This window comes from Novosphingobium sp. YAF33 (assembly GCF_052113265.1).
GTDB lineage: Bacteria > Pseudomonadota > Alphaproteobacteria > Sphingomonadales > Sphingomonadaceae > Novosphingobium.
The window spans coordinates 785,911-897,593 of record NZ_JBFRCW010000001.1 but is presented as its reverse complement, the minus strand read 5'-3'; the positions used below and the strand labels follow the sequence as shown (position 1 = coordinate 897,593).

Here is a 111,683-nt window from a genome sequence, read left to right as displayed (position 1 = left end):
GACTTTGTTGACGTTCTGCCCGCCCGGCCCGGTCGAAGCGATGAAACTCTCGCTCGCCAGGGCCTGGGCGCGGCCGATGGTCTCCTCAACCTCGCTCATTCATCGCTGAAGCCGAAAGCGGCGAAATCGGCCGGGAGCGGCGCGACGGCCACGATCGGCTCCTTGTCGCCGCGCGGCACGGTGAGGCCGGCCGCATGAAGCATGGTGCGCGGCGCGCCCTTGCTGCTGCCGTAGACCGGATCGCCGAGCAGCGGCAGGCCAAGGCCGGAAGCGGCGTGGACGCGGATCTGGTGGGTACGGCCGGTTTCGGGGCGGAATTCCACCAGGGTCAAGCCGTTCTTCTCGTCCAGCTTGCGCCAGTGGGTGACGGCGGGCTTGCCCTTCTTCGCCGGGATCATGCGCCAGCCGTCCTTGACCGTGCTGACCTTGGAGAGGTTGAGCGCGATCGTGCCTTCCTCTTCCGACAGGGTGCCGGCGACGATGCCGAGGTAGCGCTTCTTGACCAGCTTTTCCTCGAAAGCGGCGGAAAAGCGCTTCAGCGCCTTGGGATTGCGCGCCAGCAACAGGCATCCCGACGTGTCGCGGTCAAGCCGGTGCACTGGCATGGGCAGCCGCTGGAAGCCCAGCGTCAATTCCTCGAGCCGGTCTTCGAGGCTGCGACCGCCCGCGCGGGGCGTGTCGAGCGGAAGGCCGCCGGGCTTGTCGATGACCAGCGCTTCGCCGTCCTCGAAGAGGATTTCCAGTTCCATGTTACGTCAATGCTTTCTCTATGCGCCGAAGCGCTTCTTCGAGCCGCGCGTCGTCCGCGGCGAAACTGATGCGGAAGCCGTCACGCCCGCCGAAGGCGGAGGCGGGAACCAGCGCCACGCCGTGTTCCAGCAGGTGCAGCGTGAGCTTCACGTCGTCCCCGAAGCGGCCCATCAGCGGGGCGGCGTCGATCATGCAGTAGAACGCGCCGTCCGGGGTCGGGGTGGAGAGGCCGGGGATCGCGTTGATCGCAGCCACCACCTTGTCGCGCCGCTGGCGGAACCGTTCCCGCCATTCGGCCAGGAAGTCCTGCGGCCCCGCGAAAGCGGCGACGGCGGCGGCCTGGCTGATCGAACAGGGATTGCCCGAGGAATGCGACTGGAGCTTTTCCATCGCCTTGATAAGCCACTGCGGGCCGGCCGCCACGCCGATGCGGAAACCCGTCATCGCGTGGCTCTTGGACACGCCCGAGACCGTCAGGATGCGGTCGGCAAGATCGGGGCAGAGATTGGCCAGCGTGGCATGCGGGCGGCCGCCATCACTGTCGATGGCGTAGTTGATCGGCGCGTAAATATCGTCGGACAGCACCATCACGCGCGGATGACGGCGCAGCACTTCGCCGATGCCGCGCAGCATCTCCTCCGGGTAATAGGCGCCGGTCGGATTTCCGGGGCTGTTGAGCAGCACCCAGAGCGTGCGCGGCCCGATCTGCGCTTCGAGATCGGCGGCGGTGAAGCGGAAGTTGTCCTTGGCCGAAGTCAGCAGCGGAACGACCTTGCCGCCCGCGAAGCGCACGATCTCGGGATAGCTCACCCACCAGGGCGAGGGCACGATCACTTCGTCGCCTTCGCTCACCGTGGCCAGCATGGCATGGAAGATCGCCTGCTTGCCGCCTGCGCTGACCGTCACTTGCGAGGCGGGAACCTCGATCCCCAGGTCGCGCGCGAAGTGCAGGGCGGCGGCCTGCTTCAGCTGCGAGGTGCCACCGACCGCGGTATACTTCGTCTGGCCGGCATCGAGCGCGGCCTTGGCGGCCTCGATCACATGGGGCGGAGTGGGGAAGTCGGGCTCGCCCACCGAGAGCGAGATGATGTCGAGACCGGATTCGCGCAGTTCGATCGCGCGGTCGGTCATCGCGGTGGTGCCGGAAGGGGCGATGCGCGCAAGGGCGGCGGAACCGTGCATGGTGCCGCCCGTCACGCCAGCAGCCGCGCGGGAAGCAGCCCGCGCAGGGAATTGCCGATGAAGAAGCCTTCCGCCAGATCGTTCAAAGTCAGTTCGGCTTCCACCGCGCGGTCTTCCTCGATCAGCGAGCGGCGCAGCACGCCGGCGAGCAGGCCCAGAGCCAGCGGCGGCGTCAGCAGCCGGCCATCGCGTTCGACGAAGAGATTGGTGAAGGTGCCCTCGGTAACCAGCCCGTCATCCCGCAGGAACAGCGCTTCCTGTGCGCCGGCGGCCTTGGCGGCGGCCAGGCCCGCCTCATAGAAGCCGCGGTCGCTGGTCTTGTGGCGCAGGCGCCAGTCGCCGCTGTCCACCRGCAGGCGCAGCACACCCACGCTGACCGGCTCGCCCATCGGCTGCGGCAGTTCGGACAGCTCCAGCGCATAGGCGCCGCTGCGCGAGGCGACGAGGCGCAGCTTCGAGGGGCTTTCCGCATCGAAGCAGAGTGCCTGGATGGCATTGCGCACCGCATGGCGATCGAAGCTGAAGCCCAGCGTCTCGGCACTGCCGCGAATCCGCTCGAGATGATGTTCGAGCAGCGGGATGCCCTTTTCGGGCGTGAAGCACATCGTCTCGATCAGGTCGAAACTGGCGGGCGAGGATGCCCCTGCCGACTCTCTCACGAAACCCCCTTTGACCAGGCATTCCCGCCATTCGGGAAGCGCTTTTGAATCGGCGACCACGGCCGAGCCGACGCCGAGGACCGCACGGCCGGCCCCGTTCTCGCCCGGCGCCAGGCGCCCCGTTAGATGCAGAGTGCGAATTGCCACATTGAAGGCGGCATCGCCAGTAGGATCGATCCGGCCGATCGAGCCGCAATAGGGGCCGCGGGCATGGGATTCCCCTTCGGCGATCAGTTCCATGGCGCGGATCTTCGGTGCGCCGGTGATCGAGCCGCAGGGAAACAGCGCCCGCAGGATATCGACGGCGCCCTTGCCCTCCGCCAGATCGGCGCGGACGGTGGAGACCATCTGGTGGACGGTGGGATAGCTCTCGATCGCGAAGGCATCCTCCACGCGGACACTGCCGGCTTCGGCAACGCGCGAGAGGTCGTTGCGCATCAGATCCAGGATCATGAGGTTCTCTGCCCGGTCCTTTGCGGAGCCGGCGAGTTCCACGCGCAGGGCCTGGTCCTGCGCCGCATCCTGGCCGCGCGGGCGGGTGCCCTTCATCGGGCGCACCGTCACCCGGCCGTTTTCCAGCGCGAAGAACAGTTCGGGCGAGAAGCTCAGCAGGTACTGCGCACCGTCGCAGACCACGCCGCCATAGCCGGCCGCGGCGGAAGGCCGGATCGCGGCATAGAGCGCCAGCGGATCGCCATGCCAGGGACCGGCCAGCGGGAACGTGAGGTTCGCCTGATAGATGTCCCCCGCCTCGATGGCGCCGTGAATCCGGGAAAAGACCCGGTCATAGTCGCCGGTCGTGATCTGCGGTTCCAGCGGTCCGATGCCGACGCGGCCCGGCGGGGCATGGCGGGCGAGCCAGTCCGGCACGTCCAGCGCGGCGATCGTCTCGTATCCGGCAAAGGCGCCGAACCACACGAGCGGGCCGGTCACCCCGGTGCGTCCGGGCAGACGCCCCGCCAGCCGCGGTTCGAGGGCCAGTCCGGCCTCGTAGGCCAGGTAGCCCGCCAGGGGCAGCCCTTGCGCGGCGAGCTGCTCGATCCGCGCGAGCGCCGGCACCACCTCTTCGGCGCTGCGGGCGATCACGATCTCGCTCGGCGCGCGGTAGAGCCGGGCGTCGCCGGCGCCTTCGCGGCGGGCATCATCGAGGAGGACGAATATTTCGGACATGGTCTTGCCGCGCCTTTAGCGAGGGTTCGGGAACCGCACCAGCCCATGCGGCGCGGACGGCCGGGGCGATGAGCGCGGGCGTTCCCAGAATCCCTCTCGCGCTGGCGCCAAGGCCGCTCTATCACCATGGCGGGTGCAAGGAGCGGTGAATGGACGAGATTTTCCTGGGACTCGGGGCCAATGGTGAACGTCAGGTGTTGCGGCTGGACCGCGCCAACCGTCACGGGCTGATCGCGGGTGCCACCGGCACCGGCAAGACGGTGACCCTGCAGACCATTGCCGAGCAGTTTTCCGCAGCCGGGGTGCCGGTATTCCTCGCGGACGTGAAGGGCGATCTTTCGGGCATCTCGATGCCGGGGAGCCCGCAGTTCAAGAACGCCGCCGTGCTGGAAACCCGCGCGCGCGAAATCGGCATGGCGGACTATGCCTATTCGGACAATCCCGCGATCTTCTGGGACATCTACGGCGAGCAGGGCCATCCCGTCCGCACCACGATCTCGGAAATGGGGCCGCTGCTGCTGTCGCGGCTGATGGACCTCAACGACACGCAGGAAGGCGTGCTCAACGTCGTCTTCCGCTATGCCGACGAGCAGGGGCTGCTGCTGCTCGACTTGCCCGATCTCCAGGCGATGCTGGCCCATGTGGCGGAAAATGCCGCGGCGCTCTCGGCCAGGTACGGCAATGTCACCAAGGCGAGCGTCGGCACGATCCAGCGACAGGTCCTGGCGCTGGACAGCCAGGGCGCGGCGCAGTTCTTCGGCGAGCCGGCGCTGGAAATCGCCGACTTCATCCGCTGCGACGACAAGGGGCGCGGCTTCATCAACGTGCTCGCCGCCGACAAGCTGATGCGCAGCCCCAAGCTCTACGCCACCTTCCTGCTATGGCTGTTGTCCGAGCTGTTCGAAGTGCTGCCCGAAGTGGGCGATCCCGAAAAGCCCCGGCTGGTGTTCTTCTTCGACGAGGCCCACCTGCTGTTCGACGATGCGCCCAAGGCGCTTCAGGACAAAGTGGAGCAAGTGGTGCGCCTCGTCCGTTCGAAGGGCGTGGGCGTCTACTTCGTGACGCAGAATCCCATCGACATTCCCGAGGACATTGCCGGACAGCTCGGCAACCGCGTGCAGCATGCGCTGCGGGCCTTCACCCCGCGCGACAAGCGGGCGATCAAGGCGGCGGCCGATACGTTCCGCATCAATCCCGCGCTCGACGTGGAAACGGCGATCACCGAGCTGAAAGTGGGCGAGGCGCTGGTCTCCACGCTCGACGAGGAGGGCGCCCCCACCGTGGTCCAACGCACTCTGATCGCGCCGCCACGCTCGCGACTGGGGCCGATCGAGCCCAAGGAGCGGGCGATCATCCAGTCGATCAGTCCTTTCGAGGGCAAGTACGACAGCCCCGTAAACCGCGAAAGCGCCGAGGAAGTGCTTGCCGCCAAGGCCGCCGACGCTGCGGCGACGGCCCAGGAAGTGGCGGAAAAGGGCAAGGAGGAAGTCGGCCGGCAGGAGCGCAAGAACCCCAGCTTGTGGGACGGGCTGGGCGGCAAGGTCGCCAAGGCGGCGGCCGGCGCGGCGGCTGCCAGCGCGGGGTCGATCCTGGCGCAGTCGATGCAGGGCAAGAAGAGCCGCGCGGATCCCAAGGCCTCGGCCGCCAGCGCGGCCGCCGGCACCGTGGGCGACGCCTTCGGCAAGGCCATCGGCTTCCCGGGGCTGGGCCGCTTCGCCCGCAACCTTATCGGGGGCCTGATGCGCTGACCCGATGAGGGTCGGTCTCCGCCCGGTCGTGTTTGCCGCGCTGCTGGCAGCGCCCGGGGCGGCGCGCGCGCAGGATGCGGCATCGGGGCCGGTCGCGGAAGCGTCCGGCATCCTCGTCTCGGCGGAAAGACCGGACCTTCCCTTCGGCCGCCTCGACGATTCCGTCAGGCCCCTGGCCTATCGGCTGGACATGACGCTCGATCCCGCGAAGCCGCGGTTTTCCGGCCATGTCGAGATCGACCTGACATTGGCCGCCGGAACCTCGCGGATCTATCTTCATGGCCGCGATCTCGATGTCACGCGTGCGGAAGCGCGGATCGGCGCGCGCGGTGTCTCGGCGCACTGGCGCCAGCTCGATGCGAACGGGCTGGCCGAAGTGCGTTTCGACGAGCCGCTCCCCCCCGGCCGGCTCACGCTTTCCTTCGACTATTCGGCGGCGTTCGGTCAGGGCCCCGCCGGTCTGTTCCGGGTGGAAGTGGAAGGCGCGTGGTATGCCTGGAGCCAGTTCCAGTCGATCGACGCGCGCGCCGTATTTCCCGGTTTCGACCAACCGGGCTTCAAGACGCCTTTCGCCGTCACCTTGCGCACCCCGCCCGGCCTCATGGCGATCAGCAATGGCCCTGAAGTGGGTACCGCGGTGATCGAGAATGGCCTGGCCGTTCACCGCTTCGCCCCCGGCCCGCCGCTGCCGACCTATCTGGTGGCGATCATGGCCGGGCCGTTCGCCAGCGTGTCCGGCGAAGTGCCGCCTTCGCCCCAGCGGGCAGAACCCTTGCCGCTGCGGATCGTCTCCACCCGCCAGAACGCGGCAAACCTCGCCTTCGCGCTGGAGGGCAGCAAGCGCATCGTCACCCTGCTGGAGGACTATTTCGGAGAGCGCTTTCCCTTCCCGAAGCTCGACCAGGTGACCAGCCCGATCCTGCCCGGCGCCATGGAGAACCCCGGCGCCGACCTCTACCGCGACGACATCCTTGTCATGGACGAGAACGCGCCGGTGGAGCAGCAGCGGCAGTTCGGCATGATCGTGGCGCACGAACTCGGCCACCAGTGGTTCGGCGATCTCGTCACGCCGGACTGGTGGGACGATCTCTGGCTCAACGAGAGCTTCGCCAACTGGATCGGCTACCGCGTGGGCGAGCAGTGGCGGCCGGACCTTGGCATTGCGGGCGATGCACTGCGCACCGGGTATCAGGCGATGGACATCGACGGCCTGCTCGCCGGCAGGCCGATCCGCCAGCCCATCGAAACCAGCGAGCGGATCGATTCCGCTTTCGATTCGATCACTTACGGGAAAGGCGGTCATGTCGTGGGCATGATTGCGCAGTGGCTGGGAGAGGAGCGCTTCCGCCAGGGCGTGCGCCGCTACATCGACGCGCACCGGCAGGGTAGCGCCACCAGCGCCGATTTCTTTGCCGCCCTGGCCGACGTGGCCGGAGACCCTCGCCTGGTGCCGGCCATGCGCAGTTTCGTGGAGCAGCAGGGCGTGCCGCTGCTCGCCATGCGCCAGGCCGGTGACCGGGTCACGGTGACGCAGCTTCGTTATACCACGGCCGGTGTGGCGCCGCCCGAGGCGCGCTGGACGATCCCGCTCTGCTTTCACCGCGGGCCCCAGCGCCTGTGCACGATCATGGACCAGGGCACGCAGGCCTTCTCGGTGCCCGGAGAAGGGCCGGTGTTCCCCAATGCCGGAGGCAGCGGCTACTATCGCTTCGAACTCACCGCCAACCACTGGAAGGCGCTGATCGCCGAGGCCGACCGCCTGCCCGGCGGCGAGGCCCTGGCGCTTGTCGATTCGCTCGATGCCTCGATCCGGGCCGGGCGCGGCAACGTGGCGGAAATGGCGGGGCTGGCCCGCAAGCTGATCCGCCATCCGGACCCTCACGCCGCCGATGCGCCGGACAAGGCATTGGCCCGCTACATGATGGAAGGCTTCGTCGGCACTCCGGCGCGGCGCAGCTTCGGTCTCTTGCGCGAGCGGCTCTATGCGCCGCTGCTCAAGGAACTCGGCTTCGACCCTCGCCTCGGGGCCTATGCCCACGAGGCGCCGGCGCGGACCCAGCGCCGCGTGCAAGTGGTGGCCGCCCTGCTCAACACCGGGCGCGGCGCGCGCCTGCGCGACCAGCTCGCCGATGCCATGGCGGCCTATCTGGCCGGTGACCATGCCGTGCTCGACCCTGCCTGGCTGGACCATGCGCTCGATCTCTACCTCTATCGGCGGCCTGCCGAAGCGGCGCGGGATCTGGTGGACCGGGCGCTCGCCTCGGAAGACCCGGTGTTCCGGCCCGCGGCGCTGGCGGCCGCCTCCCGCACCGGAGATGCCAAGCTCGCGGCCTGGCTGCTCGCCATGGACGACCCGCGTCTGCGCGAAAGCGAAAGACGCGACCTTCTGGACGGCGTGATGGCGCGCAGCGCCACGCGCGAACTGGGTTACGATTGGGCGCTCGCGCATCTGGACGGGCTGCTGGACGGCAGCGATGGGCCGTTCCTGGTCCGGCGCCTGCCGCAGATGCTCGGGCGGTTCTGCTCGGTGGACCGGGCCACCCGGATCGCGCGCGACTTCAAGGCGCGGCTGGCGGGAACGCCCGGAGCCCTCGAACTCGACCGCGCGATCGAGCGCGTGCGCAATTGCGGTTTGCTCGACGACATGCTGGGCGCTCAGATCGACGCCGAGTTCGCCAAGCTGAAATGACGGCCCGAAGCGCCGTCCGCTGTCTGGAATTAACCGACTGCGCCGCGAACGTCAGCCCAGAGGCAGCTCCAGCCGAGCGGTCAGGCCTTCGACGGCGCCGCTTGCCGAGAGCCGGTTGGACAGAACCAAGGCGCCGCCGTGCTGGTCGGCAATCGCGCGGGCGAGCGCGAGGCCGAGCCCGGCGCCGCCCGTGGCGCTGTTGCGCGATGGGTCGCCGCGGGTGAAGGGGTTCATCATGTCCGCGATCGCATCGTCGGGAATGCCGGGGCCATCGTCCTCGATCAGGATGACGGCGCGGCCCTCCGCGCGGGAGAGCGAGACGCGGGCGCGTTCGCCGTAGCGCAGCGCATTGCCGATGAGGTTGCGCAAGGCGCGGCGGATCCAGGTGGGACGCAGTTCCAGCGCCATCCGCGCGGTGTCTCCCACTTCGACCGGCTCGCCCATGTCCTCGTATTCCTCGATCACCGAGAACATCAGCGCGGAGAGTTCGGTGCGTTCGAGCGGATCGCTGGGTCGGCCGACGCGGGCGAGGGACAGGATGTCGTCCAGGGTGTGGACGATGTCCTCGATGGTGGCTGCCATGCGGCCGCGCTCGACGTCGTCCGTCACCGATTCGATGCGGACGCGCAGTGCCGCCAGCGGGGTCTTGAGATCGTGGCCAATGGCGCCCAGCATGACGTTCTTCTCGTCCAGCAGGGCGGCGATGCGCGATTCCATCGCGTTGTGGGCGATGATGAGGCGCTGCATGTCCTCCGGCCCGGAAGGGGCCAACTGGCCCTCCACGTCCTGCGTGGCGGCGAAGCGTTCGAGGCGGCGCGTCAGGGCGGCGAGCGGCCGGGTGATGCGGCGCAGGATCAGCGCCACGGCGGCCATGACGACGATGTAGATGATGATCGTCTGGACCAGCACCGGCGTCAGCAGGACGTTTTCCGGCCTCGGCGCGCGCACCCGCGAGATGATCCAGCTGCCGTTTTCTTCCGTGCGCACGCCGACCACCAGCAGGTTGGCCCGCATGATGCGGTCGATTTCCTCACGCGCGAGGCCGTAATTGGCGGCGCGATCCAGCGCGTTGCGGCGGGCGACGCGGTCGCGGCCGACGTCGCGGTGGACCACGACGATGTCGCGCACCGGGAACTCCTGGTCTGCCAGGATCTTGGCCAAGCCCACTTCCGCTTCCCGGTCGCGGGTTTCTCCGGGACCGGCGGGGGAGCGCGTGCTGTATTCGAGATGGTAGCCCTTGGGCGGCGGGCCGGAGAGCGGCACGCGCGGCCCGTCATGCCGCCGCGACAGCGCGCGGGGGCCGCGCGTTTCCATGATGAGGCGGAACGCGGAGGCATTGAGCATGCTCGCCTCGTAGCCCTCGCGCTGGGCGCGATAGACCAGGAACGCGCCCAGGCCCTGCACGAGCATCAGCGCGACGGCCACTGCCAGCAGCATCTGGCCCATCAGGCTGTGGGGACGCGGCATCTTCAGGCTCGACATCTTGCGGGTTCCGCTCAGTCCACGTCCAGCGGCACGCGCCGGACGTCCGTGGCCAGCATGTAGCCGCCGCCCCACACGGTCTGGATCAGCTGCGGGTTGCGCGAATCGACCTCGATCTTGCGGCGCAGGCGGCTGACCTGGTTATCCACCGCGCGGTCGAACAGATGCGCTTCGCGGCCCTGCACCATGTCGAGCAGCCGGTCGCGGTTGAGCACCTGGCGCGGGTGTTCGAGGAAGGCCATGAGCAGGCGGAACTCGACCGAGGAAATTGGCACGGTCGCGCCTTCGGCATCGGAAAGGCGGCGCTTGAGCGGATCGAGCAGCCAGCCTTCGAAAGCGAAGGCCTCGTTCTCCGGCGCCTGCGCAGGCATGCGGGCGGCGCGGCGCAGGACGGAGCGGATGCGGGCGACCAGTTCGCGGGGCTCGAAAGGCTTCACGACGTAATCGTCGGCGCCGATCTCCAGCCCGACGATCCGGTCGGTCGCCTCGCCGCGCGCGGTGAGGAAGATCACCGGAATGTCCTGCGCTTCCACGAAGTGGCGGCAGAGCGAGAGGCCGTCCTCGCCCGGCATCATGATGTCGAGCAGGACGAGATCGGGCCTGTCGTCGCGCAGCTTGCTGCGGGCTTCGGCTGCACTCGTGGCCGGGGTGACGGCAAACCCCTGGCGCGACAGGTAGTCGGCCAGGGGCTCGCGGAGTGCAGCTTCGTCGTCGACCAGCAGGATGCGGGCGGGCGAGATGTCGTTCATTCCAATCCTTTTCCGTCCGGTCGCGCGGGCGGGGTCTCGGGTTACTTCGTCGCGGGTGCAGGGGCCGGGGGCGGCGGCGGGGTATCGCCCCGGCCGCGCCGGGCCTCCCCACGCTCGCCCTTGCGGGCCTGCCACTCGGCACGCATCTTGTCATGCGCGGCGCGGCGTTCCTCAGGGGTGACCTTGCCGTCCTTGTTGGTGTCCGCGGCATCGAAGCGCTGGAGGGCGGCCGCGACGAATTCGGCGCGGGTCACGGAGCGATCGCCATCGGCGTCCGCCTTGCCGAAGCCCATCATCGGACCCTTCATGCCGCCGCGCGGACCGTCGTGGCGGCCATGGCGATCCTTTCCGGGGCGCCCCGTGGGGCCGGCCATGTCGGGGCTACCGGGAGGCGGCGGCATTGCGCCTTCCGCGCCGGGGGGCGGTGGGGGCATGTCGGCCAGTCGGTCACCATTGGGTCGGTCACCATGGGGCCGGTCACCATCGGGCCGATTACCATCAGGTCGGTCGCCGTCACCGCGCGGTCCGCGATCGGCCATGAATTCGGCCTTGGAGATCGATCCGTCCTTGTTGGTGTCGAGACGGTCGAACGCGGCTTCGCGCATCTGCTGGCGGCGGGCCTCGCGGTCTGCGCGGTCGAGCTTGCCGTCCTTGTTCACGTCGAGACGCGCGAACATTTCCTCCGCCCGGCTCTGGGCTTCGGCGCGCGTTTCGGGATGGTCGCGCTGCGGGCCGGCAGGAGATTGGGCCGGAGATTGGGCACAGGCCACCCCGGCAACGGCCAGCGCAGCGGCGGAGATGCCTACGGCGATCTTGCTGAAGCGGTTCATCCTCTGGGCTCTCTTTCTTCGGGCGAATAGGGCGAAAGCCGGGGGACGGGGAAGGGAGGGGGAAGAACAGCCCCGCGGCTTTCTGAGATCCCGTCTAACGACCGCTTGTCGCGCAGTTGTGCCGCCTTGCGGCTTTATTGTCGCCAATTGTCACAGGCTTGGCACTCTATTCATGCGGAGGCAAGCCTTGCGCCGTCTCATCGCGGCCGGTGCTGCGTTCCCATCCCCGCCGTCACGAACAGCGCCGTCGCCCGGCCGTCGACATCGGCGGTATGCCAGGCGCCGGGCGGGTTGATGGCATATTCGCCGGGCTGGAGCGACACGGTGCGCGCCGTGCCGTCCGCCAGTTCCTGGTGCAGCGTGATCGCCCCGCCCAGGCAGACCACGAGTTCGTCGCCGGCGGGGTGCATTTCCCAGCTGTCCCAGCTTTCGTCGAAATCGTACATCGAGACGAGGCGGCCCTCGGCCCCGTCGGCGGCATTCCGCTCGATATAGCCGGCGTACCATTCCATGCCGGTGAAAGCGGGCTGCGCCCTGGCCACCGCGCCGAGGCCGAGATGGACCGGATGGGTCCTGAGATCGTGCACTGCGTCCGTCATCGGGCGACTCCTCCCGGCCAGCCTGTTTCCGGGAGGAGGTTACGCCTGAGCCCGCAGGCTCACAACATCGGAAGCCGCGCGCTCAGAACGGGCGGCACTGCGCGTCGAGCCAGTGCTTCACTTCGCCCTCGACTTGCGGGCCGATCACCTGGAGCACCTTGGCATGGTAGGCATTCCACCAGGCCACTTCCTCCGCGGTAAGCAGCGAAAGGTCGACGAGGCGGCGGTCGATCGGCACCAGGGTCAGCGTCTCGAAGCCAAAGTATTCGCCGTCCGCTCCGGCGAACTGGCGCGGTTCGACGAGGATCAGGTTCTCGATGCGAATGCCGTATTCGCCGGCCTTGTAGTAGCCCGGCTCGTCGCTGAGGATCATACCCGCGAGCAGTTCCTGGGATGTGCCGGCCTGGCCGCCCGCCGGCTTGCCGATGCGCTGCGGTCCTTCGTGAACCGAGAGGAAACTGCCCACGCCGTGGCCGGTGCCATGGGCGTAGTCGAGCCCGACGGCCCAGAGGAACTGACGTGCCAGCGCGTCGAGCTGGCCGCCGTTGGTGCCCTTGGGGAAGACCGCGCGGTCGATGGCGATATGGCCCTTGAGCACGCGGGTGAAGCGGTCCTTCACTTCGGCCGGCGGGGCGCCGCTCTCATTTTCCGGACTGCCGATCCACACGGTGCGGGTGATGTCGGTGGTGCCGCAAGGGTACTGCCCGCCCGAATCGACGAGGTAGACGCTTTCCGGCGCCAGGGTCAGGCTCGATTCGTCCGAGACGCGGTAGTGCGGGCTGGCCGCGTTGGGCCCGGCGCCGGAGATCGTGTCGAACGAGAGGTCGCGAAGATCGCCGCATTCCTGGCGGAAGGCGTGGAGACGGTCCGAAGCGCTCATCTCGGTCACTTCGCCCTTGGGGCCTTCGACCGAGAGCCAGTGCAGGAAGCGCGTGACGGCCACCCCGTCGATGGCCTGGGCCTTGCGGTGGCCCTGCTGCTCGACCGGGTTCTTCACAGCCTTGGGCAGGATCGTGGGATCGCGTTCCTCGACGATCGCGGCGCCGGCGGCGCGCAGTGTCTCGAACACGGCGGCCACGGCATTGTCGGGATCGACCGAGACGCGCTTGCCCGCCAGTTTGCCGAGGCCCGCGACGAAGGCATCGCGCGGCTGGATGCGAACCGCATTGCCAAGGTGCTGGCGCAGTTCGGCCGTCACCTTTTCCTCGGCGATGTAGAGATCGGCCGTGCCGTCGGCATGGGCGACGACGTAGGAGAGCGCCACGGGGGTCCGCTCCACGTCCGTGCCGCGCAAGTTGAGCAGCCAGGCAATGGAATCGAGCGCCGAGATCACGGTCGCATCGAGACCGCGCGCGGTCAGCCATTCGGAGACGGCGGCGCGCTTGGCCTTGCTCGATTCGCCGGCGAAGGCATCGTCATGGACGATCGCCGCAGCGGGCGAGGGGGCGGGCTGGTCCTGCCAGACGGCATCGATCGGGTTGCCGTCCACCGCCACGAGCGTGCCGCCCTTGTGCGAAAGCGCGGCCTGGGCGGCTTCCACCCATTTGGAGCCGTGAAGCCAGGCGTCGTAGCCGATCTTCGCACCCTTGGGCGCATTCTCGCCAAGCCAGCGGGCGGCGCTGGTCTGCGGCACGCTTTCATAGGCATAGGCCTTGCCGTCCACCTGCTCGCGCACCTGGAGGGTATAGCGCCCGTCCACGAACATGGCGGCGGCGGGAGAAAGCGTGGGATCGGTAAGCACCACGGCCGTTCCGGCCGAGCCGCCGAAGCCGGTGAGCCAGGCGAGGCGCTGCGCATAGGCGCCGACGTATTCGCTCATATGCTCGTCGGAAATGGGGATTACGAAGCCGTCGAGGCCGCGCGACTTGAGTTCCTGGCGCAAGGCATCGAGCCGCGCTTCGTGGGTATTCATCAACATGAGGTGGGTATCCGGCTTGCGGGGGTCATGTGTGCAACATAGATGGAGGCAATGGCAGATTCCACCCAGGCCCTTGCAGGTCCTCCACAGGCGGCGAAGAAGCCGCATTCCTTCACTCACCACGGCCTGAGCGTGGAAGACGACTACGCCTGGCTGCGTGACGCGGGTTATCCCGAGGTCACCGACAAGGCGGTGCTGGACCATCTCGAAGCGGAAAACCGCTGGTTCGAGTCGCGCATGGAAGGCCGCCAGGGGCAGATCGACGCGCTGTTCAAGGAAATGCGCGCGCRCATCAAGGAAGCCGACAAGTCGGTGCCGCAGAAGGACGGCGATTTCCTCTACTGGATCGAATTCGAGGAAGGCGCCGAATACAAGAAGTGGTGGCGCCGCCCCGTGGGCGCCAGCGAAGACGGCAGCGCCGACGAGCTGATCCTGGACGAAGTGGCCCTGGCCGAGGGCAAGGAATACTTCAACCTCGGCGCGATCTCCACCAGCGCCAACGGCAAGCTGCTGGCCTATGCCTATGACGACAACGGTTCGGAGCGCTTCACCGCGCGGATCAAGAACCTGGAGACCGGCGAACTCCTGCCTGACGAAATCCCCGGCACGCTCTCGGCGCTGGTCTGGGTGGCGCAGGACAAGGGCCTCGTCTACTCGCTGGCCAACGAGCAGTGGCGTACCGACAATGCCCGCCTGCACTGGCTGGGGCAGCCGCTGGAAAGCGATGTCGAACTCTATCACGAGGATGACGAGGGTTTCCGCGTCGGTTCCTCGCTCTCCTCCAACGAGAAGTGGCTGCTGATCGGCGCCAGCGATCACGAGACCAGCGAATGCCGCATGGTCCTTGCCGACGATCCGCTGGGCCCGCAGATCCTGGTCAAGCCGCGCGTCAAGGGCGTGGAATACGACGTGGATGAGCGCGAGGGCGTGCTCTACATCCATACCAACGACAGCCACGAGAACTTCCGCCTCGCCACCGCGCCGCTGGATAATCCCGGCGAGTGGAGGACGCTGATCGAGGGGGCCGATGCCTTCTACCTCACCGGCGTGGACCTGTTCCGCGACTTCTACGTGGTCGAAGGCCGGAAGACGGCCGGGCGCGGGGCCGGGCTCGACCAGATCGAGCTGCGCTACTACGACGATTCCTCCCGCGTCGAGCCGATCGTCTTCCCCGAGGCCAGCTACTCGGCCGGGCTTTCCAACAATCCCGAATGGCACATGGACGTGCTGCGGGTGACGTACGAATCGATGGTCAGCCCCTCGTCGGTCTACGACTACGACGTGAAGGACCGCACGCTGGAGCTGCTGAAGGTCCAGGAAATCCCTTCGGGCTACGACGCCTCGCTCTATGCCACCGAGCGGCTGGAAGTGACCGCGCGCGACGGCACGGCGATCCCGGTCTCGGTCGTCTATCGCCGCGACCGCACGAGTGCCGGGCCGCTGCATCTCTACGGCTACGGCGCCTACGGTATCTCCATCGATCCGGGATTCTCGACGGCGCGCCTCAGCCTCGTCGACCGTGGGTTCGCTTATGCCATTGCCCATATCCGCGGCGGCGACGATCTGGGCCGCGCCTGGTACAAGGCCGGCAAGCTGGAGAAACGGGCCAATACGTTCAACGACTTCGTCGATGTGGCCAAGGGCCTGATCGAGCGCGGCTTCACCGAGGCGGGCAAGATCTCGATCTCGGGCGGCTCGGCGGGCGGCGAACTGATGGGCGCGGTCATCAATTCCGATCCCGACCTGTTCGGCGCGGTGGTGGCGCATGTGCCTTTCGTGGACGTGCTGAGCACCATGCTCGACGATACATTGCCGCTGACCCCGGGCGAATGGCCGGAATGGGGCAATCCCATCGAGGACCGCGCGGCCTTCGAGCTTATCCGCAGCTACTCGCCCTACGATCAGGTCAAGGCCCAGGCCTATCCGCCGCTGATGGTGACGGCCGGGCTCAACGATCCCCGCGTGACGTATTGGGAGCCCGCCAAGTGGGTCGCCCGTCTGCGCGAATTGAAGACGGACGGCAACGAACTGATCCTCAAGACCAACATGGGTGCGGGCCACGGCGGCAAGTCCGGCCGGTTCGAGAGCCTGAAGGAAACCGCGGAGGAGTTCGCGTTCATCCTCTGGCAGCTCGGCGTTTCCGAGTGAAGCCGCCCTTCACCCGGACATTCACGGCGCAGGCCCATGACATCGACGTCATGGGCCACGTCAACAATGCGGTCTGGGTGCAATGGATGGAGGCCATGGCCACCGCGCACTGGGAAGCGGTGGCCCCGCCCGAGCACCAGGCGCTCTACGCCTGGGTCGTGACCCGGCACGAGATCGATTATCGCGGCAATATCCGCGAGGGCGAAAGCGTGACGGGAGAGACCTTCATTCCCGAAGGTCCGAGCGGCGCGCGCTTCGTGCGCCGCGTGGATTTCCGCAATGAAACGGGCAAAGTGCTCGTTTCCGCCCGGACGACCTGGGCCATGATCGACATCGCCTCCGAACGCCTCATGCGCGTGCCTCCCGAGGTCGCGGCGCCCTTCTGGGACGGGTCTGACTGACCCAGCGCAACTTTCCGCGCAACCCTTGGTATGTTCCCGGAAGCTCGGGCAGCCCTCGTCCCGGGACAAGGCCGGGACGAGAGCCGCCAGATCATCAGCCCAGAACGTCGCTCACCGGCACGTAGTCGTACCCCAGCTCGGTCGCCACGGCCTCGAAGGTCACTTTTCCGGCGTGGACGTTGAGGCCCTCGGCCAGGTAAGGATCGGCCTGTAGCGCGGCCTTCCAGCCGAGGTTGGCGATCGCCAAGGCGTGGGGCAGGGTGACGTTGTTCAGCGCGTAAGTGCTGGTGCGGGCCACGGCGCCCGGCATGTTGGCCACGCAGTAGTGGACGATGCCGTCGACCACGAAAGTCGGCTCGGCATGGGTGGTGGCATGGCTGGTTTCGAAGCAGCCGCCCTGGTCGATGGCGACGTCCACCAGCACGGCGCCCGGCTTCATCGTGCCGAGCATGTCGCGGGTCACCAGCTTGGGAGCGGCCGCGCCGGGGATCAGCACCGCGCCGATCACGAGGTCGGCATCGGCCACGCTTTCCGCCAGGTTGGCGGTGCTGGCGAAGCGGGTCTTGGCGCGGGCCTCGAAATAGATGCCCAGCCGCTCGAGTACGTCGGGGCTGCGGTCGAGGATGGTGACGTCGGCGCCGAGGCCCACGGCCATCTGCGCGGCGTTGAAGCCGACCACGCCGCCGCCGATCACTGCGACTTTGCCCGGCATCACGCCCGGTACGCCGCCCAGCAGCACGCCGCGCCCGCCATGGGCCTTCTCCAGCGCGGTGGCGCCGGCCTGGATCGACATCCGCCCGGCCACCTGGCTCATCGGCTTGAGCAGCGGAAGCTGCCCGCCGGGGCCGGTCACGGTTTCATAGGCGATGGCGGTGACGCCGGACTTCACCAGGTCGGCCGTCTGCTCGGGGTCGGGGGCGAGGTGCAGGTACGTGTAGAGGATCTGGCCTTCCCGCAACATGGCGCGTTCGCCCGCCTGCGGTTCCTTGACCTTCACGACCATCTCGCAGCCTTCGAAGATCTCCCGCGCGGTCGCCACGATCTTGGCGCCCTGGCGGGTATAGTCGGCGTCGCTGGCGCCGATGCCCTGGCCGGCACCGCTTTCCACCCAGACTTCGTGCCCGTGAGTCACGAGTTCGCGGGCACTCTCCGGCGTCAGGCCGACGCGATATTCGTGGTTCTTGATTTCCCTGACCGTACCGACACGCATATTATCGACTCCGCGAAAAACTCTCCTGCCGATGAGATACACCCGGGCCTCTGCAATGTTTCACCGAATTGGGGCTTGTCAGAAAGCGAGGCAGGAATATTTCCCAGTCCTGAAACAAACGACAAGAGAATTTTCCATGGACCGGGCAGACCGCGCACTCCTCGAAGCGTTGCAGGCGGATTCCTCGCGCTCGATCGCCGAACTGGCGGCTCTGGTGAACCTGTCGTCCTCCGCCTGCCACCGGCGCATCCGTGCCCTGGAGGAGCAGGGCCTGATCCTGGGCTATGCCGCGCGGGTGGATGCCCGGCGGCTGGGCCTGTCGATGGAAGTCTTCGTCGAGATCACGCTGACCAGCCAGAGCCGCGAGGCCATGGAGCGTTTCGAGCGGGCGGTGGGAGACTTCGACGATATCCTCGAATGCCACCTGATGTCGGGCGCGGCGGATTATCAGCTGCGCGTCGCGGCCTCGGACCTCGATCACTACGACCGCATCCACCGCGACTGCCTGGCGCGGCTGCCGGGGGTATCGTCGATGCGGACAAGCTTCGCCCTGCGCCGGATCAAGCGGTTCGAGGGCTATTCGGTGCCGTGAGCGCCCGCGGGCAAGGCGTCACCCGAAGGGGCGCTTCCCGGAGGGATGCCGCCCGCCAGCGTCAATGCGCGTCGCGCAGGTCCTGGGTCAGGATGCGGTCGCGCGCGGCGCGTAAGTCGCCGGTCTCGTGCTGGATCGACAAGCGCTCCCGGTCGCTGGCGCGATAGGTTTCCTCGGCATTGTCGATCTGCTCGATGGAGAGGCCAAGGTCGTCCAGCGCCTCGCGGGCCAGGGCGACAGCCGATTCCATCACTTCGCGGACCATGAAGGTGACGGGGGCATCCATCAGCCGGATCATCGCGCGGCGGTCATAGACACGGGCGAGGATGCGGGCATCGGGGAAAGCCTCGTGGACGTTCTGGAGGAAGCTGTCCGAGAGCTGGTCGCCGTCGATGCAGAACACGATCATCTGCGCGCCGCCGGCGCCGGCCTGCCGCAACAGGTCGATGCGGGTGCCGTCCCCGAACCAGACTTTCGCGCCGAAACCGCTGGCGACGTCGATCATCTCGATGTCGGTATCGATCAGCGTCACCTGGATTTCGGCGGCGATCAGCACTTGCGCCACGGTCTGGCCGAAGCGGCCGTAACCCACCAGTAGGGCCTTGGCGCCGTCCTTGCGGGGCCCTTCGCGGGTTTCCTTGCTGGTCGGCATTTCGCGGATGCGCGCGGTGGCCATCATCAGGAACGGGGTGGTGACCATCGACAGGGTGACGATGGCGCTGAACAGGCTGGCGGCGCGCGGCTCGATCAGCCAGGCGCTCTGCGCCTGCGCGAAAAGCACGAAGCCGAACTCGCCGCCCTGGCTCAGCAGCAGGCCGAGCGCCAGCGCACTGCGCCAGTTCATGCGGAACAGCAGGCCCAGCCCGAAGATCACCGAAGCCTTCACCGCGATCAGGGCCAGCGCCATGGTGGCGACGAACAGCGGGCGCTCGGCAATGGCGGAAAGGTCCAGCATCATGCCGACCGACATGAAGAACAGGCCGAGCAGGATCGAGCGGAACGGCTCGACGTCGGCCTCCAGCTCGTGGCGGTAAGGCGTATCGGCGAGCATGACGCCGGCGATGAAGGCACCCAGCGCGGTCGAAAGGCCGAGCGACTGCATCAGCGCGGCAGAGGCGATCACGGTGAACAGCGCGGCGAAGACGAACATCTCGCGCTCGCCGAGATTGCCGATCAGGCGGAACAGCGGGCGGATCACGAAGCGCCCGGCCAGGATCAGGCCGGCGATGGCGGCCAGGGTCTCCAGCACCAGGATCCAGCCCGGAGGGCCTTCAGGCAAATGCGGGTTGCGGTTCATCGCCGCGATGATCGTGATCAGCGGGATGATCGACAGGTCCTGGAACAGCAGGATTGCGAAGGAGCGTTCGCCGAAAGGCGTGTTCAGGCGCCCGGCGCTCTGAAGCATCGGCAGGACCTGCGCGGTCGAGGACAGCCCCAGCGGCAGCCCCAGCGCCAGCGAGGCGGCCAGGCTGAACCCGGCGGAATAATAGATCACCGCAGAGACCGCGAGGCCGCAGAGCGTCACTTGCAGGAAGCCGAGGCCGAAGATCTCGTTGCGCATCCGCCAGAGCCGCCGCGGCGCCAGTTCCAGGCCGACGATGAACAGCAGCAGGGTGATGCCCAGCTCGGCAATGCCCAGCTTGTTCTCCGGATCGCCGACCAGGCCCAGCGCGTAAGGCCCGAGGATGGCGCCTGCGAGCAGGTAGCCCAAGGTCGCACCCAGGCCGAGGCGGCGGAACAGCAGGACGAAGGCAAGCGCCGTGCCGAGCAGCAGGAAGCCGTCGCGCAGGAGGAATGCCTGGGTATGATCTTCCATCGGGGCCTTTCGGGCGGGAAGCGAAAATTGCGTGCGGACGGTCTTCTTAGGGCGTCACGCTGCGGTGCGGAACCCTAGACGAAGGGAGGGGCCAGAAAAGGCCAAACGATCCAAGTGGGGCTGAACCGGGCCGCGTCGGACCGGGCGCGCCGATCGGGGGGCGGGCCGATCGGGGGCCGGGCCTGCGATGGCTCAGCGCGGGAGCACGCCGGTGCAGACATATTTCAGCACCAGCCCGTCCTCGCCCGCCCATTGCACGCCGGAGATGCTTGGGCTGGCATCGCTCCAGTCCCGCAGGACCGTGCCGTTCGATCGGACGATGCGCCAGTGATAGGACAGGGCGCGGCTGCCGGTGCAGTCCACCGCGCGCTCGGTGTAGAGCACGGTGCCTTGCGGATAGCCGGCATTGGCGCGCAGCAGGACCTGCATCTGCCGGAACTGCCGCCCGATCATGCCGGCCTTCACGCTGGCCTTGTCGACATAGACGCTGCGGCCGAGCGTGTTCTCCACGCTGGGCACGAACAGACGCTGCCATTGCGCCGCCACGCCCGTCGCCGCCCCGCCCGTCGCGGCCCCGCCGGTCGTGGCCAGGGCGGGCGCGGCCAGCAGGCCGAGCAGGGTCAGGCCGCGCTTTCCGGCTGGCATCAGAGCGGGCTGCCGTTCTCGTCGCGGTAGATGTCGCGGCGGCCGACGTGGTTGGCGGGGCCGACGTAGCCGTCGTTCTCCATGCGCTCCACCCACTTGGCGGCGGTGTTGTAGCCGACGCCCATCTGCCGCTGGAGCCACGAGACCGAGACTTTCTGGTTCTCGAACACCAGCTGGCAGACCTGCCGGTACTTGCGCTCTTCCGGCTGGTCCGACGCGGTGGCGTCGAGGTCGTCGAAGCCGAAGGAGCCTTCCTCCGGCTCCTCGGTGACGGCATCGACGTAGTTCGGCTTGCCCTGGCCGCGCCAGTGATCGGCAACGTGCTCGACTTCCTCGTCCGAGACGAAGGGCGCGTGGACGCGTTTGATCGGGTCGGTGCTGGGCTTGTAGAGCATGTCGCCCTTGCCGAGCAGCTGCTCGGCGCCCTGTTCGCCCAGGATGGTGCGGCTGTCGATGCGGCTGGTTACGGCGAAGGAGATACGGGTCGGCAGGTTGGCCTTGATGACGCCGGTGATGACGTCGACCGAGGGGCGCTGCGTGGCCATGATGAGGTGAATGCCCGCCGCGCGGCTCTTTTGCGAGAGGCGCTGGATCAGCACTTCGATTTCCTTGCCCACCGTGACCATGAGGTCGGCCAGTTCGTCGACGATGAGGACGATCTGCGGCAGCGTCTCGTAATCGAGCTGGCGATCCTCGTAGAGTTCCTCGCCCGTCTCCGGGTCGAAACCGATCTGGATGCGGCGGCCGAGCGGCTTGCCCTTGGCGGCGGCGGCGCGGACCTTTTCGTTGAAGCTGGCAAGGTTGCGCACCGAAATCTCGCTCATCTGGCGATAGCGGCGCTCCATTTCCTCTACCGCCCACTTCAGCGCGCGCACGGCCTTCGGCGGTTCGGTCACCACCGGCGAGAGCAAGTGCGGAATATCGTCGTAGCTCTTGAGTTCAAGAACCTTGGGATCGACGAGGATCAGCCGGCACTGCGCGGGGGTGAGGCGGTAGAGCAGCGAAAGCAGGATGACGTTGAGGCCGACCGACTTGCCCGACCCGGTGGTACCCGCGACCAGCAGGTGCGGCATGGTTGCAAGGTCCGCCACCACGGGCTCGCCGGCGATGTCCTTGCCCAGGATGATCGGCAGCATGCCCTTGTGGTTGGCGAAAGCCTCCGAGGCGACCATTTCCTTGAACGAGACCATCTGGCGGTCGGCGTTCGGAAGCTCGATGCCCATGACCGTGCGGCCGGGGATCGAGGCGACGCGCGCGGAAATCGCGCTCATGTTGCGGGCGATGTCGTCGGCCAGGCCGATCACGCGGCTGGCCTTGATGCCGGGAGCAGGCTCCAGCTCGTACATGGTGACGACCGGGCCGGTGCGCACGGCTGTGATCTCGCCCTTGACGTTGAAGTCGTCAAGCACGGTTTCCAGCAGCCGCGCATTGCGCTCCAGGCTGAGCTTGTCGACCTTGGGCTGCGAATTGGGCGGCGGATCGGCCAGGATGTCGAGCCCGGGCAGTTCGTACTTGTCGAACATGTCCTTCTGGCGGTTGCCCAGGTTGAGCTGCGCAGGGGCGGCGCTGGCCTTGGGATCGCTGATTTCGGGCGCCTTGCGCGGCTTGTCGGCCGCAGCGTCGAAAGCGGCGGCGGGCGCATCGATGCGGGGCGCGGGCTTGGCCATTTCCTCGCCCACGTCGCGCGCGCTTGTATCGCGTGCCCCCTTGTCGCGTGATTTGGTCTTCTCGGACATGGCGGGCGCTGCCTCGCCTTCGCCGCGCAGGCGGCCGATCCGGCCCGGCAATGTCAGCAGGCGCACCCAGTCGACCGCGAAGACCTGTCCGGCCAGGGCCACGCCGGCGAGCGCGCAGAGCAGCGCCAGCACGAGCTTGATCCAGCCCTGGACGACTTCGGGCGCGAAGGCCGCGATGCCGGTGATGCCCTTGGCGCCCAGCAGGCCGGTGATGCCGCCCATCGAGGCGGGCAGCACGCCGCCCGGCGCCGTGAAGACCAGCGACATGACCGTGGCGATCAGCGTCATGGCGATCGCCAGCACCGCCACCGGGCGCCACCAGCGCTGGTTGGAATGCTCGATCTCGTTGTCGTCCTCTTCCACCAGCAGCCAGAGCTTGCGGGCGAAGACGTAGAGCAGCGGCACGAACAAGGCCGAAACCGGGCCGAACAGCACCAGCGCGCGCTCGGCCACCCAGGCGCCGACGGAGCCCATCCAGTTCTGCGCCGGACCCCCTGCGGCCGTGGAGGCGGAAGGGTCGGTCTGGTGATAGCTGACGAGTGCCAGGGCCAGGAATGCCATGGCCGCGAACAGCGTCAGCGCGCCGCTCAGTTCGGAGGCGCGGCGCAGGGAGCGCTTGAGAACGGCGCGCCAGTTCGGCTTGGCGATCCGCCGTCCTGGTGCGATGGGCCGGGTGGCCATTAAGAATTCCCCCTGGAAATCGGGCCTCTGATCAGGCCCGGATAATGCGCTCTGGCGGGACTCGCCGTCAAGAATGGATCGGGAACAGCCCTGTGGGCTAGCGGGCAAGGCCCTGAATCGCAGCCCATTTCCTCGACGGCAAAGTGCGCGCCCGATGCACTGTCATGCCGCCCAGCGCAATCACCGGAACGGCGGAACGGGCGGCGAGCAAGTGAAAATGCACGCGGCCGAGCGTCCCCCCGCCGGGATGAGAGCGGGTCGCGAAGACCGGCGAGAGCAGGATGGCGTCGGCGCGGGCGCGGTGAGCCCGGCCCAGTTCGCGCAGGGAATGGACGGTGACGAGGCGCAGGCAAGCGGGCCCCCGCGCCAGCCTTGCGGGCGCGCCATAAGCGCCGTCTGCACCCCAGCCCCGCGCCGCCCGCGCCGGGCCCGACAGGAACACGCTGTGCCCGAAGCGGCGGGCCGCGCGCGCAAGCGCTACAAACCGGGCGCGGCGCGCGGCAGGTGCCAGGTGATAGTGCCGATAGACCAGCCCCGATCCCCGCGGCAGGCGGGCGAGGGTGCGCTCCAGGGCTTCGTCGTTGCGGGCGTCGGAGATGAGCCAGATGTCGGGAAGAGGCGGGTGGCGGTTCGGCACGAAGCCGCTATAGCAGCGCGCCATGGATCAGCCAGTATCTCCTCTCGACGACATTCGTGCCCGCATCGCCCAGGCTGCCCGCATTGCCGGGCGCGAGGCCGAATCGGTGGAACTCGTCGCCATCTCCAAGACTCACCCCGCCGAGGCCCTTGCGCCCCTTATCGCCCAGGGCCAGCGCGTCTTCGGCGAAAACCGCGTCCAGGAAGCCGAGGCCAAGTGGCCGGCCCTGCGCGGCGAGCACGAGGGGATTTCGCTTCATCTCGTGGGGCAGCTCCAGTCCAACAAGGCCGAGGATGCCCTGAACCTGTTCGACTGCATCCATTCGGTCGACCGCCCCTCGCTGGTGTCCGCGCTCGGCAAGGCGATGGACAGGACCGGCCGCCGGGTGCCCTGCTTCGTGCAGGTCAATATCGGCGCCGAGGAGCAGAAGGGCGGCTGCGCCATTGCCGAAGTGCCCGCATTGCTGGCTGCCGCGCGCGAGGCCGCGCTTCCGGTCGCGGGCCTGATGTGCGTGCCGCCGCAGGGCATCGAGGCAGCGCCGTTCTTCGCGCTCCTGGCGAAGATTGCGGCGGACAACGGCCTGTCGCAGCTTTCGATGGGTATGAGCGAGGACTTCGAGACCGCCATCATGCTCGGCGCCACGCATGTCCGCGTCGGCAGCGCCCTGTTCGGCGCGCGGGGCTGATCTGAACTTTAAAGCGGGCGCATCCCGGACCTGATCCGGGACCGCTGGCCGAGCCACGCTATGCCTGATGGGCAGCGGCGGCTTCACCTGCATCAGGACGAACCGCGAATTCGGCGCGTTTTACGTTGGCGCTACAGCGGAAATCCACGGGCGGATCGCGCAGCACCGCGAAGGGCGAAGTTCCGAACTCTGCCGGAAGTATCGGGCCGACCGGCTCGTTCTGGTCGAGTGTCACGCCACCAATCAGGAAGCGATCGCGCGTGAGAAGCAACTCAGGCGCTGGCGGCGGGAATGGATGCCGGCATCGATAGAGAGCGCCAATCCGCCTTGGGAGGACTTGGCGCTCTACTTGTAGGCGGGTGAGGCGCAGCCGGTCGTCCCGAATCAAGTCCGGGACTGTTCTACCAGCCGCGCCTCAGCCTCAGTTCGGCGTTTCCAGCTCGTTGCCGGTCAGCGTCACCACATGGAGCAGGTTCGTCGAACCCGGCGTGCCGAAGGGGACGCCGGCCAGTGCCACCAGGCGCGTGCCGGCGGCGCCGAAGCCGTGGCGCAGGGCCATGCGCTTGCCCTTGGCGATCATCTCCTCGAAGCTGCCGATGTCTTTGGTAGTCACGGCATGCGCGCCCCAGAGCAGGGCAAGGCGGCGGGCGGTCTTCTGCGAGGGCGTGAGCACCAGCATCGGCGCGGCGGGACGCTCGCGGGCGACGCGGCGGGCCGAGCCGCCCGAACCGGTGAAGACGATGATGCCTTCGATCGGCAGGGTGTCGGCAATGGTGGCGCAGGAGGCGGAGAGCGCGTCGGCCGTGGTGGCGTCGGGCGGGGTCTGGGCAAGGTGGATGCGCTCGCGATAGGTGGAGTCGGTCTCCACCTTGATGGCGATGCGGTCCATGATCGTCACCGCTTCCACCGGCCACTGGCCCGCTGCCGTTTCGGCCGAGAGCATGACCGCGTCGGCGCCGTCATAGACGGCATTGGCCACGTCGGACACTTCGGCGCGGGTCGGCGAGGGGCTGGTGATCATCGATTCCAGCATCTGCGTGGCCACCACCACCGGCTTGCCGATGGCGCGGGTCTTGGCGATGATGTGCTTCTGGATCGGCGGCACTTCTTCAGGCAGCAGTTCCACGCCCAGATCGCCGCGGGCGACCATGATGCCGTCCGAAAGCTCGATGATCCCGTCGATGGAATCGACCGCCGCGGGCTTTTCGATCTTCGACATGAGCGCGCAGGCACCGCCGATCAAGCGGCGCGCTTCGGCCACGTCTTCGGGGCGCTGGACGAACGACAGGCCGATCCAGTCGGCGCCCTGCTCCACCGAGAAGGCGAGGTCGCGGCGATCCTTGTCGGTCAGCGCGGGCACCGGCACGATCGCGTCGGGCACGTTCACGCCCTTGCGGTCGGAAATGAACCCGCCGACTTCGGCGGTGCAGAGGATCGAATCGGCTTCCGGCTTGATAACCACCAGGCGCAGCTTGCCGTCGTCGATCAGCAGGCGCTGGCCCTTCTGGAGAATACCGAAGAGTTCGGGATGCGGCAGGCAGACGCGGTTCTCGTCACCCGGCGTGGGATCGCGATCGAGCGTGAAGTGGGCGCCGTGGCGCAGGAACACCTTGCCCTCGGCGAAAGTGCCGACGCGCAGCTTCGGGCCCTGGAGGTCGCAAAGGATCGCCACGGGGCGCATCAGGTCCTTTTCGACCGCGCGGATATTGGCGATGGTTTCGCGATGGGTCTCGTGATCGCCATGGCTCATGTTGACACGGAACGCATCGGCGCCGGCCTTGAGCAGCTTGGCGATGGTCTCCTTGTCGCGGCTGGCCGGCCCCAGGGTGGCAAGAATCTTCACCTTGCGCTGGCGCTTGATGCCGCGATGGTGCGGCGAACGACGAAACGGAGGGGTGGTGGCCAAAATCTGTCTGCCTCTCTTTCGATATTTCGGCGACATATGGCAAAGGCGGCATGACAAACCAAGGACGATTGCCAGAAATATGAACGGAAACGACCAGAACGACCAACTCGACGACGCTGTGGCGGCTGCGGCGTTCCGTCGCCTCGTGCGGCACCTCCAGACCCGCCACGATGCGCAGAACATCGATTTGATGGGGCTGGCCGGCTTCTGCCGCAACTGCCTGGCGGACTGGATCCGCGATGCGGGCTACGATGGCGACAAGGCCGCGGCGCGCGAAGTGATCCACGGCATGCCCTTTGGCGCCTGGAAGGATGCCTATCAGAGCGAGGCCACGCCCGAGCAGATCGCGCGGATGGAGGAAAGCCTGAAGAAAAACGGCGGATCGCACTGACGCCCCGGGGCGATGTCCCGGGGCCGGTTTCGGGGGTGTGCCAGCGCCCTCAGGAACTCGCGAGCTTCATCATGACCAGACCGGCCAGGATCAGCCCGGCCGCGGCGAGGCGCATGGCGCTGGCCGATTCCCCGAGCAGGACGATGCCGACGATGAAGGCGCCCAGCGCGCCGATGCCGGTCCAGACCATGTAGGCGGTGCCCAGCGGCAGCACGCGCATCGCCCAGGACAGCAGGCCGAAGCTCGCCAGCATGGCCGCGATCGTGACGATGCTGGGCCAGAGGCGGGTGAAGCCGTTGGACTGCTTCATCGCCGAGGCCCAGACCACTTCGAACAGGCCGGCAATGACGAGAACGATCCAGGGCATGGCAGTGGGCATTGGGGGGCAACCTCCTGAAATGGTTGCCGGGCCGTCCCGGTCTTGATGCTCCCGGGCGCGAGGTCGGTTCGGCCGGGGAGGCGGGAACGTGGTCGCCGCTCGCGGGGCGAATAACGCGGGCCCGTCGGGGATGCAACGGGGAAGGGCCGGGCGCCCTTGCTGCGGATTACACACAGGATTTCCACAGGTCGGCGCTTTGCCCGAATCCGGCGCAGTCGCTATCAGCCGCCGCCAAACCGATTCACGATTCCTATTGGAGCACTACACCGATGGCCGAAACCACCGACGATCGCCTGCGCCTGCTGATCGAGCGCGTCGAGCGCCTCGAAGAGGAAAAGAAGGGCATCTCGGACGATATCCGCGACGTCTACAACGAAGCCAAGGCAGTCGGCTACGACGTCAAGATCATGCGCCAGATCGTGCGCATCCGTAAGATGAAGCCGGATGACCGCCGCGAAATGGACATGCTGCTCGACACCTACAAGACGGCACTCGGCATCGACTGATGCCGCGCGCCTTCGACATCCGTCGAAGGCTCGCCAAACAAGGACTTGGGCCGGTGCAGCAAGCTCGTCACTTTCGTGGCGAGCGCACCCGGCGAAGCCTCCGGCGTCTCTCCCCGCCCTTGCGGCCGGGCAGAAACGCGCGTCACGTCCCGAAATGCACCAGCAGCATGGTCGCCGCATTGGCGCCGGCGTGCTGGAGCATGGCGGCGTGCAGGCCCACGCGCTGGCGGGTGAAGCCCAGCAGCAGCGCCGCCCACAATTGCGGCAGCACCAGCGGCAGCGTCAGCACCGAGACGGCAGGGTAGTTCGTCAGGTGCACGCCTGCGAAGACCAGCGCCACGATCCAGAACACCGCCGGATAAGCCGTTAGGAATCCGGCTATCGGCGCGCGCCGCTTGCGCAAGGCGATCCAGCCGCCCAGCGCCGCAAGGGCCAGTGCCGCCAGCGCGCCTGCCAGCACCATCGGCGCCATGCCTTTCGCGCAGACCACCAGGATCGCCAGCACCACGGTACAGGCCAATAGCCAGAGCGCGCGGGGCCGCCCCGTCTGCCAGCCGCGGAAAAGCGCCTCTTCGGCAATCGGGGCAATCAGGATCGTGAAGGGGAGCAGCCAGCCTCCCGGTAGCTTGTCGAAAGCATCGGGCGGGGAAAGGTGCATGGCCTGCTGCCAGATCCCGATGAGCGGCAGCACCACCAGGAAAAGTCCGGCGATGTGAACCGTTTCCAGCACGCCGAGCGCCGCCCAGCCTTCGCGCCTGCGCAGGCCGATCGGCGTCAGCACGGCGGGCCGCCGCAGGAAAGACGGCAGTTCGCGCAGGACGCCCAAGGGTGCGAAAGGCGGCGCGGAACGGGCGGGCGGGTGGGTTCGGGTAGCCATGTCCGTTCCTGATAGCCCCGTCATCCTTGCCAATTCGTTGTGCGATGCGGCGCATGATCGGCGTGCGGAGCGGGCGGTTGCCCTCGGGTGCCGGCCTGTTGTAAGGCGCGCCCTGCGTCAATTGGCACACAACATTCACCGGACCTCATTCTCCGGGCCTCGCGGATCAGTCCGCAGGCAGGCAGACGAGCGAAGCAAGAGCGGACCCATGGCAGGCCATTCCAAATTCAAGAACATCATGCACCGCAAGGGCGCGCAGGACAAAAAGCGCTCGGCGCAGTTCAGCAAGCTCTCCCGCGAAATCACCGTCGCGGCCAAGATGGGCATGCCTGATCCGGACATGAACCCGCGCCTGCGCGCCGCCGTCAATGCGGCCAAGGCGCAGTCGATGCCCAAGGACAACATCCAGCGCGCGATCGACAAGGCGAGCAAGGGCGATGCCGAGAACTACGAGGAAGTGCGCTACGAGGGCTACGGCCCCGGCGGCGTGGCCCTCATCGTCGAGGCGCTGACCGACAACCGCAACCGCACCGCCACCAACGTGCGCACCGCCTTCTCCAAGAACGGCGGCAACCTTGGTGCTTCGGGCGCGGTTTCGCACGGTTTCGAACGCCTCGGCCTGATCGAATACCCCGGCAGCGTGGGTGACGAGGACAAGGTCCTCGAAGCCGCCATCGAAGCCGGCGCCGACGATGTCGAGAGCGATATGGGCGATGGCGACGAGAATCCCGGCAGCCACCAGATCTGGGTTTCGGTCGATTCGCTTCACGAAGTCGCCCGCGAGCTGGAAAAGGTCCTGGGCGAAGCCGAGGGCGTGAAGCTGGCGTGGAAGCCCAACCTCACTGTCGACGTCGATGCCGACACTGCCGGCACGCTGATGAAGCTGGTCGACACCCTCGAAGAAGACGACGACGTCCAGACCGTCTGGGGCAATTACGACATCTCCGACGAAGTCATGGAAAAGCTGGGCTAAGCCCAGCCGTGATCATCATCGGCCTCGATCCGGGGCTCACCTGCACGGGCTGGGGCGTGGTCGCCAAGAGCGGCAGCCGCCTCAGCCACGTTGCCAACGGGCAGATCCGCACCGACGCGAAGGCCGGCATGGCCGAGCGGCTGGTCGAGCTCGATGCCGCGCTCACCGACGTGATTCTCCTCCACCGGCCCGATGCGGGCGCGGTGGAGGAGGTCTTCGTCAACGTGAACCCGCAGTCGACGCTGAAGCTGGGGCAGGCGCGCGGCGTTGCCATGCTGTCGATCGCGCGGGCCGGTTTGCCGGTGGCCGAATACTCCACCAAGGTCATCAAGAAGGCGCTCGTCGGCACCGGCGGCGCCGACAAGAAGCAGATCCAGCACATGCTGAAAGTGCTGCTGCCCGGCGTGAAGCTGGCGGGTGAGGACGCCTCCGACGCCCTGGCCGTGGCCATCACGCATGCCAACATGCTCGGGAGCCACCGTTAGGTCGGCGCGTTGTGCGCGTCATGGAACCGCACGGCGAAGAACGAGGCAGCGATGAAGACCGGGCCGATGCCAGCTGGATGGCCGAGGCGATCCGCATCGCCGTGGCCGAAAAGGGCACCGATCCCGCCGACACCCCGATTGCCGCGCTCGTCGTGCTCGATGGAAAGCTGATCGCGGCCGGGGTCAACCGCACGGCCGAGCGCTGCGACGCCACCGCCCATGCCGAGATCGAAGCCTTTCGCCTTGCCGGCCGGGCCGTGGGCGCGATGCGCGTGGAGGGGGCGACGCTCTATTCCACGCTGCAACCTTGCGGAATGTGCACGATGGCGGCGATCTGGGCGGGAGTCAGCCGGATCGTCTACGGTGCCGGCCGGGCGGACGTGCATGCCATGTATTTCGAGGATCGCCACCTTTCGACACTCGATTTCGTGACCGACGCCTGGAAGGACGACCTGTCGGTGACCGGCGGCGTGATGGCGCAGGCCTGCGCAACGCTCTATTACCGACCGTGGGACCAGGTTTCCGAAGATCAACAGGCAAACACCTGAAGGCGCCCGGCGGGGCTGGCGTCGCGCGATCGTTCCTGCCATAGGAACAAACCATGATCGCCAAGCTTACAGGTCTGCTAGACGACACCGGCCCCGACTGGGCGATCATCGACGTGAACGGCGTCGGTTATCTTGTCCATTGTTCGGCGCGTACGCTCGACCATCTCGGCATCCGGGGGGACAAGGTCGTCGTCCATACCGAGATGCAGGTTTCCGAGACCGACCAGCGCCTCATCGGCTTCACCAGCGGTGCGGAGCGCAACTGGTTCCGCCTGTTGACGGCCGTGCAGGGCGTCGGTTCGAAAGTGGCGCTGGCGATCCTCTCCGCCCTGACGACCGAGGAACTGCAGCGCGCCTGCGCCGGCGGCGATTCCGCCATGGTCGCGCGCGCCAACGGCGTCGGGCCGAAGCTGGCCAGCCGCATCGTCAACGAACTCAAGGACAAGGCCGGCGGCATGCCCACCGCACCGGGCACGCCCGGTCTGGCCTCGGCCGCCGCTCCTGCCGGTTTTTCCAGCGCGGATGCCGTTTCCGCGCTCCAGAACCTCGGCTTCAAGCCCGCGGTGGCCAGCATGGCGGTCGGCAAGGCCGTCGAGGAACTGGGCGAGGATGCGGGGCTCAATGACCTCGTTCGCGTGGCGCTGAAGAAGGCGGCGGGATGATGGCTGCAATCCGCCGGGCGCGGCTCCGTAGAGAACTTCGTCACCCTGCACCCGTTTCGGGTTCCTTTCCTCGTCAGATGCCCAACCCATGACCGATAACCCCATCCTTACCCCAACCCGCCAGCCCGAGGACGCCGATGCGGCCCTGCGGCCCAAGACTCTGGCGGAATTCGTCGGGCAGGCGGCGGCGAAGGACAACCTTCGCGTCTTCATCGAGAGCGCCAAGTCGCGGCGCGAGGCGATGGATCATACTTTGTTCTTCGGGCCTCCCGGCCTCGGCAAGACGACCCTGGCGCAGATTATCGCGCGGGAACTGGGCGTGGGGTTCCGCGCCACCAGCGGCCCGGTGATCGCCAAGGCGGGCGACCTGGCGGCGCTGCTGACCAATCTCGAGCATGGCGACGTGCTGTTCATCGACGAGATCCACCGCCTCAATCCCGTGGTCGAGGAAGTGCTCTACCCGGCGATGGAAGATCGCGCGCTGGACCTCATCATCGGCGAGGGGCCTTCGGCGCGTTCGGTGCGGATCGACTTGCCGCCCTTCACGCTGGTGGGCGCCACGACGCGGCAGGGCCTGCTCCAGACCCCGCTGCGCGATCGCTTCGGCATTCCGGTGCGCCTGCAGTTCTACTCCGTTGAGGAGCTGGAGAAAGTCGTCACGCGCGGCGCCAACCTGCTGGGCATCGGCATGGACAAGGGCGGGGCGACCGAGATCGCGCGCCGCTCGCGCGGCACGCCGCGTGTCGCCGGGCGCCTGATGCGCCGTGTGCGCGACTTTGCCCATGTCGCCGGCTCCGACGTCATCACGCACGAAATCGCCGACGATGCCCTGACCCGGCTGGAAGTGGATTTCATCGGTCTCGACGCGCAGGATCGCCGCTACCTGCAGATGATCGCCGGCATCTACAAGGGCGGCCCGGTGGGCGTCGAAACGCTGGCGGCGGGCCTGTCCGAACCGCGCGACACGATCGAGGAAGTGATCGAGCCCTACCTCATCCAGCTGGGCCTTATCGCCCGCACGGCCAGGGGCCGTTGCCTCAACGACCGGGGCTGGACGCACCTGGGCATGACGCCGCCGAATGGCGGCAGCGGACAGGGGCCGCAGGGGGCACTGTTCGATTCGGACGGGGACTGAACGCGCACGCGTTCCGCGCAACAAACTGTCGGGGGCGTTTACAGATGGGCCTTCGGATAGTCCCGGTTCGGTACAGCTTGCGCGTTACCTCCGAAAACTAACGCATTTTCTGCCTCGGCGCTGTCGAATCTCGGTAAATGCCATTGTTCCGTTAACCGCTCTCTGCGTTTGTTCAGGGCAAGTCGGCTCCCGTGTTCCCCTTTGGGCATATTCCCGAACGGACAGGGCCGAACAGAACGAAGAGAGAGACGATCATGTCGGTTCGTATGGCCCTCGCTAAACTGTCTGCCTGTGCGGCAGGCTGCGCTATCATCGGCGGTGGCGCGGTCCATGTGGCCGAGACGCAGCGCAAGTCGGTCGAGTACCGCAAGGTCAAGATGGCCAAGACGGCGAAGCCGCGCCATCCGGCCAAGCGGATCGTCCGCAAGGATCCGCCGCGCGAAGTGAAGCGCGCGCGCCGCATCATCCCGCGGCCCGACGTGCCGCAGATGGTCTCCGTCCCACTTCCTCCGCCCTATATCCCGCCCGCCCCGGCGCCGTCCTATGCGGGCGGCAGCGGCGGTGCCCCGGTGGTGGTCGGCGGCGGTGGCGGCGGCTTCGGCGGTTTCGGAGGCGGCTTCTTCGGTGGTTTCTTCGGCGGCGGCGGATCGGGCGGCGGCAACGTCATCATCTCGTCCACCTCCAGCGGCGGCTCCACTTCGGGCTCTTCGTCCACCGGCGGATTGACCACCACCACGACGGGCGGTTCCACCTCGTCCTCYAGCTCGACCGGCGGCCTGACGACGACGACCACCGGCGGACTGACCACGACGACCGGCGGCATCACCTCGACGACGTCGGGGGGAATCACCTCCACGACGACATCGTCCAGCTCGGGCGATGTCTCGACGAGCACCAGCTCTTCCAGCTCGGGCAATGTTTCTACCAGCACCAGCTCTTCCAGCTCGGGCAACGTCTCGACCAGCACAAGCTCGTCCAGCTCCACGTCCTCGTCGTCGAGCAGCTCCAGTTCGACGTCGTCCTCGACCTCCAGCTCGACCTCGACATCCTCGGGCGGCGACAATCCGCCGCCGACCACGCCGCCGACCGACGTTCCCGCCCCGCCCATGCTGATCCTGTTCGGCGCGGCTGCGGCAGCGGTAGTCGGCCGCCAGCGTCTGGTGCGCAAGAAGTCCGGCTGAGGGCAGCCAGCCAGCGCGCTGCGATACGCGGCCAGCTGGAGACGGGGGTGAGCGTCGGGGGGCGCTCACCCCTTTTTCGTGTGCGGGGCGGGCGTGTGGAAGCAAGCCGCTTCGCGCGCCGGAAATGCTCTCTGCGGCCTGGCGGAGAGGCCGGACATCTTCTCCCAAAAGAAAACCCCGCCCCGCGTGAGCGCGGGACGGGGTTTTTCTCAGCCTTGTGGCTGGCTGCTTTTTAGGCGGCCAGCTTGCGCAGCACGTACTGCAGGATGCCGCCGTTGTTGAAGTATTCCACTTCGTTGGCGGTATCGATGCGGCACAGCGCGGTGAAGGTGAAGGTCGAACCGTCCGGACGGGTCACTTCCACTTCCACGTCCTGGCGCGGCTTGAGGCTGGCGACGCCCTTGATCGTGAAGGCGTCGTCGCCGGTCAGGCCGAGCGACTGGCGGCTGTCGCCGTCCTTGAACTGAAGCGGAAGCACGCCCATGCCGACCAGGTTCGAGCGGTGGATACGCTCGAAGCTCTCGACGATCACGGCGCGGACGCCCAGCAGGTTGGTGCCCTTGGCCGCCCAGTCGCGCGACGAACCGGTGCCGTACTCCTTGCCGGCCACGACCACCATCGGCGTGCCCTGCTCCTTGTACTTCTGCGCGACGTCGTAGACCGGCAGAACCTCTTCACCGAAGCGGCTCATGCCGCCTTCGATGCCGGGGACCATTTCGTTGCGGATGCGGATGTTGGCGAACGTGCCGCGCATCATGACTTCGTGGTGGCCACGACGCGAACCGTAGGAGTTGAAGTCCGCCTTGGCGACCTGGTGCTCCATCAGCCACTGGCCCGCCGGGCTGTCGGCCTTGATCGACCCGGCCGGCGAGATGTGGTCGGTGGTGATCGAATCGCCGAGGATCAGCAGGGGCTTGGCCTCGATGATGTCGTTCACCGGCGCCGGGGTCATTTCCATGCCCTCGAAGTACGGCGGGTTGGCGACATAAGTCGAACCGGCGCGCCACGAGTAGGTGTCCGAACCGACGACGTTGATCGCCTGCCAGTGCTTGTCGCCCTTGTAGACGTCTGCATAGCGGGCCTGGAACATGCCGCGATCGACGCAGGCGTTCATCGTGGTGCTGACTTCGAGGTTGGTCGGCCAGATGTCCTTGAGGAACACGTCCGTGCCGTCCTTGCTGACGCCGATCGGGGTGGTGGTGAAGTCTTCCACCACGGTGCCCTTCAGAGCGTAAGCGACGACCAGCGGCGGCGAGGCCAGGAAGTTGGCGCGCACGTCGGGGCTGACGCGGCCTTCGAAGTTGCGGTTGCCCGAGATCACGGCGCTGGCGACCAGGCCGTTCTCGTTGATCGCCTTCGAGATCGGCTCCGCGAGCGGACCCGAGTTGCCGATGCAGGTGGTGCAGCCGTAACCGACGAGGTTGAAGCCGATGTTGTCGAGGTGCGACTGGAGACCGGCCTTCTCGAGGTAGTCGGTGACGACCTGCGAACCCGGCGCCAGCGAGGTCTTGACCCAGGGCTTCGGCTTCAGGCCCAGTTCGTCGGCCTTCTTGGCGACGAGACCGGCGGCAACCAGCACGCCCGGGTTCGAGGTGTTGGTGCAGCTGGTGATGGCGGCGATCATGACGTCGCCATCACCGATGTCGAAGTCCTTGCCTTCCACGGGAACGCGGGCAGCGGTCTTCTTGTAGGTCTCGGCCATGTCCTTGTTGAACACGTCGTCCACGTCGGGAAGCGCGACCCAGTCTTGCGGACGCTTCGGGCCGGCGAGCGAAGGCACGACGGTCGACATGTCGAGTTCGAGGGTCGAGGAGAAGATCGGGTCGGCAGCGGCCGGGTCGATCCAGAAGCCCTGCTCCTTGGCATAGGCTTCGACGAGGGCGATCTGCTCTTCCTCGCGGCCGGTGAGGCGCAGGTAGTCGATCGTCTTGTCGTCGATGCCGAAGAAGCCGCAGGTGGCGCCGTATTCCGGGGCCATGTTGGCGAGCGTCGCACGGTCGGCCAGCGACAGCGAGGCGAGGCCGGGGCCGAAGTATTCGACGAAGCGGCCGACCACGCCGTGCTTGCGCAGCATGGCGGTGCAGGTCAGCACGAGGTCGGTGGCGGTCACGCCTTCCTTCAGTTCGCCCGTCAGCTTGAAGCCGACGACTTCGGGGATGAGCATCGAGACCGGCTGGCCGAGCATCGCGGCTTCCGCCTCGATGCCGCCGACGCCCCAGCCCAGCACGCCCAGGCCGTTGACCATGGTGGTGTGGCTGTCGGTGCCGACGCAGGTGTCGGGATAGGCGACCAGTTCACCGTTCTGGTCTTCGCTGGACCACACGGTCTTGGCGATGTTCTCCAGGTTGACCTGGTGGCAGATGCCGGTGCCCGGGGGAACGGCATAGAAGTTGTCGAGCGACTTCGAGCCCCACTTGAGGAAGTCGTAGCGCTCCATGTTGCGCTGGTATTCGATTTCCACGTTCTCTTCGAACGCCTTGGGGTGGCCGAATTCGTCGACCATGACCGAGTGGTCGATCACCAGGTTCACGGGGACCAGCGGGTTGATCTTGCTGGTGTCGCCGCCGAGGGTGGCGATGGCGTCGCGCATGGCGGCAAGGTCGACCACGCAGGGCACGCCGGTGAAGTCCTGAAGCAGGACGCGGGCCGGGCGGTACTGGATTTCCTCGCCCGTGGCAGGGTTCTTCTGCCAGTCGGCAATCGCCTGGATGTCCTTGGTGGCGACGGTGAAGCCGCCGTCTTCGAAGCGCAGGAGGTTCTCGAGAAGGACCTTCATCGAGAAGGGAAGGCGCGAAACGTCGCCGATCTTTTCGGCGGCTTTCTTGAGGGAGTAGTAGGCGATCTGCTTGCCGCCGACTGTCATGGTGCTGCGGGTGCCGAGCGTGTCCTGTCCGACCTGGGTCATTTGGGTATTATCCCCTTCTGTATGGAGCGTGCCACGAGAAGAGCGGCTATTTCGCAACCCACTAGCCCAGGTTCCGAAAATGATCGCCGTGCTGCATCGCGACAAGCGGATTCTTCGGCCCCGCCGATGCGCGCTCGCGGCCCTCAGGTCAAGGGGGGCTTGCGTGGTACCTGGGACTCGACTCTTGCGTTGCGTGCACCTGTCCAGCAGCCGATAACGATCAGTATCGTGCCGGCAACAGTTGCGAGATCAAGGCGCTCTCCGAACATCAGCCAGCCAAGCAGGGCGGCCCAGAAAAAGCCGGTATACTCGATCGGCAGCAGCACTTGCGTCTCGGCGCGGGCATAGCCCCAGGACAGGAACAGCAGCGCGCATGTCGCCAGCACGGCGCCGGCCAGGATCAGCAGCAGGCTGCGGGGATCGGGCATGACTGCAAGCCAGGGGGAAAACACCAGGAAAATCAACGTTACCAGCAGGTTCTGGAATTGCGCGATCTCTACCGGCCTGGCCAGAAGCGCCTGTTTGCGCTGGAGCACCAGGTTCATGGCGTAGAACACGGCCGAGAGCAGGATCGCCGCCGTGCCCGCTATCGCTTCGTCAGAATAGGCGCCCGATCCGAGCCGGCCGGCAGTGATCACCAGCACGCCCAGAATGCCCAGCAGCGAAGCGACGACGGCGCGCGGCCGGATCGTCTCGCCCAGGAAAAGCGCTGCGAAATAGAGCGCAATGATCGGGGACACGAAGGAAATGGCGATTCCCTCGGCCATAGGAATTCGTACCAGGCCATAGAAAAAGAGTGCGGCCATGGCCGAAGTGATCGCCGCGCGCAGGGCATGGACCTTCAGCACTGCGCGGGAAGGCAGCGGTCGCCCGGCCGAGAGCCAGAGCGGGAACGTCAGGACCGTGCCGAAGAGATTGCGCAGCAGCAGCGCCGTATAGACGCCCACCGCGAGCCCGGCGCCCTTTATCATCGCGTCCATGGCGCTGAACGTGGCGATCCCGGCAATGACGGCCAGCACCGGCAGCGCCGAGGGGCGACCGGCGGGGTGCAGGCCGAGCGGCGAGCCCGGCGAAGACTCTATATCAGGGGCGGCAGGAGCGCTCATCAGGCCCCGGCTCTCGTCTCCCGCGCGGCCCCGCGCAAGCGCCAATGCAAGCAATTCATCGCAGGGACAGGCGAAATCCTTGAAGAAGGCACTATATGGGGGCAAAGCGGCAAGGTCTGCAGCCAGTTATCCTTGGCTGCGTTTCCCTCGATATCATTCCAGCATCACCAAGGGCAGGTTCAGATCACAATGGCGAGTTTCATGAGGTTCGGTTGCAGCGTGCTGGCGGTCATGGCGGCGACGGGTCTTGCAGCGCAGCCGGCTCTGGCCCAGAAGTCGGACGGAAAGACGGATACCAAGACCGCGTCCTCCAAGGCCGATGCGGCGAAGAAGAAGACCGTCTCGGCGCCCACCTCTATTCTGCCGACCACGCAGGCGACCCCCACGCCCACACCAACGCCCAAACCCACGGCGACTGCGAAGCCCGCCGCCAAGACGGCCACGCGCCCGGTAGCGGTGCAGCCGGTGGTCCCGCCTGCCGTGGTTCCCACCGCGATCCCCACGGTTTCGCAGCCGGTGGTGCAGGACGTTGTCGTGGCCGAGCCGGTCATGGCCTGGTCCATGGCGGACGCCAAGGCCCTGCTCGCCACGGTCGAATATATCGGCAAGGAAGGTCTCGTGCCGGCCGACTACCAGCCCTCGGCCTTGCGCGCCGCGATCGCCAAGGGCGAAGGCGACGAGCTTGACGCGCTGGCGAGCCGTGTCTTCGGCTGGCTGATCGAGGATCTGCGCGACGGCCGCACCCCGATGAAAGCCCGCGTGCAGTGGTTTGCGGTAGACCCCGACCAGGACGTGATGCCCACCGCGCAGATCATGGCGCAGTCGCTTTCCGAGCATGACGTGGCCGGCGTGGTGGACAAGCTCGCGCCGACCAACCCCGACTATGCGGCGCTCAAGGCCGATCTCAACGCCACGCCCATGGCCAACAAGGCGCGCCGCGCGCTGATCCAGGCCAACATGGACCGCTGGCGCTGGCTCGCCCGCGATCTCGGCGACGTCTACCTGATGACCAACATTCCGGAATTCCAGCTCCGCCTGGTGGTCAAGAACAAGATCATCCGCAGCTACAAGACCGTGGTTGGCAAGCCCGGCCGCACGGCCACGCCGCAGTTGGCCGAGACGGTGAGCGCAGTGGTCTTCAACCCCACCTGGACCGTGCCGCAGTCGATCGTGAAGGGCGAAGGCCTGGGCGCCAAAGTGCTGAACAACCCCGGCTGGGCGCGTTCGGCAGGCTACAAGGCCACCAAGAACGGCGACGGCACGATCACCGTGGTCCAGCAGCCGGGCGCCAACAACTCGCTCGGCCTGATGAAGATCGACATGCCCAACCCCCACGCGATCTACCTGCACGACACCCCGTCGAAGCAGTATTTCAACTCGGACGTTCGCGCCTTCAGCCACGGCTGCATCCGCACCGAGCGCGCCGTGGAACTGGGCATGACCATGGCGATCCTCGGCGCCAAGAAGACCGCCGCCGAAGCCGCCGAGATCTCCCGCTCGGGCGACTATACCAAGGTCGAGATGACGCGGACCTTCCCGGTCTACCTCACCTATTTCACGTATGCCCGCTCGATCGACGGCCAGCTCAAGCCGTTCGACGATCTCTATGCCCGCGACAAGCCGGTGCTCGACAGCTTTGCCGGTCCGCGCCAGCTCAAGACGACCCAGCGTGCCAGCGAGGAAGAGATCATCAAGCTCGACAATCCTCTCTGACCTGCGAAATCCGCGTCGACCGCGGAAAGACGTTCCAGGGCCCCGGTTACCGCGAGAGCGATTGCCGGGGCCTTGCCTCTCTTGGTCCCGGTGGCCACCTAGTCGTCAGGCAACAAGAACCATCCGGGCGCGGGAGACCAGAGCATGAGCGAACAGGCCAGCGAAGAAACCGGCGGCGGCGCCGGCATTTCCTTGGGCGGCAGCTCCTCGGGTGACGGCGCTCACGGCGATCGTATCGCGGAAGCCACCTCGCGCATTGCCGAGCTGGAAGCCGAACTCGAAGCATCCGGCACCACGACCCGCGAAGCCTCCGAACTCGCACGCGCCAAGGCGCTGCTGCACGCTTGGGTGGACAGTGTCGTCGCCGTTGTGGCGACGCCGGGCGTCGGACGGGCCGTCCTGATCCACGACAACGGCACGGAATCGCGCATCGCCTCCCCCGACCTGCCATTCCGCCTGGCCGTGCCGGTTTCCTTCGACGGCCGCGAGGATTAGGCCGTGACCGCATAAGCGGCGCAATCTTGGCGGGCCGTCCGGGTTTGCCCGAAAAGGTCTCTCGCCATGCCGGGAGCCTCTGAACCACCGGGATATTCCTGCGGCTTCCTGCCTGGCGCCGAACCATTTCACCTCAAACCTCGATGGCGCTATTCATGCGTTCACGACCTTGGACCCGTTCGCGGTTTCTTGGGGAGGCCGATCATGGTGTGGGATCTGCGGCGGGCGCTGCTGCGCAAGGAAGAGTTCGAATCCGGCCGCCTTACCGATTTCGAACTTCGCGAGACCGTCCGCAATCTCAAGTTGATGGCGCGGGCTTTCGAAACCGATGAAGCGGCGGTGCTGGATGCGCTCGTCGAACACGGATACGAGGCGGCGCTTCGCGGATTTCCCGAAAGGCTGGGCGACGAGGCCCGCGAAGAAGTCTGCCTGCGCCTGCGCAAGGATGCGCGGCAGATGCTGATCCGTGAACGCGGTGATCCCACGCCCTATCGGCTGGGCTAGGCGATCGTTTCCCAGCCCGCGTACCGGCCGCCGCGCAGCGCGGATCCTGGGCGGGCAGCCGTCTCCCGGTGGTCCGTCATGAGAACGCGCTGGGCTAGAACTGGCGGCGCTGCAATCGCACCAGCGTCTCATCCAGACTGGAGAGGAAGCGCGATCGGTCGGTCTTGCTGAAGGGCGGCGGGCCTCCCACCACATCGCCGCCTGCCCTGAGGTCGGCCATGATCGCCCGCGTGGCGATGGCGCTGCCGATCGAGGACGTGGTGAAAGGCTTGCCGTTGGGCGCGACCACTTCGGCGCCGAGCTTGAGGCAGCGGTCGGCCAGCAGGATGTCGGCGGTGATCACGACGGTGCCCGGGCCGGTGTTCTCGACGATCCAGTCGTCAGCGGCGTCGAACGCGTCGCTCACCAGCTTGCGCGAGACCAGCGGGCCTTGCGGAACGCGGATGGGGCTGTTGCTGACGACGACCACCGGCACCTTGTGGCGGGCTGCAACCTTGTAGGTCTCGTCCTTCACCGGGCAGGCGTCGGCATCGATCAATATGCGGATCATGTGGGCCCTTTAGCGCTTTGGGCGGCAAATGGCGACCGGAGGCGTGATCGACCCGGCTCGGCGCGAAACGGGAAGGTTCAGAACTGGCGCAGGACTTCGAGGAAGGCCTCGCCATAGGCTTCCAGCTTGCGGGCGCCGACGCCGCCGATCTCTCCGAGCTGTGCCAGCGACGATGGGCGCGCGGCGGCCATTTCGCGCAAAGTGGCGTCATGGAACACGACATAGGGCGGCACGCCCGCTTCCTGGGCGAGATCGCGGCGCAAGGCGCGCAGGGCATCGAACAGGGGATCGCCGACCGGGTTCGCGCCGCCGTCCGCCGCGCCGCGTCCACCGCGGCGCTTCTTCTCGCGCTTGGGCGGGACGACGATCTGCACCGAAGCCTCGCCCTTGAGGATTTCGCGCGCGTCTCCGCCCAGCGAAAGGCCGCCATGTTCGGTCGGCAAGAGGCTGCCGCGGGCCTGGAGTGCGCGGGCCAGCGGCTTGAGCAGTGGCTGCTCTTCCTCGGTGAGAATGCCGAAGACCGAAAGCTGGTCGTGCCCGCGCTGCAGCACGCGGTCGTCGCTCGCCCCGGTCAGGACCTTTTCGAGGTGGCCCAGCCCATAGCTCTGGCCGGTGCGATAGACGGCCGAAAGCAGCTTGCGCGCCACTTCCGTCACGTCGATCACACCTGCCGGCTCCAGGCAATTGTCGCAGTTTCCGCAGGAAGGCGCGGGCGTCTCGCCGAAGTGGCGGAGCAGGACCGCGCGGCGGCATTCGGCGGTTTCGACAAGACCCGCGAGGGCATCGAGGCGCTGGCGTTCGCTTTGCAGCCGGTGCGGTTCGATCTCGGAGAGGCGCTGGCGGGCGCGGGCGAAATCGTCGGCTCCCCAGAACATCATCGCCACCGAAGGATCGCCATCGCGCCCGGCGCGGCCGGTTTCCTGGTAATAGGCCTCGATCGACTTCGGAATGCCGGCATGGGCGACGAAGCGCACGTCCGGCTTGTCGATGCCCATGCCGAAGGCCACCGTGGCCACCATGACCATGTCTTCCGAGGCCACGAAGGCGGCCTGGTTGCGGGCGCGCACTTCGGGATCGAGCCCGGCGTGATAGGGCAGCACGCGCCGCCCGGTGGCGGAGGCCAGAGTCTCGGCCAGTTGCTCCACGCGGGCGCGGGTGGGAGCGTAGACGATGCCCGGGCCGGGGTTCTCCTCCATCACCGCTTTCAGCTGCCGCATCGCATTGTCGCGCGGGCGGATGGTGTAGCGGATGTTCGGACGGTCGAACCCGGCGACGATCAGCCCTTCTTCGGCAATGCCGAGCTGGGCGAGAATGTCGGTGCGGGTATGATGGTCTGCCGTGGCCGTCAGGGCGAGGCGCGGCACTTGCGGGAAAGCGTCCAGCAGCGGCCGCAGCAGGCGGTAGTCCGGCCGGAAATCGTGGCCCCATTCGGAAACGCAGTGCGCTTCGTCGATGGCGAAAAGGGCGACGCGCGACTGTTCGAGCAGCTCGCGGAAATGGGGCTGGCTCGCGCGTTCGGGGGCGATGTAGAGCAAGTCCAGCTCGCCCGCGCGGAAGCGGTCCATGGTGAGGCCGCGATCGGCATCGGCGCTGGTCAGCGTGGCGGCGCGGATGCCGTTGGCAGTGGCCGAGCGCAACTGGTCGTGCATCAGCGCGATCAGCGGCGAAACCACCACGCAAGTGCCGTCCAGCATGACCGCGGGCAGCTGATAGGTCAGCGATTTGCCCGCGCCGGTCGGCATGACCGCCAGGGTGGAGCGGCCCGAAAGCGCGCGCGTGACCACCTGTTCCTGCACGCCGCGAAAGGCGTTGAAGCCGAATGTGGCATGGAGCGCTTCGTGCGCGTCAGGCAGGAGATCGGCAAGAGGGTCAGCGTCTGGCACGGGGCGCTTATGGCAGAGCGATGGCAGGTCTGAAAACCGCCGAACCGATGATTTCCTCCGTTTCCGCCCCAATCGCTTGCGGTTTGGCCGCGCGAGTAGTCGAAATGGCGGCAACGAGAAGCGAGAGGAGCGTGAAGCATGGGTTCTGGAGCACAATCAGGGCGCGTGGCGGTGGTGACGGGCGCCAGTTCGGGCATCGGTCTGGAGACGGCAAAGGCGCTGGCACGGCAGGGTTTCCGGGTGATCGGCGTGGGCCGCGATGCCGGGCGCTGCGCCGAAGCCGCGGCGGCGCTTGCGGCCGAGATCGGCGCAGGCGGCGGCGAAGCGGAGATGCTCCGCGCCGATCTCTCGTTGCTGGCCGACGTGGACCGTCTGGCGGACGAGATCGCCGGAAAGGTCGACCGCGTGGACGTGCTGGTTAACAATGCGGGCGGCATGGCGCGCGAACAGGCCATCACGGCCGAGGGTTTCGAGGCGAACTACGCGGCGAATTTCCTGGGGCCTTTCGCCTTGACCGCAAGGCTGCTGCCGCTGCTGCGCCAGGCAGCGGTCAGGAGCGGCGGGGCAGGGGCCGGCAGCGTCCGGATCGTCAACACCGCCTCGGACGGCAGCGAGATGATTCCCGCGATCAACCTGGAAGACCTCCAGAACCTGGACAACTGGAGCCCCGGCGCGGCCTATTGCAGCGGCAAGCTTGCCAATGTGCTGCACGCGCGGGCTTTGGCGCCCCGGCTGGCGAAGGATGGGATCGTCGCGCACTCGGTCCACCCCGGCACGGTGGGCAGCAACTTCTTCTCCCACACGCCGGAGAGCGTCCAGGCCGCCTACGGTGACGCGCCCAAGCTGTCGCCGGCGCAGGGCGCCGATACGGTGATCTGGCTGGCGACGGCGGCAGAACCGGGCGAATCGAGCGGCGATTACTGGTTCGAACGGGCGCGCCGAAAGCCCAATCCCCTGGTCGAGGACGCGGCTTTCGTCGAGGCGTTCTGGCAGGCGGCGGAGAAACTGTCCGGCCGGGAAGGCGTGGGCCAGGTCGTCAACGGCCCGGGGTGAAATCGGCTTCCGGTCAAACGGCCCCGTCCTGCCCCATTCGGGCAAGGCGGGGCTTGACGATGGGCACGGTCAGCATGGTGCTCATGACCGCCATCAGCAGCAGGGCGGTGAACGTCTCGGGCGTGATGATCCGCTTGTCGAGCAGCACGTTGACGAAGATGATCATGATCAGGGCCTTGGTCTGGAGCATCCAGCCGATCACCGTGGCATCGCCCTTCTTCCAGCCCAGCAGGCGGCCGGCCAGGTGCACGCCGGCCAGCTTGCCTGCCACCGAGGCCAGCAGGAACAGCAGCGCCGCGCCCATGACCAGCAGGCCGCCCATGCCCCAGTCGGTGCGAAGCCCGGTGCTGAGGAAGAATACCGGCATGACCGTGAGCAGCAGGAATTCGCGGAACAGGTCCAGCTTCTCGCGGCTGAACCAGCGGGCGTCGAGCACGACACCGGCAAGGAAGGCGCCGACCATGAAATGCAGGCCGGACCAGTCTGCGGCGAAGCTGACCAGCGCCAGCCAGATCAGCGACACGAACCATCGGTCCTGTTCGCCCAGGCGCTTGAACAGGGCGCGGACCAGGAACGAGGCCGCCGCAAAAGCGAGAAGGAACAGGCCCTGCCGTCCCACGCGCTCCCAATCGACGAGGATCAGGGCGAGCACGCCCCAGATGGCGATATCGTCCAGGCTGGCATAGCGCAGCAGCCGCTGGCCGAGCGGTTCGCGGAACACGCCCAGCTTTTCCATCAGCAGCACCAGGATCGGCAGCGCCGTGACCGCACAGGCCATGCCCACGCCAAGCACGGCCTGCGGATAAGTGCCCTTCGGCCCGATCCATCCGGGCGTGCGCAGTAGCAGGGCCGCGGCGATCGATCCGAACAGCAGCGGCGTCAGCAAGGCGCAGGCGGCGGTGAGCGTGGTCTCGCCGCGGTGCTTCCAGGCGTCGGACAGATCGAGTTCCACCCCGGCGACGAAGACGAACATCATCACCGCCCACCATGCCACGCCGTTAAGCGCGGTCATGACTTGCGGATTGAAGACGAAGGCATGGAACGCGGGCGCGGCATGGCCGAGCACGCCGGGGCCGAGCAGGATGCCGCCGATGATCTGGACGACGACCAGCGGCGCCCAATGTTCGGTGCGAAGCAGCCGCCATACCAGGTACGGCGCGCCGAGGATGATCGTCAACGCGATCAGATAGATTTCGGTCGTCCCCATCGGGTCCCCATTCCCATGTTTCTTATCGGGGGGATGGATGCCTTGCCCGGTCGGAATGGACAATCGGGACCGCTGGGTTTTTCCGGGAGTTTTCCGGATTGCAATCGAATGAGTGTGTTGCCGGCCGCCCTCACGCCTCATTTCCTGGAGCGTGAGACCCCCATTTCGTCGGGCGACGAAAAGGAGGTCTCACGCTCATGTAATTCGGGCGATGCCCGTAATTCGGGCGATGCCCTACCTTGTTGTCAGTCGAGGTTGGGGCGCAGCCAGCGTTCGGCCACGGCAAGGTCCACGTCGCGGCGTTCGGCATAGTCTTCGAGCTGGTCGCGGCCGATGCGGGCCACGCCGAAATACTGGCTTTCCGGGTGGCCGAAGTAGAAGCCCGAGACGGCGGCGGTGGGCAGCATGGCCTGGCTTTCGGTCAGGGTGATGCCTGCATTGTCCTGCGCCTTCAGCAGATCGAACAGCATCGGCTTCAGCGAATGGTCCGGGCAGGCCGGATAGCCGGGCGCCGGGCGGATGCCGCGATATTCCTCGCGGATCAGGGCTTCGTTGGTGAACTGCTCGTCCGGCGCATAGCCCCAGAGCGTCGTGCGGACATGCTGGTGCAGGCGTTCGGCGAAGGCCTCGGCGAAGCGGTCGGCCAGCGCCTTCAGCAGGATGTCCGAATAGTCGTCATGCGCGGCCTGGAAGCGTTCGAGGTGCGGTTCGATGCCGTGGATGCCCACCGCGAAGCCGCCCAGCCAGTCGCCCGCCGGATCGACGAAGTCGGAAAGGCAGTAGTTGGCGCGGCCGCGGCTCTTCTTGAACTGCTGGCGCAGGAACGGCAGGCGGACGAAATCCGGGCCTTCATGGACGCCCTGCTGGATGGCGTCGTAGACGACCTCCGGGTCCATGCCGCCGGCGCCGACGATCACGTCGTCATCCTTGGTCGCGGCGGGCCAGAAGGCGCAGACGCCCTTGGCAGTGAGCCACTTTTCCTCGACGATCTGCGCGAGCATCGCCTTCGCGTCGGCAAACAGGCTGCGGGCGCTTTCGCCCACCACGTCGTCCTCGAGAATGGCAGGATACGTGCCTGCCAGTTCCCAGGCGCGGAAGAACGGCGTCCAGTCGAACACGTCGACCAGTTCGTTCAGGTTCCAGTCCTCGAAGACATGGAGGCCGGGCTTCACCGGTGCACCCGGCTTCTGCGCGAAGTCGGCGGAGAAGCCGTTGGCGCGGGCGTCGGCGATGGAGAGCAGTTCGCTTTGACCCTTGCCTTCGCGGGCCACGCGGACTTTCTCGTATTCGTCCGCCGTCGAGGCGATGAAGCCGGTGGCCTGGGTGTCGGACAGCAGCTGCGAGGCGACGCCGACCGCGCGGCTGGCGTCGAGCACATGGACGACGGGGCCTTCGTAGGCCGGGTCGATGCGCAGGGCGGTGTGGACCTTGGAGGTCGTGGCGCCGCCGATCAGCAGCGGGATGGTCATCCCGGCGCGCTGCATTTCCTCGGCCACGGTCACCATCTCGTCAAGCGAGGGGGTGATGAGGCCCGAGAGGCCGATGATGTCCGCCTCGTGCTCGTTGGCGGCCTCGAGGATTTTGCTCCAGGGCACCATGACGCCAAGGTCGATCACTTCGTAGCCGTTGCACTGAAGCACGACGCCGACGATGTTCTTGCCGATGTCATGGACGTCGCCCTTGACGGTGGCCATGATGATCCGGCCCTTCGCCTTGGTCTTGGCGTCCTTTTCCGCTTCGATGAACGGAATGAGGTGGGCCACGGCCTTCTTCATGACGCGGGCCGACTTTACGACTTGCGGCAGGAACATCTTGCCCGAGCCGAACAGGTCGCCGACCACGTTCATGCCGCCCATCAGCGGGCCTTCGATCACTTCGATCGGGCGGCCGCCGCGAGCCGCGATCGCGGCGCGGGCTTCCTCGGTATCCTCGACGACATGAGCGTCGATGCCGCGCACCAGCGCGTGTTCGATGCGCTTGACCACGTCCCAGCCGCGCCATTCCTCGGCGGCCTTTTCGGCCACGGCGTCCTTGCCCTTGAAGCTCTCGGCCAGTTCGATCAACCGTTCGGTGGAGGTCTTGCCATCCTCGCCCACGCCGGGGCGGCGCATCATGATGACGTCTTCGCAAGCCTCGCGCAGGGCGGGGTCGATCTGGTCGTAGACGTCGAGCTGGCCCGCGTTGACGATGGCCATGTCGAGCCCGGCGGGGATCGCGTGGTAGAGGAACACCGAGTGCATCGCCCGGCGCACCGTCTCGTTGCCGCGGAACGAGAACGAGAGGTTGGAAAGGCCGCCCGAGAAGTGGACGTGCGGGCAGGCCTTGCGGATTTCGACCACGGCCTCGATGAAGTCCAGCCCGTAGCGGTCATGCTCCTCGATGCCGGTGGCGACCGCGAAGACGTTGGGGTCGAAGATGATGTCCTCGGGCGGGAAGCCGATGCCGGTCAGCAGCTCGTAGGCGCGCGAGCAGATCTCGATCTTGCGTTCGCGGGTATCGGCCTGGCCGGTCTCGTCGAAGGCCATGACCACGACGGCGGCGCCATAATCCATGCACTTGCGGGCCTGGGCCAGGAACGGTTCGACGCCTTCCTTCATCGAGATCGAATTGACGATCGGCTTGCCCGACACGCACTTGAGCCCGGCCTCGATGACTTCCCACTTCGAACTGTCGATCATCACCGGCACGCGGGCGATATCCGGCTCGGCGGCGATCAGCTTGAGGTAGGTGGTCATGGCCTCAACCGCGTCGAGCAGGCCTTCGTCCATGTTGACATCGATCACCTGCGCGCCGTTGTCCACCTGCTGGCGGGCCACGTCGACGGCGGTGGGATAGTCGCCGGCCATGATGAGCTTCTTGAACTTCGCCGAGCCGGTGACGTTGGTGCGCTCGCCGATGTTGACGAAACGGGCGCCGGAATGAATCGAGGTCATGGTGTGTGGTTCTCGTTGAATCAGTTTGGCCAGCGAATCAGTTCGCTAAATTGAGCGCGAGCACGAAATCGTCGTAGGTCTTGCCGCCCACGTCGAAAGTCCGGGTGCCGATCGTTTCGAAGCCGTGCTTGGCGTAGAAGGCGAGGGCGCGGTGATTGTCGTTCTTCACGCCCAGCAGCAGCCGGGAGTGGCTGGTCGCGGCAGCCTCGCGCACGATCCGCATCATGGTGCCGGCCATCATCGAACCCTGGAAGCGCGAGAACAGATAGATGCGCTTGAGTTCGAGGTCGCCTTCACCCGCCAGTTCCAGTTCGGGCCGGCAGAGCAGGGCATAGCCGACCGGGGCATGGCCCGGTTCGACTTCGGCCAGCCAGGCCCGCGCGCCATTGGCCAGGTATTTGCGGTAGTTCTCGGCCGAATGCTGCTTGAGGCAATGCGCGACGATGCCCGCGCCGTCGACGAGGCCGGCGAAGCTCTCGAGGAACGTCGCGGCGGCCACGAGGGACAGCGCATCGGCATCGTCGGCGCCCGCCGGGCGAATGCGCCAGATCGGAAATTCGGTCATCCCGTCAGCCGACCATGGTGAAAGGTTCGAGGCCGGCAAGGCGCGTGACCGGGGCCAGGGCGGGCAGGTGGCGCGGGGGCAGGCCCGCCACTTTCCGCGCCATGGCGGCGATGTGGTCCGGCGTGGAGCCGCAGCAGCCGCCCAGCACGTTGACTTGTCCCGCCACGGCCCATTCGCCCACGAAGCCCGCGGTGGTCTCGGGCATTTCGTCGTAGGCGCCCAGTTCGTTGGGCAGGCCGGCGTTGGGATAGATCATGATCAGCGTGTCGGCGAGTTCGGACAGCGTCTTCACATGCGGGCGAAGCTGGGTGGCGCCGAAGGAGCAGTTGAGCCCGATCGTCACCGGACGGGCATGGCGCACCGCGTGCCAGAAGGCTTCCACCGTATGGCCGGAAAGGTTGCGGCCCGACAGGTCGGTCAGCGTCATGGACATCATGATCGGCACTTCGCGGCCCAGTTCGGCTTCGAGGTGGCGCACGGCCATGATCCCGGCCTTGGCGTTGAGCGTGTCGAACACGGTCTCGATCAGGATGAAGTCCGCGCCGCCTTCCACGAGGGCGGCGGCCTGTTCCTTGTAGACGTCGACCAGTTCGTCCCAGTCGATCTCGCGGTAGCCGGGATCGTTGACGTCGGGGCTGAGCGAGAGCGTCTTGTTCGTCGGCCCGATCGCGCCGGCCACGAAGCGCGGGCGGCCGTCCCTGGCCTGGTACTCGTCGGCCAGGCGGCGGGCGAGCTTGGCCGATTCGACGTTGATCTCGCGCACGAGGTGCTCGGCGCCGTAGTCGGCCTGGCTGATGCGGTTGGCCGAGAAGGTGTTGGTCTCGGCAATGTCGGCCCCGGCCTCGAAATAGGCGCGGTGGATCGATTCCGGCACCTCGGGCTTGGTCAGCGCGAGGATGTCGTTGTTGCCCTTCTGGTCATGGGTAAGGCCGAGGTTGCCGGCATAGTCCGCTTCGCTGAGCTTCCAGCGCTGGATTTCGGTGCCGAAGGCGCCGTCCGTGATGAGGATGCGCTTGGCGGCTTCGGCGAGAAACTGTTCTCTGGCACTCATGGTTTTCGTCCTTACTCACCCGCACTCGGGGCCGGTTGTTCCGGGTCCGCTTCGGGCCGATCGCGCCTTGCTGCACGAACGGCCCGGAGACAAGTCCGCATGCTCGTCCGCGTTTCAGGCGCCCGGTTTCGGACGCAGACCGAGGAGCTGGCAGATCGCATAGGCCTGCTCGGCGCGGTTGAGCGTGTAGAAGTGAAGATCGCGCACGCCGCCTTCATAGAGCCTGCGGCACAAGTCGGCAGCGGCGACCGCGGCGACCAGCGCGCGCGGGCCGGGGCGCTCGTCCAGGCCCTCGAACATGGTTTCGAGCCAGCCCGGGATCTCCGTATTGCCCGACATGCGGCGGATCGCGGCGAAGCTCGTCACCGGCATGATGCCGGGCAGGATCGGCGCGAAGATGCCTGCGGCCAGCACTTTGTCGAGGAACCGGAAATAGGCGTCGGTCGAGAAGAAGAACTGTGTGATCGCGCGATTCGCACCGGCATCCAGCTTGCGCTTCAGGTTGTCGAGGTCGGCATCGGCGCTTGCCGCTTCCGGATGGACTTCGGGGTAGGCCGCCACCGAAATGTCGAAATCGTGCCGTGCCTTCAGGCCCGCAACGAGGTCGGCGGCGCCGGCATAGCCTTGCGGGTGCGGGGTGAAGACACCGCCGCTGCTCGGCGGCGGATCGCCGCGCAGGGCGACGATGTGGCGTACGCCGGCCTCCCAGTACTGGTCGGCGATTTCGGCGATCTCGTCCTTGCTCGCGCCCACGCAGGTCAGGTGGGCGGCGGGGACCAGCTGCGTCTCGCGAACCAGCCGGGACACGGTGGAGTGCGTGCGCTCACGCGTGGAACCGCCGGCGCCATAAGTCACCGAGACGAAGCTGGGGTCGAGCGGGGCAAGCTGGGTGATCGCGTCCCAGAGCTGTTCCTCCATCTTCTCCGTCTTGGGGGGGAAGAACTCGAAGGAAACGGAAATGTCGCCCGGCAGGTCCTCGAAAAGCGGGGCTGAGACCGGTCGTTCGGCGAAAGTCATGGGAGTTCGGTCTTTCTGTCTTGAGTCTCGGGGTTCTCGGAGGGTTCGGCAGCGGGCAGGCGCCGCGCCGTCCAGATCTTTACGGTCAGCGCATCGCTGGGCAGCGCCACCGGCGGTTCCGGCGCGAAGCCCGCGTCGGCCAGCAGCGTCTCCATCTGCTCGTCGGCGAAACCGAGGCGGGCGTGGGCGTGGCGCTCGCGCAGATCTTCGCGTTCGTGCGCGGCGAAATCGACCACGGCGATGCGCCCGCCCTCGCGCGTGACGCGGGCGGCTTCGGTCAGGACGATGCCGGGGGCCTGTGCATAGTGGAGCACCTGGTGGAACAGCACGGTGTCGAAACTGGCGGGTACGAAGGGCAGGGCGGTGAAGTCGCCCTGCAGCAACGAAACCTTGTCCGCTGGCAAAGATTGCAACCGTGCACGAGCAATTCGCAACATGTCCGGGCTCTTGTCGAGTGCGGTGACGTGGCCGGCCTTGCCCGCGAGCAGCTCGGCCATGCGCCCGGTGCCGGTGCCGACATCGAGCAGCGCACCCAGCTTCTGGCGTCCGAAAGCGGCGAGCAGTGCCGATTCGACCGGGCCGTCCGCGCCATGAAGCTGGCGCAGCGAATCCCATTCCTTGGCATGGCTGGCGAAGTAGGCCTGGGCGCTGGCCTCGCGGGCCTCGCGAATCGCAGCAAGCTGGCGGCGATCCTCGTTGCAGCGCGCCGAAAAGGCCGGATCGTCACGTTCGGCAATGGCAAGGAGCTGTGCGGCGGCGGCGCCCATCGGCGGCTCGCTTTTTTCTTTCACGGCCGTGCGCAGGAAGACCCAGCTACCTTCCTTGTGGCGCTGGGCGAGGCCCGCGTCGCACAGGATCTTGACGTGGCGGGACACTCTAGGCTGGCTCTGTCCGAGCACTTGCGCCAGCTCTCCGACCGCCAGTTCCATGTGTGCGAGCAGACGCATGATGCGTAGCCGCGTCGGCTCGGAAAGAGCCCTCAGAAGGGGGTCGATTTGCATGGTCTGGCATATAAAGATATCTTTATATGTGTGCAAGCCCTAGGATTTCTGCGGATTTCCGGCCCCTTACTTCCCGTTTGCGTTGCACCATTGTCTCGTCTAAAGAATGGCACCGCAGGCTTGCCTGCAAGCGTTGGCCTGTGCGCCAAACAATGCAAGGGGATTCGCATGAAGAAGATTGCTTTTGCCGCGTTCGCGTCGGCTGCCGCTCTGTCGCTCGCTGCTTGCGGTGGCGAAAAGCCCACCGAAGCTGCTACCGAGTCGGTTGAGACCCTGCCCGAGGAAACTCTGGCTGCTACCACCGAAGCGGCTACCGAAGAAGCCACCGCGGCTGCCGAGTAATCGGTTCGGGGGCCGCGTACCGACCTTCTTGGTCTGCCGGCCCCCAGTTGCTTTCCGCCTCTCTTGGAAATCAAGAGGGATCACGGAAAGTCCGTCCGAGACGGAAAAAGCCCTCCCCTCCGGGAGGGTTTTTTATTTGCCCGCACCGCGAAGGTGCGTTTGCCCCGGACGACAGGCATTTTGCACAGCATTATTTGCATGGCTGCGCTGCCCGATACGTGCACGTCTCATTTCCTATCGCCCGATTTTCAGGCCGACACTCGGGAGCCCGCAGCGAAAAACCCGCCTTGGACTCCCTGCGACATTCAGGTCACGGGCACTTGGTGAACTGACCCTTCTTGGCGCCCGAACTGAAGCGGCACTTGCCGTCCGTGCCCTTGACCACGCCGGGCGTGACTTTGGCGGTAGTGACTTTGGTGGTGGTCTTCTTGGTCGTCACGGTCTTGCAGGGCACGAACTTGCCCTGCGCATCGCGGCAGGAATTGGCTGCCAGTGATGGGGTGGCTGCCAGAACGCCGATTGCCGCGGCGACGGTCATCAACTTGCGAATCATGATCGCTCTCCCTTTCGCACCTTCGCACAATGCCTCTGTACTTGCCTGCGCCGGGCGAGATGTCGCCCGTATGAACCTGGCCATCTGAAGCTTTACGTGCTGCCGGACGGCTGTGCCCGCCCCGCTGCCGGTCGGCGCTTCCGCGCTCTTCGTTTCATGACCATTCGAACAACTTTCGAAACCCGTGAATGTTTCTCTTGTCAGATCGAAAAAGCCGATCTAGAGGGCTGCCTCCCACGCCGCTGCGCGCGGGACCGGATCGCCCGCCCAGGTGCGATCCGCTGAAATGGACGGGGCCTTAGCTCAGCTGGGAGAGCGCCTGCATGGCATGCAGGAGGTCAGCGGTTCGATCCCGCTAGGCTCCACCATTTCCCCGCGACATTCGCGAACTTCCCGATTTATCAGAGAGATGCTGTCAGGCTCATCGCCTGTCCGATGCCTATTGCCTGCTGGCCTGGCGAGAAGCGCGGACGGGGTGCAGGCCATCCCGGGCCGGCAATGGCGCTGTACTGCAGGGCCGGGCCCAAGGTCTTCCCATCCCGGACAAACCTGCCCATAGCACCGCCATGCTTTCCCGTGTTTCTGCGTCATTGCCGCCGCTCGCTTCCTGGACTTCCGCGTTGATCGCCGCCCTGATCGGGTTCGGGGGCACCGTTGCCCTGGTGGTTCAGGCCATGCAGGCGCTGGGAGCCGAGGCCGGGCAGGTCGGTTCGGCAGTGACGGCGCTTTGCCTCGGCATAGCGGTGGCCGGGGCGATTCTCTCGCTGTGGACGCGCATGCCGGTGGTGCTGGCGTGGTCCACGCCGGGCGCGGCTCTGCTGGCCGCGAGCAACGGCGGCGCGGCCTGGCCGGTCGCGATCGGCGCCTTCATGGCGGCGGCGACGCTGATGTGCCTGCTGGGGCTGGTGCCCGCACTCGGGCGGCTGGCCGCGCGCATTCCCGCCTCGGTGGCTTCGGCCATGCTTGCAGGAGTGCTGCTGCCGTTCTGCCTCCAGCTGTTCCGCACCCTGGAAACCGACGCGCTGCTGGTCGTGGTCCTGCTGCTGGTCTTCGTCATCGCCCGACAGCGTTTTCCGCTCTATGCCTTGCTGCTGGTGCTCGTCTCGGGCGTGGCGGTCGTACTGACGCGCGGTGATGTTGCCGGATTCGCGCCTCGCTCGCTGATCGGCGGGCTGGAGCCGGTCATGCCCGCCTTCGACCTAAAGGCCGTGGCCAGCATCGGCGTTCCGCTGTTCCTCGTCACGCTGGTCTCGCAGAACCTGCCCGGCCTCGTCGTGCTGCGGACCGCCGGTTACGAGCCTCGGCCGCAGCCCCTGCTGCTGGGCACGGGGCTGGCGACGATGCTGCTTGCGCCGTTCGGCGCCCACGGCGTCAACCTGGCGGCCATCACCGCGGCGATCTGCACCAGCTCCGATGCTCACCCGGATCAGGCGCGCCGCTGGACGGTGGGGTTGATCTACGCCGGGTTCTACCTGGCCCTGGCGCTGTTCTCCGCGCCGCTCGTGCAGTTCTTCCTGACCATGCCCAAGGCCTCCATCGCCGCGTTCACCGGCATCGCCCTGATAGCGCCCCTGTCGGGTGCGATCGAGAACATGCTCATCGAGAAGACCGAGCGCGATGCCGCGATCCTGACTTTCGCGGCGACGGCGTCCGGCGTTTCGCTGCTCGGCATCGGCTCGGCGTTCTGGGGGCTGCTGGCCGGCTTTGCGGCCCTGGCGGCCAAGGCGGTTTTCGCGCGCCGAAATTGACCTCCCGGCCGGCCCGCCGTAACGCGCGGGACATGACCGTAACCCGCTTCGCTCCCTCGCCCACCGGGCACCTCCACGTCGGCAACATCCGCACGGCGCTGCACAACTGGCTGCTGGCACGAAAGGGTGCCGAGGGGCAGGCGGGCGCCCGGTTCCTGCTGCGCATCGACGACACCGACGCCGCGCGCTCGAAGGAGGAATATGTCGAGGGCATCCGCGCCGACTTGTCCTGGCTCGGCATCGCCTGGAGCGGCGAGGAGCGCCAGTCGGCCCGTTTCGCGCTTTACGAGCGGGAATTCGAAAAGCTGAAGGCCGCCGGGCGCGTCTATCCTTGCTGGGAAACGCCGCAGGAACTGGAGCTGAAGCGCAAGGTCCTTCTCGGCCGGGGCCTGCCGCCGATCTACGATCGCGGCGCCCTGGCCTTGTCCGAAGCGGAGAAGGCGGCGCGAATCGCCAGCGGCGACCTGCCGCACTGGCGCTTCCTGCTCGACCGGGACGAACCCATCGTCTGGGAAGATGGCATTCGCGGCCCCCAGAAGTTCGATGCCGCGCAGATGAGCGACCCGGTGATTCGCCGCGCTGACGGTTCATGGCTCTACATGCTGCCCTCGGCCATCGACGACGTGGACATGGGTGTCACCCAGATCCTGCGCGGCGAGGATCACGTCTCCAACACCGCGGCGCAGGTCCAGATGTTCACCGCGCTCGGCGCGCCGGTCCCCGCTTTTGCGCACGAGGCGCTGTTGGTGGGTACCGAAGGCAAGCTGTCCAAGCGCCTCGGCTCGCTGGGTGTCGCGCATTTCCGGGAAATCGGCATCGAGCCGCAGGCCGTCGTGGCGCTGCTCGGGCGCCTTGGCACCAGCGATCCGGTCGATCCCGCGCTGGATGCGGAAGCACTGGCGGCGGCCTTCGATCTTTCCCGCTTCGGACGCGCGCCCGCCCGTTTCGACGAGGTGGAACTGCAGCGGGTCAATGCCGCCGTGGTCCATGCGCTGCCTTTCGAGGCCGTCTCCGACCGGCTCCCGGATGAAATGGACGCCGGGGCGTGGGAAACGATTCGCCCCAACCTGTCATATGTCCACGAGGCCGCCGACTGGTGGACCGTGGTGATCGGTCCGATCGAGGTGCCCACGCTGGCCGAGGAAGACCGCGCCTATCTGGCCGAGGCCGTCGCCGTACTGTCGAAGCTCGAATGGAGCGACGGGGTGTGGAAGGCGCTGACCGGGGCGCTCAAGGATGCCACCGGGCGCAAGGGCAAGGGGCTGTTCCTGCCGCTGCGCCTGGCGCTGACGGGGATGGAGCATGGGCCGGACATGGGCGCGCTGCTGCCGCTGATCGGGCGCGAAGAGGCTCTGGCGCGGCTCAAGGTCGTGGCGGGCTAGAGAAATAAAGAAGGTCTGGGGGATGATCCCCCAGACCCTCGGAATGGGTTCGCCGCGCGCCGCCTGACGCGGTGCGATCCTGGCGTTACTCCATGAACCAACCGTGGCTCGCCACCAGCGACTGCCCGGTGAGCGCGTTGGTCTGGAACCCTGCGAAGAACAGCGCCACTTCGGCGATGTCGTCCACGGTGGTGAATTCGCCGTCGACGGTCTGGCCCAGCATCACCCGGCTGACGACTTCGTCCTCGGAAATGCCGAGTTCCTTGGCCTGCTCGGGGATCTGCTTGTCCACCAGGGGCGTGCGCACGAAGCCGGGGCAGATCACGTTCGAACGGACGCCTTTCTTGCCGCCTTCCTTGGCGATCACGCGCGCCAGGCCGAGCAAGCCGTGCTTGGCGGTGACATAGGCGGATTTCAGCGGGCTCGCTTCCTTCGAATGGACCGAACCCATGAAGATGATCGAGCCGGCATTCTGCGCATACATGTGCGGCAGCACGGCCTTGGAGGTGAGGAAGGCGCCGTCGAGATGGATGGCCAGCATCTTCTTCCAGTCGGAGAAGGCGAACTGGTCCACCGGATTGACGATCTGGATGCCGGCATTGGAAACCAGCACGTCCACGGTGCCCCAGGCCTCTACCACCTTGGCGACGCCGGCATTCACCTGATCCTCGCTGGTCACGTCCATGGCGACGGCGAGGGCGGCAGTGCCGTACTTGGCTTCGATCTCGTCGGCAGCCTTCTGCGCGGCGTCCATGTTGAGGTCGGCGATCGCCACTTTCCCGCCCTCGGCCGCGTACTTGTGGGCGATGGCATTGCCGATTCCGCTGGCGGCGCCAGTGACGATGCAGGCCTTGTCCTTCAGTTTCATCTACCTACTCCTCGTTGTTCGATCCCTGGGGGTGCCTGGGCCGGCGCTTGCCTGCGAGGTCGAACGTCATGATTTCGTCGGGCTTGAGGCGGCGTCCGGTCCAGCGGCCGTCACGCAGGGAAAAATGCGCGTCCGCCTTGCCGGCTTCCCAGTGCTCGGTCACCGTCATGCGCGAGAACTCGTAGTCCTTCGACATGGTTTCATAGCCGCGCGGGCGGTTGATGAGGTGGAGGACCGCCACCGCGCCGGCGGGGCGGCAGCCCAGCAACTGGCGCAAGTCCGGGTCGTCCTGCAGTTCGGGCGGCAGCTTGTGGCAAAGCCGCTGAGCGGCAGCGCGCATGTCCTGGAGGCGCTTGGACAAGTCGGTGTTCAGGCGCGTGCGGCTGGAGAAGCGGATGTCCTTCTCGCGCTGGGCGATGTCGGCCATGGTCTTGGGCACCGCCCCGCGCGAGGGGAAGAGGTCGACCTGGAACACCGTCATTTCGCAAGGGCTGCGATTGTCGAGCACGTATTGCAGCGGCGTGTTGGAGACGAGGCCGCCGTCCCAGTACCACTCGCCGTCGATTTCCACCGGGGGGAAGCCGGGGGGCAGGGCGCCGCTGGCCATGATATGCTCTGGGCCGATCTTGCGGTCGCTGGCGCCGGATCCCCTGGCATTGTCGAAATAGGCGAAGTTGCCCGTCATCATGTTCACCGCGCCGACCGAGAAGCGGGTCTCGCCGTGGTTGATGCGGTCGAAATCGACGAGGTCGAGCAGGGTCTGCCGCAAGGGGGTGGTGTCGTAGAAGCTGAGACGGCCGATTTCGTCAGGCCATTCCGGCAGAGGCGTGGGAATGCGCGGCGTGAAGAAGCCGGGGACGCCGAACGTCGCGGCCCAGGCGGCCGCAGTCTCGTTGAAGGCGCGGCGGGCGAAGCCGTTGCCCACGTCCAGCCGGTAGAGCAGCTCGTGGCTTACCCCGTCCCAGAAGCTGCGCAGTTTGCCGACCCGCTCTTCGGGCGCGTTGCCGGCGATGATCGCTGCGTTGATCGCGCCGATCGAGATGCCGGCCACCCAGTCCGGCGCGTGGCCCTCTGCGGCCAGCGCCTCGTAGACACCGGCCTGGTAGGCCCCGAGAGCGCCCCCGCCCTGCAGGACGAGCACCGACTGCGGGGCGTCGGAAGACGAAGACGAAACGGCAGCGCTTTCGGCATTCATGGGCAGGGTCCTGCGCATGGGGATGTTGCGATGCAACAAGTGGGACCGTTGGGCCGGGCTTTCAATAGTTTATTCGGGGGGGATCTGGTAAGTGCCGCAACCTCGTCACGCCGCCACTTCGCTCAGGCTCCCTTCGCTCGCCGCTTCGAGCAGGCGGCGCTCCAGGGCCTTGATCCGGCTGGATGACGTCAGTTTCTCGCCGAGCAGATCGGTGACGTAGAAGGTATCCGCCGCGCGCTCGCCATACGTGGCGATGTGTGCGGAGTGGACCATGAGCTTCGATTCGAACAGCGCATGGGCCAGCCGGTTGAGCAGCGCCGGACGGTCGCGGGCGTTCACTTCCACCACGGTGAGACGGTTGGAGGCCTTGTTGTCCACCAGCACGCGCGGGCGCACGTCGAAGGCATCGGCGCGGGGCCGCGCATCGGGACGGGCCACGAGTTGCGGCAGGATCTTGATGCGGTTGGCCAGCGCGTTCTCGATCGAGGAGCGCAGGCGGGCGAGCTGGGTCTCTTCCATGAAGGGCCGGCTGAGCGGGTCCTGCACCAGGAAGTTGTCCACCGCGCGGCCGGTGCGCGTCGTGTGGATGCGGGCATCGATGATGTTGCCGCCGGCCAGGTGGATGCCGCCGGCGATGCGGTAGAACAGGCCGGGATGGTCCGAGGCGATGACGGTGACGAGCGTCGCGCCGCGCGCCGGATAGTATTCGGTCGCGATCGAAAGCGGCTCTTCCTGCGAGGCGTGGAACTGCGCCAGGTTCTTGATGATGACGTCTTCGGGTTCGGCGATCCAGTAGGCGTCGGCGAACTGGGTGCCGAGTTCGTCGACCAGAGCGGCATTCTCGGCGGCGCTGTCGGCGACGATGGCCTTCTTGGCGGCCACGCGCTTTTCGCGGCCGAACTCGACGTGGCCAAGGCGCAGGCGTTCCTCGGTGGCACCGTAGAGTTCGCCGATGAGCTGGCGCTTCCACGAATTCCAGGTGCCGGGCCCCACCGCGCGAATGTCGACGATTGTGAGGAGCGTCAGCTGGCGCAGGCGGTCCACCGATTGCACGAGTTCGACGAAATCGGTGATCGTCTTGGCGTCGGACAAGTCGCGCTTGAAGGCGGTGGCGGACAGGATGAGGTGGTGCAGCACCAGCCAGGACACCAGCTCGGTCTCCTCCTCGTCCAGCCCGAAGCGCGGGCAGAGCTTCAGCGCGATCTCGGCGCCGATCTCGGAGTGGTCGCCGCCGCGGCCCTTGGCGATGTCATGCAGCAGCACCGAGGCATAGAGCGCGCGGCGCGAGCGGACCTTGTGGATGATCTCGTGGCTGAGCGGATGGTCCTGCTTCAGCTCGCCCTTCTCGATGCGGGCGAGCAGCCCGATGGCGCGGATGGTGTGTTCGTCCACAGTGTAGTGGTGGTACATGTCGAACTGCATCTGCGCGTTGACGCGGCCGAATTCGGTGACGAATCGGCCGAAGACGCCCGCCTCGTTGAACGAGCGCAGCGCCACTTCGGGATTGTTGCGGCTGGTGAGCAGTTCCATGAACAGCTCGTTGGCGCGCGGGTCGCGGCGCACGTCCTCGCGGATGAGGGCGGCATCGCGCGATACCAGGCGCATGGTCTCGGGATGGATTTCCAGGCCTTCGCGGTCGGCGATGACGAAGATCTCGATCAGGCGCACGGGATCGGCCTCGAACCAGGTCTCGCCCGGCGCCATGATGCGGCCGCCGAAGACCTTGTAGCCCTTCAGCGTGCGCGGACGGGCGCGGAAGCCCGCCAGCAGCCCGCGCGGCTGGCGCTTGGCGAACTGGTCGTCGAGCTGGGCCAGGAACACGCCGGTGAGGGTGCCGACCATCTTCGCCTGGAGGAAGAACATCTGCATGAACCGCTCTACCRCGCTCTTTCCGGGGCGGTCGGAATAGTTCATCCGCGCCGCGACCTCGCGCTGAAGGTCGAACGTCAGGCGGTCCTCGGCGCGGCGGGTGATCGTGTGGAGGTGGCAGCGCACCGCCCAGAAGAAGTTCTCGGCCCGGCGGAAGGCGCGGTATTCCTTGTGAGTGAGCAGGCCCACGTCCACCAGTTCGCTGGGGTCGCGCACCTTGTGGATATATTTGCCGATCCAGTAGAGCGTGTGCAGATCGCGCAGGCCCCCCTTGCCCTCCTTCACATTGGGCTCGACCACATAGCGGCTGTCGCCCATGCGCTTGTGGCGTTCCTCGCGCTCGGCCAGCTTCTCGACCACGAACTGGCGCTCCGTTCCGGCGACGACATCCTTCCAGAACCGCGCGCGGACTTCCTCGTAGAGGTCCTGGTCGCCCCAGACGTAGCGGCCTTCCAGCATGGCGGTGCGAATGGTGAGGTCCGAGCGGCTCATGCGGACCATGTCGTCCACCGAGCGGCTGGAATGGCCGATCTTGAGCCCCAGGTCCCAGAGGAAATAGAGCATCGCCTCGATCACCTGCTCGCACCAGGCGGTCTGCTTGATCGGGGTGAGGAAGGCGAGGTCGACGTCGGAATGGGGCGCCATCTCGCCGCGTCCATAGCCGCCCACGGCGATGATCGACAGGCGCTCGCCCTTGGAGCGGTTCATCGCCGGATAGACGTGCGTGGAGACGTGATCGTGGATCACCCGCAGCAGCTGGTCGACCAGATAGGCCTGCGCTTCGGCCACCTCGTGCCCGGCGGAGGGCTTTTCCACGAGGCGGCGGGCGATTTCGGCCCGGCCCTGCTCCAGCGCCTCGCGCAGGAGTTCGACCACTTGCTTGCGGCCCTTGGCAGCCCCCGGACCGGCAACGACGGCTTCGATGGCCTCGACCAGCGCGCGGCGGTCGATCACGGAACGGGGCGAGGGAATGCGAATTACGCTCATGTCGGGCGATATCTAGACATTCAAAGGCTTGGGGGGAACAGCGACGTGTCGCATCCAGCAGATTTTGCGGCGTCCTGGGGACTGCGACGCAAAATCCGGCCTACCATCGCCCCGCAGCCTATGCCAGAAGGCGCACAGCACGGGCGCCCAGCACCGCTGCACAAGCACGGGCGCCCAGCACCGCCGAGGCCGTCCGGCCCGGCGACCTTACGAGATTTACGAGGTCGAGCACTTGTCCCTGACAGCACTTGCCGCAGCCGCCGCCGCCGAAGTTCACCAGCCGATCTACTGGGTCAACCTGGGCCTCAAGAACTACCTGTTCCGGATCGGCAGCTTCGAGCTGCGCTGGTATTCGCTGGCCTATCTGGCGGGCATCATGCTCGGCTACTGGCACCTTTCGCGCATGATCAAGGCGCCCGGCGCGCCGCTGGCGCAGCGCCATGCCGACGACCTGTTCTTCTACTGCACGATCGGCATCATCCTCGGCGGCCGCCTGGGCTATGCGACGTTCTACACCGGCGGCGACACCGGCATTCCCAGCCTCTGGTCGGATCCGGGCGCGCTCCTGTCGCTGTGGCACGGCGGCATGAGCTTCCACGGCGGCCTGATCGGCGTGCTGCTGGCGATGGCCTGGGTATCCTGGCGCGGCAAGCTCGATTTCCTGCGAGTGGCGGACTATATCGCGGTCTGCGTGCCGTTCGGCATGATGTTCGGCCGCCTTGCCAACTTCGTGAACGGCGAACTCTGGGGCCGCGTGGTCACTAACCCGAACCTGCCCTGGGCCATGGTCTTCCCCGATGCCGGCCCGCTGCCGCGCCATCCCAGCCAGCTCTATGAAGCCGGCCTGGAAGGCCTGGCGATGATCGTCATCATGCTCACCCTGTTCTGGAAGACGCGGGCACGGTTCCGTCCGGGCCTGCTGGTCGGCGTGTTCACCACCGGCATCGCCTGCGCGCGCTTCACCGTGGAGTTCTTCCGCGAGCCCGACGCCCAGCTTCAGGACTTCGCCGCGCGCACCGGCCTGTCGATGGGCCAGTGGCTGACGATCCCGCTGATCCTGCTCGGCCTGCTGCTGGTCGCCCGCGCCCTGGCGAAGCCGGCGCTGGCCACCGTCCGTCCGGTCACCGCCTGATCCCGGCGCGATGACCGCAGACGATACCGGGGCGAGCGCCGAGCCGCTCACGGCCATTTTCCGGCGCCTGATCGGGACTTACGGGCCGCTCTCCCTGCTGCACTACATGGGCGAATCGAACGCCCGGTACTATGCCGACAAGGACCCGCTCGGCACGGCGGGGGACTTCATCACGGCCCCGGAAATCAGCCAGATGTTCGGCGAACTCGTCGGGCTCTGGCTGGCCGACGTCTGGATGCGCGCGGGCAGCCCCGTGCCGGTCCACTATGTCGAGCTGGGTCCGGGCCGCGGCACCCTGGCGCGCGACGCGCTGCGCACGATGAAACGCGTGGGTCTCGATCCGCAGGTGCATTTCGTCGAAAGCTCCCGCGCGCTCAAGGCGCTCCAGGCCCAGGCCGTGCCGCAGGCGCAATGGCACGACGACCTCGGCACCGTTCCCACCGACGTGCCGCTGCTGGTGGTCGGCAACGAATTCCTCGATGCCCTTCCGGTTCGCCAGCTGGTCAGGACGGCCAAGGGCTGGCGCGAACGCATGGTCGACTGGGCGGAGGACCGCTTCCGTCCGGTCGCGGGGGAAAAGCCGATGGACGCCGCGGTTCCGGGCGTGCTGGCCGATGCCGAAGAAGGCACGCTGCTGGAGACATGCCCCGGGGCCGCTGCGGTCATGCAGGAGCTTTCCGGGCGCCTTGCGGCCCAGGGCGGCGCAGCGCTGCTGATCGATTATGGCTATGCCGAGCCGCAGACCGGCTCGACGCTTCAGGCGCTGCGGGCCCATGCCAAGGTCGATCCCTTCACGGCCCCGGGCGAGGCTGACCTTACCTGTCTGGTGGACTTCGCCGTCCTGGCCGAGATCGCGGTGAAAGAGGGCGCGACATGGCAGGGCACCGTGACGCAGGGCGCCTTCCTGCGCGCCTTGGGGATCGATCTGCGCGCCGCCAAGCTGGCCGCCGCGGCGCCGCATCATGCCGATACTATTCAAAGGGCGAAGGATCGGCTTATCAGCGATGAGCAGATGGGAAGCCTGTTCAAGGTCATGGGCGTAAGCGGGCCGCAATGGCCGCAAGGCGCCGGATTCTAGAACGCGGCAGTGCTTCGCAGGTCTGGCGAAGGGGGATGCCGGGCCGGTGGCTGACGGGCCCGTCGCGGTGTGAGATCGGAACAGGGGTTCAACAGGGAAACGGTCATGGCAGTGCAGGGGGCAGACATGGGCGAGGCGGCGATTGCGGGGGCAGGGCTTAAACCTCCCAGAGGCCTGACGCCGCAGGACTTGCGCGGGCCGGACAGGCTGGAACGCGTGCTGGGCCTGCTGGCGCTGGTCATGCTGGGCTTCATCTTCGCTGCTCTGCTGCGCGGCCGGGACGAATGGGCGCGCGTGCCCTCGGTGGTCTGGGTCCATCTGGCCACCATCCTCGTCGCGCTGGTGCTGACGCCGGTGCTGCTGTGGCGCCGCCGGGGAGACGCACGGCACCGCGTCTACGGCTATGTCTGGAGCGGGGCGATGATGCTGACGGCGCTGGACAGCCTTTTCGTGCATTCGGGCGGGCCGGGGCGGTTCAGCCTGATCCACGTCCTTTCCGTGTTCGTGCTGGTCATGGTGCCGGTGCTCGTGCTGGCGGCAAGGCGGCACAACGGCGTCCGTCACCGCCGGACCGTTCGCGGCCTCATCATCGGCGCCCTGCTGATCGCGGGCTTCTTCACCTTCCCGTTCAACCGCCTGCTCGGCCACTGGCTGTTCGGCTGAGAAACGCGAAAGGGAGCAGGCATGGCCCGCTCCCTCTCGTTTTCCTGGACCCGGCCTCTGCCTCTCAGCGGGCTTCCGGCGTCCGGTCGTCCTCCGGCACCTTGCGCAGCGGCACGGCCGAGAGCCAGTCCTCCAGCGCTTCCAGGTCGATGGCCCCGCGCGTGCGCGCCGTGCCCTGGGCGAAGCCGCTGAAGCCGTCGCCGCCTTCGGCCAGGAAGTTCACCACGCTGACACGGTAGCTCTTGGCCGGGTCGAGCGGCTTGCCGTCCAGAGTGATGCCGGTGATCCGCGCACCGGAGGGGCGGCGCATGTCGAAGGCCACGCGCATGCCCTGGCTGGGTGCCAGGATCTGCTTGTCGCCGCTATCGTCCAGCCCCTGCTCCAGGGTCGCGCGGATCTGCGCGCCGGTCAGCGACATCGTGACGATCTCGTTGTTGAACGGCTCCACCGCGTAGATCTGGCCGAACGTCACGGTGCCGTCGGCAGCGGGGATCAGCGAGGTGCGGATGCCGAAGGGATTGAGGAAGGCGATCTGCGCGCCGGCCTTGCGGGTGGCGGCAAGCTGCGAATCCGCGATCAGGTTGCCCAGCGCGCCGCCCTTGCCGACGCCGTTTTCCTCTTCCTTGGCGAGCGGGCCGGAAAGACGGCCGACCGGACGTGCGACCAGATGCAGCGAAGCGTCCTTGTAGCGCTGGATATAAGCGGCCACGTCTTCCCGCGGCTGGAACCGGGGGAAGGCGTCGGAATTCGGGACTTCGCCCTTGGCCGACGTGTAGGCCGGCGACTGGACGATGAGATTGCTCGCCTGGCGGCCGAGCAGCTTGTGCGTCACCGGATCGAACCGCAGCGTGATGTCGGTCACCAGCTTGCCGTAGACGCCCGCGCTGGTCAGCAGGATCGGGCCGGTCCAGGCATTGGCGCCGTAGTCGCAGACATAGGCCCAATGCGTGTGGCCCGAGACGACCACGTCCACGCCGGGGTTCAGGCGATCGAGGATCGGCTGGATATCGCCGGTCATCTCGTTGCAGCCGTTGGGATCGGGCGTGCCCGCCGTGCGGCCGCCCTGGTGGATCAGCACGATCACGGCATCGGCGCCGGCAGCCTTGAGCTGGCCCGCCGCGCGGTTGATGGTATCCGCCTCGTCCGCGAACTTCAGCCCGGCCACCCGGTCGGGCGCGACGAGGGTGGGCACGGACTTGAGCGAGAGGCCGACGAAGCCGACGGTGATCCGGTCCTTGCCTTCTCCGAAAGTCTTCACGCCGGTGGCGGGGAACAGCGGAGACCCGTCGGCCAGGGTGGTGCTGGCGGCCAGGTACTTGTAATTGGCGCCTTTGAACGGCTCCAGCTGGCACGGCTGGAGGCGCGTGTTCTTCTCGCACCCGCCGTTCTGCAGGCGGCGCAGTTCCTGCCAGCCGCGGTCGAATTCGTGGTTGCCCACCGCGTTGAATTCCACGCCGACGCGGTTCATCACGCCGACGGCGGGCTCGTCGAGATAGAGCGAGGAGGCGAGCTGCGAGGCGCTGGTGAGGTCACCCGCGGCCACGACGACATTGTTGGCGTGACGGGCCTTGAGCGAATCCACGGCAGAGGCCAGCCAGGCGCCGCCGCCTGCGGGCACCGAGACTTCGTTGCCGTGGCCGTCGGGCGCGTCGACCGACTGGTTCGGCGGTTCGAGCGCGCCGTGGAAATCGTTGATCGCGATCACGCCGACTTCGATCGGCCCGGCCTGCCCGGACGAGGCTGCCGGAGAGGCGGGCTGGCGGGTTCCGGGCGTGGTGGCGCAGCCGGCGAGCAGGGCGGCCATCAGCGAGGTGGCCAGCAGCGGAAGGCTGCGGGTGAAGGGGAGAGTCATGGCAGCGTCCTATCGGATCGTTTCATGACGGGGCAATGGCTTTTCCTCTCCCGCAGAGCAGATTAGGCTTCATCCTCCAGCCCGTGCATGTCCTCGTCCGACAGGCCGAAATGATGGCCGACTTCATGCACCACCACATGAGTGACGAGGTCTTCCAACGTCACCCCCGTCTCGCACCATTCGGCCAGCAGCGGTTGCCGGTAGAGCGTGATGCGCGGGCGGAATTCTCCGGCGACCCAGACCGATTCCTCGTCGAGCGGGCGGCCGTGGTAAAGGCCGGTCAGTTCCCAGGCGTCCTCCAGCCCCACGGCATGGAGGGTTTCCTCGTCCGCGAATTCCTCGACGTGGACGGTGATGCCTTCGAGGTGCTGGGCGAAGGGCTCGGGAATGCGCGCGAAGGCGGCATGGGCGAGCGCCTCGAACACGGCGGGGCCGGGGGCATTGCCGAAACGGCCCGGGGTGGGAGAAGACATCGCGAGGCTACTCCTGTGCTGCCCCCGCCGCGACGATCCGCGCGATGCCTGCGGCGGTGGAGGGATGGTAGGTCGGCCGGGCTTCCTCGAAGAAGGCGCGCGCCTTCGGCTGGCCCCATTCGTCCTGCTTCATCAGGCCCTTGTAGAGCGGATAGACCAGCAACCCGCGCCCGATCTGCGAAAGGTAGCGGCGCAGGAAGGGGAGGGCAGGATCGTAGCGGTTGGCGATTGCCAGTTCGAACCAGGCCGACTGGATATAGGCATTTCCCGAAGCGGAAAGCCCCAGCGTCTTGTCCAGTTCGGCCAGGCGCGCAGGCGTCTGCCGGCGGTCGATGCCATTGAGGAAACGCAGCCATTCCTGCGTGGTCCAGCCCCTCGTCTCGACGGCGCTGGCCGGTCCGCCGCCATTGAAGGCCGCCAGCCGCGCGTCGACTTTCGCCAGCGTCTCGCTCCGCACATGGACCGCGTTGTCGGGAAGGCCCGCACCGTAGGACCAGCGGTCGAGCTGGAGCGAGAGTTCCAGCTCCGGCTGGCCCTTCAGCAGGCGTTCGCGCAAGTCGGCCAGGAAGCCCGCAGTGGTCTGGGGCTGGAAGGCGTGGCGGTCGAAATAGGAGGTGAGATAGGCGTCCCACTTCGCGCGGCCCACGGTATGCTCGATCATGCGCAGGAAGTTCGAGCCCTTGGTATAGTCCACCTCGCCCGCGCCGGGATCGCCGTGAAGACGAGTGACGGCGCCGGTCTGGCCGCCACCGGCCGCGATTTCGCGGCTCATCACGTCCCAGTCGAGGTCGGCATACGTGGCGGCCTGCTCCTTGCCATAGAGCGACTCCATGATCCGGTTCTCGAAGTAGGTGGTGAAGCCCTCGTTCAGCCAGGAGTCCGACCAGGTCGCATTGGTGACCAGGTTGCCCGACCAGGAATGCGCCAGTTCATGAGCGACGACGTCGGTGTTCGAACGGTCGCCCGTGACGATCGTGGGGGTCAGGAACGTGAGCATGGGATTTTCCATGCCGCCATAGGGGAAGGCCGGGGGCAGCAGCAGCATGTCGTAGCGGCCCCAGCGATACGGGCCGTAGAGCTTGCTGGCGGCGTCGATCATCTTCTCCACATCGACGAATTCCCTGGCCGCCTTGTCCAGCATCGGCGCCTCGGTCCAGACGCCGGAGCGGGGGCCGAGTGTCTTGAACTTCAGGTCGCCCACGGCGAAGGCGATGAGATAGGGCGGCACCGGCTTGTCCATGCGGAAGCGGAAGGCGCGCCGGCCGTCGGGGAGCAGTTCGCCCTTGTCGCCCGAGAGCTTTTCCGCGCTCATCACCGCCACGAGATCGCCGGGGACGCGCAAGGTGGCTTCCCAGGTCTGGCGGATGCCGGGGCTGTCCTGCGTCGGCACCCACGAGCGGTTGAGAATGGCCTGGCCCTGGCTGAACAGGAACGGTTTCTTCTTGCCGAAGGTCATTTCCGGCGGCAGCCATTGCAGCGCAGTCGCGCCCGGCATGGAGCGATAGGTTATACGGATCCGGCTGGCCCCGGCGAGTTCGACGGTCAGCGCCGAGCCGATGTCCGCATTGTCCGCGTCCTTGGGGCCGAGCGTCCACCGGAGCGGTTTGCCCGCCTCGTCGGTGATCGCGGAAATATCGAGATCCCGTGCATCGAGCACGATCCGGGTGGCGCCCGGCGCCGCCAGGATGTCCAGCACGGCGCTGCCGCCCAGCGTCTTCGTCGCGAAATCGACGTCCAGGTCCAGCGCCACATGGGTGACGCGGGCCACTTGCGGTTCGGCATGCGTCCACACGTCCTTCGCCTCGGGCGTGGTGAGGATCGGGGCGGGCGGCGTGCCGGCTCCCGTTACGGTCCCCGACGCCTTCATCGGTGCTCCGGCATCCGTGACGGTCTGGGCGAAAGCGGGGGCGGCGGTTCCGGCGAGCAGCGCGGCGACAAGAAGAATACGCATGGCCGCGACTTATGGTCACGCCCATGGCACTGTGCAAGCGAACCTGTCGTGCAAAGGCGCAAAGGCCGAACCTGCTAGAGTTTCTTGAGAACCCCGGTCACGGGAATGGCGATGCTCGATCCCCCGGTCACGGGATCGCCGTCGAAGCTGGCCTGGGTGCCGTCTTCGGCCGAGACGTTGACGATGCCGCCCGCCTGCGTGAAGGTCAGAGTGCCGCCGCCCAGAGTGGAGATCAGGACTTTGCCGTCCTTGCTGGACTTTATGGCGGCGGAGATGTCCTGCGGGGTCATGTAGCCGGTGAGCATGTGGTCCTTGAGCAGCGCCGCCAGTGCGGCGTGATCGTCGGCCTCGGTCAGTTGCTTGCCCGGATCGCCCAGCTTTGCGAAGGCGTCGTCCTCCGGGGCGATCAGGGTGTAGCTGGCCTTTTCCTGGAACACGCCCTCGATGCCGGTTTCCTTGAGCGCTTCGGCCACGGTCTGGAGGCCGGCGGCATTGTCGAGCGCCTGCGGCAGGGTCTCGGACACGGCGGCGGCCGCATCGGCGGTGGCGCTGGCCTGTCCCTCCGGGCTGTTCCTGTCGGAGCAGGCGGCCAGCGAGAGGCCGGCGGCGGCCAGCAGCGTGAGTGCGAGATCGGTCTTGCGCATGAATTCCCCTCCTGACGCCGTTCAGGCGATCAGTTCGATGGCGGCCCGCACCAGGCGTGTGGCGGGTTCGAGTTGGTAGATGTAGCCGTCGCTGTATCGGTAGAGTGCGTCAGGACCGTCGCGGTACTGGTCGCGGTAGCGGCCGGGGACATTGTAGACGTCGTAGCCGCCCGGCATGGGCTGGCCGATCCGGATCGTCTCGCCCAGCAGCAGGGCCGCTATGCCGGTGATGGTCGGGTCGGCAGCGGCCGCATCGCCCGCATTCACGCGGTAGATCGTGTTGTCGTAGTAGCGATAGGAGCCTTCGCCGCCGAGCCCGTAGTAGCGGGTGTAGTAGCCGGGCAGCGCGACAGGCCGGTAAGTGCCGGGCCATGCGCGGCCCACGGTCAGCGCGCCGCCGAGCAGCGGCGTGTAGCCGACCACGGCGCTGCTTCCGCCGGGGGCGCCGCCACTCGCTCCGCCCAGGCGCAGCAGGTAGCCTTCGCTGTAGCGATAGCGGGTGTCGTCATCGAAATCGCGGGAGAACCAGCGTGGGTCATGCCAGGCCTTTTCCGGCGGGTGTGTGCGGGGTGGCAGGTTGCAGCCCTGGTACTTGCCGGAGATGGCGGCCGGGCAACCCTCGATCGCCTGACCCCTGCCCGGGGCGGTCCAGCTCGCGTCCTGCCGGCCGGTGACCACTTTCACGCGGTCGTTGGTGGGGACGCGGAATTCGTGGCCGCGCCCGTCCCTGTAGCTAACCTGCCGGACATCGCCGCGCGGTGCGGGCGGGGTCAGGCCGGGATCGGCGCGGGTTTCATGCGGGCGACCCTCGGGCGAGTCGGCCGGCGGCGTGCTGCCGCGCTCCTTCGGCGGGACCTGAGGCCGATCGGCGCGCCGGGCTTCGGGATCCTGCTGGGCGGGACGGTTCCCCTCTGCGGGCCGATCACCTTGTGTGGGCGCACCGCGTTCCCGGTCGCCCCGGTCCTGCTCGCGGCGGGCCGCTTCCTGCTGGCGCTGCTCGCGCTGGGCGGTTTCGCGGTTCTGAGCCTCGGCATGCGGCGGGACGCGGTCGCCGCCCGTCTGACGCTCCGGCTGGGTGCGCCGTGCCTGTTCGGCATGCTGCTGCTCCGACCGCGGCTGGTCGCCCTGGGGACGGCTCTCGCCGGGCCGGTCCTGCGCCGCTTGCGCGCTTGCCGTGTGGCCGCCTGCGATGCCGATCGCCACGGAGGCGAGCAGGGCGGTTACCCCGGTGACTATCTTGCCGGTGCTTGGCTTGCGGGCACTGGGCCTGCGCGTACTGGGCCTGCGAGTCCTGGGCATCGCTGCTTCTCCTTTGCGGGGGCAACGCGGCGGGATGATAGCTGTTCCTGTCACGATTGTCGCCAAGCGTCGCGGCGGAACGTCGCGCGGCAGGAGCGGGCTGTCCGCCCCCGTTTCGCATTGAGTGCAAAGGTTCTTTTCGTGCGGGGCGAGGCGCGGTCGGTCGAGGGAGCCGGTCTCCGCCCGCGGCCGATTGGCTCGGACGGCCAACGAAAAGGGCGCCCGGATTGCTCCGGGCGCCCCACTCGGCGAACTGATGCTCCTTCCCCCCTTTCCGAAGAAACGGGAGGAAGGAAGCGCGATCAGGCGCTGTAGTACATGTCGAACTCGACGGCCGACGGCGTGGTTTCCCAACGCAGCACTTCCGGCCACTTCAGTTCGAGGTAGGATTCGATCTGGTCCACGGTGAACACGCCGCCTTCGAGAAGGAAGGCATGGTCGGCCTGGAGCGAGTCGAGCGCTTCACGCAGCGAACCGCAGACGGTCGGCACTTCGGCGAGTTCGGCCGGCGGCAGATCGTAGAGGTTCTTGTCCATGGCTTCGCCCGGGTGGATCTTGTTCTTGATCCCGTCGAGGCCGGCCATGAGCAGCGAGGCGTAGCAGAGGTAGGGGTTGGCCATCGCGTCGGGGAAGCGGAATTCCACGCGCTTTGCCTTGTCGCCCGCACCGTAGGGGATGCGGCACGAGGCCGAGCGGTTGCGGGCCGAGTAGGCCAGCAGAACCGGGGCTTCGTAGCCCGGCACCAGGCGCTTGTAGCTGTTGGTGGTCGGGTTGGTGAAGGCGTTCAGGGCCTTGGCGTGCTTGATGACGCCGCCGATGAAGTAGAGGCACATGTCGGAAAGACCGGCATAGCCGTTACCGGCGAACAGCGGGTTGCCCTTGTCCCAGATCGAGATGTGGGTGTGCATGCCCGAGCCGTTGTCCTTCATGATCGGCTTCGGCATGAACGTGGCGGTCTTGCCATAGGCCTGCGCGACCATGTGGACGACGTACTTGTAGATCTGCATGCGGTCGGCGGTGGTGACCAGCGTGCCGAAGGTCAGGCCGAGTTCGTGCTGGGCAGCCGCCACTTCGTGGTGGTGCTTGTCGCAGGGCAGGCCCATTTCGAGCATGGTGGTGACCATCTCGCCGCGGATGTCGACGGCCGAGTCGACCGGAGCGACCGGGAAATAGCCGCCCTTGGCGCGCGGACGGTGGGCCAGGTTGCCCGTGTCGTACGACTTGTCCGAGTTGCCCGGCAGTTCGATGTCGTCCAGCTTGAAGCCGTTGCCTTCGTAGCCGTCGTAGAACTTCACGTCGTCGAACATGAAGAATTCGGCTTCGGGGCCGACATAGACGGTGTCGCCGAAACCGGCCGACTTGACGAAGGCCTCGGCGCGCTTCGCGGTCGAGCGCGGATCGCGGGCGTAGAGGTCGCCGGTCGAGGGTTCCACGATGTCGCAGAACAGGATGAGCATCGGGGTGGCCGAGAACGGATCGACATAGACGGCGTCGAGGTCGGGCTTGAGGATCATGTCCGACTCGTTGATGGCCTTCCAGCCTTCGATCGACGAACCGTCGAACATCAGGCCGTCTTCCAGCTCGTCCTCGCCGAGGATCGAAGCGACCATGGTGAGGTGCTGCCACTTGCCCTTGGGGTCGGTGAAACGCAGGTCAACCCACTCGATCTCTTCGTCCTTGATCCTCTTGAGGACGTCCTTTGCACTAGCCATTAGAGTAGTCTCCAGTGATGCTCTTCCGATCCCGAAAGAGGCTTTGGTGTTGCATTGTCCACGGGAAGACCCGGCCCCCGCCGGTTCGTCCCGATCCGGCCCGGAGGATCATTTCGATCCTGCCGAAGCCGGGCAATCGAATTCCGGCACACGCCGGCTTGGATGCGACAGGCGGCGGGAAAGCCCGCCCTTCTGGTCCTGCGCTCTCGAAAATCCTTCGCGGGCGAAGCCTTTCTGCTTCCCGTGATTTACAGGGCGTCGTCGTCCCGCTCGCCGGTGCGGATGCGCACGGCGGTTTCGACCGGCACGACGAAGATCTTGCCGTCACCGATGCGTCCCGTTTGCGCGGCGTCGGCAATGGCTTCCACCACGCGTTCGGCCAGTGCGTCGGGAACAACCACTTCGAGCTTCACCTTGGGCAGGAAGTCGACGACGTATTCGGCGCCGCGATAGAGTTCGGTATGGCCCTTCTGGCGGCCGAAGCCCTTGGCTTCCGTGACGGTGATGCCCGAAACGCCAACTTCGTGCAGTGCTTCCTTCACTTCGTCCAGCTTGAACGGCTTGATGATAGCTTCGATCTTTTTCACGCCTGTGTTGACCCCTGCATGGTCCCGGATCTTTTTCCGAAGACAATTCCGGTCCGGGAACCAGATGCCTCGCGCGCGATTCCCATCAAGAATCGTGCCAATGCGGATGGCCCTCTCGTAGGCCAACTGTGCAGCCGCGAAAAGACCGTAATCTTGGCTTTCGACACCTCGAATGTGCAGAGTCATGCGGGTAACTACCCGGTTGGCGACATTATGTGTTCAAGATTCGGGCACACCCTGCCTCAAAATTGTGCACGCGTGCTGTGGGGGCGAGGGAAGGTTTGCTTCGAACCCGTCACCCCCTTGCTGGCCCCATGCGTACCTGCTCCGCGAGTGCAGCACCCACCTTCGTCATTGCGAGCGCAGCGAAGCAATCCAGGGCGGCGCGGCGCGACTCTGGATTGCTTCGCTGCGCTCGCAATGACGAAGAGGTGGGGAAAGCTGGAGGAACGCACGGGGGAAGGGGCACGGGAAGGGGCGGGTGAAAAGCGGGGCCTATAAGATAACGCAAGAAGGCGCCGGAAACCGCTGGGGCTTCCGGCGCCTTCTTTGCGCGGTCGACGTATTTGGGTTTAGAGTCTCAGCCCGGCGGTCTCGGGGAGGCCCGCCATGAGGTTGAGGTTCTGCACCGCAGCCCCGCTCGCGCCCTTGCCGAGATTGTCGAGCATGGCGACGAGGCGTGCCTGCGATCCGTCCTGCGCGCCGAGCACCCGCAGCGTCAGCGTGTCCACCGGCGCCATCGAGGCCCGCAGGAGCAGTTCGTCGGGCTGGTCGTCGATCACGGAGACGATCGTGCTGTCCGCATAGAAATCGGCCAGGGCGGCGCGAAGATCGGCCGGCGATCCCGCCTTGGGCATGGCGGACAAGTGCAGCGGCACTTCCACCAGCATGCCGCGGTGCGCGGGCACCACGGCCGGCGCGAAGATCGGTTCGATCGACAGGCCGACATGCGCCACCATCTCAGGCACATGCTTGTGGCCCAGCGCCAGGCCATAGGCGCGGAAGGCCACGTCGCGGTCTTCCTCGAAACGGGCGATCAGTGCCTTGCCGCCGCCGGAATAGCCCGAGACGGCGTGGCAGACGTAAGGCCAGTCGGCAGGCAGCAGCCCCGCCTTCACCAGCGGCGCGACCAGGCCGATGAAGCCCGTGGGATAGCAGCCGGGATTGCTGACGAAGCGGGCGGCTGCAACGGCGTCGCGGCCGATCACTTCGGGAAAGCCGTAAGTCCACTCGGGCGCGACGCGGTGCGCCGAGGACGCATCGATCACGCGGGTGGTCTCGTTGCGGATCATGCCCACGGCGGCCTTGGCGGCTTCGTCGGGCAGGCAGAGGATCACGAAGTCAGCCGCGTTCAGCGCTTCGGCGCGGGCCGTGTCGTCCTTGCGGCGCGCTTCATCGAGGACGATCAGTTCGAACTCGGCGCGGCCGGCAAGCCGTTCGGCGATCTCGAGGCCGGTGGTTCCGGCGGCGCCGTCGATGAAGACCGTCTTCGTCATCAGCTATGTGCCTTCAATGCGTCGAGCGCGACATAGCCGACCTGGCCGTCTTCGCCCAGCTGGCCCCAGGCCCAGTTGCCCGCCATGTCGAGCACGTTGAACGTGTCGCCAGAGGGCAGGTCGCGAATCGCTTCGGCATCGGCGCGGCTCATCACCCGCAGCACGGCGCCGTCCAGCACCACATGCGGCATCGGCACGGCATAGTGCGGCACGAAGTAGAGACCGGCCAGCTTGATGTGCGCCAGATCGCCGCGCACGGGAAGGCATCCGGGATCCGCGGTCACACTCGGTCCGGTCATGGCCAGCAGTCCATCGATCCGGGGAGGGCGGGTATAGGAATCCTCAGTGGCCAACGCGGGTGCTTCTCCAAATGCAAAGATGCGCGCGCTTAGCGGGGGCATGGCCAAGACGCAAGTTCAGCGGCCGTCGCCGGTGTAGCGCCGCTGCAACATCAGCCACGCCGCCCGCAGGCCGAGGGCGTCTCCACCCTTGGGACGGCCGGGCTTGGCGGCGGGACGCCAGGCGAACGTGTCGAAGTGGGCCCAGTCCATGCCCTTCGGCATGAAACGGTCCATGAACAACGCCGCCGTGCTGGCCCCGGCGAAGCCGCTGGAGCCGGCATTGTTGATGTCGGCAATGTCGGACTTCAGGTATTCGCGGTAGCCATCGTAGAGCGGCAGGCGCCAACAGGGATCGTCCACGGAAAGCCCGGCATCGAGAATGTCCTGCGCGGTCTTGTCATCGCGGGCGAACAGGGCGGGCAGGTCCGGGCCGACGGCGACGCGCGCGGCGCCGGTGAGCGTGGCGAAGTCGATCACCAGTTCAGGCTCCTTCTCGCCGGCGCGGGTCAGCGCGTCGCCCAGGATCAGGCGGCCTTCGGCATCGGTATTGCCGATTTCCACGGTGATGCCGGCGCGGCTGCGCAGCACGTCTCCCGGGCGGAAGGAATTGCCGGCGATGGCGTTCTCCACCGCCGGGATCACCAGATGCAGGCGTACCGGCAGGTTCGCGCCCATGATCAGGCGGGCGAGGGCAAGGGCGTGAGCGGCGCCGCCCATGTCCTTCTTCATCAGCAGCATTCCCGCGCCGGGCTTGATGTCGAGGCCCCCCGAATCGAAACAGACGCCCTTGCCGACGACGGCGATCCTGGGATGCTTGGGATCGCCCCATTCCAGCTCGATCAGGCGCGGTGCATGGGCACGGCCAGCCGCACGGCCTACGGCATGGACCATCGGGTATTCGCGCTCCAGCATCTCTCCGCGGGTGATCTTCACCTCCGCACGGAACGCCTTGGCGAGCGATTCCGCCTCGGTTTCGAGCTGGCCCGGGCCCATGTCCTCGGCCGGGGTATTGACGAGATCGCGGACCAGCTCGATCGCCTCGCCCTCGGCGATCATCGCGTCGATCGCCTTGACCTCGGTGGTCAGGAGAATGCGCGGACCTTCCTCGGACGGCTCGGAGCGGTAGCGGTCGAAACGGTATTGCCCGGCGATCCAGCCCAGCGCGGCTTTGCCGATCTCGGCCTTGGCGCCCTCGGCGCCGGCGCGGCGATAAGTGCCGGCAGGCAGGACATCGGCCAGCTTCGCCAGGCACCAGGTGGTGAGCCTGGCCGGATCGGATACGCCTGCGGCCACAAGCCAGCCGTCGCCATCGGGAAGGATCGCATGGCTTCCCGCATCGCCCACGAATTTCTGCGCTTCGAGCGCGGCGCGCTGCGAAACCGACAGGCCCTTGATGAATTGTTCCAGTCCATCCTTCTCCCCGTCCTTGGAAACGAGGTGGATGGCGACGGCCTTCTGGCCGCGATCGGGCTGAATCAATGCGTTCTTGTCGGTCATGGTCCCATTCTCTAGCCTTGCTGCGAGCATGAGCCGAGAGGAAAAATGATGCGATCTGGTGCCTGGTGTCTTGTCTCCGCTGCAACTGCGGCCCTGCTACTGAGCGGCTGCAAGGGCAAAAAGTCCGCTCCTGCCCCGTCGGAAACCGCATCGGCCGGGATTTCGGCCCAGGCCGAGAGCGCTACCGAAACGACGACGGAGACCAGCACCGAGGCCGGTGACGTCGTCGTGGGCGGCGGCCGCGCGGAGAAGACCGAGAACGATCTTTACGAATTCTCCTATTCCTATCCCGATGCCGCAGGCGCGATTCCAGGGCTCAAGGCCAATCTCGACCAGCAGCTCGACACGTCCCGCGCGGATCTGGTGAGCAGCGCCAGAGAAGGGCAGGCCGAAGCGAAGAAGAACGACTTCCCCTACCACACCTACAGCTACGGCGAGGACTGGAAGGTCGTGACCAGCCTGCCGGGGTGGCTCTCGCTGTCCTCGGAATCCTACGTCTATTCGGGCGGTGCTCACGGCATGACCGCTTTCGACGGGCTTCTCTGGGATCGCCATGCCGAAACCGCGCGCAAGCCGATCGACCTCTTCACCAGCAAGGAAGCCCTGTCCAAGGCGCTGCGCACCGCGTTCTGCGCGGCGCTCGACAAGGAGCGCGTCAAGCGCCGCGGCGGCCCGATCGACAAGAGCGACGAGATGTTCTCAGAATGCATCGATCCGGTGGAACAGGTGGTGATCCTGGGCTCGACCAACCGGCAGACGTTCGACCGCATCGGCCTGCTCGTGCCGCCCTACAACGCCGGTCCTTATGCCGAGGGCAGCTATGAAGTGACGGTGCCGGTGACGGGCGCGGTCATGGCCGCTCTCAAGCCGCAGTACCGATCCAGCTTCTCGGTGGCGAAATAGCAAGGCACGAAAGGCAATAGCGCGCGCTCACGCGTGATCTCGCATTTTGCGCGCGCAATTGTTATGTAGCCCTCATGACCGAATACCAGACCGTCGAACCCGGAAGCGAAACCGTCCTGCGCGACGGCACCATCAAGCTGCACGGCCCCGAGGGCTTCGAGGGCATGCGCAAGGCCGGCCGCCTTGCCGCCATGATCCTCGACGAGATCGCACCGATGGTGCAGCCGGGCGTGACCACGGCCGCCATCGACGACAAAGTGCGCGAACTTACGCTGGACGGCGGCGCCGTGCCCGCCACTCTGGGCTACCGCGGCTATGCCCATTCGTGCTGCATCTCGATCAACCATGTGGTCTGCCACGGAATTCCATCCGACAAGGCGATCAAGGACGGCGATATCGTCAATATCGACGTTACGCCGCTGCTGGACGGCTGGCACGGCGACACCAGCCGCATGTACCTGGCGGGCGATGTCTCGCTGAAGGCGCGTCGCCTGGTCGAGGTGACATACGAATGTCTGATGATCGGCATCGAGCAGGCCCGGCCCGGCAACCGCGTGGGTGACATCGGCGCGGCGATCCAGGCCTATGCCGAATCGTTCCGTTACGGCGTCGTCCGTGAATTCTGCGGCCACGGCCTCGGCCGCCTGTTCCACGACGCACCCGAAGTCGTGCATGCCGGCCGCCCCGGCACCGGGCCGCTGCTGAAGCCCGGCATGTTCATGACCATCGAACCGATGATCAACCTGGGCAAGCCGCCGGTAAAGCTGCTGTCCGACGGCTGGACGGCGGTGACGCGCGACAAGTCGCTGTCGGCGCAGTTCGAGCATTCGATCGGCATCACCGAAACCGGCTGCGAGATCTTCACCACCAGCCCCCAGGGTCTCCACAAGCCGCCCTACGCCTGACGAGTCATCGCCCCGGCGTACGCGCCCGGGCGTGACCTGACGTCTTCGCCATGACAGCCTCCTTTCCCGACACAGGGAAGGGAGAGCCATGGCCACCGCAGCATTCGATCTTACCGGCGGCGTCCCGGAAGAACGCGAGTTCGTCGTCGCGGAAAAGCCCGATGACGGGCTGCGCGATGCCGTGAACGTGTGGATCGAGGAGGAGAACGGCCTCTTCGCCATGCGGATCGGCGTCGAGGCGGTCGGCAATGCCTGGGACAGGCACGAATTCTGGCTCGACGTTGCCTTTGCCGATGGCCGCCTGCTCTCGAAACGCGGGGACGGAGCGGTTCATGCACCTTACGGTGCCGATGGCCGCCCGACCGTGCGCGGCACCGGCCCCGTCCGCTTCGAATGCGAGGACCCCTTTCGCCGCTGGACCGTCTCCTACCGGGGGCAGGCGGCGGAGACTTCGGCACAGGCCATAATCGACGATCCCGATTTCAAGGAAACCCGCTGGAGCGACCTGGAGATCGCGGCCGAAATGGACATGGCCGCGCCGCCCTGGGTGCCGGGATCGCTCCTGCCCGAAGCGGCCGCAGCGCTTGGCGGCGAGCAGGGCAGCTTCATGAGCCCGCGCTACGAGCAGCTCTTTCGCTGCAGCGGCACGCTCACCGTCGACGGCGTGGCCCGCCCGTTCAAGGGCAACGGGCTGCGCATTCGGCGCACCGGCTTTCGCGCTTTCGCCGGTTTCTGGGGCCATTGCTGGCAATCGGCGGTCTTTCCCGATGGCCGCGCCTTCGGCTTCAATATCTATCCCCCGCGCGAGGACGGCGAGCCGAACTATGCCGAGGGCTGGATCATCGATGCCGACGGTGTCCGCACCCCGGCGCGCCCGGTGGAAGTGCCGTGGCTGCGCCGCTTCGTCACCGGCGGCGAGGATGTGTCCTGCGTGCTCGAAACCGTCGACGGCCGCCGCGTGGCGATCGCGGGCACGACATTCGTCAATGTCCGTTCGCGCGGCGGGTTCGCCAAGCCGATGGATTGGCCCGCGGACTTCCCGCTCGTCCAGCAGAGCCACGCCTTCTATACGTGGGACGGGCAGAGCACGACCGGCATGATCGAGCGCTCCAGCAAGCCGAGTGTGATGGAGTCGTAGAGACGCATCAAGGCGGCGCGTTGCCGTCCTCGGCCGAGGGTTGCTGCCCCCGCGCTTCGCTCACGGCGGCGCGGCCTGCACCGGCTTGCTCAGAAGCGCGAGAAGCGAGATGCGGTTGAAGAACCACATCCGCTGCAATTCGAGGCCGCTGTATTTCCGCAAGGTATTGGCGAAAGTATAAGGCGTATACCAGACGTTGTGATCGGGGTGGACGGCTTCCAGGAACGTCTCGGTTTCGGCCACGTAGTCGAAATGGCGCGACCGGCACTGGAAGGCGTCAGGCACGGAAATGAGGAAGAGATTGGCGTCCACCGCCGCGATCTCACCGAGGAATGCCTCGACGTCCGCGACATGCTCCATGACTTCGGGAACGAGTACGACATCGTAGCTGTCCGTGACTTGCGCGAAGTCGGTGAACAGCCGTCCTGTCACGAACGGCCGCAGCTGTTCGAGCGCCTCGCCATGGGGATCGAGCCCATCGAGTTGCCGGCAATGCGCTTCAAGCTGGACATGAAGCGAGGTTCGCAGATCGGTAATCGGCCAGTCCGCGCAGCCCACATGCAGCACCCGTTGACCGGCGAGCAGGCTGGCGAGAACCTCCATCCTGCCGAGCGAGGCCAGTTCGGCGCCCACTTGCACGCGCTGCAGGAAGTACGGGGCGTGGATGCCTTCGAGCGGAGATGCGCGCGGCGGGGGTGATGGCGATGGCGTTGCCGGAGTGGGTGCTGTCACTGCCGGCGCCGATGAAGGCGCCGTTTCCGGGGGCTGCCGGGACTGGCTGGCCATGGCGCCGATGTCGGTCCTGTGCATGTCCTCGTAAGTGCGCAGGGTGGAGCCCCAGAGTTGATGGGCATAGACCGGGTCGCTGCCGCCATACGTCACGCCCGTGAAGTGGCGCGGGATGAACATGTGGCTCGGGTAGATGCGCAGCGGGGTATAGGCGAACTTGCGGTAGCAGTCGGTCAGGCGCTGCGGACCCACGGTTTTCCAGGCCATGTCGCCGATGACCGAGGGGCTGGCGGCGATGTCCTCGACGATTTGCCGCACGAAGCCATTGCCGGCCTCGCATCCGAAATAGCCGGCGGCGATCAGGCCGGGGCGGGCGATTTCGCTTTCCCAGCAGGCGAACGCCTCGCAGTCGAGCAGGGCTTCGTCGAGCGGGCGCAGGCAGATCGAATCGGCATCGAAAACCAGGCCGCCATGTTCGAGCAGGATTTCCCAGCGCATCATGTCTGCCACGCCGTTGAGTTCGCGCGGGGCCATCTGCCGCATGTGAGCCGCGTTCACCCAGTTGCGCCCGTCCAGTTCGGCATTGCCCCAGAGGCGGAACTGCCAATCGGGATGGGCAGCGCGCCAGGTCTCGATGCAATTGTCGGGGCGGCGGGCCTCATCGCCCACCCAGATGAAATGGAAGCTCTTCGGAATCATCAGGCGGCTCCCGGCGGAAAAGGGCGTTCCTGCCGAGAGCTAAAGCGATGCGGTGTATCAAGTCCGAAGGGGGGCTAGGGAATTGTCCCGAGAAGGACCGATCCGGGCCATGAGAGAAGCGGGTAAAGAAAGAAGTAGGCCTGCTCCGCGACATGCGAAGCAGGCCCATCCCCCACCGAGGGCGGGAGCATCAGCCGGAGCGGCACACAAAGTGCGGAAGCGGTGCCGCTCCGGGCGGGTGACCTCTGGGGGTTTCGAGGTCAGTCCCGCGGGATGATCCAGCGGATCGTCCCCAGGTAACTGCCGGAGGCCGCCTGGCCTTCGGCATTGGTGGCCGGTTCGAACCGGGCACGCCTGCTGACGTATTTGCAGGTGGCCTCGTCGAGGCCGGTGAAGCCGCTCGACGCGACGATGGCGCATTGGCTGACGCGCCCGCGCGCATCGATGTCGAGCCTGAAACGGACGCTGCCCTGGTGTTCGGCGCGCAAATCCGCGGTGGGGTAGTCCTGCGTGGTGACCCAGCCCGATGCGGCATTGCTGGGAAGCGCCCCGCGCGGCTGGAACCGGGCCGGGGTCTCGGTTGGCGTGGGCAGCGCCACCGCGACTCTCTCCGTGGGTTCGAAGGAACTGGGCGTGGCCGTGGGCACCGTGGTGGAGACCTGAACCGGATCCTGGGCAGGAAGCTGGATTCGCGGCGTCGGGGCGGTCAGCAGCGGCTGGTCCACGGGTCTATCGGGCTGTGCCTGGGGCTCGGGCGGAGGTGGAACCGGGATAGGTTCCAGCCTGATCTGGGTCGCTTCGGGGTTCTTCGGCGGATCACTCCTGAGCAGGGTGACCGCGAAACCGTTGACCAGGGCGAGAACGAGTCCACCCTGTATCAAGGCCACGATGCCGCCGGTGAGTGCCTTCTGGCTTCCGTTGGCCAGACTTTTTGTGGAATGTCGATCGACGTAGGACATCGGCAATCCTCTCCATGGGTGCACCGCGTTCTTGCGACGTCACGAGCTTGCGGTTGGTCGCAAGTCCGGTGCACTTCATGGAAAGAAGGCTATCACGAATCGAAACAATTCAAATAGAATTATACTAAGCACAACAAGCATTTAACATGTCTTGTTTATCATCTGCTTGCTTAGTTCTTACCGCACCGCAGCAATAGCCTTCTGGCGGCGGCGCTGCACCGAACTGCCCAGCCCGATGGCCTCGCGGTACTTGGCGACGGTGCGGCGGGCCAGTTCGAAGCCTTTGTCCTTCAGCAGGTCCACCAGGGCATCGTCGGACAGGATGGCTTTGGGATCTTCGGCGTCGACAAGGCGGCGGATGGCCGCCTTGACCGCCTCGGCCGAAGCCCCTTCGCCGCCGGTGGCGGCGACGCCCGAGGTGAAGAAGAACTTCAGTTCGTAAGTCCCGCGCGGACAGCTGAGATATTTGTTCGAGGTGACGCGGCTGACGGTCGATTCGTGCATGCCGATCGCCTCGGCCACGGTGCGCAAAGTCAGCGGCCTGAGCTGCGATATGCCGCCGCTGAAAAAGCCTTCCTGCTGCTTCACCAGTTCGCTGGCGACTTTCAGGATGGTCTTCTGCCGCTGGTCCAGCGCCTTGATCAGCCAGTTCGCATCCGCCAGCTTTTCCGAGAGCCAGGCGCGCGAGCCCTTGTCGGCGCATGTGCCTTTCAATTCCACGTAGTAGCTGCGGTTGACGATCAGGCGCGGCAGGCTGGCCTGGTTGACGGCGACATTCCAGCCGCCGTCGCTGCGCGGCGTGACGAGGATATCCGGGGTGACGGCAGCGCTGGGCTCGCCGCCGAAGCGCAGGCCGGGCTTCGGGTCGTAGCCGCGCAACTCGGACAGCATGTCGGCGAAATCCTCGTCATCCACGCCGCAGATGCGCTTGAGCCGGGCCAGTTCGCCGCGCGCGAGCAAGTCGAGATTGTCGATCAGCCGCGCCATCAGCGGGTCGAGGCGGTCGGCCTCCCGCGCCTGGAGAGCGATGCATTCGGACAGGGTTCGCGCGCCGACGCCGGTGGGATCGAGCGAATGGACGATGGCCAGTGCCGCCTCCGCCTCGGCCGGATCGACGGCGAGGTCTTCCGCGATTTCCGCGAGCGCGACCGGCAGGTAGCCCGCTTCGTCCAGTTGCCCGATCAGGTAGCGGGCGATCCCGGCCAGCAGAGGGTCGCCGGTGGCAGCGCCGACTTGCGCTTCGAGGTGCTCCACCAAGGTCGCTTCGCCCCGGCCGCGTTCCTCGATGGCGGGCAGTTCCTCGCCGCCGCCGAGGCGCAGGTCGGCGGACCATTCCCCGGTGTCGCGGTCGCGGTCGAGCGCGGAAGCGTCGATATCGAGCGGGCGGTCGTCCTCTCCCCGTCCTTCGCCGATGAGCCGGTCCACCGGCGATTCCTCAAGCGTGGTGCGGCGCGCTTCCTCGGGCACGTCGACGGTTTCGGAGGCCGATGCAGCCGGTTCGCCGCCCACGTCGAGCAGGGGGTTGGCCTCCAGCGTTTCGCCGATGAAGGTTTCCACTTCGAGGTTGGATAGCGCCAGCAGCTTGATCGCTTGCTGGAGCTGCGGGGTCATGACCAGCGACTGGCTTTGCCTGAGGTCCAGGCGCGGTCCCAGGGCCATGGCCTAGCGGGCCTGCGTGAGCGGGCCTTTCGACAGGCATGAGCCTGCCGCGAGGGTCACAGCGTGAAGCCTTCGCCGAGGTAAAGCCGGCGCACGTTTTCGTCCGCCACCAGGGCTTCGGGGCTGCCGGCGAACAGGACCTGGCCACCGTAGATGATGCAGGCACGGTCGACGATGTCGAGCGTCTCGCGCACGTTGTGGTCCGTGATGAGCACGCCGATGCCGCGCGTCTTGAGATCGCGCACGAGGTCGCGGATGTCGGAGATGGACAGCGGGTCGATGCCGGCGAACGGTTCGTCCAGCAGCATGATCGAGGGCTTGGCCGCCAGCGCGCGCGCGATTTCGCAGCGGCGGCGCTCGCCGCCCGAAAGCGCCATGGCCGGGCTGGAGCGCAGGCGGGTGAGGCCGAATTCGTCGAGCAGGCGTTCCAGCTCGCTGGCGCGGACGTTCTTGTCGGGCTCGTTGAGTTCGAGCACGGCGCCGATGTTCTGTTCCACCGTCAGGCCGCGGAAGATGGAGGTTTCCTGCGGCAGGTAACCGAGGCCGAGCACGGCGCGGCGGTACATCGGCAAGCGCGTCACGTCGACGCCGTCCATCAGGATGCGGCCCGAATCGGGGCGCACCAGGCCCATGATCGAATAGAAGCAGGTCGTCTTGCCGGCGCCGTTGGGGCCGAGCAGGCCGAGAACCTCTCCCTTGGCGACGGACAGCGAGATGTCGGTAAGCACCGCGCGCTTGTCGTAGCTCTTGGCGATCGAGATCACTTCGAGTCCGCCGGCTTCGGCGACGGTTGGCACGTGGTGGCCTGCACCTTGGCGGTCCGGCCCGGAGTCAGCCGGGTGCGGGGGGAGTTCGGTGGTTCCGGTCATGTTCAGAGCGGTTTACGCATGCCCCCGTTGCTCGGCAAGCGGGCAATTCCCGGATATGGAGGCAAATGGCAGGTTTCCTGCATGGTTCGGCGCATTTGCGGAACCGGGCAAGATTGTTGCGGGTTGTAGGGTAAACTTGAAATCCACGCGCTCAAGTGATCTAGTGGGTTCCAGGATAGATCAAAGGTCGCAGACAAGACGGGACAACCATGATGGACAGGATCGGCAAACAAGATACGGCGCCTCGCACCGGGATCCTGCCCCGGAACCGAACCCTGGATGCGCGCGGTTCCCTGCCCGATCCGCTTTCCGCATCGCGCGGCGGCCATCTTCCCGACAAGCCCGTGGCGCCCGAAGGCGGTTCCCTGCACGACTGGTCGAAAACCGACTGGCGCCGCAAGATGAGCGACAACATCGCCTATGCCCTGCTGGTCTACACCGCATTGCAGATTTTCGTGACGGTGGGCGCGCTCAAGGCCCACGGCGAATCGCTGCTGCCCTATCTTGCGCTGGTGATCCTGGTTGTCGCGATCATTCCGGCCTGCCGCCGGTTCGAGGCGCGCTGGAACCGGCTGGACGACGAGCAGGCCCACGATCCCGCGCTGGGCCCCTATTTTCGCCGCGACCGCATCCTCCTGTGGGTGCTGGCAATCGGGCTGCCTTTCGCGATTACCGGGCTGTTCAAGGGCCTTTCCATGCTGACGGCGTGAACGATCCTCACGCGAGATTTGCGCTCGGCCGCCGCGGAGTTTAGGGCTGCGCTCCCCCTGTGCCGGTATCGCGCCGGTCTCGCAGGGCATGGAGACCCGAAGAGATGCTCAGCCCCCAGGAAGCGCTCGACCGCGCCCAGGACCTCGCCGACCGTGCACGCAAGGCCGGCGCCGATGCCGCCGACGCCGTGTTCGGCGCCAGTTCGTCCGAGGGGATCCAGGTGCGCCTGGGCAATCTGGAAGATGTCGAAAGGTCCGAAAGCGAGCATATTTCCCTGCGCGTCTTCGTCGGCAGGCGTTCGGCCAGCATCGGATCCTCCGATCTTTCCCCCCAGGCGCTCGACGAACTCGCCGCCCGAGCCTTGTCCATGGCCAAGGCAGCGCCCGAAGACGCTTTCGCGGGGCTGGCGCCTGAAGACCTGCTGACCCGCGCGCCCTGGCCCGAACTCGACCTGCTGGACCCGGCCGAGCCCAGCCCGCAGGCGCTGCGCGCCGCCGCGCTGGAGGCGGAGGAAGCCGCCCGCGCGATTGCCGGCGTTTCCAACTCCGATGGCGCCACAGCCAGCGCCGGCAGCGGTGTCTTCGCGCTCGCCACCAGCCATGGCTTTGCCGGCGCCTATGGCTCCACCAGCCACTCGGTCAGCGTGTCGATCGTGGCGGGAGAAGGTTCGGCCAAGCAGCGCGACTATGCCTGGCGCTCGGCACATCACCGCGAGGATCTGCCGCCGCCCGCCGAGATCGGCGCGCTGGCCGGCGAACGCGCGGTGGCCCGCCTCAATCCGGGGCGCATGGCCAGCGGGCCGATGCCGGTCGTCTTCGACCCCCGGGTCGGCGGCTCGCTGATCGGTCATCTCACGGGCGCCATTTCCGGCAGCGCCATCGCGCGCCGCTCCAGCTTCCTGCTCGACCGCCTGGAAGAGCAGATCTTCGCGCCGGGCATCGTCCTGGTGGAGGAACCTCACACGCGGCGCGGCCTGCGTTCGCGCCCGTTCGACGGCGAGGGACTGGCCACGCGGACGCGCAACCTGGTGGAAGACGGCCGCCTCACCGGCTGGCTGCTGGACAGCGCCTCGGCCCGCCAGCTCGGCCTTGCGCCGACCGGCCATGCCGCGCGCGGCGGTGGCGGGGCGCCGGGCGTCTCGGTGGGCAACCTGCATCTCCAGCCCGGCACGGCGACGCCCGAAGCGCTGATGGCGGACATCGAGGACGGCGTCTACATCACCGAACTGATCGGCCACGGCGTCAACGGCGTGACCGGCGATTACAGCCGGGGCGCTTCGGGCTTCCGCATCATTAGCGGTCAGATCGCAGGACCGATCGCGGAGTTCACGGTGGCGGGCAACCTGCTGGCGATGTTCGCGGGCCTCAGCGCCGCCAACGACCTGGAATGGCACCGCGCCATCAACGTGCCGACCTTGCGCGTCGACGGGATGACCATCGCTGGAGATTGAGCGGGCCGCAGGGCGTTTTCCCGTCGCGCGCAACTGGCCTGGCTAGGCGTCCCGATCCTTGCGGATGTGGATTTCGCGCTGGGGGAAGGGCATCTGGATGCCTTCCTTGCCGAACCGCTGGGCAATCGTGAAGCGGAGCTGCGAGGCGATCGCGGAACCATCCGTCGCATCGGGCACGAAGACGAGCAGGCGCAAGTTGACGGCGCTTTCCGCGAAGCCGTCCAGCGTCACCGTGGGCGCGGGCGATTGCAGCACGCCCGCATGGGTGGCGGCGATGTCGAGCAGGACGATGCGCACGTTCTCCAGGTCCGAGCCGTAGGCCACGTTCACCGGCACCACCACGCGGGCCAGAGCCGCGCCCAGGCTCAGGTTCTTGACGCTGCCGGTGATGAGCTGGGAATTGGGTATGATGATCTGGTGGCGGTCGAAGCTCTCCAGATGGGTGGACCGCACCGAGACCTTGCGCACGATGCCCGAGAAATTCCCGACCTCGATCCAGTCGCCCTCGCGGATCGGCCGTTCGACCAGCAGGATGATCCCGCTCGTGAAGTTCTCGACGGTGGACTGGAGGCCAAAGCCCAGCCCGACCGAAAGCGCCCCGGCCACGAACGTCAGGCTCGACAGGTCCAGCCCGGTACTGGCGATGGCGAGCACGGTGGCGAGGACGACGCCGACATAGCCGATCATCGTCACGATCGAGGCCTGCGAGCCGCGGTCCAGCCCGAACTGCGGCAGTACCGTCAGGTCCAGCACGCGCTTGAGCCAGCGGGTGATCGCGTAACCGCCCAGGAAAACGAAGAAGAAGGTCAGCACGTCTCCGGCAGAGAGGTTGACGCGGCCGATGGTCACGCCGCTGCGCAGCGCCACGATGCCGTCGCCGATCTCGCGGCTGTTGTAGCCCCAGGTCACGGCCAGCAGCGGCAGCGTGCCGAGCGTGAGCAGCAGTCCCGTCACCATCGGGATGATGTGCAGGGTGCGGTGATAACGCTTGAGCCGGCCCTGGGCGAGCATGTCCAGCACGGCGGAGATCAGGCGGTGGAGGAAGATGGCGATGGCGATGATGGCGATGGAGGCAACGACGTCGGAAAAGATCTCGCGCGCGAGCACGATGTAACCGATCGCGGCGGCGCTCACGCTGCCGATCACCAGGAGCTTCAGGACACGGCTGAACGGGGCGGCGAAATCGAGGGCATCGCCTACGGTGTGCTTTTCGTGCGCCTCTTCCTGACGGCCGTCGCGCAGCAGGTTGGCCAGGGTCCAGATCAACCCGCCACCACCAATCAGCAGCAGGGCGGAGATCAGGTCGATCACGGTGCCGGAGGCGAAGCCGCCCTGTTCCAGCCCCTCCACCACGGCCTCCAGCGCCATGACGATGCCGATCCAGCGGACGGTCGAGACGCCCTTGTCCACCAGTTCCGGCCGCAATTGCACCAGTCGCAGTTCCGTGAAGGGGGATCGCAGCGTGCTGCGGCCCAGCCAGTGGGCGATGGCGACCATCAGCGCCGCCAGCACCAGCAGCACGCTCAGCGTGACCAGCGCGGGCATGGCCATGAACGGCTTCAGGACGAGGACGAATGCACCGATGGTGCAGCCGATGCCGAAGAACAGCACGATCGCGCCGGTCACGTCCTCCAGCACGACGAGAGGCAGGCGGCTTGAAAGCTGCTGGCTGGTGGGAATGCGCTTTTCCAGCGCGCGGCTGCCCGCGCGCAAGGCCCAGGTGGAGGCGAACGGCCCAAGCAGCACCAGCGCCGCGGCGCCCAGCAGGCGGCCGACCAGGCCGCCGAAGCCTTCCCTGGCGTAGGCCGCGGCCACATTGTGAGCCACCAGGCTCATGCCGCGCGACACGTCCCAGGCAAAATCCACCCACAGCCGCGGGTCCAGCACCGAGCGGGCCCGCTCCCCCTTGCGCAGGCGTTCGATGGTAGAGATCCGGTTGTCGAGATCGGTCACCAACGTTGCCGCGCGCGCCTGCGCCTCTCGGGCGCGCAGCACCGGAGCGAGCGCTACGGAGAGCTTTGCGTCCAGTGCCTTGCGCTGCTGGGTAATGGCCGAGGCCTCGGTCTTGCCGGTTTCGGGCAGCGGGCCGAGGGCGTTGATCTGGGCCTGGATGATCCGCGCGTCCAGGTTGCTGCGATCGGCCAGTTCGCGCGCCAGGTCTCGGTCGGCGGCCAGACGGTCGCGCAGCAGGTTGAGCTTGTGCACTTCGTCGTAGTCGAAGCGGCTGGGGGGCTTGCGCAGGATGGCCTTGGCGCTGGCGGCATCGTTCTCGAAGCCGGCCGTGAGGGCGGGGTCGGAGGCGTCGTCGGCTTTGGGCGGCGGAGGGGGCGCGTCCTTCTGGCGCACGGCGGGGACGGCCGAGGCCAGCACTTCCGGGACGGAAGGGTGCTGCGGCGGCGCGGCACCGACGAGACAGCAGGCTGCGGCCAGCGCCATGCAGATGCGCGCCAACCAGGCTCGGCCCTGTCTGCGGTCGGTACCGAAAGTGCGGGATGTCACGCCGGGCGGCTCAGAGCGGCGCGAGTTCGAAGATGCCGCCATCCATCTTGAGGGCAAGGAACAAGTGGCCGCCGCGCAAAGTATAGCTGGCCACGTCGGGCAAGCGGGCGGCAAGGGTCTGGCCGATGTCCGGCTGCGGGCAGAGCGCGCGCGTGGAGGCGACTGGACCGATCGACAGGGTGCCGCCTTCGCCGCTGGGCGCCGCCGTGTAAGTGGCGCGCCCGCGATTGCAGTCCAGCTGCATCCCCAGCGCGCCGTCGGCGGCGAACTCCAGGGTATAGCTTCGCCCCTCGCCCGGCGTACTGGTGCCCTGGGCGTCATCCGAGGACTGGAACTGCACGAGCTTCCAGGAGGTGCCTGCCAGAACGGCGGGGCTGGCGGAAGGCGTGGGTGCCGGGCCTGTAGACGGCGGCGGGGCGCCGTCCGCCGCGCAGCCGGCGAGCGTGGCCAGCCCGGTCGCCAGGGCAAGGGCCAGGGCGGCGGTTGGGGCGGTAACGGCGGTAAACCTGTTCATTGCCTGGCTCCCGGTGCTGTTGCGGTCAGTTGGTAAGGCCGATGTTCCAGCGAATGCCCAGACGGCCGACGAAGCCCCGGTAGTCGCGGGTCGGCACGTTGGAATCGATATGGGTATAGCCTGCAAAGCCATAAAACGAGAAGCGCTTGTCGATCGCGTGTTCCAGCCCGCCCGGAACGTCTTGCGGTTCGGGGGCGGCTGTTGATCGGAAACTTCCGTGCCGATTCCGGTTTGTACCAGGCGCGCGGGCCCCGGAAGAAGGCTTAGGAGAGCAGCGCGCGCCGCTCCGGGGTCTGTCGTCCCGCCCGCAAGAGCCAGGCCCTCCGCCCTTCGATGGCCCCGGCTACCGCGCCTGGGGCCGCGTGCCGGTGAGGGGGAAGCTGCCGAAGGGGCCGTTGGCGTTTTCGCCGCTGAGCTTGCCGTCGCGCACCGTGACGTCGTAGCTCACGGTGATCGGCATGGGCATCGAGGCCTTGCCCTGGAATTTCGCGCGGCCGTCCTTCACGCCCCCCGCGACTTCCACCGTGCCCTGGTCGGCGCTGACTTTGCCCGTCACCATATTGCCCGCCACCTTCAGGACCATGACCGCCTTCTGCGCGCCGACCGGGGTCTGGATCACGATGTTCCAGGTGCCCGCGAAGTCCTGCGGCTTTGCATGGCTGGCTTGCGCGGTCCTGGCCTTGTCCAGCAGCGCCTTTTGCTCGGCCGGAGCGGCCTGGGCCCTGGCGCGCAAGTAGAAGCGCATGGTTTCCAGTTCCTCGTCGGTGAAGGCGGGGAACGGCGGCATGCCGTTCATCTTGAGGGCACCTTCCTTCACCACCTGCCGGAACGTGGCCGCATCGGTGATGATCGGGGAATAGCGCAGGTCCGGCGCGGCACCGCCGCCCACGGCGTTCCAGCCGTGGCAGACCAGGCAGGCGCGCGTGCCGAACAGCATGGCGCCGGCCTGGGCGCGGGCAAGGTCCGGCTTGAAGTCCGGATCGGTGGGCGGGACGAGGTCCGGCATGACGAAGGGCGGGATCGTGTCCTGGCCGTCCAGCGCGAAAGTGAGGACCCGGCGCGGCAGGCGATAGTCGGTACGGAAGGCGGCGTTGCCGGGCGAATTGATCCCCGCGCCGTTGCCCCCGCTGCCGGTGATGACGGTGACGTACTGCCGCCCGTTCATGCGATAGGTGATCGGTGCGCCCACGATCGGGCTTTCGGTCTTGAACGACCAGAGCTGCTTGCCGGTTCTGGCGTCCCGCGCCACGAACCTGCCGTCGATCTGGCCCTGGAACACCAGGCCGCCGGCACTGGCCATGACGCCGCCCGGCCAGTTGCCCGGCAGCTCCACTTCCCAGGCGAGCGACTGCGTGACGGGGTTCCAGGCGCGCAGGAAGCTCTTGTGGCTGCCCGGCAGTTCCACTTCGGGGATCAGCGTCACGCCCATGCCTGCCGTGATCTCGCCGCCGCCCTTCTGGCCGTCGCCGATGAGCGCGCCCTGTTCGATGACCGGGAGATAGACCAGCCCGGTGAGCGGACTGTAGGCCTGCGGCATCCAGGAGTGCGCCCCGGTCGGTCCGGGCCAGAGTTCGAACAGGCCGGGCTTGCCGGCATAGCGGATTCCGGGATTTTCCACCGGGCGTCCGGTCTTGCCGTCGATATGGTCGGCCCAGGTGACCTTGGCGATCTTCTGCGCCGAGATGAACTGGCCGGTTGCGCGGTCGATCACGTAGAAGAACCCGTTCTTCGGCGCCTGCATCAGCACCTTGCGGTCCTTGCCGTCGATCTTCAGCGTGGCCAGCGTCATGTCGGTGGTGGCGGTGCAGTCCCACTGCTCTGCAGGGCAGACCTGGTAGTGCCACTTGTAAGCGCCGGTCTTCACGTCCACCGCCACGATCGAGGCGAGGAACAGGTTGTCCCCGCCGCCGGGGCTGCGCTTCGCCTGATTATAGGGAAAGCCGTTGCCGATGCCGAGGTAGACGAGGCCGAGTTCGGCATCGTAGCTGAAGGCGTTCCAGGCCGTGCCACCGCCGCCGCGGCGCGTGCCGTCGGGGTTTGTCCAGCCGCCGGGCCAGGTCTTGCGCATGACCGCTTCGGCTTTTTCGTTCCCGGGCGTCACCGGGTCTCCCGGTGTGGTGTAGAACCGCCAGGCGAGCTTGCCGGTTCGCGCATCGTAGGCGGAGACGAAGCCGCGCGCCGGGCTGATGTCCGCACCGCCGAAGCCGACGATCACCTTGCCGCCGAACACGCGCGGGGCGCCGTTGGAATTGCGCGGGGAATTGTCCGGGAAGTCGTAAGTCTTCCAGACTTCCTTGCCGGTTCTTGCATCAAGGGAGATCACGTAGCCGTCAGTGGTGACAAGGAAGACGTGGCCCGTCCCGTTTCCGCCGGCGTCATAGGCGATGCCCTTGTTGCCCCAGGACATCTGGAGCGCCGAAGTCGCGCGCTCGCGCGTGCCGCCGTCGTATTCCCAGAGCTGCTTGCCGGTCACGGCATCCAGCGCGCGGATGTGGGAGTGGCCGGACGTGAGGAAAACCTTGCCCTCCGCCATCAGCGGCGTGCTGGCGGTATAGCCGGGTTCGAGGTCGAAGTGCCAGGCGAGCTTGAGCCGGCCTACCGTGTCGGTGTCGATCGCATCGAGCGGGGAATAATGGGCTTCGCTGCCGGTGCGGCCCCAGCTCGGCCATTCGTCCGGGTCGGTGACCATGGCCTGTTCGATCGGCTGGGCCGGCTTGTCGCAACTGGTCAGGGCGAGCGGCAGCAGGGCCGCGATCAGGAGCCGCAGCGCGGCAGTGCTTGGGCGTGCAATCACGGCTCTTCCCCCGTTACCTGTTATTCTGGCCCGTCTTCTGTTCTTGTTGCACGGGCTATCAGCCGCGCGCGGGCTTGGGAAGAGTTGCTAGCCTTCGTGTATCATAACTTGCGCGCCCATCGCCCGAGCGAAGAGCGGCGGCAGACGCAGGAACCCCGGCCGTCCGGGGGCGGGAGGCCGGGGTTCCGTCGGGAAGCGAGCGCGCTTCCCTTATCCGTCATCGCGGGACGAAGGCGTCAGTTGGTGCCGGCGCCCATGGGGATCGGCGTGCCTTCCTTCAGATAGACGCGGTTGTCCTCGATGCGGTCCACGTTGTCGAAGGCGATGAAATGATGGGCGCCATCGGAACTGTCGGACCGGGTGAGCTTGAGCTGGTCGTCCTTGACCTCGTCAATGGTCCCGACATGCTTGCCGGTATAATCGGTGACTTCCATGTGTTCACGGATGCGAAGCTTCTCGAACATGAGGGGTTCTCCTGTGCGGGTGAGAGTATCTGTCTCTCTAACGGCCCGCTTCGGCGCTTCGTTCCGGCATTTGTTCCCGCAGGCAAAACGGCTCGTGCGAGGCTGCGGCAGGGCGGTTCAGGGTTTCCGCGCCCGGCGCGCTCAGGGCTCGGCCCCTAGCCCGAAGGTGGCATCGCCGCGCGGGGAGAGGAGGATCCTGTCGCCGTCGACGCCGTCGATCTCCGACACCGCGATGAAGGACGAGCCTTCGCCTTCCAATACCACTTCCTGCCCGTCGACATGATCCACCGTGCCGATCGCGCTGCCGTCCGCCGCGATTACCGTCATACCCTTTTTGATCACGCCCGATTCGGTGGGCCAGGAGGTCTGGACGGGATCGAAGTTCGATGGTGAAGGGGGCATGGCTTATTCCTCCGTGAAGGGCGGGACAGGCTTGTCGATAAGGGAGAAAGCGCTGCAAACCGGCCCGGTTCCACGATTCGCCACTTACCGCTGGCCCACAAGCCCTTGCGTCCCCATATTGGTCAAGGCGCAAGATGTGCCTTTTTGCTGTGCAAACTTTTGCCAACCCGCTCCAAAAACGATCAAATTTGGGTATCGTGGCGGGCATCGGCCCCGGAGCTTGCTCCGGGCCTCCAAGATCATGCGCCGGGAAAGGCGCGAAAGGCCGCGTATCGGCCTTTCGAATCGCCCGGCGCCCCATGCGAATCGAACCCCCGGAGTTGTCCGCCCATGTCCCTTCTCGAAGCCCGCAAGACCTACAAGCCCTTCGAATACCCCTGGGCTTACGACTTCTGGAAGACGCAGCAGCAGATCCACTGGCTGCCCGAGGAAGTGCCGCTGGGCGAGGATTGCCGCGACTGGGCGCAGAACATCTCGGAGCATGAGCGCAACCTGCTCACCCAGATCTTCCGCTTCTTCACCCAGGCCGACGTGGAAGTGCAGGACTGCTACCACGAGAAGTACGCGCGCGTCTTCAAGCCGACCGAGATCAAGATGATGCTCACCGCCTTCTCCAACATGGAGACGGTGCACATCGCGGCCTACTCGCACCTGCTCGACACCATCGGCATGCCCGAGAGCGAATACGGCATGTTCCTCGAATACGAGGAGCTGAAGGCCAAGCACGACTACCTGCAGAAGTTCGGCGTCGACAACGACGAGGACATCGCGCGCACGCTGGCCATGTTCGGCGGCTTCACCGAGGGCGTGCAGCTCTTCGCCAGCTTCGCGATGCTGATGAACTTCCCGCGCTTCAACAAGATGAAGGGCATGGGCCAGATCGTCTCGTGGTCCGTGCGCGACGAATCGCTGCACTGCGAAGGCATCACCCGCCTGTTCCACGCCTTCGTGCAGGAGCGTAACTGCCTGACCAAGGCCGTGAAGGACGACATCGCCGACCAGTGCCAGACCACGGTTCGCCTTGAAGACGCCTTCATCGACCTGGCCTTCGAGATGGGTCCGGTCCCCGGCATGACCGCCAAGGACATCAAGAAGTACATCCGCTACATCGCCGACTGGCGCCTCAGCCAGCTGGGCCTGAACCCGATCTACCTGATCGAGGATCACCCGCTGCCTTGGCTCCAGCCGCTGCTGAACGGCGTGGAGCACGCGAACTTCTTCGAAACCCGCTCGACGGAATATTCGAAGGGCGCGACGCGCGGCAACTGGAACGACGTGTGGTCGAACTTCGATTCGCGCCGCAAGGTGAAGGCCAACGACGAAGTGCTCGTGGCCGACGGTACCGAACCCGACATGTTCGGTGCGACCGAAGCGGCCGAATAAGCCGGTTCACAAAGAAACAGGAAAGGGCCCGGGAGCAGCGCTTCCGGGCCCTTTTCCATGCCGATCCGTTTCCTGGCGGTGTGCCGATCAGCACCAGCTGCGGCGATGCCCCTGCCACTGCTCCGCCAGACCTTCCTCCACCAGCGTCGCGCCCAGGCTGCGGCCTTTGCGGGTAACGATGCGCAGGGCGCGGCCGTAGCGGTCCTTGTCGCGGCCATCGCCGCCGGGCTGGAGCGTGAAGGGACCGGCGTTCAGCAGGGCGATCAGGCGGCGCGTCGCCTCCGCGCCGAGTTGCGCCTCGTCCCGGCACTCGGGCGTGCTCGTCTCGGGGGTGTTGATGTCGGCGATGCGGATCTTGGTGCCCTGGTACCAGAAGGTGTCGCCATCGACGACGCAGGTCTTGCGCACCGGACCCGAGCAATGGGCGAAGCGCGCGGTCTCGGTATCGGGCGCGGCGGGAAACAGGCCGCCGCCCAGCGTGGGCGCGCCGCTGCGCTGGTCGTGCCAGAGATAGAGCCCGGCCACCAGAACGAGCGGCAGCAGCAGCCAGATCGAAGCCGGGTGCCAGCGCCGGTGCGAGGGCCGGCGGTAAGGTCTTGGCATGGGGGAAGAAGCGTCCTCAGGTTCCGTATTCGCGCGCATCTGGGGCGTCGAATTCGCCCCGGCAAGTGCGAATCAGCCTGTCCAGCTCATGATGGTGGAAAGCGCGCAGAAGACGGAAGCCCAGCGTGCCGTTGCCGCTCCAGCGCACCCGCGCCTCGAACGGCTCCGCGCCATCCGGGGCGATGAGCAGCACTTCGCCGTTCTCGATGGGGTCGGGCAGCAGGTCGGCAGGCATGACGCAGCCGATCCGGCAGCCTTCCTGCGACACTTCCACAAGAAGCCCGGTGCCGATCCGGCGTGACCCACGCAGGATGCTCGCTTCGCGGCGAAGGGCATAGCGCTGATGCGCACGTATTCTGAGCATGTTCACAGGCAGTCGCCCCCCGGCATCCCTCTAAACGATATATGGCGTATCATTCTTATCATTCGGTTACCGACGCCGGCGGCGTTCAGATCCACAAAGTCGATGGATCGGGCATGGGCTCGTGCTTCTGTGCATTGAGCAGGCTCATCACGCTGCGCACGATCACCAGCACGGCCACGGCCATGAGCACCAGGGCGCCGATCACCACGACCAGGAGCAGCACGCCCAGGACCGAGCCGACGAGGCCGATCCAGAACGTGTTGATCTGGTACTGGTAATGCGATCGTTCCCAACCACCCCCGGCTTCTCCGCGCCAGACGTAGGCAAGGACGACGCCCACGATCGCCGTGACGCCGGTGATGCAGGACGCCAGGTAGAGCAGGCTGATGATCGTCGGGTGATTGAATTCGAAGCCGGGAGTCGTGCCGGGACCCCGTTCGGTATCCGGGCCGGAATTCGCCTTCATGCGGTCCAGGTCGTCCATGGCTTTCCTCCATGCTGTTCCCGGACCGGGATGCTGCCCGGTTTATGACAAGCGTGCAAGACTTGGATTTTCCCGCGTTCCCCGGCTGGGAGGACGCAGGCAGCTGGAAGGGGAAGGCAGGATCGGGCGCCGGGCCGCCATGGGCCCGGTCGCGCCCGGAATGCGGATCAGGCTGCGCGCTGGTCGGCGGGGCCGTTCTTCAGGACGAAATGGCGGTCGCAATAGCCGCAGTCGACATAGCCCTTCTCGTCGATCTCCAGCCACACGCGCGGGTGGCCGAGGGCGGCGGGCACATAGTTGCCGGCGGCGCGGATGTCGGTGGCCCCGTCGCAGGAAACGCGGTGGGAATCGGTGTAGACGGTTTCGGGCTGCGTGCTCATGGATCGGCCGATTACCAAGCCTTCACGGGAATTTCCAGCGAGTCTTTGCTTGGTGCGCTCATCACTTCCGAATGGCTTGCGGCACCGGCCCGGGTCAAACCCGGGCCGGTGCCGCTCAAAAACGGGCGGGCGCCCGTTTGTGCCCGGCCGCGCGGCCGGAAGATGCCTTGGATGTCAGGCCGGGACAGCCAGGGTGCCTGCTTCGGCAAGGGCGTCGGCAAGCGCCTTTTCACGAACGTCGGGGCCGATGGCGATGCCTTCGGCGAGCACGAAGATGGGATCGGTGATGCCGATGAAGCCCAGGACCGCGCGCAGATAGCTCTCGGCATGCTCGACTGCGGCGCCGGGCTGGCCTTCGCCGTAGTAACCGCCGCGCGAAAGGGCGATGTAGACCTTCTTGCCGCCGGCCAGGCCCTGCGGACCTTCGGCAGTGTACTGGAAGGTCTTGCCGGCCACGAGCACGCGGTCGAACCAGGCCTTGAGCTGGCTGGGAATGGTGAAGTTGTACATGCCCGCACCGATCACGACCACGTCGGCAGCCAGGAATTCGGCCAGTTCGGGCGTGCCTTCAGGATTGCCGAGCACGTCGAGAGTGAGGTGCGGCAGGGCCTCGGCGGCGAGATCGCGGTAGGAAACCTCCAGCGAGGGATCGGCCTTGGTCAGCGAGGCGGTGATCGCGGCCGAAACGGCGCGGCTGACGGAATTTTCGCCGAGGATGCTGGAATCGAGGTGGAGAAGCTTCATGACGTTTGGCCTTTCTGGAAGGGCAGTCTGGAAAATGGCGTTGGTCTGGAATAATGACTGGCTCTAGCTATGTTGCACTGCGAAGAACGCCAAGAGCGCATTTTTTCAGGACCAGGTACCATGAAGATGACTACCCTTGAGAAGCCGGTTCCCGCAGTGCCGGTCTCCGCCGCCGCGCCGGACATGGTGCATTCCGCCGGCGCCTGCCGGGTGATCGGGGATATCCTCAGCCGGGTGGGGGACAAGTGGTCGATGCTGGTGGTCATGACGCTGCTGGAAGGCGACCGTCATTTCAACGAATTGAAGCGCGCGATCGACGGCATCTCGCAGCAGATGCTCTCGCGCACATTGCGGGCGCTGGAGCGCGACGGGCTGGTGCTGCGCACCGTTCATCCCAGCGTACCCGTGCGCGTCGAATATGCGCTCAGCGATCTCGGCCGCTCGCTTTCGCTGCCGGTGAAGGAACTGGGAGCCTGGGCCTTCGCCAACCGACCGGCGATCGAGGCGAGCCGCAACTTCTTCGATAGCCGCAGCGCGGACAGCTGATCCGGGCGCCGAGGGGACAGGGCAAGGGGGCACCATGGAAGCGGTCGTGGTCCTGGGTACGGCGCTGGTTCTGCTGATCGCCATGCCGGCGCTGATCGGCCGGATGATGCGGCGCGCGCGGCGCAAGCGCCAGGACCGTGCGATCGGCATGGGGTTCGAGGGCGCTTTCGATGTTTTCGATCCCGCCCGGGCCCGCGCCTTGCAGACGATCCGGCAGCACCAGGAAATCGGCGAGGCGGACGAGGGCAACCAGGGCGAACTGATCGACCCGCCCCGGCACTGAGCGGCCGTTTTTCGGAACTTGAAGGGCCGGGCAGCGCATGCCGGGCCTTTACTGGGACGCCGTCCTGCCCCACATGCGGGCCATGACCAGCACGACGTCCGCCGCCATCTCGATCCGCGACCTCAAGAAGCGCTACGCCCCCGCCGGAAGCGGAGAGGGCAAGCTGGCGCTCAAGGGCGTATCCTTCGACGTTCCGGAAGGCGGGATTTTCGGGCTGCTCGGGCCGAACGGCGCGGGCAAGTCCACGCTGATCAACATCATGGCGGGGCTCGTGCGCAAGACCTCGGGCTCGATCGATATCTGGGGCTTCGATATCGACAGGAACCAGCGCAACGCCAAGCGCTCGATCGGCATCGTCCCGCAGGAAATCGTGTTCGACCCGTTCTTCACGCCGTTCGAAGTGCTGGAGAACCAGGCCGGGCTCTATGGCATCACCAAAGTGCTGCGCCGCTCGGAAGAGCTGCTGCGCGCGGTGCACTTGTCCGACAAGCGCGACGCCTATGCCCGCACGCTTTCGGGGGGCATGAAGCGCCGCCTGCTGATCGCCAAGGCGCTGGTCCATCAGCCGCCGGTGCTGGTTCTCGACGAGCCGACCGCCGGCGTGGACGTGGAACTGCGCCGCCAGCTCTGGGAACTGGTGAGCGAACTCAACCGCGAAGGCGCGACCATCGTGCTCACCACGCACTACCTCGAAGAGGCCGAGGAACTGTGCGACCGGATCGCCATCATCAATCACGGCGAACTGATCGCCAACAAGCCGACCCGCGAACTGGTGGGCATGGCACGCGAGAAGATCCTGGTGCTGACGCTGGACCGCGACGTTTCGGCGCTGCCCAGCCACCCCGGCTTCCTCAAGTGCGAGATGACCGGGGAGCGCGTTCTCCAGATCACTTACGACAAGGACCGCAGCAACGCGGGCGAGATTCTTTCGGCCGTACAGGCGCAGGGCTTCGCCATCATCGACGTGACCACGCGCGAGGCGGACCTGGAGGACGTTTTCGTCAGCCTCACCAGTTCGGTCGCGGCGTGATCGCGCCGCCGGTAGGGTGCTGCGGTCAGGGATCGGCCTGGTGAGCTACCTCTACCTGGCGATCGCCATCGTCGCCGAAGTGATCGCGACGTCGTTTCTCAAGCAGTCGAACGGGTTCACCCGGCTGGTGCCGACGCTGATAATGGCGGCGGGCTATATGGTGGCGTTCTATTGCCTGTCGCTGGCGCTGCGCGGCATGCCGACCGGCGTGGCCTATGCGATCTGGTCCGGCGCGGGGATCGTGCTGATCGCCGGGATCGCGTGGATATTCCAGGGGCAGAAGCTGGACTTGCCGGCGATCCTGGGCATGGCGCTGATTATTGCCGGGGTGATCGTGATGAACCTTTTCTCCCGGGCCGCAGCGCACTGACCTCAGGCGCGGCGTTCGGGGAATTCCTTCCAGACCCTGTGTGCATGGCGGCGGATCGTCCGGCTGCAGAGGCTGCAGATCGCCGCGTAATGCGTGCCGTCCCAATGCACGGAATCGCGGTCCGGCGCGTGCCGGTCGAAATGGCAGAACATGGTCTGGAGGGGGTGTCGGTAAAAGGCAGTCATCCCGGCATGCTCCCTGCAGAGGCTTCTTGAAGAATGCGGGTCCGAAAAACGCGGGCCCGGAGAAGCTGACCTTGAAGAAGTCGGTCGAGAAACGGTCCGGCTTTCTCTGCGCGGGCCGGTTTGGGGCGACGTTACCCTCTTAATGAATATCCGGCGAGTTTAGAGACTGTAACGCTGCACTGCAACATGATTGCGGGCGGGCTTGGCGGGCAAAGCTAAATATTGCGTGACGCGCCCAGTCCCGGCATGGAGCCGGAATGGTTACGAATATTGATCCCGTCCCCGCACAAGACCCTTCCCCGTCCGATTGGCCGCAACACGATGTGATCGTGATCGGCTCCGGCGCGGCCGGGCTGACCGCGGCGCTGGAACTGGCCGACAAGCTGAAGGTCCTGGTCCTGGCCAAGGGCGGGCTGACCGGCGGCTCCACGGCCTGGGCGCAAGGCGGGATCGCCGCGGTGCTCGATGCGGGCGATACGTTCGACGAACATATCGAGGATACCATGGTGGCCGGCGCGGGCCTCAACCGGCGCGAAACGGTGGAGTTCGTGATCGAGCGCGCACCCCATGCCATCGAGCGGCTGGTCGAACTGGGCGTGCCGTTCAACACCGAGGGCAGCGAGCTTCACCTCACGCGCGAGGGTGGCCATTCGCATCGCCGCATCGTCCATGTCGCCGATGCTACCGGCTGGGCGGTGCAGAGCGCCTTGCTCAAGGCCGCGGAAGACCATCCCAACATCACCCTGCTGCCCGGGCAGTCGTGCATCGACCTGATCACCGGCCGGCACGAACTGCGTTATTCGGGTTCGGGGCGGGTCTGGGGTGTCTACGCGCTCGACGAGAAATCCGGCCGGGTCGCGGCGCATACCGCCCGCGCGACGATCCTGGCGACAGGCGGCGCGGGACGCGTCTACCAGTTCTCCACGGCGCCGCGCGGGGCCACGGGTGACGGCATCGCCATGGCCTGGCGCGCGGGTGCGCGCGTCTCCAACATGGAGATGATGCAGTTCCACCCCACCTGCCTCTACAATCTGGAGGTCAAGAACTTCCTCATCACCGAGGCCGTGCGCGGGGAGGGCGGGCACCTGCTCCACCCGGTCACCGGCCATCGTTTCATGCCCGACTACGACGAGCGCGCCGAACTGGCCCCGCGCGATGTCGTGGCCCGCGCCATCGACGACCAGATCAAGCGCTCCGGACTGGACTACGTTCACCTCGATATCAGCCACCAGCCCAAGGAATTCATCCGCGAGCACTTCCCGAACATCTACGAGAAGCTGCTGGGCCTGGGCATCGACATGACGAAGGAGCCGATCCCGGTCGTGCCCGCCCAGCACTACACCTGCGGCGGCGTGCTGATCGACCTTGATGGCAAGACCGACCTGCCGGGTCTCTATGCGGCAGGCGAATGCACCGAGAGCGGGCTTCACGGCGCCAACCGGCTTGCGTCCAATTCGCTGCTCGAATGCTTCGTCTTCGGCGAATCCTGCGCGGCCCATATTCTGGACCACTGGGACGCGTTCGACAGTCCGCCCCCCGTCCGCGCCTGGGACGAAAGCCGGGTGATCGATTCCGACGAGGAAGTCGTCATCAAGCAGAACTGGACGGAAATCCGCCGGTTCATGTGGAACTATGTCGGCATCGTGCGCACCACCAAGCGGCTGGAACGCGCCATGCACCGCATCCAGATGCTCAACGGCGAGGTCGAGGAATACTACCGCCACTTCCGCGTCTCGACCGACCTGATCGAGCTGCGCAACCTGCTTCAGACGGCGGAACTCATCGTCCGCTCGGCGCTGCACCGGCACGAGAGCCGGGGACTTCACTTCACGCTGGACTATCCCCGGGCCGAGGCCGAGCCGCACGATACCGTGCTGGTGCCCTGAAGCGGCAATTCCGGCATGCCATGACCAAGGGTCAGGACGAGAAAGCGGCTCGGAAACGAGCCGGCCAACGCCGTTTTTTCGCGGAGCAAGGGACCGGCACCTCCTGCAGGAGGTCCTGGACGTTCAGCCCTCGACAGGTGCCGTGGTGACGCCAAGATCGGGCAGGCCTACCGAGCGCTTGCCGGAGAAGTCCGTGCGGACCACGATCAGCCCATCCTTCTCCAGATAGTCGAGCAGGCGCGCGACGCGGCGGGGGCTGCTGGTGCCGTAGATCCGGGCCAGGGTCATGTCATCCGGGCAGGGCAGCCCGTCCATCGCGGCGCGGGCGATCATGTAGAACGGCGCCAGCGCATCGTCGGGGACGTGCTTGGCCAGGTTCACGAGATCGAACCAGCGCTCGTCGTCGGGATCTTCGATACCGGCCATGGCGGCCGCGAAGCCGCGGCGGAACATCGTGGCGTCCACCCCGCGCACCGAGATGCCCTTCATGCGGCAGCGGATCGTGAAGTCCTGGAACAGCGTGGTCGAGGACTGGAACGTGCATTCCGGGTCCTGGGCCATGGTGTTGAGGATTTCGAGCATCGCCGCGCGGTTTTCCTCGGGCTCGGGTTCCGGGCGTTCGAGGCGCGGGGGCGCCGCGGCGGATGCCGGATGGCCATGGGCGATCGTTTCGCTCAACGCGTCGACGTCCACTGCCGGGCGCGGTGCGGGGCGCGCGAATTCGGGGCGGTCCGGCTCGACGTGCAGATTGTCGTGCAGCAGTTCGCGCAGCTCGTCGGTCGAGGCGGTGGGCAGCGGCATCAGGCCGGGCGTGACCGACTTCGCGCCGGTCAGCACGGAGCCGATGTTGACCGCCACCGGGCGGCGGCTGATCGCCGGGCCGAGGCCGAGGAACTGGCCGCGTGCGAGGTCGCGGATCGATTCCGCCTGGCGCCGTTCCATGCCCAGCAGGTCGGCCGCGCGCACCATGTCGATGTCGAGGAACGTGCGTCCCATCAGGAAGTTCGAGGCTTCGGCCGCCACGTTCTTGGCCAGCTTGGCTAGGCGCTGGGTGGCGATCACGCCGGCCAGCCCGCGCTTGCGTCCGCGGCACATGAGGTTGGTCATGGCCGCCAGGCTGACCCGGCGCGCTTCTTCGGACACTTCGCCGGCCGCGGCGGGCGCGAACATCTGCGCTTCGTCCACCACCACCAGCGCGGGATACCACTGCTCGCGCGGGGCATCGAACATGGCATTGAGGAACTGCGCGGCGCACTTCATCTGCTGGTCGATTTCCAGCTCGTCCAGCGCCAGGACGACAGAGGCGCGGTGCTCGCGGATGCGCGCGCCGAGGCGGACGATCTCGCTTTCGGCATAAGCGGCGCCGTCGATCACGACATGGCCGAATTCCTCCGCAAGGCTGACGAAGTCGCCTTCCGGGTCGATCACCACCTGCTGCACGACCGAGGCGCTCTCTTCGAGCAGGCGGCGCAGCAGATGCGACTTGCCGGACCCGGAATTGCCCTGCACCAGCAGGCGGGTCGCGAGTAGTTCCTTGATGTCGATCTCGATCGACTCGCCCTGCGGGGTCTGGCCGATCACGATATTGGCGCTCACGTCTGCTGCCTTGGGCAAGCGGGCGGCGAGAGGCAAGCCGAAGCGGGCGCGTTATCCATAGCTTGAACATGCGGCGGCCGATCCGCCTGCGAGAATCGCGGAGTTCTGCGCCCGGCGCGCGGCAGGGCGGTGGCCGAAGTCACGGCGCTGTCACAAGTACGGGGCATAGCGTCAGGGATCATGACTCCTCCGGTTTCTCCCGATATCGACGACATCGAACACCCACCCCTCCGCCTGGTCGTCCTGGCCGGTCATGGGCTGGGCCCGGCGGGCGTCGACCCTCTGGCGGAACGCTTCGGAGAGAAGCACCGCTGCCTGATCCCCTTGGCGGGTCGGCCGCTGATCGCCCATGTGCTGCAGACCGCCGCGCAGCATCCGCGCGTCGCCAGCCTGGCCGTCTGCGTCGAGCGTGAGGCGTTCGATCCGATCTGGGACGTGCTCACCCGCCTGCCGGGCCGGGGCACCATTGCGCTGGTCGAAGCGAAAGAGGACATCGCCGAAAGCGTGCGCGCCGCGGCGGAAGACTGGGACGGGCCGCTGCTCGTCACCACGGCCGATCATGCGCTGCTCAGCCCGGAATCGATCGATGCCATGGCCGACATGCTGGAGGGCTGCGACGTGACGTTTGCGCTTGCCCGGCGTGATGCGGTGGAGGCGGCGCATCCCAGCGCCTTGCGCAACTATATCGCGCTGCGCGACGGCGAGTTCGCGACATGCGATCTCTACGGCATGGCGGGGGCCCGCTTCGTGGATGCCGTGGACGTGTTTCGCGGCGCCCGCATCGGCGGACGGGAAAGCGCACGCATCCTGCGGGCGATCGGCCTGGTCGGGCTGGTGATGATCAAGTTGGGCATGGAATCGCTGTCGGGCGCCGTCGTGCGCGCGTCGCGCCGCATGGGCCTGCGGGTGCGCGCCGTCATCATGGCCGACGGCACCCAGGCCATCGATGTCGACAACGACCGGACTTACGCGATCGTGCGCGACCTGCTGGGCGACAGCACGCCTGTCTCTCCCGACGAACTCGGCAAAGGCGTGGCGCGCGCTGTCGCCTGAGGCATCCTGCTGCACTGCGGGCAGCGGCGCCGCGATCTGCTTATAGAGATGGAAATGGAAGCCTGGACGGGCAGTCCGCCATGTCGGCTGCGCGGCTGGCGAAGCGATGATTCTCAGGAGCCCAAACGACTTTCGGGCCCCCTTGCGGGGGCCCGAAGGCTTTGTCCAATCTTGATCTTCAAGAGTGATGGTGCGGTCAAGAAGACTCGAACTTCCACGGGCTTTCGCCCACAACGACCTCAACGTTGCGCGTCTACCAATTCCGCCATGACCGCTAAATCACCGGGGGGCTTCGAAGCCGCCCCTTGGCAGGAGCGCGCCACTAGCAAAGGGTTCCGAACCCGGCAAGTGGCTTCCGCCAATTATTTTCAAAAAGATCGAATTATTTTGCAGGTCACCGATTTTGTGGCGGATTCGCGTGACCATGCAGAAACGCGCCCAGGCCTTGCGGCCGGGCGCGCTGTAAAGCCGGAAGCGGAGTGCCGGCCGATGCTGCGGAAATTATTCGGGCTTCCAGCCGATTTCGGCGGCGGCAGCGGCCTTGGGAATGTCCGTCAGGGCCTCGTTGACGGTGATCGCTTCTCCGGGGGCCAGCTTCCGCTTGGAAGGGACCACTTCCTTTTCGTAGACGATGCGGTCCCGCTTGTCGCGCAGCACCACCAGCAGGGAGGGCACGTTGCGGGCCACGCTGCCGATATTGCTGATCGTTCCGCTGACCGAGAAGAACTCGGTGCCGTCGGGCAGGGGCTTGCGGTCCTGCCGCTTGCGCGGAAAGTCCAGCTGGAGATCGGGCTGGGCCTGCGAAAAGGTCTGGTGCGGGATCGGCAGCCAGTCCGGCAGACCGCCCCATGCCACTGCGCCCGTCAGCCCCAGGGCGACGACGGCAAAGAGCGCCGAGCCGAACGTGGCGATCCGCGTCCAGTTGCGGCGCGGGCGGAACGGCGGGGCGAAGTCGAAGCTGGAATGGCCCTCGTCCGCATAGTGGACGGCGGTGGTGTCGTCGTAGACCGCGCCGGACTTGCGGGTGCTCCGTTCGCTGTCGCCGGCAACGGCGGTGGGCGGCGATACCGGTTCGGTCTCGCGGGAAGCCTCGCCCTGGGGGTTTGCCGATGTGGGGGCGGGTGCCGGTTCCGGCGCGGCTTGGGCGGCGGTGCGGCCCGGAACGCGGATCGCTTCGCGCGGCGCGGCCGGCTGCACGGGCACGGCGGGAGCCGGTTGCGCGGCGACAGGCGCGGGTTCCGCGTGCCAGGTTTCCGCGGGCCGCTGTTCAACTGGCCGTGGTTCGGCGGGGCGGGGCTCTGCCGCGTAAGTCGGCGCGTCCTGAACCGGGGTGGGTTCGGCTGCAGCCTCGGGGCCTTCCTGGAACCAGCTGTGGCGGCACTTGGCGCAGCGTACCGTGCGGCCATCGATGCCGATCGCGCTGTCCGGCACGGCATATCGTGTAGAGCAAGCTGGGCAGGCAATGATCATGATAACAAGCTAAAGCACGAGTGACTCTCTTACGACAAGGCATCGACCTGTGGGCACAAGCCGGAACGCCCTTTTTTCCACATTCAATGCTCGCTATAGCGCATCGGGTCGCCCGTTCGGACCAGACGCAGCATAGATTATACGAGCATGATCGCCGACGGGGAAATCGTTCATTTCGACAATGTCGGCTTGCGCTACGGTACGGAGCGCGAGGTGCTGTCCGATTTGACCTTCACGCTTTTCGCGGGGCGGTTCTATTTTCTCACCGGGGCGAGCGGCGCGGGGAAGACCTCGCTGCTGCGGCTGCTCTATCTGGCGCAGCGGCCCTCGCGCGGGGCGATCCGCATGTTCGGTACCGACGCCATAACCCTGCCGCGCAGCCGTCTGCCGGGGCTGCGGCGGCGGATCGGCGTGGTGTTTCAGGATTTCCGCCTGATCCCGCATCTCTCGGCCTTCGATAATGTCGCCCTGCCGCTGCGTGTCGCCGGCCATCAGGAGCGCGACATCGGCGGCCCCGTGCGGGACATTCTCGAATGGGTCGGCCTGTCGGACAAGATGGACGCGCGCCCGGCGACGCTTTCGGGCGGTGAGCAGCAACGCGTGGCCATTGCCCGCGCGGTGATCGCGCGCCCGGCGATCCTGGTGGCGGACGAGCCGACCGGCAACGTCGATTCCGAGATGGCGCTCAAGTTGCTGCGCCTTTTCGAGATGCTCAACCGGCAGGGCACGACCGTCGTCGTCGCCACGCACGATCTCGACTTGCTGCGCAAAGTGCCGGACAGCCTGATCATGCGGCTGGACCGCGGGCGCCTGGCCGATCCCACCGGCGCCTTGCGCTATCCCCCACGGCGGCCGTCATGAGGGGGGACGACATCTCCGGGGCGGGTCGGTCCCGCCGAGGGGCTGAACCGGGCGCGGGTTCCCGTTGGAGTTGGGGCTGGCGGCGGCTGGGCGTGCGCGGCGCGGAGCTGATCCCGCAGACGCGCATGTCCGGGCCGATGCCCTGGGTGATCGCGATCATGGTGGCGATGACCGCCATCGCGCTCGCGGCCGGGCTTGCGCTCGGCAATGCGATTTCCTCGGCCCGGGCCGAGATCGAGGGCGGCGTCACCATCCAGGTGATCGAGCCGCGCGACGATATTCGCGCAAGGGAAGCCGCCGCGGCGGTGGAGGCGATCAAGCGCCTGCCGCATGTCGCGGGCCTGCGCCAGGTGCCCCAGGCCGAGCTGGACGCCCTGATCGAACCCTGGCTCGGCACCGGCATTGCCGCTGCCACCGGCGCGGCGATTCCCGTGCCTTCGCTGATCGACGTGCGCCTCAAGGGGCCGGCGACGCCGCAGCAGCTCGGCGCGATCGAACAGGCCATCGCGCGGGTCGCGCCTTCGGCCAAAGTCGATGCCCAATCCACCTGGCTGAAGCCGGTGTTCGACGCGATGGTGTCCTTGCAGGTGCTGTCGATCTCGCTGGTCGTGCTGCTCGCCGGCGCCCTGGCCGCGGCGGTGTTGCTGGCGGCGCGCTCGGCGCTGGGCGCCAATCGCGATGTGATCGAGATCGTCCACTTGCTGGGCGGAACGGATACCCAGGTCGCCCGCGTGTTCCAGCGCTCCATCGGCTATGACGCGGCGGGCGGCGGTACCGTGGGACTGGCCCTAGCGATGGTGGTGATCCTTTCGCTGGGCCGTCGTTTCGCGAGTCTCGGCGCCGGGCTGGTGGACAGCGGCGCCCTGGTCTGGAGCGACTGGCTGCTGCTGGCGCTGGTCCCGCTGCTCTCCACCCTGCTCGCCATGCTGACGGCACGCCTGACGGTGCTGCACGCATTGCGCAAGATGCTATAGTCTACGCAAGTCGCTATAGATCGCTCATGTTCCGTCGCACCGCCGCCTTCCTCCTGCTGATCTGGCTTTTCGGGTTCCTCTGGTTCGCGGTGACGCTTCCGGGGCCGCTGGACGATGCCGTGCGCACGGATGCCGTGATCGTGCTGACCGGCAGCAAGGGGCGCATCGAACGGGCGCTGACCGTGCTCGACGCGGGCCGCGCGCCGCGCCTGCTGATCTCCGGGGTCGACCGCGAGGTGAAGCCGCGCGAACTGGCGGCGGAGTTCCGCATCCCGGACCGGCTCATGAAATGCTGCATCACGCTGGGCTACGAAGCCTATGACACGCGCTCGAACGCGGTGGAGGCGGCGAACTGGCTGGCCCGGCGCAAAGCGCGTTCGGTACGGCTGGTCACGGCCGACTGGCACATGCGCCGCGCCGCCTACGAGCTGGCGCGCGAACTGCCCGACCATATTGCCATTCTCGAGGATGGGGTGCCCTCCCGTCCGAGCCTGAGCACGCTTTTCCTCGAGTACCATAAGTATTTTGGGCGTATGGCACTCGACCTCTGGAACCGGCCCCCCTGGAAAGCCAATTGATGCGCGCTACCCCGCTCGACGTCGTTCGCAGTCTTCTGTTCTACCTGGTGTTCTATCCCGGAACCCTGTTCTTCGTCACCGGGGTGGGGCTGACATCGCTGATCGGCACCGAGCCGATGCGCCGCACCGTGCGCGGCTGGAGCCAGTTCCACCGCCTCTGCTGCCGGTACCTGCTGGGGATACGGCTCAGGATCGAGGGCACGATGCCCGAGGAAGGCGTGCTGGTGGCATTGAAGCACGAGAGCTTCTACGAGGCGATCGACCTGCCCGCGCTGATGAACTTCCCGGCGCCTTTCCCGAAGGCCGAACTGGTCGGCCTGCCCGGCTGGGGCTGGGCGGCGCGCAAGTACGGCGTGGTTTCGGTGGAGCGCGACCAGGGCGCCAAGGCCCTGCGCGCCATGGTCAGTTCCGCGCGCGGCTTCGCGGCGCTGGGGCGGCCGCTGGCGATCTTCCCCGAAGGAACGCGCATTCCCCATGGCGAGCAGGCCCCGCTCCAGTCTGGCTTTGCCGGGCTCTACAAGCTTCTGGCCCTGCCCGTGGTCCCCGTGGCGGTGGACAGCGGGCGGCTCTATCACCGCCTCTGGAAGAAGCCGGGCACGATCGTCATGCGCGTCGGCCAGAGGATCGAGCCGGGCCGCCCGCGCGAGGAAGTGGAAGCGGAAGTCATCACTGCGATCAACGCGCTCAACACCTGACGTTCAGGGAACCTCGCGCACTTCCACCGACTGGGCCTGCAGCGTGACCGGCTCGTAGCTGGTCAGGAAAGCGACGCCGGCGGCGTCCGGCCCGACGCCGATCTTCGCCATGGCTTCCGGCCGGGTCATCCCGGTCGCGTCGACGAGGTGCCAGGCCCCGTCGAGGAACACTTCGGCCACGGCATGAAAGTCCTGCGGCTCCACGCCCAGCCCGTAGACGCTGACGAAGCGCGCGGGGATGGCGCTGGCGCGGCAGAGACTGATCATCAGGTGGGCATAGTCCCGGCAGACGCCTTCGCCCGAATCAAAGCTGTCCGCCGCCGTGGTCAGGGAATTGCTGGAGCCGGGGACGTAGCGCATGTGGCCGCTCACCCAGTCCCGCATGGCCGCGACCCGCTCGCCGCCAGCAAGCGTGCCGAACATGTCGAGCGTGAACTGCAGGAACGTGTCCGAAGGGCAGTAGCGCGAGGGCAGGAGGTAATCCACCGTCTCGCCGGGCAGCAGGTGCGGCGGCATGGCGGGCAGCCCTTCGATCGGCGCGAGATACCGCCGCGGCTCGACGACGGCCTCGTAGCGGACGGTCAGCCGGTCGGTGACGTGGAGCCAGATGCGGTCGCCGATCTGGTCATGGCCCGGCAGCCGCGCGAAATGCTCGAAAGGCGGCAGGGTGATATGGGCGCGGTGCACGATCTGCTCGGGCAGCAGCGCCGCCTCCAGCTGGAGGAGAACGTCGGTGGGACCGGCCAGGGAGTAGTCGAGCAGCGCGGAGATCGAGAGCTTCATGAGGCGTCGGAAGTCCCTTGCGCCGGTTGACGCGTCTGAACGAGGAGTGGTGCCTGAACGAAGATTGGTGCCTGAACGGAAATTCGCGTTCGAACCGCATTTCGATCAAAGCGCGAACCGGGCCTTGGCTCCCGCCCGGTCGTCACGTCTTCTGTTCGCCCTCATGGTCGCCGCGGCCGAAGTCGGGGCGGGAATCGTCCTGGCCTTCCTCGATGATCGAGCGGCGGATGGCCCGGGTGTGCGTGAACTGGTCGAACAGGGCCTGCCCGTCGCCCACGCGGATCGCGCGTTGCAGCGCGGTCAGATCCTCGGTGAAGCGCTGGAGCATGGTCAGCACCGCGTCCTTGTTGGACAGGAACACGTCGCGCCACATCGTCGGGTCGGAGGCGGCGATACGCGTGAAATCCCGGAAGCCGCCGGCCGAATACTTGATGACTTCGCCCTGCGTCACGTCCTCCAGGTCGGACGCGGTGCCGACGATGGTATAGGCGATGAGGTGCGGGACATGGCTGGTGACGGCCAGGACGAGATCGTGATGCTCGGGCGTCATGATCTCGACATTGGCGCCCAGCGCTTCCCAGAAGCCGACGAGTTCGCTGAGCTTGACCAGATCGGTCCGCGCCGCGGGGGTGACGATGCACCAGCGGTTGCGGAACAGATGCGCAAAGCCGGCGTCGGGGCCGGAGTTTTCGGTGCCGGCCACGGGGTGCGCGGGGATCACCATATGATCGGGCAGGGCCGTGCCGAGGGCCTTGGAGATGGCCTGCTTGCTGGAGCCGACATCGCTGACCAGCGCGTTGAGCGGCAGGGCTTCGCGCACTTGTTCGGCGGCGATGCCCATGACGCCCGGCGGGACGCAGAAGATCACCAGGTCCGCATCGGCCACCGCTTCGGCTGCCGTGTCGCAGACTTTCGCGACAAGGCCGCGCTCGGCGGCGCGCTGGCGGTGGGCGGGGCTGAGGTCGTAGCCGGTGGTCGCCACGCCGGGCAGGTATTCCTGCACCGCAAGGCCGATCGATCCGCCCTGCAGGCCCAGGCCGATGATGGCGACGTTCTGGAAGCTCATTGCGCGGCTTCCGCCATTTCGCGCAGGGCCTCGGCGATCGTGTCCATGTCCTGCGGCTTGCCGATGGTGAAGCGCAGCGCCTGGGGCAGGCCCTGCCCCGGCAGCCAGCGAACGATATAGCCGCGATCGGCCAGACCCTCGAAAGCGACTTCGGCCGTCAGCGCGCCTTCGAACAGCACCAGCACGAAATTGGCGTGGCTCGGCAGCGGCCGCAACCCGTGGTTGCCCAGGGTATCGAGCTTCGCGACGAAGCGGGCACGTTCGTCCCGGTTGTGGAGGCGGCTGGCCTCGACGAAGGCGGCATCGCCCAGCGCGGCCAGCGCCATGGCCTGTCCGGTGTTGGAGACGTTGAAGGGGCCGCGGATGCGGTTGAGCGTGGCGACGATGCCCGGCGCGCCGGTCGCCCAGCCGATGCGCTCTCCGGCGAGGCCGAAGATCTTGGAGAACGTGCGCGTTACCAGCACGTTGTCATGCGCTTCGGCCAGGGCCAGCGATCCGTCGTCATCCTCGGGCGCGACATATTCGCCGTAGGCCTGATCGAGCACCAGCAGGACGTCGGCAGGAAGTCCGGCGTGGAGCCGCGTGATCTCGCCGCGGGGCAGGTAGGAGCCGGTGGGATTGTTCGGGTTGGCGACGAAGACCACGCGGGTGCGCTCGGTGACGAGGGCCAGCAGCGCATCGACATCGGTGCCGTAATCGGCATCCGGCGCCACCACCGGCACGGCGCCGCATCGGCGTGCGGCGATGTCGTAGACCGAAAAACCGTAGCGGACGTAGATCACCTCGTCGCCCGGACCGGCGTAGCCCTGGGCCGCAAGGTTGAGCAGCTCGTCGGAGCCGGTGCCCATGACCACCCGCGCGGCGGCGAGCCCGTGCTTCGCCGCGATCGCTTCGCGCAGGGCGGTGCTGTCGGGATCGGGATAGAGCGCGGGCGCCTGCGCGCGGGCCGCGAGGGCGTCCTCGCTGGTGCCGAGCGGATTCTCGTTGGCCGAAAGCTTGATCAACGGCCGCCCGTCCTTGCCCTTGGACTTGCCCGGAACATAGGCATGGATCGCCTCGATCCATGGCTTGGGCTGCGGGGCTTGCTTGCTGGTGATCTGGCTATCGGTCATGACGCGCCGGCCTTAGAGCATTTTCAAGTCAGATGGAATCATCTGACGGCTCGGAAAATGCGGCAGAGAGGCGCTGCATTTTCAAGTCAGATGGAATCATCTGACGACTCGGAAAATGCGGCAAAGAGGCGCTGCATTTTCAAGTCAGATGGAATCATCTGGCGACTCGGGAAATGCGGCAGAGAGGCGCTGCATTTTCTGCCCGGATGACCTCCTTCCTGCGACCGTCCTGACGATCAACCCGCAGGCGGGGAACTGACCTCACCGGGGCGGGCACGATTGACAGGTCTGCATCGCTCCCTCACCTCCCTTCCTGCACTATGTCTACCAGCACCGACACCAGCCAGTTCCTAGACCTTGCCCAGCCGCTCGCGCTCGACGGCGGCCAGAGCCTTCCCGGCGTGCGCATCGCCTACGAGACGCAGGGCACGCTCAATGAGGCCCGCGACAATGCGATCCTGATCTGCCACGCCCTGACCGGCGACCATCATGTGGTTTCCGACCACCCCAAGACCGGCAAGCCCGGCTGGTGGGTGCGCATGGTCGGGCCGGGCAAGCCGATCGACACCGACCGCTTCTTCGTGATCTGCGCCAATGTCATCGGCTCCTGCATGGGTTCGACCGGGCCGGCCAGCCTGGCCGGGGACGGCAGGCCCTGGGGCATGCGGTTCCCGGTCATCACCATTCGCGACATGGTGCGCGGCCACGTCGCCCTGCTCGATGCCCTTGGGATCGAGAGCCTCCATGCCGTTGTCGGCGGGTCGATGGGCGGGATGCAGGCGCTGAGCCTGGCCTCCAACTTCGCGGACCGCATCCGCGCGGCACTGGTGATCGCCTCCACCGCGCGGCATTCGGCGCAGAATATCGCGTTCCACGAAGTCGGCCGCCAGGCGATCATGGCCGACCCGGAATGGCGCGAGGGGGCCTATTACGAAGCCCGCGAAAATGGCGGAAAGGGCCCCGAAAAGGGCCTCTCCGTGGCGCGCATGGCGGCGCATATCACTTATCTGTCGGAAGCGGGGCTGACCGAGAAGTTCGGCCGGCGCCTGCAGGACCGCGAGGAAAAGACCTTCGGTTTCGATGCCGATTTCCAGATCGAAAGTTACCTGCGCTACCAGGGGCTCGCCTTCACCGACCGCTTCGACGCGAACTCGTACCTCTACATCACCCGCGCCATGGACTATTTCGACCTGGCCGAAGAGCATGGCGGCCTGCTGGCCCATGCCTTTGCCGCGTCGAAGGCGCGCTTCTGCCTGGTCAGCTTCGATACCGACTGGCTATACCCCACCGCCGATTCCCGCAACGTCGTCCACGCGCTGAACGCGGCGGGCCTGCCGGTGAGCTTCGTCGAGCTTTCGGCGCCCTATGGGCACGATTCCTTCCTGCTGGACGTGCCCGCGCTGGACAGTGTCGTCGAAGGCTTCCTGGGAGAAGGACATTGAATGCGGCGCCGATCCAACTCAGCGACGACGCTGCGCGTCTGGACATTGCGCGCGTCCACGGCTGGCTGGCGTCGAGCT

General features: G+C 66.8%; 104 protein-coding genes and 2 tRNA genes (2 of these 106 only partly in view). 44 read left to right on the top strand and 62 right to left on the bottom strand.

What is annotated here, in order from left to right; translation table 11 throughout:
* The 4 genes in view from arfB to pabB are tightly spaced (at most 11 nt apart) and all read right to left on the bottom strand, a layout consistent with a single transcriptional unit that may run on beyond the window.
* Positions 1-99, bottom strand: partial view of an alternative ribosome rescue aminoacyl-tRNA hydrolase ArfB gene (gene arfB, locus AB4Z00_RS04205; protein WP_442045033.1) — the start only. It extends 318 nt beyond the left edge of the window; only the first 99 of its 417 coding nucleotides appear in the window; the start codon lies at positions 97-99; its stop codon lies beyond the left edge, outside the window.
* A complete protein-coding gene (locus tag AB4Z00_RS04200; protein WP_132264682.1) occupies positions 96-749 on the bottom strand; it encodes an RluA family pseudouridine synthase in 654 nt (217 codons plus the stop codon). The genes arfB and AB4Z00_RS04200 overlap by 4 nt, the downstream gene beginning before the upstream one ends.
* Before the next feature lies 1 nt (position 750).
* The gene (locus AB4Z00_RS04195; RefSeq protein ID WP_442045032.1) at positions 751-1,932 is read right to left on the bottom strand and encodes a pyridoxal phosphate-dependent aminotransferase; all 1,182 of its coding nucleotides are present in this window, start codon (positions 1,930-1,932) and stop codon (positions 751-753) included.
* A gap of 11 nt (positions 1,933-1,943) precedes the next feature.
* Positions 1,944-3,761 (bottom strand): aminodeoxychorismate synthase component I, encoded by a 1,818-nt coding sequence (gene pabB, locus AB4Z00_RS04190; protein ID WP_442045031.1) that lies wholly within the window; start codon positions 3,759-3,761, stop codon positions 1,944-1,946.
* A gap of 149 nt (positions 3,762-3,910) precedes the next feature.
* Here pabB and AB4Z00_RS04185 point away from each other — a divergent pair, with 149 nt between their 5' ends.
* Both AB4Z00_RS04185 and AB4Z00_RS04180 read left to right on the top strand, forming a co-directional pair.
* On the top strand, positions 3,911-5,509 hold the full coding sequence (locus AB4Z00_RS04185) for a helicase HerA-like domain-containing protein (RefSeq protein WP_134094692.1): 1,599 nt from the start codon (positions 3,911-3,913) through the stop codon (positions 5,507-5,509).
* Between the two features lie 4 nt (positions 5,510-5,513).
* Entirely contained in the window at positions 5,514-8,198 is a 2,685-nt protein-coding gene (locus AB4Z00_RS04180) for a M1 family metallopeptidase (protein ID WP_442045030.1), read from the top strand.
* Between the two features lie 51 nt (positions 8,199-8,249).
* Here the strand turns inward: AB4Z00_RS04180 and AB4Z00_RS04175 are convergent, their stop codons facing one another.
* From AB4Z00_RS04175 to AB4Z00_RS04155, 5 genes are all read right to left on the bottom strand, one after another.
* Positions 8,250-9,680, bottom strand: a complete 1,431-nt coding sequence (locus AB4Z00_RS04175; protein WP_314465040.1) for an ATP-binding protein — start codon at positions 9,678-9,680, stop codon at positions 8,250-8,252.
* 14 nt (positions 9,681-9,694) lie between these two features.
* Positions 9,695-10,429: a response regulator gene (locus tag AB4Z00_RS04170; protein WP_314465037.1), complete on the bottom strand. Its 735-nt coding sequence runs from the start codon at positions 10,427-10,429 to the stop codon at positions 9,695-9,697.
* 41 nt (positions 10,430-10,470) lie between these two features.
* Entirely contained in the window at positions 10,471-11,259 is a 789-nt protein-coding gene (locus tag AB4Z00_RS04165; RefSeq protein ID WP_442045029.1) for an EF-hand domain-containing protein, read from the bottom strand.
* Positions 11,260-11,456: 197 nt separating this feature from the next.
* A complete protein-coding gene (locus tag AB4Z00_RS04160; RefSeq protein WP_431566813.1) occupies positions 11,457-11,858 on the bottom strand; it encodes a cupin in 402 nt (133 codons plus the stop codon).
* An 82-nt stretch (positions 11,859-11,940) separates the two neighbouring features.
* Positions 11,941-13,776: an aminopeptidase P family protein gene (locus AB4Z00_RS04155; protein WP_442045028.1), complete on the bottom strand. Its 1,836-nt coding sequence runs from the start codon at positions 13,774-13,776 to the stop codon at positions 11,941-11,943.
* Between the two features lie 42 nt (positions 13,777-13,818).
* Here AB4Z00_RS04155 and AB4Z00_RS04150 point away from each other — a divergent pair, with 42 nt between their 5' ends.
* Complete coding sequence (locus tag AB4Z00_RS04150) at positions 13,819-15,924, top strand: S9 family peptidase (protein ID WP_442045027.1); 2,106 nt, start codon at positions 13,819-13,821, stop codon at positions 15,922-15,924.
* Entirely contained in the window at positions 15,921-16,325 is a 405-nt protein-coding gene (locus AB4Z00_RS04145) for an acyl-CoA thioesterase (RefSeq protein WP_132264699.1), read from the top strand. The genes AB4Z00_RS04150 and AB4Z00_RS04145 overlap by 4 nt, the downstream gene beginning before the upstream one ends.
* A gap of 94 nt (positions 16,326-16,419) precedes the next feature.
* On the opposite strand, the gene ald is transcribed toward AB4Z00_RS04145, so the two are convergent.
* The gene (ald, locus tag AB4Z00_RS04140) at positions 16,420-17,535 is read right to left on the bottom strand and encodes an alanine dehydrogenase (RefSeq protein ID WP_134094687.1); all 1,116 of its coding nucleotides are present in this window, start codon (positions 17,533-17,535) and stop codon (positions 16,420-16,422) included.
* Between the two features lie 136 nt (positions 17,536-17,671).
* Here ald and AB4Z00_RS04135 point away from each other — a divergent pair, with 136 nt between their 5' ends.
* On the top strand, positions 17,672-18,127 hold the full coding sequence (locus AB4Z00_RS04135) for an Lrp/AsnC family transcriptional regulator (RefSeq protein ID WP_132264703.1): 456 nt from the start codon (positions 17,672-17,674) through the stop codon (positions 18,125-18,127).
* 61 nt (positions 18,128-18,188) lie between these two features.
* On the opposite strand, the gene AB4Z00_RS04130 is transcribed toward AB4Z00_RS04135, so the two are convergent.
* The 4 genes from AB4Z00_RS04130 to AB4Z00_RS04115 form a co-directional block, all read right to left on the bottom strand.
* Positions 18,189-19,943: a cation:proton antiporter domain-containing protein gene (locus AB4Z00_RS04130; protein WP_132264705.1), complete on the bottom strand. Its 1,755-nt coding sequence runs from the start codon at positions 19,941-19,943 to the stop codon at positions 18,189-18,191.
* A 192-nt stretch (positions 19,944-20,135) separates the two neighbouring features.
* Positions 20,136-20,588: a hypothetical protein gene (locus AB4Z00_RS04125; RefSeq protein WP_442045026.1), complete on the bottom strand. Its 453-nt coding sequence runs from the start codon at positions 20,586-20,588 to the stop codon at positions 20,136-20,138.
* Positions 20,588-23,005, bottom strand: coding sequence for a DNA translocase FtsK 4TM domain-containing protein (locus tag AB4Z00_RS04120; RefSeq protein WP_442045025.1), 2,418 nt, complete (start codon positions 23,003-23,005; stop codon positions 20,588-20,590). The genes AB4Z00_RS04125 and AB4Z00_RS04120 overlap by 1 nt, the downstream gene beginning before the upstream one ends.
* A gap of 97 nt (positions 23,006-23,102) precedes the next feature.
* On the bottom strand, positions 23,103-23,666 hold the full coding sequence (locus AB4Z00_RS04115; protein WP_442045024.1) for a thiamine phosphate synthase: 564 nt from the start codon (positions 23,664-23,666) through the stop codon (positions 23,103-23,105).
* Here AB4Z00_RS04115 and AB4Z00_RS04110 point away from each other — a divergent pair.
* Both AB4Z00_RS04110 and AB4Z00_RS04105 read left to right on the top strand, forming a co-directional pair.
* Complete coding sequence (locus AB4Z00_RS04110; RefSeq protein WP_442045023.1) at positions 23,665-24,327, top strand: YggS family pyridoxal phosphate-dependent enzyme; 663 nt, start codon at positions 23,665-23,667, stop codon at positions 24,325-24,327. The genes AB4Z00_RS04115 and AB4Z00_RS04110 overlap by 2 nt on opposite strands.
* Positions 24,328-24,394: 67 nt before the next feature.
* A complete protein-coding gene (locus AB4Z00_RS04105) occupies positions 24,395-24,682 on the top strand; it encodes a GIY-YIG nuclease family protein (RefSeq protein ID WP_442045022.1) in 288 nt (95 codons plus the stop codon).
* 66 nt (positions 24,683-24,748) lie between these two features.
* Here AB4Z00_RS04105 and pyk read toward each other — a convergent pair whose 3' ends face one another.
* Entirely contained in the window at positions 24,749-26,233 is a 1,485-nt protein-coding gene (gene pyk, locus AB4Z00_RS04100; protein WP_243654147.1) for a pyruvate kinase, read from the bottom strand.
* 79 nt (positions 26,234-26,312) lie between these two features.
* Between pyk and AB4Z00_RS04095 the strand changes: the two genes are divergently transcribed.
* The gene (locus tag AB4Z00_RS04095) at positions 26,313-26,624 is read left to right on the top strand and encodes a DUF1244 domain-containing protein (protein WP_442045021.1); all 312 of its coding nucleotides are present in this window, start codon (positions 26,313-26,315) and stop codon (positions 26,622-26,624) included.
* Positions 26,625-26,673: 49 nt separating this feature from the next.
* Here the strand turns inward: AB4Z00_RS04095 and sugE are convergent, their stop codons facing one another.
* Positions 26,674-26,991: a quaternary ammonium compound efflux SMR transporter SugE gene (gene sugE / locus AB4Z00_RS04090; protein ID WP_132265308.1), complete on the bottom strand. Its 318-nt coding sequence runs from the start codon at positions 26,989-26,991 to the stop codon at positions 26,674-26,676.
* Between the two features lie 281 nt (positions 26,992-27,272).
* On the opposite strand from sugE, the gene AB4Z00_RS04085 reads away from it, so the two are divergent.
* On the top strand, positions 27,273-27,509 hold the full coding sequence (locus tag AB4Z00_RS04085; RefSeq protein WP_086492369.1) for a DUF2312 domain-containing protein: 237 nt from the start codon (positions 27,273-27,275) through the stop codon (positions 27,507-27,509).
* A gap of 142 nt (positions 27,510-27,651) precedes the next feature.
* Here the strand turns inward: AB4Z00_RS04085 and AB4Z00_RS04080 are convergent, their stop codons facing one another.
* Entirely contained in the window at positions 27,652-28,386 is a 735-nt protein-coding gene (locus tag AB4Z00_RS04080) for a CPBP family glutamic-type intramembrane protease (protein ID WP_442045020.1), read from the bottom strand.
* 208 nt (positions 28,387-28,594) lie between these two features.
* On the opposite strand from AB4Z00_RS04080, the gene AB4Z00_RS04075 reads away from it, so the two are divergent.
* The 6 genes from AB4Z00_RS04075 (at position 28,595) to AB4Z00_RS04050 (ending at position 33,370) form a co-directional block, all read left to right on the top strand.
* Positions 28,595-29,359, top strand: a complete 765-nt coding sequence (locus tag AB4Z00_RS04075; RefSeq protein WP_132264720.1) for a YebC/PmpR family DNA-binding transcriptional regulator — start codon at positions 28,595-28,597, stop codon at positions 29,357-29,359.
* 8 nt (positions 29,360-29,367) lie between these two features.
* Positions 29,368-29,844 (top strand): crossover junction endodeoxyribonuclease RuvC, encoded by a 477-nt coding sequence (gene ruvC, locus AB4Z00_RS04070; protein WP_132264722.1) that lies wholly within the window; start codon positions 29,368-29,370, stop codon positions 29,842-29,844.
* A 20-nt stretch (positions 29,845-29,864) separates the two neighbouring features.
* The gene (locus tag AB4Z00_RS04065; RefSeq protein ID WP_442045019.1) at positions 29,865-30,392 is read left to right on the top strand and encodes a nucleoside deaminase; all 528 of its coding nucleotides are present in this window, start codon (positions 29,865-29,867) and stop codon (positions 30,390-30,392) included.
* Positions 30,393-30,445: 53 nt separating this feature from the next.
* Complete coding sequence (ruvA, locus tag AB4Z00_RS04060) at positions 30,446-31,054, top strand: Holliday junction branch migration protein RuvA (RefSeq protein WP_132264723.1); 609 nt, start codon at positions 30,446-30,448, stop codon at positions 31,052-31,054.
* Between the two features lie 88 nt (positions 31,055-31,142).
* Positions 31,143-32,189 (top strand): Holliday junction branch migration DNA helicase RuvB, encoded by a 1,047-nt coding sequence (gene ruvB / locus AB4Z00_RS04055; RefSeq protein ID WP_442045018.1) that lies wholly within the window; start codon positions 31,143-31,145, stop codon positions 32,187-32,189.
* Between the two features lie 254 nt (positions 32,190-32,443).
* Positions 32,444-33,370 carry a PEP-CTERM sorting domain-containing protein gene (locus tag AB4Z00_RS04050; protein ID WP_442045017.1) on the top strand — a complete coding sequence of 309 codons (927 nt, stop codon included), beginning with the start codon at positions 32,444-32,446 and terminating at the stop codon, positions 33,368-33,370.
* A gap of 232 nt (positions 33,371-33,602) precedes the next feature.
* Here the strand turns inward: AB4Z00_RS04050 and acnA are convergent, their stop codons facing one another.
* Both acnA and AB4Z00_RS04040 read right to left on the bottom strand, forming a co-directional pair.
* Positions 33,603-36,275: an aconitate hydratase AcnA gene (acnA, locus tag AB4Z00_RS04045; RefSeq protein WP_132264729.1), complete on the bottom strand. Its 2,673-nt coding sequence runs from the start codon at positions 36,273-36,275 to the stop codon at positions 33,603-33,605.
* 143 nt (positions 36,276-36,418) lie between these two features.
* Positions 36,419-37,381, bottom strand: a complete 963-nt coding sequence (locus AB4Z00_RS04040) for a DMT family transporter (protein ID WP_132264730.1) — start codon at positions 37,379-37,381, stop codon at positions 36,419-36,421.
* 201 nt (positions 37,382-37,582) lie between these two features.
* On the opposite strand from AB4Z00_RS04040, the gene AB4Z00_RS04035 reads away from it, so the two are divergent.
* The 3 genes from AB4Z00_RS04035 to AB4Z00_RS04025 all read left to right on the top strand — a co-directional run bounded on the left by AB4Z00_RS04035 (position 37,583) and on the right by AB4Z00_RS04025 (position 40,093).
* Positions 37,583-39,094, top strand: a complete 1,512-nt coding sequence (locus AB4Z00_RS04035) for a L,D-transpeptidase family protein (protein ID WP_442045016.1) — start codon at positions 37,583-37,585, stop codon at positions 39,092-39,094.
* Between the two features lie 144 nt (positions 39,095-39,238).
* The gene (locus AB4Z00_RS04030) at positions 39,239-39,589 is read left to right on the top strand and encodes a hypothetical protein (protein ID WP_442045015.1); all 351 of its coding nucleotides are present in this window, start codon (positions 39,239-39,241) and stop codon (positions 39,587-39,589) included.
* A 204-nt stretch (positions 39,590-39,793) separates the two neighbouring features.
* Positions 39,794-40,093: a hypothetical protein gene (locus AB4Z00_RS04025; RefSeq protein ID WP_442045014.1), complete on the top strand. Its 300-nt coding sequence runs from the start codon at positions 39,794-39,796 to the stop codon at positions 40,091-40,093.
* Positions 40,094-40,187: 94 nt separating this feature from the next.
* On the opposite strand, the gene AB4Z00_RS04020 is transcribed toward AB4Z00_RS04025, so the two are convergent.
* Both AB4Z00_RS04020 and recQ read right to left on the bottom strand, forming a co-directional pair.
* Positions 40,188-40,643, bottom strand: a complete 456-nt coding sequence (locus AB4Z00_RS04020; RefSeq protein WP_208324870.1) for a YaiI/YqxD family protein — start codon at positions 40,641-40,643, stop codon at positions 40,188-40,190.
* 77 nt (positions 40,644-40,720) lie between these two features.
* Positions 40,721-42,526: a DNA helicase RecQ gene (recQ, locus tag AB4Z00_RS04015; RefSeq protein ID WP_442045013.1), complete on the bottom strand. Its 1,806-nt coding sequence runs from the start codon at positions 42,524-42,526 to the stop codon at positions 40,721-40,723.
* A 138-nt stretch (positions 42,527-42,664) separates the two neighbouring features.
* Between recQ and AB4Z00_RS04010 the strand changes: the two genes are divergently transcribed.
* Positions 42,665-43,579 (top strand): SDR family NAD(P)-dependent oxidoreductase, encoded by a 915-nt coding sequence (locus AB4Z00_RS04010; RefSeq protein WP_442045012.1) that lies wholly within the window; start codon positions 42,665-42,667, stop codon positions 43,577-43,579.
* 13 nt (positions 43,580-43,592) lie between these two features.
* Here the strand turns inward: AB4Z00_RS04010 and AB4Z00_RS04005 are convergent, their stop codons facing one another.
* The 6 genes from AB4Z00_RS04005 to AB4Z00_RS03980 form a co-directional block, all read right to left on the bottom strand.
* Positions 43,593-44,786 (bottom strand): cation:proton antiporter, encoded by a 1,194-nt coding sequence (locus AB4Z00_RS04005; protein ID WP_132264740.1) that lies wholly within the window; start codon positions 44,784-44,786, stop codon positions 43,593-43,595.
* Positions 44,787-45,031: 245 nt separating this feature from the next.
* Entirely contained in the window at positions 45,032-47,719 is a 2,688-nt protein-coding gene (gene metH, locus AB4Z00_RS04000; RefSeq protein ID WP_442045011.1) for a methionine synthase, read from the bottom strand.
* Between the two features lie 37 nt (positions 47,720-47,756).
* Positions 47,757-48,284, bottom strand: a complete 528-nt coding sequence (locus AB4Z00_RS03995; RefSeq protein WP_132264743.1) for a GNAT family N-acetyltransferase — start codon at positions 48,282-48,284, stop codon at positions 47,757-47,759.
* Between the two features lie 4 nt (positions 48,285-48,288).
* The gene (locus AB4Z00_RS03990; protein WP_442045010.1) at positions 48,289-49,335 is read right to left on the bottom strand and encodes a homocysteine S-methyltransferase family protein; all 1,047 of its coding nucleotides are present in this window, start codon (positions 49,333-49,335) and stop codon (positions 48,289-48,291) included.
* A gap of 114 nt (positions 49,336-49,449) precedes the next feature.
* Positions 49,450-50,352 carry a methylenetetrahydrofolate reductase [NAD(P)H] gene (gene metF, locus AB4Z00_RS03985; protein WP_442045009.1) on the bottom strand — a complete coding sequence of 301 codons (903 nt, stop codon included), beginning with the start codon at positions 50,350-50,352 and terminating at the stop codon, positions 49,450-49,452.
* Positions 50,349-51,353 (bottom strand): ArsR/SmtB family transcription factor, encoded by a 1,005-nt coding sequence (locus AB4Z00_RS03980; protein WP_442045008.1) that lies wholly within the window; start codon positions 51,351-51,353, stop codon positions 50,349-50,351. The genes metF and AB4Z00_RS03980 overlap by 4 nt, the downstream gene beginning before the upstream one ends.
* A gap of 168 nt (positions 51,354-51,521) precedes the next feature.
* Here AB4Z00_RS03980 and AB4Z00_RS03975 point away from each other — a divergent pair, with 168 nt between their 5' ends.
* Positions 51,522-51,695: a hypothetical protein gene (locus tag AB4Z00_RS03975; protein WP_021232409.1), complete on the top strand. Its 174-nt coding sequence runs from the start codon at positions 51,522-51,524 to the stop codon at positions 51,693-51,695.
* A gap of 310 nt (positions 51,696-52,005) precedes the next feature.
* Here AB4Z00_RS03975 and AB4Z00_RS03970 read toward each other — a convergent pair whose 3' ends face one another.
* Entirely contained in the window at positions 52,006-52,248 is a 243-nt protein-coding gene (locus AB4Z00_RS03970; protein ID WP_132264751.1) for a hypothetical protein, read from the bottom strand.
* 292 nt (positions 52,249-52,540) lie between these two features.
* Here AB4Z00_RS03970 and AB4Z00_RS03965 point away from each other — a divergent pair.
* From AB4Z00_RS03965 to AB4Z00_RS03955, 3 genes are all read left to right on the top strand, one after another.
* Positions 52,541-52,616, top strand: a tRNA-Ala gene (locus AB4Z00_RS03965).
* Between the two features lie 198 nt (positions 52,617-52,814).
* Positions 52,815-53,996 (top strand): benzoate/H(+) symporter BenE family transporter, encoded by a 1,182-nt coding sequence (locus AB4Z00_RS03960; protein ID WP_442045007.1) that lies wholly within the window; start codon positions 52,815-52,817, stop codon positions 53,994-53,996.
* Positions 53,997-54,028: 32 nt separating this feature from the next.
* Entirely contained in the window at positions 54,029-55,378 is a 1,350-nt protein-coding gene (locus tag AB4Z00_RS03955; protein ID WP_442045006.1) for a glutamate--tRNA ligase, read from the top strand.
* An 85-nt stretch (positions 55,379-55,463) separates the two neighbouring features.
* Here AB4Z00_RS03955 and AB4Z00_RS03950 read toward each other — a convergent pair whose 3' ends face one another.
* From AB4Z00_RS03950 to AB4Z00_RS03940, 3 genes are all read right to left on the bottom strand, one after another.
* The gene (locus tag AB4Z00_RS03950) at positions 55,464-56,246 is read right to left on the bottom strand and encodes a 3-hydroxybutyrate dehydrogenase (RefSeq protein ID WP_442045005.1); all 783 of its coding nucleotides are present in this window, start codon (positions 56,244-56,246) and stop codon (positions 55,464-55,466) included.
* A gap of 4 nt (positions 56,247-56,250) precedes the next feature.
* Positions 56,251-57,441 carry a patatin-like phospholipase family protein gene (locus AB4Z00_RS03945; protein WP_132264759.1) on the bottom strand — a complete coding sequence of 397 codons (1,191 nt, stop codon included), beginning with the start codon at positions 57,439-57,441 and terminating at the stop codon, positions 56,251-56,253.
* Between the two features lie 105 nt (positions 57,442-57,546).
* Positions 57,547-60,297 (bottom strand): [protein-PII] uridylyltransferase, encoded by a 2,751-nt coding sequence (locus AB4Z00_RS03940; protein WP_442045004.1) that lies wholly within the window; start codon positions 60,295-60,297, stop codon positions 57,547-57,549.
* A 232-nt stretch (positions 60,298-60,529) separates the two neighbouring features.
* On the opposite strand from AB4Z00_RS03940, the gene lgt reads away from it, so the two are divergent.
* From lgt to AB4Z00_RS03925, 3 genes are all read left to right on the top strand, one after another.
* Complete coding sequence (lgt, locus tag AB4Z00_RS03935) at positions 60,530-61,429, top strand: prolipoprotein diacylglyceryl transferase (protein WP_132264763.1); 900 nt, start codon at positions 60,530-60,532, stop codon at positions 61,427-61,429.
* Positions 61,430-61,439: 10 nt separating this feature from the next.
* Positions 61,440-62,507, top strand: a complete 1,068-nt coding sequence (locus AB4Z00_RS03930; protein WP_314464971.1) for a class I SAM-dependent methyltransferase — start codon at positions 61,440-61,442, stop codon at positions 62,505-62,507.
* A gap of 105 nt (positions 62,508-62,612) precedes the next feature.
* Positions 62,613-63,170: a DUF2306 domain-containing protein gene (locus AB4Z00_RS03925; protein ID WP_442045003.1), complete on the top strand. Its 558-nt coding sequence runs from the start codon at positions 62,613-62,615 to the stop codon at positions 63,168-63,170.
* A 64-nt stretch (positions 63,171-63,234) separates the two neighbouring features.
* Here AB4Z00_RS03925 and AB4Z00_RS03920 read toward each other — a convergent pair whose 3' ends face one another.
* From AB4Z00_RS03920 to AB4Z00_RS03875, 10 genes are all read right to left on the bottom strand, one after another.
* Positions 63,235-65,022 carry a 5'-nucleotidase C-terminal domain-containing protein gene (locus AB4Z00_RS03920; protein ID WP_442045002.1) on the bottom strand — a complete coding sequence of 596 codons (1,788 nt, stop codon included), beginning with the start codon at positions 65,020-65,022 and terminating at the stop codon, positions 63,235-63,237.
* Between the two features lie 62 nt (positions 65,023-65,084).
* On the bottom strand, positions 65,085-65,495 hold the full coding sequence (locus AB4Z00_RS03915; protein ID WP_134094659.1) for a metallopeptidase family protein: 411 nt from the start codon (positions 65,493-65,495) through the stop codon (positions 65,085-65,087).
* 7 nt (positions 65,496-65,502) lie between these two features.
* Positions 65,503-67,446: a M1 family metallopeptidase gene (locus tag AB4Z00_RS03910; RefSeq protein WP_442045001.1), complete on the bottom strand. Its 1,944-nt coding sequence runs from the start codon at positions 67,444-67,446 to the stop codon at positions 65,503-65,505.
* Positions 67,447-67,520: 74 nt separating this feature from the next.
* Positions 67,521-68,090 (bottom strand): fasciclin domain-containing protein, encoded by a 570-nt coding sequence (locus tag AB4Z00_RS03905; protein ID WP_431566783.1) that lies wholly within the window; start codon positions 68,088-68,090, stop codon positions 67,521-67,523.
* Positions 68,091-68,111: 21 nt separating this feature from the next.
* Entirely contained in the window at positions 68,112-69,389 is a 1,278-nt protein-coding gene (locus tag AB4Z00_RS03900) for a hypothetical protein (RefSeq protein ID WP_442045000.1), read from the bottom strand.
* Between the two features lie 302 nt (positions 69,390-69,691).
* Complete coding sequence (glnA, locus tag AB4Z00_RS03895) at positions 69,692-71,101, bottom strand: type I glutamate--ammonia ligase (RefSeq protein WP_132264777.1); 1,410 nt, start codon at positions 71,099-71,101, stop codon at positions 69,692-69,694.
* Positions 71,102-71,349: 248 nt separating this feature from the next.
* The gene (locus tag AB4Z00_RS03890) at positions 71,350-71,688 is read right to left on the bottom strand and encodes a P-II family nitrogen regulator (protein WP_008832116.1); all 339 of its coding nucleotides are present in this window, start codon (positions 71,686-71,688) and stop codon (positions 71,350-71,352) included.
* A 572-nt stretch (positions 71,689-72,260) separates the two neighbouring features.
* Entirely contained in the window at positions 72,261-73,184 is a 924-nt protein-coding gene (gene argC, locus AB4Z00_RS03885) for an N-acetyl-gamma-glutamyl-phosphate reductase (RefSeq protein WP_442044999.1), read from the bottom strand.
* Positions 73,184-73,483 carry an SH3 domain-containing protein gene (locus tag AB4Z00_RS03880; RefSeq protein WP_134094654.1) on the bottom strand — a complete coding sequence of 100 codons (300 nt, stop codon included), beginning with the start codon at positions 73,481-73,483 and terminating at the stop codon, positions 73,184-73,186. The genes argC and AB4Z00_RS03880 overlap by 1 nt, the downstream gene beginning before the upstream one ends.
* A 117-nt stretch (positions 73,484-73,600) precedes the next feature.
* Positions 73,601-75,022: a leucyl aminopeptidase family protein gene (locus AB4Z00_RS03875; RefSeq protein ID WP_442044998.1), complete on the bottom strand. Its 1,422-nt coding sequence runs from the start codon at positions 75,020-75,022 to the stop codon at positions 73,601-73,603.
* 45 nt (positions 75,023-75,067) lie between these two features.
* Between AB4Z00_RS03875 and AB4Z00_RS03870 the strand changes: the two genes are divergently transcribed.
* From AB4Z00_RS03870 to AB4Z00_RS03860, 3 genes are all read left to right on the top strand, one after another.
* Positions 75,068-75,925: a DUF4163 domain-containing protein gene (locus tag AB4Z00_RS03870; RefSeq protein ID WP_442044997.1), complete on the top strand. Its 858-nt coding sequence runs from the start codon at positions 75,068-75,070 to the stop codon at positions 75,923-75,925.
* A 74-nt stretch (positions 75,926-75,999) separates the two neighbouring features.
* Positions 76,000-76,830: a type I methionyl aminopeptidase gene (gene map / locus AB4Z00_RS03865; RefSeq protein ID WP_134094651.1), complete on the top strand. Its 831-nt coding sequence runs from the start codon at positions 76,000-76,002 to the stop codon at positions 76,828-76,830.
* Positions 76,831-76,918: 88 nt separating this feature from the next.
* Positions 76,919-77,968 carry a hypothetical protein gene (locus AB4Z00_RS03860; protein ID WP_442044996.1) on the top strand — a complete coding sequence of 350 codons (1,050 nt, stop codon included), beginning with the start codon at positions 76,919-76,921 and terminating at the stop codon, positions 77,966-77,968.
* Between the two features lie 60 nt (positions 77,969-78,028).
* On the opposite strand, the gene AB4Z00_RS03855 is transcribed toward AB4Z00_RS03860, so the two are convergent.
* The 4 genes from AB4Z00_RS03855 to lptB all read right to left on the bottom strand — a co-directional run bounded on the left by AB4Z00_RS03855 (position 78,029) and on the right by lptB (position 82,883).
* Positions 78,029-79,396, bottom strand: a complete 1,368-nt coding sequence (locus AB4Z00_RS03855; protein WP_442044995.1) for a glycosyltransferase — start codon at positions 79,394-79,396, stop codon at positions 78,029-78,031.
* 260 nt (positions 79,397-79,656) lie between these two features.
* Positions 79,657-80,355, bottom strand: coding sequence for an energy transducer TonB (locus AB4Z00_RS03850; protein WP_442044994.1), 699 nt, complete (start codon positions 80,353-80,355; stop codon positions 79,657-79,659).
* A gap of 177 nt (positions 80,356-80,532) precedes the next feature.
* Positions 80,533-82,014 (bottom strand): RNA polymerase factor sigma-54, encoded by a 1,482-nt coding sequence (gene rpoN / locus AB4Z00_RS03845; protein ID WP_442044993.1) that lies wholly within the window; start codon positions 82,012-82,014, stop codon positions 80,533-80,535.
* Positions 82,015-82,070: 56 nt separating this feature from the next.
* Positions 82,071-82,883: an LPS export ABC transporter ATP-binding protein gene (gene lptB / locus AB4Z00_RS03840; protein ID WP_243654152.1), complete on the bottom strand. Its 813-nt coding sequence runs from the start codon at positions 82,881-82,883 to the stop codon at positions 82,071-82,073.
* Between the two features lie 209 nt (positions 82,884-83,092).
* Here lptB and AB4Z00_RS03835 point away from each other — a divergent pair, with 209 nt between their 5' ends.
* Together AB4Z00_RS03835 and AB4Z00_RS03830 are read left to right on the top strand one after the other, a co-directional pair.
* The gene (locus tag AB4Z00_RS03835) at positions 83,093-83,593 is read left to right on the top strand and encodes a hypothetical protein (protein WP_442044992.1); all 501 of its coding nucleotides are present in this window, start codon (positions 83,093-83,095) and stop codon (positions 83,591-83,593) included.
* Between the two features lie 104 nt (positions 83,594-83,697).
* A complete protein-coding gene (locus tag AB4Z00_RS03830; protein ID WP_442044991.1) occupies positions 83,698-85,044 on the top strand; it encodes a TldD/PmbA family protein in 1,347 nt (448 codons plus the stop codon).
* Positions 85,045-85,086: 42 nt separating this feature from the next.
* On the opposite strand, the gene AB4Z00_RS03825 is transcribed toward AB4Z00_RS03830, so the two are convergent.
* The 5 genes from AB4Z00_RS03825 to AB4Z00_RS03805 form a co-directional block, all read right to left on the bottom strand.
* Positions 85,087-87,543, bottom strand: a complete 2,457-nt coding sequence (locus tag AB4Z00_RS03825; protein WP_442044990.1) for a mechanosensitive ion channel family protein — start codon at positions 87,541-87,543, stop codon at positions 85,087-85,089.
* Positions 87,544-87,553: 10 nt separating this feature from the next.
* Positions 87,554-88,057, bottom strand: coding sequence for an META domain-containing protein (locus tag AB4Z00_RS03820; protein ID WP_442044989.1), 504 nt, complete (start codon positions 88,055-88,057; stop codon positions 87,554-87,556).
* Positions 88,058-88,400: 343 nt separating this feature from the next.
* Complete coding sequence (locus AB4Z00_RS03815) at positions 88,401-90,851, bottom strand: outer membrane protein assembly factor BamB family protein (RefSeq protein WP_442044988.1); 2,451 nt, start codon at positions 90,849-90,851, stop codon at positions 88,401-88,403.
* Positions 90,852-91,087: 236 nt separating this feature from the next.
* Entirely contained in the window at positions 91,088-91,315 is a 228-nt protein-coding gene (locus AB4Z00_RS03810) for a DUF2171 domain-containing protein (protein WP_132264803.1), read from the bottom strand.
* Between the two features lie 141 nt (positions 91,316-91,456).
* Complete coding sequence (locus AB4Z00_RS03805; protein WP_442044987.1) at positions 91,457-91,717, bottom strand: DUF2171 domain-containing protein; 261 nt, start codon at positions 91,715-91,717, stop codon at positions 91,457-91,459.
* 330 nt (positions 91,718-92,047) lie between these two features.
* On the opposite strand from AB4Z00_RS03805, the gene AB4Z00_RS03800 reads away from it, so the two are divergent.
* Positions 92,048-93,100, top strand: coding sequence for a ribonucleotide-diphosphate reductase subunit beta (locus AB4Z00_RS03800; RefSeq protein ID WP_132264807.1), 1,053 nt, complete (start codon positions 92,048-92,050; stop codon positions 93,098-93,100).
* An 87-nt stretch (positions 93,101-93,187) separates the two neighbouring features.
* On the opposite strand, the gene AB4Z00_RS03795 is transcribed toward AB4Z00_RS03800, so the two are convergent.
* From AB4Z00_RS03795 to AB4Z00_RS03775, 5 genes are all read right to left on the bottom strand, one after another.
* Positions 93,188-93,703, bottom strand: a complete 516-nt coding sequence (locus tag AB4Z00_RS03795; RefSeq protein WP_243654155.1) for a thermonuclease family protein — start codon at positions 93,701-93,703, stop codon at positions 93,188-93,190.
* A 16-nt stretch (positions 93,704-93,719) separates the two neighbouring features.
* Complete coding sequence (locus AB4Z00_RS03790) at positions 93,720-94,067, bottom strand: hypothetical protein (protein WP_132264811.1); 348 nt, start codon at positions 94,065-94,067, stop codon at positions 93,720-93,722.
* An 85-nt stretch (positions 94,068-94,152) separates the two neighbouring features.
* Positions 94,153-94,551 (bottom strand): DUF4870 family protein, encoded by a 399-nt coding sequence (locus AB4Z00_RS03785; RefSeq protein ID WP_442044986.1) that lies wholly within the window; start codon positions 94,549-94,551, stop codon positions 94,153-94,155.
* Positions 94,552-94,718: 167 nt separating this feature from the next.
* A complete protein-coding gene (locus tag AB4Z00_RS03780) occupies positions 94,719-94,931 on the bottom strand; it encodes a zinc-finger domain-containing protein (RefSeq protein WP_132264813.1) in 213 nt (70 codons plus the stop codon).
* 174 nt (positions 94,932-95,105) lie between these two features.
* Positions 95,106-95,675 carry an FMN-dependent NADH-azoreductase gene (locus AB4Z00_RS03775; RefSeq protein ID WP_134094643.1) on the bottom strand — a complete coding sequence of 190 codons (570 nt, stop codon included), beginning with the start codon at positions 95,673-95,675 and terminating at the stop codon, positions 95,106-95,108.
* A gap of 120 nt (positions 95,676-95,795) precedes the next feature.
* Between AB4Z00_RS03775 and AB4Z00_RS03770 the strand changes: the two genes are divergently transcribed.
* The 4 genes from AB4Z00_RS03770 to AB4Z00_RS03755 all read left to right on the top strand — a co-directional run bounded on the left by AB4Z00_RS03770 (position 95,796) and on the right by AB4Z00_RS03755 (position 97,904).
* A complete protein-coding gene (locus AB4Z00_RS03770; protein ID WP_442044985.1) occupies positions 95,796-96,221 on the top strand; it encodes a winged helix-turn-helix transcriptional regulator in 426 nt (141 codons plus the stop codon).
* A gap of 34 nt (positions 96,222-96,255) precedes the next feature.
* Positions 96,256-96,504 carry a hypothetical protein gene (locus tag AB4Z00_RS03765; protein WP_134094641.1) on the top strand — a complete coding sequence of 83 codons (249 nt, stop codon included), beginning with the start codon at positions 96,256-96,258 and terminating at the stop codon, positions 96,502-96,504.
* Between the two features lie 82 nt (positions 96,505-96,586).
* The gene (locus tag AB4Z00_RS03760; RefSeq protein WP_134094882.1) at positions 96,587-97,534 is read left to right on the top strand and encodes an ABC transporter ATP-binding protein; all 948 of its coding nucleotides are present in this window, start codon (positions 96,587-96,589) and stop codon (positions 97,532-97,534) included.
* A gap of 37 nt (positions 97,535-97,571) precedes the next feature.
* On the top strand, positions 97,572-97,904 hold the full coding sequence (locus AB4Z00_RS03755; protein ID WP_166675283.1) for a DMT family transporter: 333 nt from the start codon (positions 97,572-97,574) through the stop codon (positions 97,902-97,904).
* A 2-nt stretch (positions 97,905-97,906) separates the two neighbouring features.
* On the opposite strand, the gene AB4Z00_RS03750 is transcribed toward AB4Z00_RS03755, so the two are convergent.
* Positions 97,907-98,089, bottom strand: a complete 183-nt coding sequence (locus tag AB4Z00_RS03750; protein WP_442044984.1) for a hypothetical protein — start codon at positions 98,087-98,089, stop codon at positions 97,907-97,909.
* A 257-nt stretch (positions 98,090-98,346) separates the two neighbouring features.
* On the opposite strand from AB4Z00_RS03750, the gene nadB reads away from it, so the two are divergent.
* Positions 98,347-99,975: an L-aspartate oxidase gene (gene nadB, locus AB4Z00_RS03745; protein WP_442044983.1), complete on the top strand. Its 1,629-nt coding sequence runs from the start codon at positions 98,347-98,349 to the stop codon at positions 99,973-99,975.
* 123 nt (positions 99,976-100,098) lie between these two features.
* Here nadB and AB4Z00_RS03740 read toward each other — a convergent pair whose 3' ends face one another.
* Complete coding sequence (locus AB4Z00_RS03740; RefSeq protein ID WP_442044982.1) at positions 100,099-101,571, bottom strand: helicase HerA domain-containing protein; 1,473 nt, start codon at positions 101,569-101,571, stop codon at positions 100,099-100,101.
* 180 nt (positions 101,572-101,751) lie between these two features.
* Between AB4Z00_RS03740 and AB4Z00_RS03735 the strand changes: the two genes are divergently transcribed.
* Positions 101,752-102,624, top strand: a complete 873-nt coding sequence (locus tag AB4Z00_RS03735; protein WP_134094637.1) for an NTP transferase domain-containing protein — start codon at positions 101,752-101,754, stop codon at positions 102,622-102,624.
* Between the two features lie 188 nt (positions 102,625-102,812).
* Here the strand turns inward: AB4Z00_RS03735 and AB4Z00_RS03730 are convergent.
* Together AB4Z00_RS03730 and AB4Z00_RS03725 are read right to left on the bottom strand one after the other, a co-directional pair.
* Positions 102,813-102,899, bottom strand: a tRNA-Leu gene (locus AB4Z00_RS03730).
* 226 nt (positions 102,900-103,125) lie between these two features.
* Complete coding sequence (locus AB4Z00_RS03725) at positions 103,126-104,055, bottom strand: MJ0042-type zinc finger domain-containing protein (protein ID WP_442044981.1); 930 nt, start codon at positions 104,053-104,055, stop codon at positions 103,126-103,128.
* A 186-nt stretch (positions 104,056-104,241) separates the two neighbouring features.
* Here AB4Z00_RS03725 and ftsE point away from each other — a divergent pair, with 186 nt between their 5' ends.
* The 4 genes from ftsE (at position 104,242) to AB4Z00_RS03705 (ending at position 107,202) form a co-directional block, all read left to right on the top strand.
* The gene (ftsE, locus tag AB4Z00_RS03720; protein ID WP_132264831.1) at positions 104,242-104,955 is read left to right on the top strand and encodes a cell division ATP-binding protein FtsE; all 714 of its coding nucleotides are present in this window, start codon (positions 104,242-104,244) and stop codon (positions 104,953-104,955) included.
* Positions 104,956-105,080: 125 nt separating this feature from the next.
* Entirely contained in the window at positions 105,081-105,929 is an 849-nt protein-coding gene (locus AB4Z00_RS03715) for a cell division protein FtsX (RefSeq protein WP_243654178.1), read from the top strand.
* Between the two features lie 26 nt (positions 105,930-105,955).
* The gene (locus tag AB4Z00_RS03710) at positions 105,956-106,507 is read left to right on the top strand and encodes a YdcF family protein (RefSeq protein ID WP_132264833.1); all 552 of its coding nucleotides are present in this window, start codon (positions 105,956-105,958) and stop codon (positions 106,505-106,507) included.
* Positions 106,507-107,202 carry a lysophospholipid acyltransferase family protein gene (locus tag AB4Z00_RS03705; RefSeq protein ID WP_132264834.1) on the top strand — a complete coding sequence of 232 codons (696 nt, stop codon included), beginning with the start codon at positions 106,507-106,509 and terminating at the stop codon, positions 107,200-107,202. Before AB4Z00_RS03710 ends, AB4Z00_RS03705 begins: the two co-directional genes overlap by 1 nt.
* Positions 107,203-107,205: 3 nt before the next feature.
* Here AB4Z00_RS03705 and AB4Z00_RS03700 read toward each other — a convergent pair whose 3' ends face one another.
* From AB4Z00_RS03700 to hisC, 3 genes are all read right to left on the bottom strand, one after another.
* Positions 107,206-107,985 (bottom strand): transglutaminase-like domain-containing protein, encoded by a 780-nt coding sequence (locus tag AB4Z00_RS03700; RefSeq protein WP_132264836.1) that lies wholly within the window; start codon positions 107,983-107,985, stop codon positions 107,206-107,208.
* A gap of 142 nt (positions 107,986-108,127) precedes the next feature.
* Entirely contained in the window at positions 108,128-109,051 is a 924-nt protein-coding gene (locus tag AB4Z00_RS03695; protein ID WP_442044980.1) for a prephenate/arogenate dehydrogenase family protein, read from the bottom strand.
* Positions 109,048-110,163, bottom strand: coding sequence for a histidinol-phosphate transaminase (gene hisC, locus AB4Z00_RS03690; RefSeq protein ID WP_442044979.1), 1,116 nt, complete (start codon positions 110,161-110,163; stop codon positions 109,048-109,050). Before hisC ends, AB4Z00_RS03695 begins: the two co-directional genes overlap by 4 nt.
* A gap of 320 nt (positions 110,164-110,483) precedes the next feature.
* Here hisC and metX point away from each other — a divergent pair, with 320 nt between their 5' ends.
* Positions 110,484-111,605: a homoserine O-acetyltransferase MetX gene (gene metX, locus AB4Z00_RS03685; RefSeq protein ID WP_442044978.1), complete on the top strand. Its 1,122-nt coding sequence runs from the start codon at positions 110,484-110,486 to the stop codon at positions 111,603-111,605.
* Positions 111,602-111,683, top strand: the 5' end (the start) of a protein-coding gene (locus AB4Z00_RS03680; protein WP_442044977.1) for a GNAT family N-acetyltransferase. 365 nt of this gene lie beyond the right edge of the window; the window shows 82 of its 447 coding nt (coding positions 1-82); it begins with the start codon at positions 111,602-111,604; its stop codon lies off the right edge, out of view. Before metX ends, AB4Z00_RS03680 begins: the two co-directional genes overlap by 4 nt.

Bases quoted from the DNA above. Each gene is read 5' to 3' on its own strand.
- AB4Z00_RS04200 (WP_132264682.1), bottom strand. From the start codon at position 749: ATGGAACTGGAAATCCTCTTCGAGGACGGCGAAGCGCTGGTCATCGAC.
- AB4Z00_RS04195 (WP_442045032.1), bottom strand. From the start codon at position 1,932: ATGCACGGTTCCGCCGCCCTTGCGCGCATCGCCCCTTCCGGCACCACC.
- AB4Z00_RS04185 (WP_134094692.1), top strand. From the start codon at position 3,911: ATGGACGAGATTTTCCTGGGACTCGGGGCCAATGGTGAACGTCAGGTG.
- AB4Z00_RS04180 (WP_442045030.1), top strand. From the start codon at position 5,514: ATGAGGGTCGGTCTCCGCCCGGTCGTGTTTGCCGCGCTGCTGGCAGCG.
- AB4Z00_RS04175 (WP_314465040.1), bottom strand. From the start codon at position 9,680: ATGTCGAGCCTGAAGATGCCGCGTCCCCACAGCCTGATGGGCCAGATG.
- AB4Z00_RS04170 (WP_314465037.1), bottom strand. From the start codon at position 10,429: ATGAACGACATCTCGCCCGCCCGCATCCTGCTGGTCGACGACGAAGCT.
- AB4Z00_RS04165 (WP_442045029.1), bottom strand. From the start codon at position 11,259: ATGAACCGCTTCAGCAAGATCGCCGTAGGCATCTCCGCCGCTGCGCTG.
- AB4Z00_RS04160 (WP_431566813.1), bottom strand. From the start codon at position 11,858: ATGACGGACGCAGTGCACGATCTCAGGACCCATCCGGTCCATCTCGGC.
- AB4Z00_RS04155 (WP_442045028.1), bottom strand. From the start codon at position 13,776: ATGTTGATGAATACCCACGAAGCGCGGCTCGATGCCTTGCGCCAGGAA.
- ald (WP_134094687.1), bottom strand. From the start codon at position 17,535: ATGCGTGTCGGTACGGTCAGGGAAATCAAGAACCACGAATATCGCGTC.
- AB4Z00_RS04135 (WP_132264703.1), top strand. From the start codon at position 17,672: ATGGACCGGGCAGACCGCGCACTCCTCGAAGCGTTGCAGGCGGATTCC.
- AB4Z00_RS04130 (WP_132264705.1), bottom strand. From the start codon at position 19,943: ATGGAAGATCATACCCAGGCATTCCTCCTGCGCGACGGCTTCCTGCTG.
- AB4Z00_RS04125 (WP_442045026.1), bottom strand. From the start codon at position 20,588: ATGCCAGCCGGAAAGCGCGGCCTGACCCTGCTCGGCCTGCTGGCCGCG.
- AB4Z00_RS04120 (WP_442045025.1), bottom strand. From the start codon at position 23,005: ATGGCCACCCGGCCCATCGCACCAGGACGGCGGATCGCCAAGCCGAAC.
- AB4Z00_RS04110 (WP_442045023.1), top strand. From the start codon at position 23,665: ATGGATCAGCCAGTATCTCCTCTCGACGACATTCGTGCCCGCATCGCC.
- AB4Z00_RS04115 (WP_442045024.1), bottom strand. From the start codon at position 23,666: ATGGCGCGCTGCTATAGCGGCTTCGTGCCGAACCGCCACCCGCCTCTT.
- AB4Z00_RS04105 (WP_442045022.1), top strand. From the start codon at position 24,395: ATGGGCAGCGGCGGCTTCACCTGCATCAGGACGAACCGCGAATTCGGC.
- AB4Z00_RS04095 (WP_442045021.1), top strand. From the start codon at position 26,313: ATGAACGGAAACGACCAGAACGACCAACTCGACGACGCTGTGGCGGCT.
- sugE (WP_132265308.1), bottom strand. From the start codon at position 26,991: ATGCCCTGGATCGTTCTCGTCATTGCCGGCCTGTTCGAAGTGGTCTGG.
- AB4Z00_RS04085 (WP_086492369.1), top strand. From the start codon at position 27,273: ATGGCCGAAACCACCGACGATCGCCTGCGCCTGCTGATCGAGCGCGTC.
- AB4Z00_RS04080 (WP_442045020.1), bottom strand. From the start codon at position 28,386: ATGGCTACCCGAACCCACCCGCCCGCCCGTTCCGCGCCGCCTTTCGCA.
- AB4Z00_RS04075 (WP_132264720.1), top strand. From the start codon at position 28,595: ATGGCAGGCCATTCCAAATTCAAGAACATCATGCACCGCAAGGGCGCG.
- AB4Z00_RS04065 (WP_442045019.1), top strand. From the start codon at position 29,865: ATGGAACCGCACGGCGAAGAACGAGGCAGCGATGAAGACCGGGCCGAT.
- ruvA (WP_132264723.1), top strand. From the start codon at position 30,446: ATGATCGCCAAGCTTACAGGTCTGCTAGACGACACCGGCCCCGACTGG.
- ruvB (WP_442045018.1), top strand. From the start codon at position 31,143: ATGACCGATAACCCCATCCTTACCCCAACCCGCCAGCCCGAGGACGCC.
- acnA (WP_132264729.1), bottom strand. From the start codon at position 36,275: ATGACCCAGGTCGGACAGGACACGCTCGGCACCCGCAGCACCATGACA.
- AB4Z00_RS04040 (WP_132264730.1), bottom strand. From the start codon at position 37,381: ATGAGCGCTCCTGCCGCCCCTGATATAGAGTCTTCGCCGGGCTCGCCG.
- AB4Z00_RS04035 (WP_442045016.1), top strand. From the start codon at position 37,583: ATGAGGTTCGGTTGCAGCGTGCTGGCGGTCATGGCGGCGACGGGTCTT.
- AB4Z00_RS04030 (WP_442045015.1), top strand. From the start codon at position 39,239: ATGAGCGAACAGGCCAGCGAAGAAACCGGCGGCGGCGCCGGCATTTCC.
- AB4Z00_RS04025 (WP_442045014.1), top strand. From the start codon at position 39,794: ATGGTGTGGGATCTGCGGCGGGCGCTGCTGCGCAAGGAAGAGTTCGAA.
- AB4Z00_RS04020 (WP_208324870.1), bottom strand. From the start codon at position 40,643: ATGATCCGCATATTGATCGATGCCGACGCCTGCCCGGTGAAGGACGAG.
- AB4Z00_RS04010 (WP_442045012.1), top strand. From the start codon at position 42,665: ATGGGTTCTGGAGCACAATCAGGGCGCGTGGCGGTGGTGACGGGCGCC.
- AB4Z00_RS04005 (WP_132264740.1), bottom strand. From the start codon at position 44,786: ATGGGGACGACCGAAATCTATCTGATCGCGTTGACGATCATCCTCGGC.
- metH (WP_442045011.1), bottom strand. From the start codon at position 47,719: ATGACCTCGATTCATTCCGGCGCCCGTTTCGTCAACATCGGCGAGCGC.
- AB4Z00_RS03995 (WP_132264743.1), bottom strand. From the start codon at position 48,284: ATGACCGAATTTCCGATCTGGCGCATTCGCCCGGCGGGCGCCGACGAT.
- AB4Z00_RS03990 (WP_442045010.1), bottom strand. From the start codon at position 49,335: ATGAGTGCCAGAGAACAGTTTCTCGCCGAAGCCGCCAAGCGCATCCTC.
- metF (WP_442045009.1), bottom strand. From the start codon at position 50,352: ATGACTTTCGCCGAACGACCGGTCTCAGCCCCGCTTTTCGAGGACCTG.
- AB4Z00_RS03980 (WP_442045008.1), bottom strand. From the start codon at position 51,353: ATGCAAATCGACCCCCTTCTGAGGGCTCTTTCCGAGCCGACGCGGCTA.
- AB4Z00_RS03975 (WP_021232409.1), top strand. From the start codon at position 51,522: ATGAAGAAGATTGCTTTTGCCGCGTTCGCGTCGGCTGCCGCTCTGTCG.
- AB4Z00_RS03970 (WP_132264751.1), bottom strand. From the start codon at position 52,248: ATGATTCGCAAGTTGATGACCGTCGCCGCGGCAATCGGCGTTCTGGCA.
- AB4Z00_RS03960 (WP_442045007.1), top strand. From the start codon at position 52,815: ATGCTTTCCCGTGTTTCTGCGTCATTGCCGCCGCTCGCTTCCTGGACT.
- AB4Z00_RS03955 (WP_442045006.1), top strand. From the start codon at position 54,029: ATGACCGTAACCCGCTTCGCTCCCTCGCCCACCGGGCACCTCCACGTC.
- AB4Z00_RS03950 (WP_442045005.1), bottom strand. From the start codon at position 56,246: ATGAAACTGAAGGACAAGGCCTGCATCGTCACTGGCGCCGCCAGCGGA.
- AB4Z00_RS03945 (WP_132264759.1), bottom strand. From the start codon at position 57,441: ATGAATGCCGAAAGCGCTGCCGTTTCGTCTTCGTCTTCCGACGCCCCG.
- AB4Z00_RS03930 (WP_314464971.1), top strand. From the start codon at position 61,440: ATGACCGCAGACGATACCGGGGCGAGCGCCGAGCCGCTCACGGCCATT.
- AB4Z00_RS03925 (WP_442045003.1), top strand. From the start codon at position 62,613: ATGGCAGTGCAGGGGGCAGACATGGGCGAGGCGGCGATTGCGGGGGCA.
- AB4Z00_RS03920 (WP_442045002.1), bottom strand. From the start codon at position 65,022: ATGACTCTCCCCTTCACCCGCAGCCTTCCGCTGCTGGCCACCTCGCTG.
- AB4Z00_RS03915 (WP_134094659.1), bottom strand. From the start codon at position 65,495: ATGTCTTCTCCCACCCCGGGCCGTTTCGGCAATGCCCCCGGCCCCGCC.
- AB4Z00_RS03910 (WP_442045001.1), bottom strand. From the start codon at position 67,446: ATGCGTATTCTTCTTGTCGCCGCGCTGCTCGCCGGAACCGCCGCCCCC.
- AB4Z00_RS03905 (WP_431566783.1), bottom strand. From the start codon at position 68,090: ATGCGCAAGACCGATCTCGCACTCACGCTGCTGGCCGCCGCCGGCCTC.
- AB4Z00_RS03900 (WP_442045000.1), bottom strand. From the start codon at position 69,389: ATGCCCAGGACTCGCAGGCCCAGTACGCGCAGGCCCAGTGCCCGCAAG.
- glnA (WP_132264777.1), bottom strand. From the start codon at position 71,101: ATGGCTAGTGCAAAGGACGTCCTCAAGAGGATCAAGGACGAAGAGATC.
- argC (WP_442044999.1), bottom strand. From the start codon at position 73,184: ATGACGAAGACGGTCTTCATCGACGGCGCCGCCGGAACCACCGGCCTC.
- AB4Z00_RS03880 (WP_134094654.1), bottom strand. From the start codon at position 73,483: ATGACCGGACCGAGTGTGACCGCGGATCCCGGATGCCTTCCCGTGCGC.
- AB4Z00_RS03875 (WP_442044998.1), bottom strand. From the start codon at position 75,022: ATGACCGACAAGAACGCATTGATTCAGCCCGATCGCGGCCAGAAGGCC.
- AB4Z00_RS03870 (WP_442044997.1), top strand. From the start codon at position 75,068: ATGATGCGATCTGGTGCCTGGTGTCTTGTCTCCGCTGCAACTGCGGCC.
- map (WP_134094651.1), top strand. From the start codon at position 76,000: ATGACCGAATACCAGACCGTCGAACCCGGAAGCGAAACCGTCCTGCGC.
- AB4Z00_RS03860 (WP_442044996.1), top strand. From the start codon at position 76,919: ATGGCCACCGCAGCATTCGATCTTACCGGCGGCGTCCCGGAAGAACGC.
- AB4Z00_RS03855 (WP_442044995.1), bottom strand. From the start codon at position 79,396: ATGATTCCGAAGAGCTTCCATTTCATCTGGGTGGGCGATGAGGCCCGC.
- AB4Z00_RS03850 (WP_442044994.1), bottom strand. From the start codon at position 80,355: ATGTCCTACGTCGATCGACATTCCACAAAAAGTCTGGCCAACGGAAGC.
- rpoN (WP_442044993.1), bottom strand. From the start codon at position 82,014: ATGGCCCTGGGACCGCGCCTGGACCTCAGGCAAAGCCAGTCGCTGGTC.
- lptB (WP_243654152.1), bottom strand. From the start codon at position 82,883: ATGACCGGAACCACCGAACTCCCCCCGCACCCGGCTGACTCCGGGCCG.
- AB4Z00_RS03835 (WP_442044992.1), top strand. From the start codon at position 83,093: ATGATGGACAGGATCGGCAAACAAGATACGGCGCCTCGCACCGGGATC.
- AB4Z00_RS03830 (WP_442044991.1), top strand. From the start codon at position 83,698: ATGCTCAGCCCCCAGGAAGCGCTCGACCGCGCCCAGGACCTCGCCGAC.
- AB4Z00_RS03820 (WP_442044989.1), bottom strand. From the start codon at position 88,057: ATGAACAGGTTTACCGCCGTTACCGCCCCAACCGCCGCCCTGGCCCTT.
- AB4Z00_RS03810 (WP_132264803.1), bottom strand. From the start codon at position 91,315: ATGTTCGAGAAGCTTCGCATCCGTGAACACATGGAAGTCACCGATTAT.
- AB4Z00_RS03805 (WP_442044987.1), bottom strand. From the start codon at position 91,717: ATGCCCCCTTCACCATCGAACTTCGATCCCGTCCAGACCTCCTGGCCC.
- AB4Z00_RS03800 (WP_132264807.1), top strand. From the start codon at position 92,048: ATGTCCCTTCTCGAAGCCCGCAAGACCTACAAGCCCTTCGAATACCCC.
- AB4Z00_RS03795 (WP_243654155.1), bottom strand. From the start codon at position 93,703: ATGCCAAGACCTTACCGCCGGCCCTCGCACCGGCGCTGGCACCCGGCT.
- AB4Z00_RS03790 (WP_132264811.1), bottom strand. From the start codon at position 94,067: ATGCTCAGAATACGTGCGCATCAGCGCTATGCCCTTCGCCGCGAAGCG.
- AB4Z00_RS03785 (WP_442044986.1), bottom strand. From the start codon at position 94,551: ATGGACGACCTGGACCGCATGAAGGCGAATTCCGGCCCGGATACCGAA.
- AB4Z00_RS03780 (WP_132264813.1), bottom strand. From the start codon at position 94,931: ATGAGCACGCAGCCCGAAACCGTCTACACCGATTCCCACCGCGTTTCC.
- AB4Z00_RS03775 (WP_134094643.1), bottom strand. From the start codon at position 95,675: ATGAAGCTTCTCCACCTCGATTCCAGCATCCTCGGCGAAAATTCCGTC.
- AB4Z00_RS03770 (WP_442044985.1), top strand. From the start codon at position 95,796: ATGAAGATGACTACCCTTGAGAAGCCGGTTCCCGCAGTGCCGGTCTCC.
- AB4Z00_RS03765 (WP_134094641.1), top strand. From the start codon at position 96,256: ATGGAAGCGGTCGTGGTCCTGGGTACGGCGCTGGTTCTGCTGATCGCC.
- AB4Z00_RS03760 (WP_134094882.1), top strand. From the start codon at position 96,587: ATGACCAGCACGACGTCCGCCGCCATCTCGATCCGCGACCTCAAGAAG.
- AB4Z00_RS03750 (WP_442044984.1), bottom strand. From the start codon at position 98,089: ATGACTGCCTTTTACCGACACCCCCTCCAGACCATGTTCTGCCATTTC.
- nadB (WP_442044983.1), top strand. From the start codon at position 98,347: ATGGTTACGAATATTGATCCCGTCCCCGCACAAGACCCTTCCCCGTCC.
- AB4Z00_RS03735 (WP_134094637.1), top strand. From the start codon at position 101,752: ATGACTCCTCCGGTTTCTCCCGATATCGACGACATCGAACACCCACCC.
- ftsE (WP_132264831.1), top strand. From the start codon at position 104,242: ATGATCGCCGACGGGGAAATCGTTCATTTCGACAATGTCGGCTTGCGC.
- AB4Z00_RS03715 (WP_243654178.1), top strand. From the start codon at position 105,081: ATGTCCGGGCCGATGCCCTGGGTGATCGCGATCATGGTGGCGATGACC.
- AB4Z00_RS03710 (WP_132264833.1), top strand. From the start codon at position 105,956: ATGTTCCGTCGCACCGCCGCCTTCCTCCTGCTGATCTGGCTTTTCGGG.
- AB4Z00_RS03705 (WP_132264834.1), top strand. From the start codon at position 106,507: ATGCGCGCTACCCCGCTCGACGTCGTTCGCAGTCTTCTGTTCTACCTG.
- AB4Z00_RS03700 (WP_132264836.1), bottom strand. From the start codon at position 107,985: ATGAAGCTCTCGATCTCCGCGCTGCTCGACTACTCCCTGGCCGGTCCC.
- AB4Z00_RS03695 (WP_442044980.1), bottom strand. From the start codon at position 109,051: ATGAGCTTCCAGAACGTCGCCATCATCGGCCTGGGCCTGCAGGGCGGA.
- hisC (WP_442044979.1), bottom strand. From the start codon at position 110,163: ATGACCGATAGCCAGATCACCAGCAAGCAAGCCCCGCAGCCCAAGCCA.
- metX (WP_442044978.1), top strand. From the start codon at position 110,484: ATGTCTACCAGCACCGACACCAGCCAGTTCCTAGACCTTGCCCAGCCG.